Origin of the sequence: Dactylosporangium darangshiense (assembly GCF_039537565.1) — a bacterium.
Lineage (GTDB): Bacteria > Actinomycetota > Actinomycetes > Mycobacteriales > Micromonosporaceae > Dactylosporangium > Dactylosporangium darangshiense.
This window is the reverse complement of sequence record NZ_BAABAT010000007.1, coordinates 1-115,343: the sequence shown is the minus strand read 5'-3', so window position 1 is coordinate 115,343 and position 115,343 is coordinate 1. Positions and strand designations below refer to the sequence as shown.

Genomic DNA, 115,343 nt, shown 5'->3' with positions numbered 1-115,343 from the left:
CAGCCAGTACAGCGATCCGCAGTGGATCGCCGTCGACCTGGGCACGAGCCGCGCGATCAACCGGGTCCGGCTCGAGTGGGAGGCCGCGTACGGCAGGGCGTACCAGATCCAGACCTCGCCCGACAACGCCACCTGGACGACGGTGTACTCCACGACGACCGGCGACGGCGGCGTCGACGACGTGACCGTGCCGGCAACCGGCCGGTACGTGCGCATCTACGGCACGCAGCGCCGCACGCAGTACGGCTACTCCCTGTGGGAACTCGAGATCTACGGCGCGTGACAAGGCGTATGAGAGGAACCGAGATGCGCAGACTGCTCACGCTCGTCCTGGTCGCCGCAGCGGCGGCCGTGACGGTGGCGGCTCCCGCCCGGGCCGCCGAGGACGGCTACACGGCGCTGTTCGACGGCACGCAGGCGAGCCTGAGCCGGTGGCGGCAGGCCGGGCCGGGCGGCTTCACGCTCGACAACGGCACGCTGAGCTCCTTCGGCGGCATGGGGCTGCTGTGGTACCCCCTGAGCACCTTCGCCAACTACTCGCTGAAGGTCGACTGGATGATGCCGGGCGACGACAACGGCGGCGTCTTCATCGGTTTCCCCGACCCGAACGGCGACCCGTGGGCCCCGGTCAACGCCGGACACGAGATCCAGATCGACGCCTCCGACGCCGACCCGACCCGCACCACCGGCAGTGTGTACAGCTTCAAGGCGCCCGACGGCGCCCTGCGCGCTGCGAACCTCAACCCGCCGGGGTCGTGGAACACCTACGACATCCAGGTGCACGGCCAGCACGTCGAGGTGTACCTCAACGGCGTGAAGATCAACGACTACGTCAGCTCGCGCAACATCGCCAACGGGTACATCGGCGTGCAGAACGACGGCGACGCCGCGCACATCAGCTACCGCAACATCCGCATCAGGACCGACGGCGCCACCCAGCCGCAGCCGGCCGACCTGGCGCAGGGCCGGCCGGTGACGGCGTCGTCCACCGATGACCCCGGCCGGCCCGGGAGCCTGGCCGTGGACGGCAGCTCCTCGACGCGCTGGTCCAGCGCCTACAGCGATCCGCAGTGGATCGCCGTCGACCTGGGCGCCACCTACAGCCTGAGCCGGGTGCGGCTCAACTGGGAGGCCGCGTACGGCCGGGCGTACCAGATCCAGACCTCGCCGGACAACGCCACCTGGACGACCGTGTATTCCACGTCGACCGGCGACGGCGGCGTGGACGACGTGTCCCTGTCCGGCTCGGGGCGGTACGTGCGCGTGTACGGCACGCAGCGGGGCACCCAGTGGGGCTACTCCCTTTGGGACCTGAACGTTTACGCCGCCAACGATCTCGCGCTGGGGCGGCCGGTGACGGTGTCGTCGGTCGAACCGAACAGCCCGCACGCGGGCGCCAGCGCCGTGGACGGGAACCCGGCGACGCGGTGGGGGAGCGCCTACAGCGATCCACAGTGGATCGTCGTGGACCTCGGCTCGGCGCGGAGCATCAACCGGGTCAGGCTCAACTGGGAGGCCGCGTACGGCAGGGCGTACCAGATCCAGACCTCACCGGACAACGCCACCTGGACCACGGTGTACTCCACGACCACCGGCGACGGCGGCGTCGACGACCTGGCCGTGACGGGGTCCGGACGCTACGTGCGCGTCTACGGCACGCAGCGGGGCACGCAGTGGGGCTACTCGTTGTGGGATCTGGGGGTATACGGCGCGTGAGCGCCGGCCGGAGGGCCGGGTGCCGCCACACCCGGCCCTCCGCGCTTCAGCTCGCGCTGCAGCTGAGCGCGGGAACGGCGTTGGCGGAGCCGTTCCACGAGCCGAGGAAGCCGAAGTTCGTGGACGCGCCGGCGCCGAGGCCGCCGTTGTAGCTCACGTTCCTGGCGGTCACGGCGGAGCCGCTGCTGGTGATCGCCGCGTTCCAGGACTGCGTGATCGCCTGGCCGTTGGCGAACGTCCAGGTTACCGTCCAGCCGGAGATCGCCGAGGAGCCGGCGGTCACCTTCACGTCGCCCTGGAAGCCGCCCGGCCACTGCCCGACGATCGAGTACGCGGCGGTGCAGGTGCGCCCGGCCGGCGGCGGCGACGAGCTCGCGCTGCGGCTCGGGCTGACGCTGACGCTCGGTGAGACGCTGCGGCTGGGCGAGACGCTCACGCTCGCGCTCGGCGAGGTGATGACGCCGCTATACACCGAGGCCTCCTTGGCCGTGGCCTTGATGCCGTTGGCGCCGTTGAAGATGCGCTGGCCCCAGGTGGTGAGCTGGGCCGGGTTGAAGCCGGTGGCCATGTCGAGGATCGGGTCGGTGTTGCCGCTCCACGACCAGCCGATGTAGCCCAGGCCGCGGGCCTGTGCCTGCGCCAGGATCGTCTCGTGGTCGACCTCGCTTGCGGAGAACTGCCAGCCGAACTCGCCGATGACGAGCGGCCAGCCCTTCGCCTGGATCGCGTCGAGGTAGTCGATGACCTTCTGCGCGGTGTTGTAGACGGCGTACATGTGGATCGACAGCACGGTGTTGTGCTGCGTGTCGGCGTCCAGGACCGTCTGGCCGGTGTCGCGCATGACGTTCTGCCAGTCCTGGCCCCAGTTGGGCGCGTCGACCATGAGCAGGTGCTGGAATCCGTTGCTGCGCATCTTCTGGATCGCGGCGGCGGTGGCCGCGGTCCATTGGGCGGGGTTGTTGTTGCCGATCGGCTCGTTGCCGATGTTGATGGCGATGTAGCTCTCCTGGCCGACGAGGTTGCTCTTCTGGCTGATCCAGTAGTTGACCGCCTCGTCGAGGGTGGCGGCGGCGCCATCCTCGCCGTAGCCGGTCGTGTCGTGCACCTCGAGGACGCAGATCAGCTTGTTGGCCTTGCACAGCGAGATGACGTTGGGGATGTCGGTGGACGGGCCCCACCGCTTGCCGCTGCCGAGCACCACGCGCACGGTGTTGGCGCCGAGGGCCTTGACGTTGGCGAACGAGCTCGTCTGGCTCGTGTACCACACGTGCGGGTGGTTGACCCCGCGCATGATGAACGTCTGGCCGTTGGCCTCCACGATGTTGCGCCCGCTGATGTGCAGGCCGACGGCGGCGGACGCCGGCTGGGCGTACACCAGGGCCGAAGCGGCGGCCGCGGCCAGCGCGGCGCCGACGATGGCGAGTCTTCGCTTCATGTCGTACCTGAGTACGCGCCGCGGTTTCGAAACTCAATCGAAGCGCTTCGAAATCCTCCTGACCTGGCCGGGGCGGTGAAAGATACAGCGTCAGAGTGCCTTGGCGACCTGGTCGGCGAGCGCCTGGGTGCCCTGGCGCAGGGTCTCGCCGGACGGCGCGCTGAACAGCATCCGGTGGCAGCCGTCGAGCTCCAGGTACACCTCGCCGCCGCGCTCGTCCACCGGCCGGAACAGCGCGAACCGGCTCGCGTGCGCGGTGCACGGCACGACCGGCCCGGCGGGCAGCATCGCGGCCCGCAACGAGGCCCAGGTCGCCGCCGGCAGCGGGCCGCCGCGTTCGAAGTTCCCGGCGGGCTTGCCGCTGCCCTGCTCCTCGGGCGCCACGGTGTACACGCACAGGCGCATCTGGCCCTGCGGCGGGTCGAACGGGCGACCGGCCGGCGGCGTCGGCGGGCTCGCCATCACCGCGCCCACCATGTCGGACCAGCGCTGCTCGCAGCCCGCCTTGGCGGCCGCCGCCGACTTCGTCTCGCCCAGCACCGTCGTGGCCACCGTGCGCAGCTGCAGCTCGTCCACCGCTCGGCGCACCTCGAGGCGCAGCTTGCCGCACGCGTCGGCGGCGACGCCGGGCCGCAGCCAGCGCCCGGCCTTGTCGATGACCGCGAACCACGGCACGCCCGGCAGGTCCGCAGTGCAGGGCTGGTCGGTGCGCGGCACGTCGGGCAGGCGAAGCGCCGCGGTCAGCGCCTCGACCTTGTCGCCGCGCCGTTCGGCCCAGACCTGCTCCTCGGCGCCGTCGGCGCGCTGCTGGCTGCCGATCGAGCAGACCACCACCTCGGCGGGCGCGAAGTCCGCGGGCAGCCGTTCCAGCCCCAACGGCAAGTCCCCGGGGGCCCGCAACGGATCGGCGATGACCTCCTTGCAGGACGTCCAGGCGTCGTGGATCTCGACGGGTGTGAGCGGGGCGTCCGAGGCGATGCCCGGCCCGCCGACGTCGGCGGGCCGGGCACAGGCCGTGAGCAGTACGAGCGCGGCGGCCGCGATGGCGGCGGTCCTTCTCAGCACGTCATCTCAGACGCGCCGCACCCCGCGAGTGGTTCCGTCGTACTTACTGCTCGCCGGACGGCACCGTCAGCTGCGTGCCGAGTGCGGCCGGGACGCCCAGGTTCGGCGTGCCGTCGGCGTTCCAGGTGATCTTCTGCGCGCGGGTGCTGCGGTTCATGTCGCAGCCGCCGCTCGCGGACGTGTTGGCGTGGTAGACCATCCAGTCCTCGGTGCCGTCCGGCGACTTGAAGAAGCCGTTGTGGCCGGGGCCGTACACGCCGTTGGCGTTGGAGCGCTGGAACACCGGCGTCGAGGTCTTCACCCACGACGAGGAGCTCAGCGGGTCGCCGCCGTTGTAGGTGAGCATGCCGAGCTTGTAGTCCGGCGTGGAGCAGTGGCTCGCCGAGAACACGATGAACGTCCTGCCGCCGTGGGTGATCACCTCGGGCGCCTCGTTCACGGCGCCGCCGACGGTCTCCCAGCTGTACGTCGGGGTCGACAGCAGCCGCCGCGTGCCCGACGCCGTCCAGGGGTTGGACAGCGGCCGGATGAACATCGGCTGCGAGCCGTTGTAGTACGTGCCGAGCAGGTACAGCTGTCCGTTGAGCTGCAGGATCGTCGGGTCGAGCTCCCACGTGTTGTCCTGCGTCGGGTCGAGCATGTCGGCCTTCCACGAGTACGGGCCCATCGGGTCCAGCCCGGCGCTCTCCAGGACGTGGATGCGCTGTGTGCCGAGGTTGTACGGCTCGACGCCGGCGACGTAGTACAGGTACCAGCGCTGGCCGTTGGGGCCGTTCAGCAGGTGGAACTCGGGCGCCCACATCGTGCCGGCGCCGTTGGAGCGGGTCAGGTTGAAGATGACGGTCTCCTGCGCCGTGGCCAGCCCGCCCAGCGTCGTCGACCTGCGCATCGTGATGGTGCGGTTCCAGGTCGTGGCGGCCAGGTAGTAGTACCCGTTGTAGTAGGTCAGCCACGGGTCGGGGCCCTGCGGGTCGAGCGGGTTGGTGAAGGTCTTCGTGGTGCCGCCGGTGCCGGGGTTGTACCCGGCCAGCCGCCACACGCGGGTCAGCGCGCTCGTGCACGGCAGCTGCACCAGCTTGGCGTTGGCCGCCGTGCTGTCACCGGCGGTCGCGATGCACTTGCCCGACTGCACGCCGACGAGGTTGAACGTGTTCGTGGCCCCGGAGACGGTGACCGCCTGCAGCCGCCAGCGCTGGTTGTTCTGGCCGTTGCAGGTGTACTGGATGATCGCCGCGTTGTCGGCGGTCGACTGCCCGGTCACGTCGATGCAGGAACCGGCCGTGAGCGTGCCGATCGTGTACGTGTTGGTCACCCCGGACACGGGGGTGAACGTGAAGGTCTGCAGGGGCGCCGTGCGGCAGGTGTTGGCGGTCAGTTGCAGCACGTTGGTCGAGGCGCCGCCCGGCACCTCGGCGCAGTTGGACGACGCCTGGCTGGCGACGCTGCTGCTGAACGTCACCGGCGCCGCGGCGGCGTGCGCGGCGGGCGCGACCAGCGGTAGGAGGAGTGCCGCGAGCACGGCGGCGGCGGCCCGTGGCGGGCGGGCGATTCGACTCATCTCTCTCACGTCCTCGGATCGGGTCTTCCGGCCGAAAACCATTTCGGAGATGGTGCCCATCCGACGCGTTGCGGGTCAATGTTGTGACACTTTGTTCCAGGAATACGGCGCGGCGCGTTCCCGAAAACATTTCGCCGGCCGGTATCACGGTTTCATGAAGGCACGTCAATGCGTTGACGAATCGACCGAATATCTGCAACCTTGAATTCCCCGTCAGCAAGAAGTTGGCAAGATCTTGCAACTTCGCGGCAGGTGTTCCGCCGACCGCCTGCCGTGTCACCGCATCGCCGCTCGTCGTGCCACCCCACCTGCGCCCCGTCCCGGGCAGCCACCGCCGATGTGCCCTTCCGTGGGCAAGGCCGCCGGGCCGCGGGGCGCTCCGTGCTGTCGTCTGAAACGGAGCAGAGGACACCCCCATGAGATCAAAGCTGCTCGCCGGAGCCCTGACGGTCGTCCTGGCCGCCGCCGGTGCCGCCGCCTCGTCCGCACCCGCCCGCGCCGCCGGTGGGCCCAACCTCGCGCTGGGTAAGGCCGTCACCGCCAGCGGCGTCAACGGCCAGTACGTGGCCGCCAACGTCAACGACGGCAACCAGGGCACGTACTGGGAGAGCCCGAACAGCGCCTTCCCGCAGTGGGTCCAGGTCGACCTGGGCAGCGCCGTGAGCGTCGACCAGGTCGTGCTCCGGCTGCCGACCGGCTGGGGCGCCCGCACCGAGACGCTCAGCGTGCGCGGCAGCACCGACGGCACCACCTTCACCGAGGCGTCGGCCTCCGCCGGGCGCGTCTTCGACCCGGGCACGGCCAACACCGTGACCGTGAACTTCACCGCCGTGACCGCGCGCTACGTGCGGGTCAACCTCACCGCGAACACCGGGTGGCCGGCGGCGCAGCTGTCGGAGCTGGAGATCTACGGCGCCGCGGGCACCACGACCGGGCCGAACTTCGCGCTCAACAGGCCGGCCAGCGCGAGCAACAGCGTCGGCGGCTTCCCCGCGAGCAACGCCACCGACGGCAACCAGGCCACCTACTGGGAGAGCACCGGCGGCGCGTTCCCGCAGTGGCTGCAGGTCGACCTCGGCCAGCTACGGACCGTCAACAAGGTCGTGGTGAAGGTGCCGGTCGGCTGGGGCACGCGCAACCAGACCTTCAGCGTCCGCGGCAGCACGGACGGTGGCACCTTCACCGACCTCGTCGGCTCGGCGAACTACGCCTTCAACCCCGCCGCCGGCAACGCCGTCACGATCGGGGTCAACCCGGCCTCGGTGCGCTACATCCGGCTGAACTTCACCGCCAACACGGTGCAGAACGCCGCGCAGGTGTCGGAGCTCGAGGTGTACGGCAGCACGGTCGACCCGCCGCAGCCGCCGACCGCCCCGGGCAACCTCGCCCTCACCGAGCCCGCGGCCGGGCAGATCAAGCTCACCTGGACCGCGTCGACGTCCAGCCAGGGCATCGCGAGCTACGTGATCTTCGCCGACGGCAGCGTGCGCGCCACCGTGGCCGGCAACGTGCTGACGTACACCGACAACCAGCCGGCAACGGCCACCGTCACCTACTGGGTGCGGGCCCAGGACCCGGCCGGCAACCAGTCCGCCGACAGCAACCATGTGACCCGCACCGGCACCACCAACCCGCCGACGGGCACCAACCTGGCGCCCGGCAAGGCGATCGAGGCGTCCTCGTCGGTGTTCACCTTCGTCGCGGGCAACGCCAACGACGGCAACGTGGGCACGTACTGGGAGTCCAACGGGTTCACCTCGACGCTGACGCTGCACCTGGGCGCCAACGCCGACCTCACCTCGCTCGTGGTGAAGCTCAACCCGGACACCGCCTGGGGTCCGCGCACGCAGAACTTCGCCGTGCTCGGCCGCGAGCAGTCCGCGACCGGGTTCACCACGATGGTCGCGCGGGCCGACTACGCGTTCAGCCCGTCGGGCAACCAGAACACCGTCACGATCAACGTCAGCGGCCGGGTCGCCGACGTGCAGCTGCAGTTCTTCTCCAACACCGGCGCGCCCGGCGGCCAGGTCGCCGAGCTGCAGGCGTTCGGCACGATGGCGCCCAACCCCGACCTCGTGGTCACCGGGGTCTCCTGGACACCGGCCTCGGCCAACGAGGCCACCCCGATCACGCTGTCGGCCACGGTGCGCAACAGCGGTACCGCCGCCGCCCCCGCGACCACCGTGAACTTCGCCCTCGGCGCGGCGGTCGCCGGCAGCGCCGCCGTCGGCGCGCTGCAGCCCGGCGCGTCCACCACCGTCACCTTCGACGCCGGCACGCGCGCCATCGGCACCTACCCGGTCAGCGCCACCGTCGACCCGGCGAACACGGTCATCGAGCAGAACAACGACAACAACTCGCTGACCGCGGCCACCAACCTCGTCGTCACGCAGGCGCCGGGCCCGGACCTGCAGGTGCTCGCGGTGGCCGGCAACCCGGCGAGCCCGGCGGCCGGCGCCGCGGTCTCCTTCACCGTGTCGGTGAACAACCGAGGCACCACGGCGGTCACCGCCACCACGGTCACGCGGGTGAGCGTCGGCAGTACCACGCTGAACGCCAGCACCGGCACGATCAACGCCGGGCAGACGGTCACCGTCGTCGTCCCCGGCACGTGGACCGCGGTCGCCGGCGGCGCCACCATCGTCGCCACCGCCGACGCCACCGGCGTCGTCGCGGAGACCAACGAGACCAACAACTCCCTGTCGCAGTCCATCGTGGTCGGCCGGGGCGCCGCGGTGCCCTACACCGAGTACGAGGCGGAGAACGGCACCTACCAGGGCACGCTGCTGAGTGCCGACCCGCTGCGCACGTTCGGGCACACCAACTTCGGCACCGAGTCCTCGGGCCGCAAGTCGGTGCGCCTCGACACCGCCGGGCAGTTCGTCGAGTTCACCTCGACGAACCAGGCCAACTCGATCGTGGTGCGCAACTCGGTGCCGGACTCGGCCGCGGGCGGCGGGCAGGACTACACGATCAGCCTCTACGCCAACGGCGTGTTCGTGCAGAAGCTGACCCTCTCGTCGCACTTCAGCTGGCTGTACGGCAACAGCGACGACACCGAGTCGCTGTCCAACAGCCCCGGGGGCGACGCGCGCCGGCTCTTCGACGAGTCGCACGCGCTGCTGTCGCAGAGCTACCCGCCGGGCACGAAGTTCAAGCTGCAGCGCGACTCCGGCGACAACGCGTCGTTCTACGTCATCGACCTGGTCGACCTCGAGCAGGTGGCGCCGGCGCTGACCCAGCCGGCCGGGTGCACGTCGATCACGCAGTACGGCGCCGTGCCCGACGACGGCCTCGACGACACGGCGGCGATCCAGCGGGCGGTGATGGACGACCAGAACGGCGTCATCTCCTGCGTGTGGATCCCGGCCGGGCAGTGGCGGCAGGAGTAGAAGATCCTGACCCCGGCCACGGCCTCAACGGCCGCTTCGGCAAGAACACCAAGATCAGCAACGTGTGGATCGAGCACACGAACGTCGGCGCCTGGGTCGGCCGCGACTACAGCGACACGCCCGCCTACTGGAACCCCGCCGACGGCCTGCAGTTCTCGGGGATGCGCATCCGCGACACCTACGCCGACGGCATCAACTTCGCCAACGGCTCGCGCAACTCCACGGTGTTCAACTCGTCGTTGCGCACCACCGGCGACGACTCCCTGGCCGTCTGGGCGAGCACGTTCGTGAAGGACCAGTCGGTGGACATCGGCCACGACAACCACTTCACGAACAACACCGTCCAGTTGCCGTGGCGGGCCAACGGCATCGCCGTCTACGGCGGCTACGGCAACGTCATCGAGAACAACCTCGTCTCGGACACGATGAACTACCCGGGCATCATGCTGGCCACGGACCACTCGCCGATCGCGTTCTCGGGCACGACGACCATCGCCAACAACGGGCTCTACCGCTGCGGCGGCGTGTTCTGGAACGAGCAGCAGAAGTTCGGCGCGATCACCCTGTTCGCGCCGCAGAGCGACATCGTCGGCGTCACCATCCGCGACACCGACATCTCGGACTCGACGTACGACGGCATCCAGTTCAAGTCCGGCGGCGCCGCCTACCCGAACGTCGCCATCACCAACGTCCGCATCGACAAGTCCAACAACGGCGCCGGCATCCTGGCCCAGGGCAGCGCCCGCGGCAGCGCCACGCTGACCAACGTCACGATCACCAACTCCGCGGCGGGCAACCTCGTCAAGGACCCGGGCTCCCAGTTCGTCTTCAACGGGACCCCGAACTAACGCGCACCAAGAAGCGGGGGTCCCGGCGCCGACCAGGACCCCCGCTCACCCCTTGAGAAAAGCTCGTGACGTGCCGGCGGTGAACTCGTAGTTGCCGGTCGGGCCGATGAGACGTCCGTCCTCCTCGGACCAGTACGACAGGGCCGAGGAGGACACCTCGAACCGAACCTCGCGGGACTCGCCCGGAGCCAGTGCGATGCGCTCGAAGCCGCACAGGCGGCGGATCGGGGCGGGGACCGGCCAGCCGCGCGGGGTGACGTACAGCTGCACGACCTCGTCGCCCGGGCGGTCGCCGGTGTTGGTGACCGTGACCGTCGCCGCGGCACCGTCCGGCGTGGGCTGCACCGTCAGGGTGCCGTAGGAGAACGTCGTGTAGGACAGGCCGTGGCCGAAGGGGTAGAGGACCTCGCCGCGGTGGTACTGGTACGTCCAGCCGGAGCCGATGATGTCGTAGTCCGTCGGGGCGGGCAGCGCCGTGCCGGCGCCGTACCAGGTCTGCGGGAGGCGGCCGGCGGGGTTGGCGGCGCCGAGGAGGGTGTCGGCGACCGCCGAGCCGAGCTCCTGGCCGGCGTGCGAGGTCCAGACGATCGCGGGGACGTTGGCCTGAGCCCAGTCGATCGCGTACGGGTAGCTGGACGTCAGGACGAGTACCACATCCGGGTTTGCGTCCTTCACGGCGCGCAGCAGCGCCTCCTGCTGCGCGGGGAGCGCCAGGGCGTCGCGGTCGACCGTCTCGCGGCCGTTGATGTGCGGGTCGTTGCCCAGGACCACGACCACGCGCTCGGCGGCACGGGCCGCGGCGACCGCCTCGTCGACGCCCGCGGCGACCGGGCGCCACGTCAGGCGCAGGGCGTCCGACGGCGAGTCGACGAGCGCGGCGGGGCGGCCGTCGGGCGCGATGGTGACGTAGCGGCGCAGGGCGTTGGAGAACAACAGGACCCGGCCGTCGCGGGCGGGGTGCAGCTCCCACAGCTCGCGGACCACCCAGCCGTCCGGCGTCTCGGCGGTCGCGGACAGCACGCCGTCGTCGTCGGTGGTGAGGTAGCCGCCCGTGGCGGTGTCGCGCAGGGTGTGCACGGGGCTCGGGCACTGCACGCTGTTGCCCCAGTCCTGGTGCGCGAAGACGGTGCCGGGGCCGTTGCCCAGGTCGAGGTCGACGTGGACCAGGTCGAGGCCGTCGACGGCGCTCACCCGGTCCGGGCCGAGGCGCTCGCGCAGGGCGCCGGCGACGGTGACGGCGTAGGGGAGGCTGCCGCTGTACCAGTCGCGCAGGTTCCGGTCGCCGAGGTGGCCGATCACTGCCACGGCGGCGGGGCTGGACCAGGGCAGGGCGGCGCCGGCGTTCTTGAGCAGGACGATGCCGGCTCGCGCGGCGCGGGCGGCGAGGCGGGCGTGCTCGGGGGAGGCGATGGCGTCGCGGGTCGTGGCCGCGTACGGGTCGGCGGCGGGGTCGAGCTCGCCGGTGCTCGCGCGCATCGCCAGGAGGCGGCCGGCGGCGGCGTCGACGTCGGCCTCCGCGATGAGGCCCCGCGCGAGGGCCTCGGTGAGGCGCTCGACGGTGGGGCCGGCGTCGGGGCCGTTGTCGGTGAAGCTGTCGACGCCGGCGCGCAGGGCGGCGGCGTGCGACTCGGGGTGGCTTTCGAAGTACCGCTCGGTCGTCACCAGGTTGGACGGCGCGTACGCATCGGAGCAGACGACGACGTCGGGCTTGGCCTGCCGCAGCAGCGCCAGCAGCGGGTGGACGTGGTTCGGCACGCCGTTGACGAGGTTGTACGCCGGCATGACCCCGGCCACGACGCCCGCCCGCAGCGGTTCGAGGAAGACCGGCAGCTCGTACTCGTGCAGCACCCGCGCCGGCACCAGCACGTCGGCGACGTCGCGGTCGGTCTCCACGTTGTAGGCGAGGAAGTGCTTGAGCACGGGCGTGGTGCGCCAGACCTCCGGGTGCTCGCCGCGCAGGCCGGTGCAGTAGGCGATCGCGAGCTGCGCGGTGGCGTGGGGGTCCTCGCTGTAGCCCTCCTCGTTGCGGCCCCAGCGCGGGTCGCGCAGCGGGTTGACCACGGGCGCCCACACGTTGAGCGACGCCCGGGCGCCCTCGCGCGGCGGGTCGTGGTGGAAGGCGCGCACCTCGGTGGCGGCGGCCGCGCCGACCTCGCGCAGCAGCGCCCGGTCCCAGCTCGCGCCGAGCCCGACGGCCTGCGGGAAGACGGTGGCCCGGCCGAGCCAGGCGACGCCGTGCAGCGCCTCGCAGCCGGTCTGGAACGCGGCCAGGCCGAGGCGGGGCACGGCCGGCTGCGCCTGGTGCAGCAGCGCCACCTTCTCGGCCATGGTCAGGCGCGCCAGCAGCTCGGCGACACGGTCCGTCACGATCCGTCCTCCCGTCGGTCCAGATCCGCGTTCGAAGCGCTTCGATGATCCGCACCCGGCGGGCGCCTGTCAACTCGTGCAACTTTCACGGAAATCGCGGCGTTTGCCCAGGACAGGCGGGGGCGTCCCGGGACTGCTTGTCGGGGTTTCATCGATGTCCTACGGTCTGTGCCTCGAAGCGCTTCGACAACGTTGCGCTACCTCCAGTCAAGGGTGATCACACGATGGGAACCAGTCCCGGGCTGAGCCGGCGCGGCCTGCTCGCCTCCGTCGCGGTCATCGCCGCGGCGCCGCTGCTGGACGCCTGCGGCAGCCCCAAGCCCAAGAACGAGGGCACGACCAGCGACACCGACCTCACCCGGGCACTGCCAGCCTACGCGCCCGCCAGTGCCGTCAAGGCCGACTTCCCGGTCGTGCCGGGAGCCAACGGCGCCTCGACCGACCCCGCCTTCCTGTCCTACCCGGCCAGCCCGCCGAGCACGGTCTCCGGCACCGCCGGCTCCGGCGGCTCCTACGTCACGATGACCCCGCTGTGGGGCGCGATCCCGCCGTCCAGCGGCAACGCCTACTACGACGCGGTGAACAAGTCGCTCGGCGCCACCCTGAAGCTGCAGCCCGCCGACGGCAACACCTACGCCGACCTGCTGCCGCCGCTCTTCGCCGCCGACAAGCTGCCCGACTGGATCGACATCCCCAGCTGGACGATCACGAAGCTCAACTTCGGCGAGGCGGTCGCCACGAAATTCGCCGACCTCACCCCCTACCTGGCCGGCGACAAGGTCAAGCAGTACCCGAACCTCGCGGCGCTGTCCACGAACGCCTGGGTCTCCGGCGTCTGGAACGGCAAGCTCTACGGCCTGCCGATCTACTCCTCCAACGCCGTCATCGCCGGCGCCTACTTCTACCGCAAGGACCTCTTCGACAAGGCCGGCGTCCCGGCCGAGGTGAAGACCCTCGCCGACCTGGAGGCGATCGGCAAGGCCCTCACCAACGCCGCCGCCGGGCAGTGGGCCTTCGACGACCTGTTCGGCAGCGACGCGGGCTACATCTGCCAGGTCTTCGACTTCCCGTCCACCGGCTACCCGTGGACCACCGACGCGTCCGGCAAGCTGCAGCACCGCTACGAGACCGACGGCATCGTCGAGGCGCTCAACTGGCACGCCAAGATGGTCAAGGCCGGCTACCTGCACCCCGACGCCGTCGCCAACAACAGCAAGAACGCCAAGCAGCGCTTCTGGAGCGGCAAGGTCGCCGTGTGCGCCGACGGCACCGGCGCCTGGAACGGCGACGACTTCAAGTCCGGGACGGCGGCGAACCCGCAGTACAACCGCCAGGCCTTCAAGCTCTTCAGCGCCAAGGGCGGGGACGCCTCGATCCAGATCGGCAACGGCGCGGCCATGTTCAGCTACCTCAACAAGAAGCTCTCCGAAGCCCAGATCAAGGAGCTGCTGTCGATCGCCAACTACCTGGCCGCGCCCTACGGCTCGGCGGAGTGGTTGACGGTCAACTTCGGCGTCTCCGGCACCCACTACACCATGACCGGCGGCAACCCGCTGCTGACCGAGCAGGGCAGCAAGGAGATCGCCACCACGTTCCAGTTCCTGTCCTGCCCGGCCTCGGCCACCACCGTGCAGTCCGGCGCCGCCCAGGTCGTCAAGGACTACGCCGCCTGGCAGGCCGAGATGGTCAAGCACGTGGTGAAGCCGCTGTTCTACGGCATGAACGTGACCGAGCCGCCGCAGTTCTCCTCCCTGAGCCAGCCGATGCAGGACACCATCACCGACGTCAAGCTCGGCCGCAAGCCGATCTCGGCGTGGACCGACGCCGTGGCCACCTGGCGGCGCACCGGCGGCGACGACCTGCGCAAGTTCTACGACGGCATCCGCGACAAGTACGGCACCGGCAAGTGAGCGCGGGAACCAAGTGAGCGCGGGGAACGTGGTGAGCACCGAGACACGCGCCCCGGCCGAGGCCCGGCGACAACCGCTGGCCCGGCCGCGGCGCCGGCTGCAGCGGCTGCAGCGCGACCGCTCGCTGCTGCTCATGACCCTGCCCGCGGTGCTGCTGCTCGGCGTGTTCGCCTACGCGCCCATGTTCGGGCTGGTCACCGCGTTCCAGAGCTACGACATCTACTCCGGGTTCTGGTACAGCCCGTTCGTCGGGCTGTCCAACTTCGAGCGGCTCGTGCAGGACTCGCTGTTCTGGCAGGCCCTGCAGAACACCCTCGTCATCAGCGCCGTGCAGCTGGTGCTGTACTTCCCGATCCCGATCGGCCTGGCGCTGCTGTTCAACGAGGTCGCCAGCGCCCGCGTCCGCTCGTTCGTGCAGAGCGTCGTCTACCTGCCGCACTTCTTCTCCTGGGTCCTCGTCGTCACCGTGTTCCAGGAGATGCTCGGCGGCGCCGGCGCGCTCAACACGCTCCTGCGCCGCCACGGCATGGGCACCTGGGACGTGATGACCGACCCGGACACCTTCCGCTACCTCGTCACCGCGCAAGCCGTGTGGAAGGAGGCCGGCTGGGGCGTCATCGTCTTCCTCGCCGCCCTCGCCGCCATCGACCAGAACCTGTACGAGGCGGCGGCAGCCGACGGCGCCGGGCGCTGGCGGCGGCTGTGGCACATCACGCTGCCCGGCATGCGCGGCGTCATCGTGCTCATGCTGGTGCTGCGGCTGGGCAACGCGCTCACCGTCGGCTTCGAGCAGATGCTGGTCCAGCGCGACGCCGTCGGCCGCGACGCCTCCGAGGTGCTCGACACGTTCGCCTACTACTACGGCGTCGTCAACAACAACTTCAGCTACGGCGCCGCCGCCGGGCTGTTCAAGGGCGTCCTGTCACTGCTGCTGGTGCTGGGCGCGAACAAGCTGGCGCACGCCTTCGGCGAGGACGGGTTGTACCGCAGACATGACCGCTGAGACCAGGCCCGCCTGGCAGGAGCCGACCGGCCCGGCCGGCAAGGCCGGCAAGGGCATCACGCTGTTCGCCGTCGTGGCCGTGATCGTCGTGCCGCTGTACTCGATCGTGCTGACCAGCTTCTCCACGCAGGCCGCGGTCAACCAGGCCGGCGGGCTCGTCATGGTGCCCGGCGAACTGACGCTCGAGGCGTACCGGCAGATCTTCACCAACCAGCTCATCACCCACTCGCTGCTGGTCAGCCTCGTCATCACCGCCGTCGGCACCGCGCTGTCAATGGTGGTGAGCGTGCTGTGCGCCTACGGGCTGTCGCGGCCGGGAACGTTCGGGCATCGCACGATCCTGACGTACCTCGTCGTCACCATGTTCTTCAGCGGCGGGCTGATCCCGTCGTTCCTCGTCGTCACCGCGCTCGGCGGCTACGGGCAGTACTGGACGATGGTCCTGCCGGCCGCCGTCAGCGTGTTCAACATCCTGGTGCTGCGCGGCTTCTTCGCCGGCACCGCCACCGAGCTGCTCGACGCCGCCCGCGTCGACGGGGCGGGGGAGTGGCGCATCCTGTGGTCGGTGGTCCTGCCGACCTCGCGCGCCGTGCTGGCCGTCATCACGCTGTTCTACGCCGTCGGGTACTGGAACTCGTTCTTCAACGCGCTGCTGTACCTGCCCGACAACGGGCAGTGGCCGCTGCAGATGGTCCTGTACACCTACACCCTGCAGGGCAGCGCCATGCCCGGCACCGGCACCACCGGCACCGGCCAGTACGCGGGACACCAGGTGATCGCGCACCTGTCGCTGCAGATGGCCGTCGTCACGCTGACGCTGATCCCGATCCTGGTGGCGTACCCCTTCGTGCAGCGGCACTTCACCAAGGGCATGCTGCTCGGCGCAATCAAGGGCTGAGCGTTGACCCTGCTCTTCGGCGGCGACTACAACCCCGAACAGTGGCCGCCGGACGTCTGGGCGCAGGACGTCCGGCTGATGGGCGAGGCCGGCGTCAACCTCGTCACCGTCGGCGTGTTCGCCTGGGCGGCGCTGCAGCCCGAGCCCGGGCGGTACACCTTCGGCTGGCTCGACACCGTCCTCGGCCTGCTCGGCGACGCCGGCATCGGGGTGGCCCTGGCGACGCCGACCGCGTCCCCGCCGCCGTGGCTCGGCCACCGCCACCCCGACACCCTGCCGCAGGGCCCCGACGGGGTGCGGCGCACCTACGGCTCCCGCAACCAGTACTGCCCGTGCGCGCCCGCCTACCGCCGCGCCGCGCTCGCCGTCACCGAGGCGCTCGCCGACCGCTACGCACAGCACCCGGCGCTGCGGCTGTGGCACATCGGCAACGAGTACGGCACCGCCTGTCACTGCGAGCACTGCGCCCGGCGCTTCCGCGGCTGGCTCGCCCGCCGCTACGGCGACCTCGACGGCTTCAACGCCGCCTGGGGCACCGCCGTGTGGTCGCAGCGCTACGCCGAGTGGGCCGAGGTGCTGCCGCCGCGGCGGGTGCAGTACGTCATCAACCCGCTGCAGGACCTCGACTACCAGCGGTTCGTCAGCGACGCGCTGCTCGAGTGCTTCATCGCCGAGCGTGACGCGGTCCGCGCCCGCAACCCGGCGGTGCCCGTCACCACGAACTTCATGGACTTCTACCGCCACACCGACGGCTGGCGGTGGGCCGCCGAGGAGGACGTCGTCTCCCTCGACACCTACCCCGACCCCAACGACCCCGACGCCGCCATGCGCGCCGCCATGTCCAAGGACGTCATGCGCTCCCTCGGCGGCGGCCGGCCGTGGCTGCTCATGGAGCAGTCGCCGGGCGCGGCCAGTTGGCGGCCGGTCGCCACCCCGAAGCGGCCCGGCCTCAACCGGCTGTGGTCGATGCAGGCCGTCGCCCGCGGCGCCGACGCCGTCCTGCACTTCCAGTGGCGGGCCTCCCGGCAGGGCGCCGAGCGGGCGCACGGCGCGATGCTGCCGCACGCCGGGCCCGACTCGCGGGTGTTCCGCGAGATCCGCGCGCTCGGCCGGGAGCTCGCCGGGCTGACCGGCGTGGCCGGCACGACGGTGCCGGCGGACGTGGCGATCGTGCTGGACTGGGACGCCTGGCGGGCCGTCGAGCTCGAACACCAGCCGCACGAGGGTTTCCGGTACGTCGACCGGCTCACCGACTACTACGCGCCCCTGTGGCGGGCCAACGTCACCTGCGACTTCGCCCGCGCCGCCGGCCCCCTGCAGCGCTACCGCCTGGTGCTGGCGCCCAACCTGTACCAGGTCACACCGGAGGCGGCCGCGAGTCTTACGGCGTACGTCGAGGCCGGCGGCACCCTCGTCATGGGCCCGTTCAGCGGCGTCGCCGACCCCGACGAGCGGATCTTCACCGGCGGCTGGCCCGGCCCGCTGCGCGAACTGTTCGGCGTGCGGGTCGAGGAGCACTGGCCGCTGCCCGGCGGCGAGCGCCTCGACATCGCCTGCCCCGAGCTCGGCGACTTCACCGCCACCGGGTGGGCCGAGTGGTCCGAGGCCCGCGGCGCCGACGTCGTCGCCGCCGTGCGCGGCGGCCCCCTCGACGGGCGCCCGGCGATCCTGCGCCACCGGCACGGCAACGGCACCGCCTGGTACGTGGCCACCCTGCCCGAGCCGGCCGCCCTCGCCCGGCTGCTCGCCCGGGTGTGCGCCGACGCCGGCGTCGAACCGGTGCTGCCCGGCCTGCCGCCCGGCGTCGAGGCGGTGCGCCGCGGCGAGCGGGTGTTCCTGCTGCACCACGACGACGGGCGGGTCGAGCTGCGATGACCGGGCCGGCCCACGGCCCGCCGGCACCGCAACCCGACGACGACGCCCGGATCGGCCCTCAGCCGGTGAAGCCGGCGAACATGCCGACCTCGTAGGTGCCGCCCGGCTGGCGCAGAATCACCCCGAGCCGGTTGGCGGCGTTGACCAGCGCGACGAGGCAGACCAGCGCGACGACCTGCTCCTCGTCGTAGTGCTTGCACAGCTGCGCCCACGTCTCGTCCGACACGCCGTGGTGCGCGTCGGCGAGCCGGGTGCCCTCCTCGGCCAGCGCCAGCGCGGCCCGCTCGGCGTCGCTGAACACCGCCGACTCGCGCCACGCCGCCACCTGGTGCAGCCGCACCGCCGTCTCGCCGGCCGCCGCGCCCTCCTTGGTGTGCAGGTCGACGCACCACGCGCACCCGTTGATCTGGCTGGCGCGCAGGCTCACCAGCTCCATGAGGTTCTTCGGCAGCGTCGACTGCTCGACCGCGGTGCTGGTATTGGCGAGCCGCTTGCCGACCTTGAGCCCGATCTCGCTGGCCATGATGTTGATGCGAGGTTCCATGGTTTCCGTCCTCCAATGCGCTCCGGTTACGCGCATGGAGATGCCGGCCGCCCGGTTCCTGTGACGGTGACGCCGGTCACCGTTCGATGCGCAACGGCGTGGTGCGGCCGTCGACCGTGACCTCGTAGTCGCCGTGGAAGCCGGCCAGCGGCGCGCCGCCGGGTCCGGTGACGGTGAGCGTGGCCGAGCCGGTGCGGTGTTCCAACGCCGGCGCCATTGCCGGAGTTTTGCGGGCGCTGCCCTGCTACGGTGCGGTTCGTGGAGAACTCGATCGACGCCCCGATCGTCGCCGTCACCGTCTACCCCGCACAGGCCCGGGTCACCCGGCAGGCCCGGACCACCCTCGAGGCCGGCGACCGCGTCGTCGAGATCGGCCCGCTGCCGATGGGCCTCGACGGCGACTCGATCCGGGTCAGCGGCCGCGGCCCGGCGACCGTCCTCGGCGTCGACCTCGCCCTGCGCCGGCAGGCCGCACCGTCCGACGAGGCCGTCGGCGCGGTGCGCGAGGAGCGCCGCCGCCTCGCCGAGGAGTCCTCGGAGATCGACGACACGGAGACGGTACTGCGCCAGCGCCTGACGTTCCTCACGTCGCTGGGCGAGCGGGCTACCGGCGCCTACGCGCGCGCCCTCGCCACCGGCGCGACGGGCACGGACTCGGTGTCGGCGTTCACGACCACGATGGGCGCCGAGCTCACCGAGGTCCTCGCCGCGATCCGCGGGCTGCAGCGCCGCCGCACCGAGGTCACCGAGCGCATCGCGGCCCTCGACCGGCGCCTCGGCGACCTGTCCGGCAAGCGGCAGCCCGACGCGCGGTACGCCGTCGTCTCCCTCGCCGTCTCCGCGGCCGGCGCCGTCGAGCTCGACCTCTCCTACCAGGTGCCGGGCGCCGGCTGGCGCTCCACCTACGACGTGCGGCTCGTCGGCGAGGCGCTCCAGGTGACGTGGTTCGGCCTCGTCGAGCAGCGCACCGGCGAGGACTGGCCCGAGTGTGAGCTGGCCCTGTCGACCGCGCGCACGTCCGGCGTCGCGGCCATTCCGGAGCTGCAGCCGTGGTACCTCGACCCGCTGCTGCCACCGCCGCCGCCGCGGACCTTCGCCGCGTACGGCGGCCCGCCCGGCGCCATGCCGCCCCCGTCGCCGGGTATGGCCGCCCCGATGGCCGCCGCCGCGATGATGGACGACGCGTTCGAGGGCGCCGCGCCCGTCCAGCTCGCCCAGGCGCGGGTCGAGGAGGGTGCGGTCGCCGCCACCTACCGCCCGGCCCGCCCGGTCGCCGTGCCCGCCGACGGCACCACGGCGCGGGCCACGATCGCCGTGTTCGACCTGGCCGCCCGCCTCGACCACGTCACCGCGCCGGCCCGCTCCACCGACGTGCACCTGCGGGCCGTCGTGGCCAACAGCTCGACGCACACGCTGCCGGCCGGCCAGGCGTCGGTGTTCCACGAGGCCGACTTCGTCAGCCGCACCGACCTCACGACGTGGGCGCCGGGGGAGGAGCTCGAGCTCGCCCTCGGCCTCGACGACCGGGTTCGGGTCGAGCGGGAGCTCACCCGGCGCACCGCCACCAAGGCGACGCTCGGGTCGGCGCGGCGGCGCGAGGTGGAGTACCGCACCACGATCGGCAACTACACCGGCCGGCCGGTGCGCATCACGGTGCTGGACCAGATGCCGGTGAGCCGCCACGACGGCATTCAGGTGCGCGAGACCGTGCTGGAGCCGGCCCCCGCCGAGCGCACCGACCTCGGCGTGCTCACGTGGCGCTTCACGCTGCCGGAGGGGCAGCAGCACGTGCTCAGGCTCGGGTATCGCGTCGAGACCGCCAAGGGCATCGAGCTCTCGGGCTGGCGCGAATAGCTACTGTCGCAGCGTCGCCGACGGGGCCACCCCGAACGCGGCCCGGTAATGCGCGGTGAAGCGGCTGTGGTTGGCAAAGCCCCACCGGGCCGCCACCGCGCCGACGGTCGTGGTGGCCGGGTCGGCGGCCAGCAGCTCACGGTGTGCGTGCTCCAGGCGCACCCGGCGCAGGTACGCCGTCGGCGTCGTGGCCAGGTGCCGGTGGAACGCCAGCTGCAACGTCCGGATGGTGACGTGCGCGGCGGCGGCGATGTCGGCGGCGCAGATGTCGCGGCCGGCGTTGTCGTCGATGTACCCGATCGCGCGGCGCAGCGCCGCCGGGTGCGCGTCGTGGCGGTCCTCGATCGTCGGCTCGTGCAGCGCGTTGTTCGGAAACGTCGCCAGCGCCGCCGCCACGAGCATCCGCGCCGCGTTGCCGGCCAGCAGCGGCTCCGTCGCGGCGGGCGTGCCGGCCACGGTGTCGCGCACGAACGCGTACGTGTCGACCCAGAACCGTGCCGCCCGCGCCGAGATCGGCTCGTAGCCGGTGAACCGCAGCGCCCCCGGCGACCGCCCCGGCGCCGTCCCGGCGATGCGGGTCAGCAGCTCCGGGCCGATGACGCAACCTTCGCCGTCGCCGTCCTCGATGGCGCTGCGGTACGGCTCCCCGGGCGGCGCCACGATGAACACGTCACCGGCCCGGTACTCGGCCCGGTGCCGGCGCGAGCGGAACACGAACCGCCCCCGCAGCACCCGCCCGATCGCCACCGCCCGCATCGGCGTGTTCGCCACCTCGAGGCGCATCGTGAACGTGTTGTGGTGCAGCGCGATCGGCCCGACGGAGGCCTCGGAGATTCGGAAGCGGTGCCCGGTGCCGGTCGCCGTGAGCCGCAAGTCGCCGTACAGGGCGGCCAGGGCATGGCGCGCCACCTCGAGGTCGGTGGTCTCGTACAGCGTGGTCACGGACGTCTCTAGCGCAGCGTACGGCTCGGCGTCCGGCCGTCGGCGGCACGGTAGTGCCCCGCGACCTTGAGCTCCGCGAAGCCGGCACAGGCCTCGCGCGTGGCGATGTGGTTGAGCGCCTCGACGATCGCATCACGGCCGCTCGTGCGCAGATCCACGGTCCCGGACATTTGCCGCGCCCCCTCCCGGCGGCGGGACGGTACCTCGATCGACCATATACCCGCCAGACGAAGCGGTCACGGGTTTCGTCCAGCGGGCAAAACCGGCACCGATCCGTCGCTTTCCGACGTAGTCAGCCCCCCGGCCCCGGCCAGTCTGGTTGCGCCGGCAGCTCCACACCGCTCCAGCGTCATTTTTATGTAAATCGATATCGTTCGTACGATGGGTGGGCGTTTTGCGGCGGTTGCCCGGCGCTCGTGGTGATTGACGTTCGCTGCTTGCGCCCGGTGTGGTTCACGTTGCGACCGACGGAGCGGGGCCGCAGATGATGCCATTCGAGGTACGCAGCGGATGGATCACGGTCCGGCCGGGCAGCGCACCGGACCAGGTCCTGCACCTGGTCGCCGGCGGCCGCCTCGACCGTCTGGACCGCACCCGTTTCCTCGACGCCTTGACCGCGGCCGTGACCACCGGCCGCTCCGCGGTGGAGCTGGACGTGGAGCGGGTCACGCTGGTGGACGTGGCGGTCGTGCGCATCCTGCTGGAGGCCCGCCGGATCGCCGCGGCGCACGGCTGCGTGTTCCGCCTGATCCGCCCGGTGGGCCGTTTCGCCCTGATCCTGGACCTGACGGGCACGCGCGCGAAGTTGTGCGAGCCCGGCCCTGTGTCGCGCAGGCCGCGGGTGAGTGGCGCTTTGGAGGCAGGCCCTCGACCCGAGGCACCCCAGCCGCCGCCCATCACTTCGGCGCCCCCTTGAGCCCGTCTTTCGCCCGCTCCAGGCCGCCGGCCCGGCTTTTGTTTCCGCGATCATGCTGTTTCCGGCCCGCTCAGGCCTGGTTTTTCATCAACGCGGAAACAAAACGCTGCCGACCAGCTGGAACGCCCCCGGCGGTGCGCCGCCGAGCCCCGCAGGTGCGCACCAGCCCTGGACTCGCCACCGCGCGCGGGGACGAGGCCTACACCATTTCGGCGAACCCGATTCTCGGCCGCCCTCGAGCCCGGTTCGGCGGCGAACCCGGCGGAGCTTCGCACGTGCGCCCGACTCGGTCGGGCGGCGGCGATGAGCGCGGCGTCGGATCGGCCGGCGGTGATTCGGCGCGGCGTTGGGATGACCGGCGGCAGTGGGCCACCGCGTGGGGATGGCCAGCGGGGGTGGATCGCGGCGTTCGGGCGCGAGCCCGGCCGACGACGTGACCGGGCGGCCTGGTCCTGCCGCACGCAGGCGCGGACCGACGGCGGCTGCGGACTGCTGGCGGCTTGCGGCGGCAGCCGGTTGGGGCTTACGGCGGCAAGCGGTTTGGCTCGTGGCCCGCCTCAGTGCTGATCCGGCACCCAGGGCCCGACGCCGCCGATGCGCTCGACCGCGTACCGCGCGATGAACCCCGGCTGGCGCGGCGCCGGGAACTCGGTCCCCGGCCCGATGTACACCCTCGCGAGCCGGTCGAGCAGGTCCCACGCTTCGTCGCTGGGTTCGACGGTGGCCCGGGTTCGCAGCGCGGCGTACTCGTTCATGAATATCCCGGGCACCCGAGGGGCGTCGAAGGACAGGACCACCCGTGGGTCGCGCTCGATGTTGCGGAGCTTTCTGTGGTGGGCGAGGTGGCCGCTCACGATGTCGTCGCCGTCCAAGCCGATCCAGACGACCGTCACGTGTGGGCTGCCGTCGGGGTCCACTGTGCTCACGTGGGCCATCGGGCCGGACGCGATCAGGTCACGCAGCGACTGGGGGAGAGCGGTCACGCGATGCCCGCCACGAGATCGGCGGGCGACCGTGAGACGACGAGTTCGGCGGGCAACGGCGAGACCGCGAGATCGGCGGGTGACCGTGAGATCACGAGCTCGGCGGGCGACCGTGAGATGACGAGTTCGGCGGGCAAGGGCGAGACGATGAGATCGGCGGGTGACGGTGAGGCCGCGATGTCGGCGGGCGACCGCGAGAGTGCGGTCGTGCAGCGTCCGTCCCGGGCGGTGCCGTGGCAGGCGGCCCGGGCGGTGCCGCGGGAGGCCAGCTGCTGCGGAAGAGATGTCACGCGCGCAGCGTAGCGGGCGATCGAGTGAGCCATGGGTCCGTCCGTCAAAGCTCGCCGGGCTCTCGCTTGCCGGCGGTCGCAGTCGTCCGTGGGGCGGCCCGCGTGGGCGCTTCCGGTCTTGCACTTCCTACGGTAAACCATCCGAAAAAATCCGCACGTGCAGCAAAGCGGAGAGTTACCGACCGAGAGACCCTACGTGTCCGTGCGGCGGCGGAGGGTGCGGACTGACGTTGGGGTCAGAGCGGTCACTGTTGCCGCCGTCATGACCGTTGCGGCTACCAGGAGCCAGGTGCGGTCGCCTACGCGGGCGGCTATCGGGCCGGTCAGAGCCAGGCCGAGAGGGCGCATGACGAAAGAGCCGACCTGGTCGAAAGCGAAGACGCGGGCGAGCTTGTCGGGGGCGATGTTCTGCTGGATGGCCAGGTCCCAGTTGACGCTGAAGATCTCCAGGCCCAGGCCGTGCAGGAAGGCGCCGGCGAGGATGACCCACAGTGGGACGGGGAGGGCCATTGCCAGCGGGAAGCAGGCGGTGAGCGAGAGCCAGGCGGTGCCGGACAGGAGCATCCGCGATGGGCGGTAGCGCAGAGTGATCAGGCCGCCGGCCATGAAACCGGTCATCAGGGCCGCCAGGGACCAGCCCCAGGCCGCGCCGCCGAAGAGAGACGTGATGTGTACCGGGCCCAGTACGCCCTGGATGCCGCCGTAGATCAGGTGGTAGATCAAGGCCTGTGCGATGAGGAGCCAGAGCCAGGTGTGGCGGAAGACCTCGCGGGCGCCGGCGGTCAGGTCGTGCAGCATCGACGTTGCGGGCGGCGCCGGCTCCGAGGTTGCGGGGAGTCGCATCGCGGTGAAGCACAGGGCCGATGCCAGGAACGTGAACGCGTCGACGGCGATTGCCCAGCCGGGGCCGAACAGGGCGACCAGGACGCCGGCCAGGCTGAAGCCGAGGACCATTGCCGTGTTCTGGGACAGGCGCAGCAATGAGATCGCGGACGGGAGGGCGGGAGCGGGGACCGTCTGGGGGACCACGGCGCGGGAAGCCGGTGACGAGATTGCGGCCAGGGCGCCGTTGACGGCGCTCATCGCGGCCAGCATCGGGACCGTTGCCGAGTCCGTTGCCAGAGTCAGGGCCACGACCGTCTGGGATACGCAGGCCAGCATGGCTGCGCCGCGCATCAGCAGAGTGCGCGGGAAGCGGTCGCCCAGGACGCCGGCGAAGAGGGTGGTTACCACGTCCACCAGGGCGTATGCGGCCACCACCAGGCCCAGTTCCGTGGCCGAGCCGCCCAGGTGCAGTACCGCCAGGGCCATCGCCACGGGGGTGATCGCCGAGCCGAGGCCGATCAGGGTGCGGCCGGCCAACAGGTACCGGAACGGCGCCGAACGCCAGGGCGAGGTCGTCGCCGGTGGCGCGGGCAGGAGCACTGCGGTCATGGTCGCAAACTATTTCGCTGACGAACTTTTTGTCAACGAACTTTTCGCCAGCGAACGGAGTGCTACGATCGCCGCATGGGCGAGGACTTTGCCGATCGGCATGTGGCGCGGTGGCGGGATCACTGGGTCGAGGCCTCGTTCGACGACAAGGTTGAGGCGGCCACCGTTCGGCTTGTTCGGATCGCGCGGTACTTCAAGGACACCTCCGTCACCGCGGTCACCGAGGTGGGGTTGCAGCAGTTCGAGTACGAGACGCTGCACATGCTCATGATCCGGGACACGCCGGGGCATGCGTCGCCGCGGGCGCTCGCCGAGGATCTCGGGGTGTCGCCGGCCGGGATGACCGGGCGGCTCGATGCGCTGGAGAAGGCGGGCTATGTCAAGCGCACGCCCAGTGCCACCGATCGGCGCAGCGTGAACATCGAGGCGACCAGCGCCGGTGTTGCCGTGTGGCGGCGGGCTCTGGTGCTGCGGGGGCGGGCCGAGGAGGCGCTGCTGGGCAACCTGTCCGAGCGGGAGCTCGCGACCTTCAACCGGCTGCTGAAGAAGCTCACGCTCGTGATCGAGGGCGACGCCGAGTAGCTGCAGCCGGGGTGGCCTCAGGCGGTACGCCGGGTTCGGGTGGGGCGGAGCTCCCCCGGGCGAGCGGAGCGAGCTGTTGCAACAGCAGTGCGGACGAAGGCGGCCAGCGCCGTCGAGCGGCTGCGTTCCGGCCAGGCCAGCACGAGCGAGATCGGGCCGGCGTCCTCGACGGGGACGGCGACCAGGTCGCGGCGCAGGTACGCCTCGGACGCGGCGGGCAGCAGGGCGATGGTCTCGCCGAGCGCGATCAGCTGCATCAGCTGGGAGCCGTCGCGCACGACGGGGCCGGTGCCGGGCACGTCGCGCCAGCGGGGCAGCGTTTCGCCGCTCAGGTCGTCGAGGCGGATCGAGCGGCGCCCGGCCAGCCGGTGGCCCTGCGGCAGCACGGCGATCTGGCCGTCGACGTGCAGCAGCTCGGTGTCGAAGCCGCTCGCGTCGTCGTGCGGCAGGTGCAGCAGCGCCATGTCGGCCTCGCCCGTGCGCAGCAACGTGGCCTGCTCGGCGACGCCGCACACGTGGACGTCGACGGTGGCCGGGGCGGGTTGTTCGCGGTACCGCCGCAGGATCTCCGGGACCAGGCCCGCGTCGGCGCCGGCCTTCATCGCGAGCACCAGCCGAGGTCGGGCTTCGGCCGCGCGGCGCGTGCGGTGGCCGGCGGCGGCCGCGGCGTCCAGGACCTTGCGCGCCTCGTGCATGAGGACCTTGCCGGCGGCGGTGAGCCGGACGCCGCGGCCGGCCCGCTCGAGCAGGGGCACGCCGACGCGGCGCTCGAGCTTGCTGATAGCCCGGGACAGCGGCGGCTGGGCCATGCCGAGCCGTTCGGCGGCGCGGCCGACGTGCTGCTCCTCGGCGACGACCACGAAGTAGGCGAGCTCGCGGGTCTCCAGCCGTTCCATACCCAAAGGGTATCGGTTGGCGACCCGGGTCGTCATGGATCGCCCGGCCGGGCGCGTGATGGGCTGGGCCCATGACCGACAACAACGACATGGCCGGACGGATCGTGCTGGTCACCGGCGGGAACAAGGGCATCGGGCGGGAGATCGTCGCGCAGCTGGCGCGGCTCGGGGCGACCGTGCTGCTGGGCGCGCGGGACAAGGCGCGGCGCGAGGACGCGGTGGCCGCGCTGCGGGCCGACGGGCTCGACGTGCACCCCGTGGCGCTGGACGTGACCGACGCGGCGTCGGCGGCCGACGCGGCGGATCGGCTCGGCCGGGAGTTCGGCCGGCTCGACGTGCTGGTGAACAACGCCGCCATCACCGGCGGGCGGCCGGGCGAGCCGTCGGCGATGGACCTCGACCGGCTGCGGCTGGTGTTCGAGACCAACGTCTTCGGCGTGCTCGCCGTCACCAATGCGATGCTGCCGCTGCTGCGCCGCTCGGCGGCGCCCGTGATCGTCAACGTGTCGAGCTCGGTCGGGTCGCTCCAACGGGCCGCCGGCGGCGAGTGGGACGCGATGCCGGCGTCGGCGACGTACGTGCCGTCGAAGACGGCGCTGAACTCGCTGACGCTGCAGTATGCCAAGGAGCTGACCGGTATCCGGGTGAACGCGGTCAACCCGGGGTGGTGCGCCACCGATCTCAACGGGTTTCAGGGGGAGCTCAGTGCTGCGGAGGGTGCGGCGGTTGTGGTGCGGTACGCGACGATCGGGGCGGACGGGCCGACCGGCGGCTTCTTCGGCGCGGACGGCGTCGAGCCCTGGTGACCTGGAGGTTGATACAGCGGTTCGGGTGCAGCGGAGCTATGGATACAGCGGGATCTCGCCGGAGCCGCGGATGATCAGGCGGGTCGGGACGACCACGCGTTCTATCGGCCGGTCGGGGTGCTCGAGGCGGGAACGGAACAGCTCGAAGGCGGTGCGGCCGATCTCCTCGTCGCCCTGTGCGACCACCGTCAGGCCGGGGCGCAGCAGGTCGGCGAGGGGGAAGTCGTCGAAGCCGACCAGGGCCACCGCGCCGAAGTCCTCGCCCAGGGCGCGGATCGCCGCGACCGTCGTGGAGGCGTTGCCGGTGATGACGGCGGTGACCGGGTCGGGGTCGTGGCGGACCGACGCCAGTGCGGCGGCGATGCGGGACTGGTCGACCGGGCCGGGGTGCACCAGGCCGTCGTGCGGTGCGCCCGCGGCCGCGGCGCAGGTGCGGAACGCCATCGCGCGCACGTGGCCGGTGTAGATGCGCTCGTCGTCGCCGATGTAGGCGATGCGGCGGTGGCCCCGGCGGTACAGGTGCTCGAAGGCCTGCGCGATGCCGCCGGGGTTGTCCGTCAGCACGGTGTCGACGTCCACGCCCGTCGCGGGGCGGTCGAAGGCGACGACCGGCAGGCCGGAGTCGATCTCGGCCTGGAGGTACCCGTGGTTCTCCGCGATCGGCTCGATGATGATGCCGTCCATGCGCCGGCCGGACATCGAGCGGACCGCGTCGCGCTCGAGGCGCTCGTCGTCCTCGGTCGACATCGCCACCACCATCAGGCCCGCGGCGCGCGCGGTGGCCTCGATGGCGCTCAGGACCGGGTGCGCCTCGGAGATGTTGCGCACGGCGGCGCCGATCGTGCCGGTCCGGCCGCTGCGCAGCTGGCGGGCGCGCTCGTCGACCTTGAAGTCCAGGGAGTCGATGGCGGCGCGGATGCGCTCGGCGAAGTCCGGGCCGACGGTGTCGTCGCCGTTGACGTAGCGCGACACGGTGCGTAGCGCGACGCCGGCCTCGCGTGCCACGTCGGCCATCGTGGGGCGGCGCTGCCGTGCTCTCACGTGGTTCACGCTGGGTCCCCTTCGATGTTCGGCGCGCGCCTCTTGACACCGCGTGGCGACACTCTACTGTAACCGGCGAGACAACGTTATCTCGCAGCTAACGAAAACGAAGTAGTCACTCGAAGCAGTCAAACGAACGCACCCCAAAACGAAGCAGCCGAGCCGCCGACACCCCAACCCCGGCGGCCGTGAAGGCACATCCCCCAGCCAGGAAGGATGCCATGCTCCGCAAACGCCACGCCGCATTCCGAAAATGCCTCGCCGCGATCGCCGCGGCAAGTGTCCTGCTGACCGCCGCGTGCACCGAGAAGGCCAAGGACGGCCAGGTCACGCTCACCTACATGACGTTCAACACCCCGTCGCTGACCGCCGAGTTCTGGGCGAAGTCCATCGCCAACGCCCAGCAGAAGGTGCCGGGCCTGACCGTCAAGCAGCTCGTCGCGCCCAACACCGACCGCGACGCCTACGCCAAGCAGCTGCAGGCGTCCGGGCAGTTCCCGGACCTGCTGCAGTCCATCACCCCGGCCCAGTACACCGGCGCCGGGCTCCTGCAGCCCTACGACCAGGCCTGGGTCGACGCGAACTTCCTGCTCCCGCAGGGCAACGCGATCAAGTCCAAGGTGTACATCCCGCCGACCAACTCCCAGATCATCCCGCTGGTCTTCTACAACAAGAAGCTGTTCGCGCAGGCCGGCGTGGCGGTGCCCAAGACGTGGTCGGACTTCCTGCAGGCCTGCGCCACGCTGAAGGGCAAGGGCATCACCCCGATCGAGCTCGGCGGCAACGACCCGTTCGCGGCCGGCATGCCCCTGGTCGGGGCGTTCAGCGCCGACGTGCTGGGCAAGAACCCCGACTGGATCCAGAAGCGCTACGCCGGCGCGGTCAAGTTCACCGACGCCGACGTGGTCGCCGCCGCCACCAAGGTCCGCACGCTGGTGACGAACGGGTACTTCGAGGACGGCGCCCTCAACGTCAGCTACGCCGACTCCATCACGAACTTCAACGCCGGCAAGGCCGCCATGTACCCCATGGGCAGCTGGTACCTCGGCTCGGTACCGAAGGACAAATGGGAGGACATCGGGGTCTTCCCGTGGCCGACCGACGACGGCTCGCTCGTCGTGCCGTTCTCCGTCGGCGGCTCGATGGCCATCAACGCGCACACCAAGCACATGGCCGAGGCCACGGCGTTCGCGCAGGCGTGGTCGCTCGACCCCGGCAACCTCAAGGCGCTCATCGAGGGCGACGGCGCGTTCCCGATGCTCAAGGGCAAGACGCTCGCCGACTACTCGGTGAGCGTGAGCCCGGTGTTCAAGGACTCCTACGCCTTCGTCACCGAGCAGAACAAGAAGGTGTACGCGATCGCCTGGGCGACCAACGACGACTCGCTGCCGGGTTCCCTGAACAACGATTTCTTCGCCGCAGCGCAGGGGCTGTTCAACTCCGGCGACGTGGCCGCACAGATGGCCAAGCTGGACACGTCCTGGGCCAGCGCCACCAAGTAACGGCATTACCGGGCGGCGGGGTCCTGGGCAGGCCCCGCCGCCGTCCACATCGGAGGGACCACGCGTGTCACAGCGCAAGACCCAGGACTTCGGCCTGCGCACGGTCGCCGGCGTCGGCCTCGTCCTGTATGTCACGTTCATCGTCGTACCCGTCTTCATGAGCCTGCGCAGCAGCTTCACCGACCAGAACCCGCTCAGGTCCGCCAGCTCCTTCGTCGGCCTGGCCAACTACCGCGAGATGTGGCAGGACGAGGAGCTGCGCGCCAGCGTCCTGTACACCCTGGCGCTGGCCTTCGGGGTCACGCTCGCCGCCAACGCGCTCGGCCTGGCCCTCGCGCTGCTGCTCAACGGCACCGGGCGCAGCTACCGGGCGCTGCGCACGATCGCGTTCCTGCCGCAGGTCGTCTCCGGCATCATCGTCGGCTTCGTGTGGAAGACGATCCTGACCCACGACGGGCTGCTCAACGACGTGCTCGTCTCGGCCGGCGTCGTCTCCGCGCCGGTCGACTGGCTCGGCACGCCCGGCATGGCGCGGATGAGCGTCGGCGTCGTCGTGGCCTGGGTGCTGTCGGGGTTCACCACGGTGGTGTACCTCGCGGCGCTGCAGCACATCCCGCGCGAGCTCTACGACTCCGGGGCGATCGACGGCGCCGGGCCCGTGCAGCGCTTCCGGCTCATCACGTGGCCGATGGTGGCGCCGGCGACCACGATCTCCGTCACCATCTCGCTCATCACGGTGCTCAAGCTGTACGACATCATCGCCGTGCTGACCGCGGGCGGCCCGTCGTACGCCACCCAGTCCACCGCCCAGTACATCGTGAAGATGGCCTTCACCAGCGACCGCTTCGGCTACGCCTCGGCCGTCGCCATGTTCCTCCTGCTCGCATCGGCGGTCATCGCCCTGTCCGTGACGAGCGCTCTACGCCGCCGGGAGATCGACCTGTGAGCAACGAACGGGCCACCAGATACGGCAATCGCCTGCGGCTGCTCGCCGCGGCCGTGGTCATCCTCGTGTTCGTCAGCCCCATCTACGTCACCATCGTCAACGCGTTCAAGTCCGAGGACGACATCCGCGCCAACCCGGCCGCGCCGCCGCTGCACCCCACCCTGGCCAACCTGACGACCGCGATCAACCGACCCGACGAGCTGCTGCAGGCGGGCCTGCGCAACTCCCTCATCGTCGTGGCCTGCTCGATCGTGCTGCTCATCCCGCTCACGTCGATCTTCAGCCTGTACGTCTCCCGCCGCCGGACCCGGGCGCGGGCGGCCCTGCTCGCGCTGCTGGCCGCCGGGCTGATGATCCCGCCGCAGGTGGTACTGCTGCCGACGATCCAGATCCTGACCGCCGTCGGGCTCGACCACTCCTACCCGGGGCTGATCCTGTCCAACGTCGCCGGCGGGTACTTCTCCTTCGGCGTGTTCGTCTACACCGGCTTCATGCGCTCGGTGCCCGACGAGATCATCGAGGCGGCCCGCCTCGACGGCGCGTCCGGGCTGCGCATCTGGTGGAGCATCGTCATGCCGCTGGTCCGCCCGGCCACCGCCACGGTGGCGATCTTCCTGTCCCTGTGGATCTGGAACGACTTCCTCAACCCGCTGTTCATCCTCGGCCCGCTGACCGGGCAGACCATCACCACCGGGCTGTACCTGTCCGTCGGGCAGTACCAGACGAGCTTCGGGCAGCTGTTCGGCATCATGTTCCTCGCCGGCGTCATCCCGGTCGCCGGGTACCTGTTCATGCAGAAGCACTTCGTCGCCGGCCTGACCCAGGGATCGTCGAAGTGAGCGCCGTGCCGCCGCTCGGCGACGTCGCCGGGCAGTGGATGGACGCCGCCCAGCTCGCCCACCTGCCGTCGCTGCGCAACCAGACCGGCCAGGCGCACGTCAACCACGACCTGGCGTCGCTGTCGTGGCTCGCCGCGCCGCCGTACACGTTCGGCTACCACACCGGCGTCCTGCGCCTCGACGGCGCGACGCTGCCGGCGCAGCGGCTGCGCTGGCGGCCCTGGGGCGTGACCCGCGAGCACACCGGCACCGACGTCACCGTGCGCACCGACACCCGCATGGCCCTCGCGGGCGACGAGGTGCTGTGGCGGGTGGAGCTGACCAACGACACCGGGGAACCGGTCACCTGCCGGCTCGAGCAGGAGCTGTTCGCCGCCGTCGCGCACACCGAGACCGGCTGGGGCTGGCTGCACGACGTGCCGTGGACCGCCGGCAACCACCACGACTTCATGACCCTGGAACGCATCCGGGCCACCACCCTCGCCGGCGGCAGCGGCCACTATCTGCTCGGCCCCGGCCGGCGGGTGCTGCGCCTCGGCCGGCCCCGCCCGCCCGGCATCCAGCGCGACGCCGTCACCGACGTCATGGACCTCTCGCACGAGCTGCCGCGCCACGTCAGCCCCGACACCGTCTACCCGCACACCCGCTCGGCGACGGCGACGCTGCGCATCGACGGCGCCGAGCACACGCTGCGCGAGGGGACCGAGATCGCGCTGGACGCCTCCGAGCTGCGCGCCGGTGACGTGCTGGCGTTTGCGGTACGCCCGGACGCCCCCGACGACACCGGCATCCTGCTGACACACGGCAACCACCCCGACTCGCTGCAGGCCGGCCTCGACCGCGGCCGGCTGTGGTTCGGCATCGCCGGCGAGCAGGAGTACGCCACCGCCCCGCTGACCCCGGGGACCTGGCACCGGGTCGAGATGGCCGTGCACGCCGACCACGCCCAGCTGTTCGTCGACGGCCGCCCCGCGGCCCGGACCCGGCACTGGACGCGCTCGACGCGGTGGAAGCCGGTGTGGGACGGCGCGCACGTCACCATCGCCGACACCCGCTCGCCGGCGCGCGCCGCGTACGCGTTCGCGTCCGCGCCCGACGCCGTGCAGGAGAGCGGCTGCGGCGCCCGCGCGGCGTGGACGCTCACCCTGCCGCCGGGCGGGTCGCGGACGGTCGGCATCGTGTGCGCGTACGGCGCCGACGACGCCGTCACCATCCGGGCCGCGCGGGTCGCCGAGGCGTTCGGCGCCGCGTTCGACGCCGTCGAGGACGGCTGGCACGCGCTGTGGGCGAAGATGTTCACGCCGGGCAACGACGCGTTCAGCGGCCACCTGCCGACCCTGCAGGCCGAGGACGCCGGCGTCGGGCGCGCGTACTACATGGGCGCGCTGCTGGCCCTCTACATGCGCAACGTGCGGGCCAGCGCCACCGAGCCGGTGTTCCTGACCGGGGGACCACGGCTGGGCGCGACGACGACCTACTTCTGGGACCACACGGAGTGGAGCCGGCTGTACGCCATGCTGGAGCCGGCCGGCCTGCGCTCCTGGCTGCTGCGCGCCCTGTCGATCCCCTACGGCGACTGCTTCGGCTTCGACACCCGCAGCGGCGGCCCGCTCGGCAACGCCTACGTCGCCACCGACTACTCGCTGTTCCGGCTGGTCGAGCACTACGTCGCCGTCACCGGCGACACCGCGTTCCTGGACGAGCGGCCCGGCGGCCGCAGCGTCCTGGAGCACGTGCGCGGGCTCGCCTACGGCTGGGCGGGGCGCACCACGGCGGCGACCGGCGGGGTCCTGGCCGACCTCGGCCCCGACCCGTGGAAGCTGCTCGAGTGCGTGCCCGGCTACGTGCACGCGGTCGCGTCGTTCAACGCCGCCTACGTGGGCATGCTGCGCGCCTACGCGCGGCTGCTGCGCTCCCGCGGCGACGCGGGCGGCGCGCAGGAGGCCGACACGGACGCGGGACGGCTCGCCGAGGCCGTGCTCGGGCTCGCCACCCCCGACGGGCGCTGGCGCATCCGGCGACCGGACGGCGACGAGGCCATCGGGCACTGCCTGGACTTCGGGCTCACGGCGGCGTACCTGCACGACGACCTCGACGCCGGGCAGCGCGCGGCGATGGTGGCGTTCGTCGAGTCGAAGCTCCTGGCCGGCCCGTGGATGCGGGCCCTGGCCCTCGACGATCCCGCGGCGCCGAGCGCGAACCGGCCCGACCACGGCGCCGCCGGCGCGTTCGGGGCCTGGCCCGGCGTCACGGCGTACGGCCTGGCCCGCCTCGGCCGGCCCGACCTCGCCGCCCGGCTGCTCGCCGGCACGCCGGCGGCGGCGTCGGGCGGGCTGTGGGGGCAGGCGCAGGAGATCGTCGAGGAGGGCGGGACGATCCGGGCGCGGGTCGCCGAGGCGGGCGTGTCCAACCGGGACGCGATCGCCGGGGTCGGCATCGCAGAGGCGGTCGTCGCCGGCCTGTTCGGCGTCGAACCGGGGTTCGGCGAAGCGCCGCCGGCCCGGCAGGCCTGGCATGTTCCGGGTGTCGGCACGCTCACCAACGTGAACCTGCCGGCCAGGCCCGCCGGGCGCGGCGATCAGGAGATGTTCAGGTCGTCGACGTAGCCGCGGTAGCCGCCCGTGGCGTTCGGGGCGTCGAACCCGACCAGGATCCGGTTGATCTGCTTGTTCGCGTTGCGGGTGCCGAGGTTCACCGTCACCTGGTTCCAGGCGTCGAGGGTGAGGTGCCCGCACTGCGCGGACGGGTGGGCGCCGTCGCCCGTCTGGTCGGTCGAGCCCGAGTCGCGCAGGGCGGTGCCGTCGGTGAAGATCAGGTCGATCGCGACGCACGTGCTGGTCGTCGCCCCGGCCGGCACGTACGGCGTGGTCGCGCTGCTCTGCGGGTAGATCCAGTAGCTCAGCGTCTTGCCCGAGCCGATCGCGAGGGGCGCGCCGCCCAGGTCGTACACCTTCAGGTAGGCGTGCACGGCCGAGCCGCCCTGCGCGGCGCCGGAGTACATGAGCGAACCCGTGCCGGCGTGGAACGTCTCGCCGGTGCGGGCGCCGGCCTCCGGGCCGCTCAGCCCGCAGCACAGCCCGCCGACCCCGGCCAGGCCGCCGCCGGAGGAGTCGACCGTGTCCGACCACGACAGCGCCGGGCCCGACGCCTCGAAACCGCTGGCGAACGACGACGACGTGCTCCCGCCGCCGGTCTGCATCGGCTGGGCGAGCTGCGCGTTGATGGTCGCCAGCGCGGTGCCGGCCGGCGCGAGCGCGATCGTCTCGCCGGCCGAGGTGGCCAGGGTGAGCCGGGCGCCGCTCACCGTGCCGGCGGAGGCGCCGTTGCGGTACACCTGCACGGAGCCGCCCCACGGGTTCGTGACGGTGGCCGTGCCGCCCTTCTGGCTCACGATCCGGATGTACTGCACCGTGCCGCCGGCCCGGCTCGCCGACACCAGGAAGCCGCCGCGGGCCAGCAGGTCGCCGAACTTGGCGCTGGTGCCCGACGGCCAGGCCGGGAAGACCTTGATGTCGCCCTGGAAGGACTGCAGCAGCATCTCGCCGAGGCCGCCCGCGACGACGTTGACCCCCTCGATGCCGCCGCCGCTGTGGTGGATGGCCATGTTCGGGTAGGCGTACTGGGTCGCCTCCGCGCGCAGCCCGGCGAGGATGGTGCCCGGGTCGTAGCCGACGGCGGCGGCCGCGGCGTAGAACGTCGGCGGTGCGTTGCCGCCGTGCCAGGCGTTGCTCAGCTGCCCGATCGTGTTGCGCGCCGTCTGCTGCAGGGTCGCGGAGCTGTTCAGGCCGACCTGCAGGCCCGGGTACACGTGCTGGATGACGATGTCGTTGCCGTCGTTGACGAACCCGGCGCCGGTCGAGGTCTCCCGGAACACCGTCTGGCCGTTGACCGTCGTGGTCGCGAACGGCGCCAGGTGCGCGTCGATGTTCGTCCAGGTGGCGCGGGTGCCGGAGTCCTGTCCCAGGGCCGCGCTCATGTCGGCCAGGCCGCCCATGAGCAGGTGCAGCAGGCCGAGGGTGAGGCTGCTGTCGGTCTGCGGGTAGGGGTTGTCCTCCTGCGGCGCGTCGTTGGTCACGTGGTAGGTGCCGGAGCCGTCGACGGTCAGGTAGTTCTGCCAGAACAGCGCGACCTGCTTGAGCCACGGGTAGACGCGCTGGGCGTAGGCGGTGTCGCGGGTGTACAGCCAGCGCATGATCATGACCGAGGCCAGGTTGGCGGCGTTGGACTTCTGGTTGTGCAGGTTCATGTCGGCGCTGGTGCCCTTCGGGGAGAGCCCGACCGGGTACAGCACGCCGGTGAAGCCCTGCTGCGCGGCGAGGGCCTGGCCCGGCGTCTGCCAGTCGAGCACCGGCTGGTCGTAGGGCTCCAGCAGCGGGATGTGGTTGCTCGACAGGGCGGCGTAGAACGGCGCCTGGTAGTTGTAGTTCGTGTGGTAGTCGCCGTTCCAGTTCATGGACCCGGTGATCCAGCTGCCCCACAGCCCCGGTGCGTACTTCCCGGCACGCGACGTCGAGCCCAGGATGTACAGCGAGCCGTACCACTGCTTCTCGACGGCCTTGTCGGGGATCTCGACGTACGACTGCTGCCAGAAGCCCTGCCACCACGAGCGGTGCGCCGCGGCGAGGTCGTCCGCGCCGGCCTGGGTCAGCGCCGAGACGAGCCCGGTCGCGGCGCCCTGGTAGCCGGAGTTGTCGATCGACGAGACGATGCCGGCGACGAACGTGTAGGTGGTGCCGGGGTTGAGCGTGACGCTGATCCGGTTTCCGGACACGGACTGGCTGCCGCCGATGACCCGTGAGGCGACGCGCGCCTGCGGTCCGGAGCCGTCGGCGGACACGTCGGCATTGAGCACCGAGCCGCTGGTGGACACGGTGGGCGTGCCGCCGGAGCCGTTCTGCACGGTGAAGGTCGCCGCCTGGCTGGAGCCGGTGACGCTGAGCGAGGTGACGAAGACGCCGCTGGTGGCCGACACCCAGCTCGTCGCCGTGAGCGTGGTGCCGCCGAGCGTGTAGGTGCCCTGCGCCTGGCCGCGGGCGATGTCCTGGACCATCCGGTAGCTCGCGCCGGACAGGCCCGGCACGGCCAGCACGATGCGGCCGAGCGGCTTGATCGCGTGCGAGCCCAGCGAGAAGAAGTCGTTCTTGCCCAGGTAGAACGTCTGGTTGGTGATCGGGCCGCCGGCGGTGACGCCGATGTCGCCGTTGCCCAGCAGCGGGCCGTCGGGCGTGTCGCCGGTGCCGAAGTGTGACGGCGGTGCGGTCCAGACGCCCTGGTACTGCTGGACGACCCGCCACGCCTGCGAGGCGGTGACGGTGTCGGCGCTCGCCGGCGGCGCGCAGGCGTTGGTCAGGGCCGCGGCGGCCAGGGCGCTCGCCGCGGCGGCGGCGATGAGACGGCTGCGTCTCATGAGGAGGTCCTCTCGGTCGGCGGTGGCGCGCCCCGCCGGCGGAGGCGGGGCGCGCTGCGGGGTATTCGCGGGCGCCGATCCCGTGACATGCGAAATAACGTTATCTCGCGGCTCCCCGCGGGTAAAGCCCCGCGCGCTCGAGCATCGCCCGGACCTCTTCGGCGCCCTCGTTGGCGCCGAAGAGCTCGGTGCCGGGGCCGAAGCGGGCGCCCTGTGCGAGTGGCCCGGCGTCGACCGGGTCGAAGCCGAACCGGTCGACGAGGTCCGCCACCGCCGCCCGGTCGGCCGGGTCGTCGCCGGCGATCGCCAGGGCCCGGCGGCCCGGCGCGCCCGCCGGCCGTGCCTGTTCGTCGAGGTCGTGGTATCCCATGTGGTTGAACGCCTTGACCACCCGGGCGCCCGCCAGGAAGTCGCGGACCAGCTCGCTCGACGTCGTGGCCGGGTCGGTCAGGTCGTCGCGGACGCCGTCGACCTCCCACCAGTAGTTCATCGCGTCGACGACGAGCTTGCCGCGCAGCGCCCCGGCCGGGATCGTGCGGTACTTGCCCAGGGGCAGCGCGAGGATGACCACGTCGGAGTGGGCCGCCGCCTCGGCCGCGGTCACCGCCGTGGCGCCCGGCGCGACGACCTCGACGATGAGCGAGATCGCCGACGCCGGGCCGGAGCCGGCCACCAGGACCCGGTAGCCGGCCGCCACGGCGAGGCGGGCGAGCACGGTGCCGACCTTGCCGGCCCCGAGGATGCCGACGGTCAGCGGGGCGCTCATTGCGCGATCAGCTCGCGGACCATCGGCAGCACCTTGGCGCCGTAGAGCTCGACGGCCCGGATGCGGGCGCTGGCCGGCTGCGACCCGGCCGTGTAGATGAGGTCGAAGCGGCCGACGCCGAGCTTCGTGATCGAGCGGGCCATCTTGCGGGCGACCGTCTCCGGCGAGCCGATGTACATCGACCCGTGCTCGACCTCGTGGTCGAACTCGGCCCGGCGCAGCGGCGGCCACCCGCGCAGCTTGCCGATGCGGTCGCGGATCACCTTGTACCGCGGGTAGAACAGCTCCTTGGCCTCCGCGTCGGTGTCGGCGACGAAGCCCGGCGAGTGCATGCCGACCGGGTGCGCGGTGGTGCCGAACTCGGCCGCGGCCCGGTTGTACAGCGTCAGGTAGGGCGCGAACCGCTCCGGCGCGCCGCCGATGATGGCGAGCATGAGCGGCAGCCCGTAGCGGGCGGCGCGGACCACCGACTGCGGCGAGCCGCCGACGCCGACCCACGTGTCCAGGTGCCCGGACTCGGTCTTGGGGAACACGTCGGCGTCGACCAGCGGCGCGCGGGTGGTCCCGCTCCAGGTGACCGGTTCCTCGCGCAGCAGCTGGGCGAACAGCTCGATCTTCTCCTCGAACAGCACGTCGTAGTCGCGCAGGTCGTAGCCGAACAGCGGGAACGACTCGGTGAACGAGCCCCGCCCGAGGATCACCTCGGCCCGCCCGCCGGAGAGGGCGTCGACGGTCGCGAAGCGCTGGAACACCCGCACCGGGTCGTCCGAGCTGAGCACGGTGACCCCGGACCCGAGCCGGATCCGCGACGTGCGCCCGGCGATGCCGGCCAGCACGGTCTCCGGGCTCGTGACGGCGTACTCCGGGCGGTGGTGCTCGCCGAGCGCGATGACGTCCACGCCCAGGCTGTCGGCGAGCACGGCCTCGTCGACGACCTGGCGGATCGCGCCCGCGTAGGACATGAGCGCGCCCTTGTCGTCCTCCGGCACGTCGCCGAAGGTGTCCAGGCCGAACGTGACATCCACCATGGCCTGCTCCCTTCCGAGATGATTGACGCGTCAATCGTGCCGCGAATATGATTGACGCGTCAATCGAGAGGGCGTGGTTGTGGTGGGGAACACCCGGGAGCGCGGCCGGCGGCTGCCGACGCGCGACGAGCTGCGCGTCTGGCGGGACTTCATCGAGACCGCCGAGGCGCTGCGCAACCAGCTGTCGGCCCGCCTGCAGTCCGAGACCGGGCTCTCGCCCGCCGACTACTCGGTCCTGCTGGCGCTCAGCGAGGCGGACGGCACCCGGCTGCGCTCCTCCGACCTCGCCGCGACCATCGGCTGGCAGCGCAGCCGCCTGTCGCACCACCTGGCCCGGATGGAGCCGCGCGGCCTCATCCGCCGCGAGGAGTGCGCCACCGACAGCCGCGGCGCCGACGTGGTGCTCACCGACGCGGGCGCCGAGGCGTTCCGGGCCGCCACGTTCCCGCACCTGCTCGCCGTGCGCGAGCTGTTCCTCGACGCGCTCAGCGCCGAGCAGCTCGACGCCGTCGCCGCCGTCACGGCCGCGCTGCGCGCCGGGGCGCTGGGCGACTCGCCACCCGCGAAGTAGGTGGCGTTCCGCCCACGTTCGGGGGTGCCCGCCCGGCCGGGCGGCGACGGATCGTAATGGCATGCGCATCCATCTCCTCGCCGCCGCGCTGGCGTGCGCGCTGCTCGGCGGGTGCACGGGCGGCGCCAGGGACCCCGGGCGCCCGGCCGGCACCGCCGGCGGGACCACCGCGGCGAGCGCCGACGCGGCCGCCGTCTTCCGGCAGGTGGCCGAGTGCTTCCGGGCGCACGGTCACCCCGACTTCCCCGACCCGGTGCTGGGCGCCGACGGCATGTGGGGCTTCCCGGCCGACACCGAGCGGGTCGACGTGCCCGAACCCTGCGCCGACGTCTTCCGCCAGTCCAAGGCCGTGTACCCGAACCGGCCGAAGGGGCCGGTCGTGACGGCGTCCGGCCTGGCCCTCGCGCGCCGCTTCGCCCAGTGCATGCGCGACAACGGGGTGCCCGACTGGCCCGACCCGAACCCGGACGGCACTTACACCGTCCCCGACCGGCTCGTGCGCCCCGAGGACGAGAGCCTGTGGCAGCCCGCGGCGAGCGGTCCGTGCAAGGCCTACGCGCCACCGGGCGGCCCGGAGGTGAAGGTGGGTTAGGACCGCGGCGCACCGGGCAGGGCGGGGCTCGATCGCATCCCGCCAGGACGGAGGAACCAGCTCGTGGGGCAGACCAGCCAGAGCAGCGGGCCGCGCATGGTCGCTGCGGCGTTCAGCGTGAACGGGCGGGCGGTGCGCGTCGACGCCGACCCGCGGGAGAGCCTCCTCGACGTGCTGCGCGAACGGCTGGCGCTGACCGGCACCAAGAAGGGCTGCGACCAGGGGCACTGCGGCGCCTGCACGGTCCACGTCGGCGGGCTGCGCGTCCTTGCCTGCCTCACCCCGGCGGTACAGGCCGACGGGCAGGAGGTCACCACCATCGAGGGGATCGCGGGCGAGGGCGGCACGCTGCACCCGCTGCAGCAGGCGTTCATCGAGCACGACGCGCTGCAGTGCGGGTACTGCACGCCGGGGCAGATCATGTCGGGCCTGGCCTGCATCGCCGAGGGCAACGCCGGCGACGAGGAGACCGTCCGGGAGTACATGAGCGGCAACGTCTGCCGCTGCGGCGCCTACGTGGGCATCGTCGCCGCCGTGCGGCAGTGCGCGCTGCGGGCGGGTGCCTGAACGATGCGCCCCTTCGACTACCACCGGCCCGAGAACCTGCCGCAGGCCCTCGCGACGCTGCGCGACGCCGGCGACGCGGCGCTGCCCCTGGCCGGGGGCACCACGCTGTACGACCTCATGAAGATCGGCGTCGAGACGCCCGACGCCGTCGTGGACATCCACCGCCTGCCCGAGCTCGACCACGTCGGCGTCGCCGGCGGCGAGCTCGTCATCGGCGCCGGGACCCGGATGGCGCGCGCCGCCGCGCACCCGGCCGTCATGCGCGACTTCCCGGCCGTGTCGCAGTCGCTGTGGCGGGCCGCGTCGCAGCAGCTGCGCAACATGGCCACCATCGGCGGCAACCTGCTGCAGCGCACCCGCTGCACCTACTTCCGCGGCGGGGCGCCCTTCCCGTGCAACAAGCGCGACCCGGGCAGCGGCTGCGCGGCGATCGGCGGGCGCGACGGCGGGCACGCCGTGCTCGGCGTCAGCGACGACTGCATCGCCACGTACCCGGGCGACCTTGCCGTCGCCCTCATCGCCTTCGACGCCGTCGTCGACGTCGCCGGGCCGGCCGGCGCGCGCACGGTGCCGATCGCCGAGCTGCACCGCTCGCCCGGCGACACCCCACACCTGGAGCACACCCTGAACCCCGGCGAGCTCATCACCCGCGTCCGGGTGCCGTTCTCCGACATCGCCCGCGAGTCCACCTTCCTCAAGGTCCGGCCGCGGGAGAGCTACGCGTTCGCGCTCGCCTCCGCCGCCGTCGGCGTGCTGCGCGGCTTCGACGGTGAGGTCCGCGAGTGCCGGATCGCGCTCGGCGGCGTCGCGACCCGCCCGTGGCGCGCAACCGAGGCCGAGCGCGTCCTGGCCGGCCGGCCGCTGACCGCCGAGTCCGCGCGCGAGGCCGGCGACGTCGCCATGCGCGGCGCCCGGCCCGGCCGCGACAACGCCTACAAGGTCGAGCTCGGCGCGCGCACCGTCGCCGAGGCGCTGCTGCGCGCCGCAGGGAGCGAGCGATGAACGGCAACCGCGCCCGCGTCGACGCCCGCGACAAGGTCATGGGCGCCCCCCTGTTCGCCGCCGACCGGGTGCCCGACGGCCTCGCGCACGCGGCCCTCGCCACCGCCACCATCGACCGGGGGCGCATCGCCGCGCTCGACACCGCCCGAGCGGAGGCGGTGCCCGGCGTGCGGCTCGTGCTGACCCGCCTCGGCGAGGACGAGCTGCGCACGGCCGGGTTCCTCATGGCCGGCGGGTACGCCTTCCAGAGCTTCCAGCCGCTGACGTCGGACCGCATCGCCTACCGCGGCCAGCCCGTCGCCCTCGTCGTCGCCGACGACCCCGTCGCCGCCACCCACGCCGCCGAGCTCGTCGAGGCCCGCTACGAGGCCGAGCCGCACGCGGTGCGCATCGACGACCCGGGCGCCACGGTCGTGCTGCAGCAGGAGGCGATCCCGCTGCCGTTCCTGGCCGACGTCGTGGTCGGCGACGCCGACGCCGAGCTCGCCAAGGCCGAGGTGCGCGTCGAGGCCGTCTACGAGCACCCGTCGCAGAACTCGGCGCCGATGGAGCTCATCGGCGCCGTCGTGCAGTGGCGCGGCGACACCCTCGTCGTGCACGAGGGCACCCAGAACGCGGCGTCGATCCGCCACGGGCTGGCGCACCAGCTCGGCATCGACGCCGAGCGGGTGGAGGTCGTCTCGCCGTACACCGGCGGCGGCTTCGGCCAGAAGAACTCCCTGCAGCCGCACATCGGCCCGCTCGCCATCGCCGCGCGGCGCCTGGGCCGGCCGGTGAAGCTGGTGCTGACCCGGCCGCAGGTGTTCCACCAGGCGAGCTTCCGCCCGGTGAGCCGCCACCGCATCAGCCTCGGCGCCGACGCCTCCGGGCGGCTGCTCGCGGCCGTGCACGAGGCCGACCAGCAGACGTCGCGGCACGACCTGTTCCCGGCGACGTTCACCGAGGTCACCTCGCGGCTGTACGGCGTGCCGGCGTTCCGCGGCCGGCAGCGGCTGGTGCAGACCGACGTGCAGACGCCGGGGTACATGCGGGCGCCGTTCGAGCACCCGGGCGCCTGGGCGATGGAGTGCGCCGTGGACGAGCTCGCGCACGCCGCCGGCGCCGACCCCGTCGAGCTGCGGCTGGCCAACGACACCACGCACGACCCGGTGACCGGCAAGCCGTTCTCGTCCCGGCACGTCGCGGAGTGCCTGCAGCGCGGCGCCGAGCTCTTCGGCTGGGCCAAGCGGCGCCCCGAGCCGGCGCAGTGGATCGCCTCCGACGGGTCACAGGTCGGCTGGGGCGTGGCCATCGGCGCCTACCCGGCGGCGAGCACGCCGGCGGTGGCCCGCGCGGTGGCGTACCCGGACGGCCGCGTCGGCGTCGAGGTCGACGGCCACGAGATGGGCCAGGGCATCCGCTCGGCGATCACGCTGCTCGTCGCCGACCTGATGGGCGTGCCGGCGAACCGGGTCACCGTCGGGCTCGGCGACACCCGGGTCGCCACGCAGCACCTGACCGCCGGGTCGTGGGGGACGTCGTCGGCCCTGCCCGCGGTACACGCGGCGATCCTGAAGCTGCGGGAGACCCTCGGCGGGCGCAGGCCCACCGGCGCACCGGTGGCGGTCAGCGCCTCCAACGGCCTGCCCGAGCCGCTGCAGGAGCGGGCGCGGGCCGGCCAGGTCGCGCTCGCCGGGCCGGTGTGGGACGACTTCGTCGCGTACAGCTTCATCGCGCACTTCGTCGAGGTCCGCGTCGCGGCCGGCACCCGGCGCATCCGCGTGCCGCGGGTGGTGAGCGTCGCCGACTGCGGCCGGGTCGCGAGCCCGGTGACGGCGGCGAGCCAGGTCCGCGGCGGCGTCGTGTGGGGCCTGGGCGCGGCGCTGCGGGAGGGCCTGGAGGTCGACGAGCGCTACGGCGGGTTCGTCAACGCGACCCTGGAGGAGTACCCGGTGACGGTCAACGCCGACGTCGCCCGCATCGACGTGGAGTTCATCGACCGGCCCGACCCGCTGCTCAACCCGGTCGGCGTGAAGGGCCTCGGCGAGGTGTCGATGGTCGGCGTGGCCGCGGCGGCGTCCAACGCCATCTTCCACGCCACCGGCCGGCGCGTGCGCCGCCTGCCGATCACCATCGCCGACCTGCTGTGAGTCAGTGGCCCTGGAACGCCTCCTCGAGCCACCACGAGGCGCGGGCGGCGGCGACCTTCGCGTCGATGAGCAGCGGGCGGTCGCGCGGGCCGGCGAGCCAGTCGGACACCGCGGCCAGGTCGGCCGGCTCGCGCACGGTCGCGGCCGCGCAGCCGTAGCCGCGGGCGATCGCGGCGAGGTCGGCGTCGGGGAAGACGACGGTGTCGAGGGGGTGGCCGTGCGGGCCGAAGTGGTGGACCTCGGCGCCGTAGGCGGCGTCGTCGTACACGACGATCACCATCGGCAGCCCGAGCCGCACCACGGTCTCCAGCTCCGAGATGCCCATGAGGAACCCGCCGTCACCGAGCGCCGCGACCGGCAGGCGGTCCGGGCGGGCGATCGCGGCGCCGACCGCGGTGGCCAGGCCCAGGCCGATCGACTGGAACGCCTGGGTGAAGCAGAACCCGGCGGAGTCGGGCACGGCGAGGTACATCGACGGGTAGCCCATGAAGTTGCCGGAGTCGACGGCGACGGTCCGCTGCGCCGGGAGCAGGTCGTCGAGGCCGATCGACAGCGTGCGCGGGTCGATGCGCCCGTCGCCGCCCTCGTCCTCGTAGGCCACGTCCCGCCAGCGCATCGACGGCAGCGGTTCGGCGCGGTAGCCCTCGGCGGCGTGCCCGCGGGCCGCGAGGAGGTCGGCAACGGCCGTGGCGGTGGCGCCCGCGTCGCCGAGGACGCCCAGCGTGACCCGCGGGTTGGCGTGCAGCGCGTCGGCGTCGACGTCGACCTGCGCGACGGCGGCGCCCGGCCCGAGCAGCCGGCCGTGCCGGGTCGTCCACATGTTGAGCGTGCACCCGAAGGCGACGACGGCGTCGGCGGCGGCGATGCGCTCGGCGGCGCCGGGCGAGGCGAAGCCGCCGGAGACGTCGACGTACCACGGATCGCCGTTGAACAGGCCCTTGGCGACGGCCGACGTGGCCAGCAGCGCGCCGCACCGCCGCGCCAGCTCGGCGATCGCGGCGGCGGCACGCGGTTCGCGGGCGCCGCGGCCGGCCACGAGCACGGGCCGCCGGGCGCCCTGCAGCAGGTCGGCGAGGCTCGCCACCGCGCCCGGGTCGGGCGCGAGCACCGGCGGCGCGGGCAGCGGGCGGGCGACCGGCCCGTCGGCGATGTCGATCTGGCCCGCCTGCACGTCCAGCGGCAGGCTGACCAGCACGGTGCGCCGCTCCACGACGGCGCGGCGGACCGCGCGCAGCACGTCCTCGAGCGCCGACTCCGCCGTCGCGGCCCGCTCGTGCGTGGCGCCGACCGCGGCGGCGAGGGCCGCCTGGTCGAGCCGGAAGTTGGACCGGGCGCCGGCCGCACCGGTGTCCGCGGCGAGCACCACCATCGGGGTGCGGCTCTTGGCGGCCTCGGCGATGCCGGTCAGCGCGTTGGTCACCCCCGGTCCCTGGTGCACCGTGAGCACACCGAGCCGGCCGGAGGTGCGCGCGTAGGCGTCGGCCATGACCGCCGCGCCGCCCTCGTGCCGGGCGGCCACGAACCGCACGCCGGCCGCCACGAGGGCGTTGGTCAGGTGGAAGTTGCCGCTGCCGACTACGCCGAACGCGCACTCGACGCCGCACGCGGCGAGCGCGCGGCCGACGGCCTCGGCGACCAGCACGGCCCGGCCCTCAGCGCTCGACCAGGGCGAGGACCCGCGACGGGCTGCCGGAGCCGCGCAGGATCGGCAGCGGTGCCGCGATCACCACGGCGCCCCGGGCCGGGAGGCGGTCCAGGTTGCGCAGCTGGGTCAGGCCGTACTTGCCGGCGCCGAGCAGGAACGAGTGGCACGGGAACGGCGGGTCGAAGGAGTGCGCGGCGCCCGCGTCGGTGCCGACGGTCTCCACGCCCAGGCCGATGATCGGCGACTCCTGCGCGAGCCACTGCGCGCACTCCACCGAGATGCCCGGGGTGTTGCCGGCGTTGAGGAACGCCTCGCCGTCGTCGCCGCGGGCGTCCCAGCCGGTGCGGTACAGCAGCCAGCCGCCGTCCGGCAGCGGGCCGTGCTCGGCCTCCCAGGCCCGCACGTCGTCGATCTGCAGCAGGTAGCCGGGGTCGGCGGCGGCCCGCTCGGCGCGGTCGATGACGACGGCGGGCGCCACGAGCCTGCGGGGCGGCACCTGGGCGACGTCCTCGCCGTCGCGGCCGGTGACCCAGTGGATCGGCGCGTCGAAGTGGGTGCCGGTGTGCTCGCCGGAGCGGAAGTTGTTCCAGTACCAGGCGGGGCCACGCTCGTCGTAGCGGCTGATCTCCTCGAACGCGAAGCGCCACGTGTTGCCGAACGGCTCGGGCAGCTGCAGGATCGGCGTGTCGCCGCTGAGCGGGGCGGTCAGATCGACTACCTCGATCGAGCCGGCCGTGACGGCGTCCACCAGATCGGACAAGAGCGACATGCGGCGACGTTAACACTCCCACCCGTCCGCGTGAGTGGTTCTGTCCGGACGGCCCGCGTCCTCATCCGGTCGGCGGTATCGGCGGCACCCACGGACGATCGTTACCGCGTCGTGTTTGCCTAGCATGGGCCTCGCCGCGCGTCGAAAGGGTTGCTATGCCGAATTGGGGCCTCGGAGTCGATCTTGGTACGAGCTTCTCGGCGGCGGCGATCGTCGCCGGCGACCGCGTGGAGATCCTCGAGGTCGGACGCGAGCGGCGTATCCCGTCGACGGTGCTGCTCGACGACGCGGGCCGGCTGCTGGCCGGCAGCCTCGCCCAGCGCCTCGTCGGCCGCTCGCCGGAGCGCGCCGAACGCAACCCCAAGCGGTACGTCGGGCGCGGCCCGATGCTGCTCGGCGGCAACCCCGTCGACGCCGGCGCCGCCCTGGCCGCGCTGCTGGAGCTCTTCGTCGCCGAGGGCCGCTCCCGCTTCGACGGCGCCCGCCCCGCCGCGGTGGTGCTGACCCACCCGGTCGCCTGGGGCGAGGACCGCCGCGAGGTGCTGCGCGCCGCCGGCGCCGCCGTCGTGCCGGACGCGACCCTGCACCTCGTCGAGGAGCCCGTCGCCGCCGCCGTGCACTACACCGAGTCGCACAACCTCTCCGAGGGCGGCCGCGTCGCCGTCTACGACCTCGGCGGCGGCACGTTCGACAGCGCCGTGCTGGCCCGCCGCGGCGGCGCCTTCGTGGTCGTCGGCAAGCCCGGCGGCGACGACCAGATCGGCGGGGAGACGTTCGACGAGCGGGTGTACGAGTACTTCGGCGCCCAGCTCGCCCAGCGCGCGCCGCAGTGGTGGGAGCAGGTCTCCACCGGCGTCGAGCGGCGCTGGCTGGCCGCGGCCGCGGACCTGCTCGGCGAGGCGCGCGCGGCGAAGGAGGCGCTGTCGGAGTACGACACCGCCAGCCAGTACATCTCCGGCGCCGACGTCGACGTCGAGATCAGCCGCACCGAGCTCGAGAACCTCATCGGCACCGACATCCAGCGCACCGCCGACATCCTCGACGAGACGATCCGCCAGGCACAGGACGACGGCGGCGCGCAGGACCGGCTCGCCGGCATCTTCCTCACCGGCGGTGCGAGCCGCATGCCGCTGGTCGAGCAGACGCTGCGGGCGCGCTACGCCGCCCAGGTCCGCACCTGGGACGACCCCAAGACGGTGGTCGCGCTCGGCGCCGCCCGGGTCGCACGCACCCACCTCGCGGCTTCCCCTGCCCAGCCTCCTGTACAGCCGGCCCCCCAGCCCGTTGCCGTTGCTCAGCCGGTCCGCCCGGCCGAGCCCGTCGTTGTCGAGGGGGACCGGTTCGACGTTCGCCTGGGCGGCGTCGTCGAGGCGGTCGCCACCGGCCGCGACATCTACGCCTGGTGCCGCGACCCCGCGGCGAGCGTCGACGTGCTGCACCGCCTCGACGCCGCCACCGGCCAGCCCGACCGGCAGCTCGCCCTGGGCCGGGTCACCGCCTGGGCGGCCTCGAGCGAGGGCCTGCTCGTCGCCGACCGGTTCGGCATCAACGCCCGGCTGCACACCCTGAGCCCCGAGCTGGTCATCCGCTCGACCCGCCCGGTGATGACGGTCGAGGACCCGGTGATCCTCGCCGACGGCGCGGTCGGCTGGGCCTTCCTGCGCCCGTACGCCTCTGCGTTCGTGGACAACTCGATCGGCCTGCCGTGGGGCTCGACCGGCGGCCTGTCGGTCATCGAGACGAACCTCACCGCCGTGTTCGTCCAGGACAGCCTGCCGCTGGACATCGGCGACACCGCGCGGTGGTACGTCAACGAGAACAACGCCCTGCGCCGGCTCTTCGACCAGAACAGCCCCTCGGAGTCGCTGCCGATGCTGGCGCACGGCAGCGAGGGCTGCGTGGTCATCCTCGGCCGCTACGCCAGCAAGGCACCCATGGGCGCCAGCTACCGGCGCCCGGGTGGCTTCGCGCACGGCCGGCACCAGGCCGTGCAGCCCTACCAGATCGTGTGCCGCGTGACCTCGGGCGGCAAGGTCACGCACGGGGCGCGGCGGAGCAAGAACTGGCTGTACCAGGCGGTGCACCACCGCGACCAGTGGCACCTCGCGACCGAGGCCGGCCTGGAGACCGGCCCGCTGGAGGGCGAGAGCACCACCCTGCTGGCCAGCCGCCCCCGCCCGGGCGCCCTGCGCTGGTTCCCGGCGGGCGAGCACATGTACGCGATCGGCATCGAGCAGGTCCTGCCCTCCCGCGGCCTGTGGGTGGCGATCCTCGAGCCCGGCGGCGGCCTGCGAACGTTGTTCCAGGACTCGGCGGTCTCGCTGCTGGGCCACCTGACCAGCCGCGAGCGGGCCGAGCTGCCGCGCGTGCTGCCGGACGGCGACGGCCTGTGGATCGCCGCGGGCGGCGGCGACGGCCGCACCCAGCTGCTGCACGCCACCCCGGACGGCGTCACGACGGCGAAGTCGGCGACGGGCTGGCTCGAGCCGGTGGCGCGCCTGAGCTCGGGCCTGCTGTGCCTGCACGACCCGTGGAGCCAGCCGGGCGTGGCCCGCGCCAACCTCGGCCACCTCGTCAGCGTCCCGCTGTAGGGGTTGCATCCGGTACTGCGGTACGGGTCGTCGAGGTGCCAGCCGCCTGCGCCGAGGTGCTCGCCTCCCTCGCCGGGCGCGCGAGCGCGGTTGCTGAACGCGGCTAGCGGGAGCCGGTCAAGGGGGCCAGGCGCTCGGACAGGTCGGTGTGGAGGCGCTGGGCCTGTGCCGTGAGGCGCTGGACCGTCGCGAGGCGGTCCTCGGCGGCCTTCGCCGCCTCGCGGCGGGCGTTGGCGTCGCGGGCCGACAGGGCGGTCAGCTCGGCGCGGCGGGTCTCGGCCTCGCGGCGCTGCGACGCCATGCTCTCCTCGACGGCGTCCTCGGCCTCGCCCCGCCAGCGGGCCAGGGCCCGGTCCAGGGCGGTGATCATCTCGTTGGCCGACGCGTTGAAGGTCTCGGCGATGAGCTGGCGGATGCCGGCCTGGCTGCGGCCGGACTGCTCGTACTGGTGGCGGCGCCACGTCACGCCCAGCGCGACCGCCGGGCCGGCGATCAGGGCGATCGGCAGGAGCACGCCGGTCGAGGCGAGCATGGCGCTCAGGCTCGCGGCCATCGTGATGCCGGGGACGCCCTCGCGGAGCAGGTCGAAGCGGTGGCCGGTGGGTGCGGGGCGGTTGGCGAGGCGGTTGCTGGTCGTGGTCGGCAGCTGCAGCGTGACGAGGTCGATGTCGATGGCGTCCAGGCCCATCGCGGCCAGGTACTCCGTCAGCGCCCGCGTCGCCATGTCCTGCACCTGGTCGGTCAGCTCCGCCCACGCGGCGCGCAGCGACAGTTCGACGCTCTCGGGCATCGCGGTGAGGAACTCGTCGATGCGGGCGCGGTTGGTCAGGCCGGCGACGGCGTTGTCGTACGGGCGGCGCAGCTCGTCGAGCTTGGCGCGCACCAGCGTGGCGATCTCGCGGCCGAGGAACTGCTGCTCGACGGCGAAGCGGCGGCGCTCGCGGATCCGGGCGGCCAGGTCGCGGCTGGCGGCCTCGACCTCCTCGAGGCGCTCGCGCAGCGCGTCCTGGCTCTCGGTGGCGGCGACCAGGCGGTCCTGCTCGCCGACGGCGATCGCGCGCAGGACCGAGTCGGTGCCGGCGAGGACCTTGCCGCAGCGGGCGATCTCGCGGTCGCCGGCGCAGGAGCGGATGTAGTCCGCGAGGCGGCCCATGCCGCTGCGCTCCCACAGGGCATCGGCGCGCTCGACCTGGCCGAGGGCGCGGCGCGCCGCCGAGGCCTCGGCGAGCTTGGCGCTGACCGGGATCCACGGCGCGCCGAGCAGGCGGCGGATCCGCACGTCGCTGTCGGGGTCGTCGGCGGAGGCGTTGACGAAGGCGGCGAGGCGGCGGCGGTTCTCCTCCAGCAGCTCGTGCCAGGACGAGGAGTCCTCGACCATCGTGAGCACGAACGCGACCACCTCGACCCGCTGCGCGGCCTCGGCCAGGAACTCCAGCTCGTGGCGCAGGATCGGCTGGTCCTGGGCGCTGACGGCGAACAGCAGCGCGTCGGCCTCCTGCAGCATCGCCATCGTCGTGTGGCGGTGGCCGACCGTGAGGCTGTCCACGCCGGGGGTGTCGACGAGGCGCACGCCGTCGAGCAGCGGGTGCTCCATCGCGATCTCGACGCCGACGACGTCGCGGCGCTTGTCCGGGTCGCCCAGCGCCGAGGCGTAGTCGACGATGTCGTCGGGGGTGATCGACAGGTTGGCGATCCGCTCGCCGGAGCGGCGGCGTACCGTCACCGACAGCTCGGGGCCGCGGCGCACGGCCAGGTAGGTGTGCGTGGCGATGTCGACGTCCACCGGGAGCAGCTCCGGGCGGTCGACGAGCGCGTTGAGCATCCGGCTCTTGCCGCGCTTCTGGGCGCCGGCGACCACGATGTTGGCGGTGACGTCCTTCCACCGGGCCGCCTCGGCGGCGAGCACGCCCGCGAGATCCGTTCGTCCGGCCCGTTTCGCCAGGTTGTGTACCTCGTTGGCGTGCACCAGCACCGCCTGCACCACCGACGGGCGGTCACGCTCCGCGGCCATCTACGCCCCCTCCCGGCGACCGGAGGCGGTCGTCCAGATCGTCTCGTACGCGCCGCAGACCTCGCCGACGCCCCGCTTCTCCGGCGCCGGCAGCGGCCGGTGCAGCATGACCCGGAACTGCGCGGCGAGCTGCGCGGCCCGCTCGGCCACGACGTGCGCCGCCGCGCCCGGCTCGAGGCCGACCTGTGCGGCCGGCGTGGTCCCCGTCAGCAGCGTGGTCAGCGCCGTGCGCAGCGCGGGCGCCAGCCGAGGGGACTCGAGCAGTGCGGCGGCCTCGGAGCCCACGGCGACCGGGCCGGCGGCCGAGTACCCAGCCGCAGGGGACCCGGCGGGCGCGACGGGCCAGGGGCCGGCGGACCGGGAGGAGGCCGAGGCCGTGACGGCGGCCATCTCCTCCAGGACGGACAGCACGTCGCGGGCGCGGTGGCCGGCCGCGAGGGTGCCGGCGCTCATCGTCAGGCGGCGCCAGCGCACCGAGCGTTCCCGCGCCTCCCGGGCGACCTCCTCGGGGCCCGCGTCCGGCGGCAGGCCCAGCTGTGCGGCCGGGGTGTCCTCGCGGGCGAGCCGCACCAGCTCGGCGAGCATCTCGTCGTCGAGGCTGAGCTGGCCGCGGCCGACGGCGTCGAGGGCGGCGAAGACCCGCAGGCCGCGCAGGCTCGCGGTGAGCGGCCGGCCCTCGTCGACGGCGTCGGCGAGGGAGGCGAGGGTGGCCCGGTCGGCGGCGCCGGACGGTGCGCGCACGAGGCGGCGCAGGGCGCCGATCGCCGACAGGGCCTTGAGCTGGGCCGCCCGTTCGGTGAAGTGGGCGACGCCGGCCGCCACCGAGCCGGGCGCGCGCACGGCGGCGGAGGAACCTGCGGTACCGAATCCGGATGCCTCGAGCAGGGCGGCGTGCACGGCGTCGAGGTCCAGGCCGGGGCGCTCACGCAGGGCGGCCGCGGCGACGCGGATGCCATAGCGGTGCAGGTGCCCCATGAGCCGGGCGTGCTCGTGCGAGGCGGCGGCGAACTCGTCGACGTCGAGCAGCCGGTCGTCGAGGTCGAGCTCGTCGAGGGCCGCGAGGGCGCGCAGGGCGGCGAGGTCGGCCGGGGTGAGCAGCCGGGCCCGGGCCGTCTCGGCGAGCAGGCCCACGACCGGCACGACGTCGAACACCGACGTGCGCAGCTGCTCGTACGCCCGGCCGGCGAGGCGCCGCGCGCCGGGCCACGGGTCGTCGGCGTCGCCGCGCCGGTCGACCTGGCTGAGCACCGCGAGGGTGTTGACGCCGCTCATCCCGCACGCCGCCGACAGCGCCCGGAAGTCGGCGAGCGCGCCGGCGTCGAAGCGCTGGACGTAGCGCAGCACGTAGATGAGCGCCTGTGCCGGGTCGGCGCCGTCCGTGCCGTCGGTGCCGAACACCATGCGGCGGGCGGCCTGCTCGTTGGCGGCGGCGACGGTGTTGATGCCGGGCGTGTCGATGACGGTGAGCCCCCGCAGGGCCGGCAGGTCGAGCCGGACCCGCAGCCGGCGCACCCGCTCGGCCGGGACGGGCAGGCGGTCGGGCGGCCGGCCGTCGGGGCCCAGCGCGGCGGAGCGCGACGTGCCGTCGAGCAGGTCGACGTCGACGCGCCCCTCGTCCGGCCCGTACTCGTACCACGTGACGACCCGCGTGCACTCGCCCGCGTCGGCCGGGGCGACCGACCGGCCCAGCAGCCCGTTGACGAGGGTCGACTTGCCGCCGCTGACCGCGCCGGCGACGGCCACCTGCAGCGGGCGGCGCAGCCGGTCGCCCACGGAGCGCACCCGCGCGGCCAGCCCGGCGTCGCGCAGGCGCAGCGCGGTCGCGTCGCACAGCTGCGCGACCGCGATGTCCGGTGCGGTGCTCATGGCAGGTCTCCGAAGTCCCCGAAGTGGTCGTGGTGCAGATAGTGATCATGGTGGTCGGCCGGCGGATGGTCCACTCCCGTGTGCCCGCCGTCGTCCCACCAGGACGGCTCCTGATGGACCCACGAGTGCTCGTCGTGATGCACCTGCGGCTCGGGAATCGTCCATTCGGTGGGCGGATCGGCGCTCGCCGGGTCGAAGGTGTGGGCGAACATGGCCTCGCGCTCGTGCGGGTACAGCGGGGGTACCTCGTCGAAGAGGAGCCGGGCCAGCAGCGAACGGTCCGGTGCGTCATCGCCCGGATGGTCAACGGGATCGGTCCCACGGTCCATTACCGCGTCCCCGCAGCCGTGATTGCATGCTCAATCATGGCCGACCCGCTCGCGGAGGCGCGGCTGGTCGCGGCCGCTGCAGCCGGCGATCACGACGCGTTCCGGGACCTGTGGCGCCCGGTGGAGCGCACCGCGTTCGGCGTCTGCCTGCACCTGACCGGCGACCGCACCGACGCCCTCGACGCGCTGCAGGAGACCCAGATCGCGGCGTGGCGGCACCTGTCCCGCTTCACCGGCCGCGGCTCCTTCGCCGCCTGGGTGCTCGCGATCGCCCGCAACGCCGCCCGCGACGTGGTGCGCCGCCGCGCCGGCGCCCGCGAGCTGGGCCTGGAGGCCGCCGGCGACGGGCCGGCCGACAGCGCGCCGCTGTTCGCCGAGGTCGTCAGCGACGTCCTCGGCGTGCGGGCCGCGCTCGCCGCGCTGCCGGTCAACCATCGCGAAGCACTCCTTCTCTGGGCCGGCGGCCTGACGTACGACGAGGTCGCCGCCGCCGTGCAGGCCCCGGTGAACACGGTCAAGGTCTGGATCTTCCGCGGCCGCCAGCGGCTGCGCCGGGAGTTCGCGGACTGACGGCCCCTTACGCCCGGTACACCAGCACCTTCGGCAGCCGCAGCACCCGGTCGCCGTCGACGTAACCGCACTGCGTCGTCTCGGCCACCATGTCGTGCAGCTGCGGCGACGGCGCCGGCACCGAGCCGACCACCTCGTGCAGCTGCCCGTTGACCCGCACGTCTTGCACGACGGTCTCGGTGACCCCGACGTCGCGCAGCGCCTCGAGCAGCATCCGGGCCAGGCGCTGGTCGCGGCCCTCGAGCTGGTCGCGGTGGCGGATCGCGGCCTGCACGAGCTCGGCCCGGGTCACGCCGGGCTTGCCCAGCAGCCGCTCGACCTGCTGGGTCAGCGCCGGGCTGATGCCGCTGGCCCCGACGTCGCGCAGCGTGTGCGCCAGCCGCGCCTCGTCCTGGCCGGGCGGGCGGGTGCGCGGGGGAGCGGCGCGCGGGGGCGCCGCGCCGCCGAACGGGGTCATGCCGGCGCCGGCCTGCGACGGCGGGCCGGCGAGGCCGGTGTACCCGGCCGGGCCGTACGCGGCGGCCATGCGCTGCCGGCGCTGCCAGAACACGAACCCGACGACCGCGGCGCCGAGCACGAGCACGGTGAGCACACCGAGCGTGACGGCGGTGCCGTTGACGCCGTTGCCGGCAACCGCGTGGCCCGACGCCGATGCCGCGGGGGTGACGCACTTGCCGGGTGCGCCGCTCGGCGGCGGTGGCGCGCTGGCGGATCCGCTGGCGTCCACCTTCTCCAGACCGTCGGCCTTGGCCGACGGCGGGGGGGCGGCCTTGCTGGCGGACGGGGCGGCGCTCGGGCACGAGGACTGTGCGGCGGCGGGCGTCCCGGGGGCCGGGTCGCCGCCGCACGCGGCGAGCGCGACGGCGGCGAAGGCGGCCGCCACCGCCAGGCGGGCGGTCCGGGTCACGCGCCACGCTCCTGCTGGCTGTTCCAGACGGCCCAGTCGGCCTGGTCGGCGGCGCGGTCGGCGTCGATGTAGGTGTCCGTGGCCTGCTGGTGGGCCTGCTCGCTGTACTGCCGGTCGAGGTCGCCCCGGTGGATGTCGTTGCCGACCTGCTGCCGGTAGGTGTACCCCTGCAGCTGCTGCGCGTTCTGCGCCGCGTTGTCGGACCGCTGCATCGCCGCGTCGACCTCGTGCGGGTCGGCGGAGCCCGGGTTCATCGCGTCGTGGTAGATCAGGCTCGCGTCCGACATCTGGGAGTTGACGCTGTTGAGCACGGCGGCGGTGTCGCCGGTGAGGCCGGTGTCGGCCGGGAAGGGGCCGGCGTCGGCGTACCCGGTGTCCACCTGCGGCGCATATCCGCCGGTGTCGAACGGGCCGACCGTGTAGGCCACGTCGGCCACTCCGTCGGCGTTGTAGTCCTCCATGACCACCCCGCCGCCGTGCTGGTCGGAGAAGACCTGCACGTCCGCGATGCCGTCGCCGGTGGTGTCGACGAGCATGACGTCGGCCACCGAGTCGTGGTTGGTGTCGGTGTACTGCACGTCGAAGTGGCCGTCGCCGTTAACGTCGACGGCCTGCGTGTCCACGACGTGGTCGCCGTCGAGGTCACCGAACGCGGAGTAGCTGTCCATCCCTGCGGCCTCCAAGGGGCGCCCAGTGCGCCTTCGGGAATCTTGACGGCCGCCGCAGGCGGATTGTTACACCCGATCCGCCGAACTTTTTCCTTGCGCGGGCGGGATACCGTCTGCGGTCGATGGACGACTCGCTGTTCACCTATCCGGGCGCGCCGCCGGCCGCGGGCGGCGCGGCCCTGCTGCGCGACGCGGGCGAGCGGGCCTGGGCGCTCGTGCGCGAGCACGCGCCCGCCCGCCGGTACCGCCCGGGCGAGACGGTCCTCGCCGCCGGCGCCGCCGAGCGCTGCCTGTGGATCGTCGCCGAGGGCCGCGTCGAGGTCGCCGGCGGGCGCGCCGCGCTCGGCGAGGTCGGCCCGGGCGGCGTCTTCGGCGAGCTCGGCTTCCTCGACGGCGCGCCGTCGCCGGCGACCGTGCGGGCCCTGGACGACGCCACCGTGCTGCGCCTGAGCCTGGACCGCTTCGAGGTCCTCGCCGGCAAGGACCCGGCTCTGGCCCGGCGCCTGCTGTTCGATCTGGCGCGCGTCCTCGCGCTGCGCCTCGCCGACCTGCGCCGGCTGGCCTGACATGGCCGCGCACGGCTCGCTGACGGCGACCCTCGAGCTGCGCGGCCGGCGCTTCACCGTGGCGGTCGCCGAGCCCGGGCGCGACGAGCGGCGCGTCGAGATCGCCGACGTCACCGAGATCGGCCGCGGCAAGGGCCCGGGGCTGATCGGCCTCGCGCACCCCGGCGTCTCGCGCCGCCACGCCCGCCTGCAGGTGCTCGGCGATCGCCTCCTCGTCACCGACCTCGGCAGCCGCAACGGCACCTTCGTCGACGGACGTCGCATCAGCGCGCCGACCGTCCTCGCCCCCGGCGCCGAGGTGCGCGTGGCCGGCGTCCGCCTCACCGTCAGCGGCGCCGGCGCGGCGCCGGCGGTGCAATCGAAGGAACCGGGCCGCCCGGCCGAGGCGTTCCCGAACTACCTGCGGCTCAAGCGGCGCATTCCCGCCAGTTGGTGGTACGCCGCCCAGGCCGTCGCCGTCGCCGCCGCGCTCGCCCTGATCGCCGCGCTGCTGCTGCGCCCCGCGCTCGGGCTGACCCTGCTGTGGCGCGTCGCCGTGCCCGTCCTGCCGCTGCTGTGGCTGCTCGCGCCGGGCATCTGGCGCAACAGCTGCCCGCTGGCCGCGACCAACCAGCTGCCGCGCCTGCTCGGCATCACCCGCGGGCTGGAGCCGCCCCGGTGGCTGCGCGAGCACGGCTTCGTCGTCGCCGTCGCGCTGTTCCTCCTCGCCGTCGGCCTGCGCCGGCCCCTGTTCGACCACAGCGGCCCGGCCAGCGCCGCGCTGCTGGGCGCCGCCCTGCTCGGCGCGCTCGCCGGCGGCCTGACGTTCAAGGGCAAGAGCGGCTGGTGCTCCTCGATCTGCCCGCTGCTGCCGATCCAGCGCCTGTACGGCCAGACGCCGTTCGCGGTCGTGCCCAACAGCCACTGCCGGCCCTGCGTCGGCTGCGCCAAGCACTGCTACGACTTCAACCCGACGGTGGCCTACCAGGCCGACCTGCACGACCGGGACCCGCGCTGGACGGCGCCGCGGCGCTTCTTCGCCGGCTGCATGCCCGGCGTCGTCCTCGGGTACTTCGCCGTGCCGCCGCTGTACTTCCCCCTCGCGGTGCTCGCCGGCGCCGGCACCTTCTTCGCGCTCGAGGCCCTCGCCCGGCTGCGGGCCGGCGCCCTTGCCGCCGTCTACGGCGCGGTCGCGATCGGGCTCTACTACTGGTACTGCGCACCGGTCCTCGCCGCCACCGCGCACCTGCCGGCCCTCGCCTGGGTCCTGCGCCTGGGCGTGCCGGTCGCGGCGGCCGTGTGGCTGTGGCGCACGCGCGGGGTCCGGCTGCGCTACTTCCGCCACGCCGCGGCGGCCCCGACGATCGCCACCGCGCTGCCCCTGGCCGCCGCACCGGCCGGCGGCATCGAGGTGACGTTCCGGCCGCACGAGCGGCGGGTCGTCGCCGAGCCCGGCGCCAGCCTGCTCGAGCTCGCCGAGCGCGACGGCCTGCCGATCGAGGCCGGCTGCCGGATGGGCGTCTGCGGCGCCGACCCGGTCCGCGTCGTGTCGGGGGAGCTGTCGCCGCCGACCGAGGAGGAGGCAGCCACGCTGCGCCGGCTCGACCTCGGGCCGTCGGCGCGGCTGGCCTGCTGCGCCCGGGTGCGCGGGCCGGCCGTGATCGACCTCGACGCCGCCGCCGAGCCCGCCACCGCGCCGGCGCCCGCGCCCGCTCGGACCGCCGCCGCCCACGGGCGGGCGCCGCGCCGGCTGGTCATCGTCGGCAACGGCATCGCCGGGGTCACCGTCGCCCAGGAGGTGCGCCGCGCCGACCCCGACTGCGACATCCAGCTCGTCGGGCGGGAGCCGCACCCGCTGTACAACCGGATGGGCATCGCCCGCATGGTCTACGGGCGCTCGGCGATGACCGGGTTGTTCCTGCAGGCCGAGGACTGGTACGACCGGCGGGGCATCACCTGCTGGCTCAACACCCGGGCGGTGGAGCTGTCGGTGGCGCAGCGCTCGGTCACGCTCGGCACCGGGGTCGTGCTGGAGTACGACTGCCTGGTCCTCGCGACCGGTGCGCGCGCCAGCGTCCCGTCCGTGCCGGGCGCCGACCTGCCCGGCTGCTTCGTGCTGCGCGACGCCGACGACGCCATCCGCATCCGCGCCTACGCCCAGGAGCACCACACGGCCCGCGCGGTCGTCGTCGGCGGCGGGCCCCTGGCCGTCGAGGGCGCGTACGCGCTGCACCGCCTCGGCCTGGCGGTGTCCATCGCGGTGCGCGGCCCGCACCTGCTCAGCCGCCACGTCGACCGCCGCGCCGCGGGCCTGCTGGCCGGCTATCTCGCCGCGCGGGGGATCGCCGTGGTACCGCGGGCCGCCGTCGCCGCGCTCGAAGGCGCCGGGCGGGTGCGCACCGTGGCCCTCGCCGACGGCCGGCGGATGAGCGCCGACCTGGTGCTGCTGTGCGCGGGCGCGACGCCCGACGCGGCGCTCGCCCGGGCGGCCGGGCTGCCGGTGCGCCACGGCATCGTCGTCGACGAGCGGCTGCGCGCCGCGCCGGGCGTGTTCGCCGCCGGCGACGCCGCCGAGGTCCGCGGCGCCGTTTCCGGGCTGTGGCCCTCGGCGGTGCGCCACGGCCGGGTCGTCGCCGCCAACATCCTCGGCGGCGACGAGCCGATCGGCGACGAGCACACCCCGATCCTGGTCAAGGACATCGGCCTGGACCTGCTGGCGGCCGGGCGCCTCGAGCCCGCCGCCGGTGAGCGGATCGTGACCGGGGGTGAGGGCCCGCAGTACCGCCGGATGGTCTACTCGGGCGACCGGCTCGTCGGCGCCGTCCTCGTCGGCCTGCCCCGCGAGGCCCCCGCGGTGCTCGCCGCGCTCAGTACACGAACGGCCACCCCGCCGAGTCGTAGCCGATGAGGTTGATGCCCAGGTAGGACGCGCCGTTGCCGGCGTAGTAGTGGTAGAACAGCACCTCGCCGCCGGTGTCGGCGAGGACCGCCTGGTGCCCCGGCCCGTGGATGCTGCCGTGCCCGGCGAGCACCTGCGTGCCGCCGCCCGAGGTCATCGCCGTGCCGTTGCGGTCGGCGTAGGGCCCGGTGACGCTCGTCGAGCGCCCGACCATGATCCGGTACGTGCTGGACGCGCCGCGGCAGCACAGGTCGAAGGAGACCCACAGGTAGTAGTACGAGCCGTGGCGGAAGACGTAGGGCGCCTCGATCGCCGTGGAGCCGCCGCGCTGCGCGATCGAGCGCACGGCGGTGTCGGCCCGCAGGCCGGTGGCGGGGTCGATCCTGACGAGCTTGATGCCGGTCCAGAACGAGCCGAACGACAGCCACCAGCCGCCGGCGGCGTCGACGACGAGGTTGGGGTCGATCGCGTTGTAGCTGCTCGACGTGGTCGTCTCGATCACCAGGCCCCGGTTGGTCCACGAGCCCGACGCGCCGGTCGAGCTGGTGGCCAGGAAGATGCCGGAGTGGTTGGAGCCGAACGTCGACGCCGCGTAGTACATGTAGTACGCGCCGTTGTGGTAGGAGACGTCGGGCGCCCACAGGTTGTTGCTGCCGCCGGTGTACGACAGCGTCCACGGCGCCCCGCCCGGGAACGCGGCGCCGGCGTTGCGCCACGCCGTGCGGTCGTTGGAGGTCTTCAGCTGGATGTTGGCGCCGGTGTACGCCACGAGGTAGCCCCCGGCCGGCGTCTTGACCGCCGACGGGTCGTGCGCGCCGGTGTTGCCGGTCACCGTGCCCGGGTTCGGATACGACGGCGGCGCGACGGTGGGCGCGGCGAGGGCCGGGGCGCTGCGCCCCGCGGCCGGCCCGGCGGCCGCCCGCGCGGAGACGGCCGCCGTGACGCCGGCGACCAGGACGGCCGAGCTGATGGCGGCGGACCACAGCCGCCGGGACATGAGGAGGGACATACCCGACGTGTTAGCGCTCACATCGATGGCTGTCAAGGAAATGTCCCCGGGGTCGCGGGGACCCCGGGGACGGCGCCTGAAACTTTCGGCCGTTCAGTCGACCGGCTGCGGCTCGTCGGCCCGCTCGTCGTCGTCGCGGTCGTAGTTGTCCTCGTCCTCGTCGTGCTGGTCGTGCCCGGCGTGTGCACCGTGCGCGGCGGCGTGCTCGCCCCGCTGCGCCGGCAGCAGCTCGCCGGCCACCGGGGCGGAGTCCTGGAACTCGTTGGCCACCTGCGGCTGCCCGACCCACAGCGCCCGCATCTGCTGCTGCATGAACGCGGTCAGCCGGGACCGGTACTCGTGGTCGAAGCCCTCCAGGGCCTCGATCTGCCCCTGCAGCGCCTGCCGCTTGGCCGTCAGCCCGCCGACGACGTCCTCGTAGATACGCTCCGCGCGCTGCCGGATCTCGTGCGCGTTGGCCTGCGCCTCCCGCACGATGTCCTGCGCGCGCCCCTGGGCCTCGGCCATGACCTCGCCGGCGTGACGCTCCGTGTCCGCGGCGAACTCCTCCGCGTCGCGGGCCACCTTGTCCGCGGCCATGCGCGCCCGGTTCATCAGCTTCTCGACCTCGTCGCGCAGCTGGCCGGCGTGCGCCTGTGCCTCGCCGACGATCTGGCGCGCCTCGGCGTGCGCCTCGCCCCGGATCTGCTCGGCCTCGCGCCGGGCCGTCTCGATGTGCTCCTCGGCCGTGCGCTGCGCCATCGTGAGCACCTGCAGCGCCTTGGCCTGCTCGCTCACGTCCGCCCGCGGCGCCTGCGGCTCACCGGGCCCGGCCACCAGTCGCCCGTCGTACGGTTGCATCACGTTTTGCGTCATGTCCCTGCCTCCTCGCTGCCCCGACACTTCCGCAGACATGCCGCCCCGGAACGCCCCGCGGACGGTACCCGACCGGGCGCCGATCGCGATCTCCGCTCAAGATCTGTTAATCGTCACCAAAGCCGGACCTAAGACTTGCGTCTCGCCGCGACCCGCGCACGATAGCGAACCCCCGTCAGCGCGCAAGCATCGGCTTGGTGTGCAGGACGTCCGGGGTCGGCAGATAGCCCAGCGACTGCCAGAAGCGCAGCCCGCTCTCGTTGTCCGGCAGCACCATCAGGTTGATGCGCGGGCAGCCCAGGGCCCGCAGGCGGCGCTCCAGCTCGTCCACCAGGCCCGACGCGATGCCCCGGCGGCGTTGCGCGGGGTCGACCGCCAGGCGCAGGATCCAGCCGCGCCGGCCGTCGTAGGTGCCGAGCACGACCCCGGCGACGCCCGCGGAGGACTCGGCGACCAGGAACAGCTCGGGGTCGCGGGTCAGCTTGGCCACGAGCTCGTCGCGGGGCACGACGTCGCTGCCGGCGGCCGTCCACAGCGCGACGACGGCGTCGTAGTCGGGCCACTCGAACTCGCGGATGCGCATCACGGCACGTAACTGTAGCCGGACAGTGGGGCTGTCTCATTACCGACCGTGATCCATCCGTGGATGCGCGACGGTTGGCGGGCACCACCACATCCGAGAATATTTACGGAGCTGACCGTGTCCTATAACCAACGCCACGCTGTTGTACTGGGGGGCAGTGTCGCCGGGCTCGCCGCCGCCCGCGCGCTGCTCGATACGTTCGACCGGGTCACCGTCTTCGACCGGGACACCCTGCCCGATGCCGCCGCCGACCGTCGCGGCGTGCCGCAGGGTGAGCACGGGCATGGGCTGCTCGCCCGGGGGCGGGCCGTGCTGGAGGAGATGTTCCCCGGGTTCGTCGCCGAGCTCGCCGCGCAGGGAGCCATACCGCTGGACATCCAGCGCGACGTCGTCTGGGTGTTCGGGGACCGGCCCGCGCCGCGCGCCGCCTCGGGGCTCGGCGGGCTGACCGTCAGCCGGGCGGCGCTGGAGGCGTGCCTGCGCCGGCGGGTCGCGGCCCTGCCGGGGATCACCGTGCTCGACGGGCACGAGGCGACGGGCCTGTGCCACGAAGGCGGCCGCGTCACCGGCGCGAAGGTCCGGCCGGTCGGCGGCGAGGAGCACGAGGTCCGCGCCGACCTCGTCGTCGACGCCACCGGGCGCGGCAACCGCGGTACGACGTGGCTCGCCGCGATGGGGTTCGAGCGGCCCGTCGAGGAGCGCATCGACGCCGGCACCGTGTACGTGTCCCGCGACTACCGGCGCGTGCCGGGGCGGGAGGACTTCGCCGCGATCCTCAACGCGCCGGGCGGGCCCGCCCGGCCCTACGGCGGCATCGCGCTCGGCGTCGAAGGGGACCGGTGGATGGTCACCCTGCTGGGCGTCGGCGCGGGGCAGGCGCCGCCGACCGACCACGACGGGTACCAGGCGTTCGCCGAGAAGTTCCCCGACCCGCGGCTGCACCGGCTCCTGCGCGAATCCGAGCCGCTGAACGACCCGATGCGGCTGCGGCTGCCGGGCAGCGTGCGGCGGCGCTACGAGCGGCTCGGGCGGCTGCCGGAGCGGTTCGTGTCGATCGGGGACGCGCTGTGCAGCTTCAACCCGGCGTACGGGCAGGGCATGACCGTCGCCGTCGCCGAGGCGCGCGAGCTCGGGCTGGCCGTGCGGCGCGGGCTGGACGGGCTGCCGAAGCGCTTCTACGCGCGGGCCGCCCGCGTCATCGACGTGCCGTGGGACATGTCTGCGGGCGGCGACCTGGCGTACCCGGCGGTCGAGGGGCCCCGCACGCGCCGCACCGAGATGCTGAACCGCTACGTCGCCCGGGTGCAGGAGGCCACCGGGCACGACGCAGCGGTGGCGCGCCGGTTCCTCGAGGTCACCAACCTGATGCGCCCGCCGCAGTCTCTGCTGAGCCCGGCGATGCTCGCCCGGGTGCTGCGCAACAGCCGGCCGGCCACCCCGGTGCCCGCCGCGCAGGAGCCGGCGACGGTACCGGTGGGCTGAGCCGCGCCCGCGCGTTCACCGGGGGTGGGTGGCGACCCGCCCCCGGTGCCACGCGCCGTCGCGCTCGACCCGCACCTCGACGCGGAACTCGCCGGGGCCGACGGTGATCGCGGTCCACGAGCGCGGGGTGCCGCGCAGCCGGGTGCTGGTGGCGCTGCCGGCGACGACCTGCAGCAGCCGGCGGCCCGAGGGCAGCACGACCACCGCGTCGGCCGGCAGGTGCGTGTGCCCGGCGAGGACCAGGTCGACCCGGGCCGCTTCGAGCGTGCTCGCCAGGGACCGCAGGCCGAGCAGGCGCCCCGGCGGCCCGCCGTACGGCGGATGGTGCAGCGCCAGCACCCGCCCGGCGCCCGTACCGGCCGCGCCGAGGTACGCGGCGACGCCGTCGCGCTGCGCCCGCGACACCCGCCCGTTCTTCCAGCGCCAGCGCGGCGTCGAGGCCAGGCCGAGCGCCCGCAGGCCGGGCACCTCCAGGCGGGGCTCCAGGTCGGCGCCGAGGTGCGCGCGGTAGCGGCGGTGCGGGTCGAGCAGCCGGCCCGGCGTGGCGGCGAGGTCGTGGTTGCCGGGTATCACCAGCCGCGGCCCGGGCAGCCGGTCCAGGAACGCGCGGGCCTGCGCGAACTGCCGCTCCCGCGCGCGCATCGTCAGGTCCCCGGTGACGATCACCAGGTCCGGCCGGGCCGCGATCACGTCGCCGGCCAGGCTCTGCACGGCCGCCGGGTCGTGCGCGCCGAAGTGCAGGTCCGACAGGTGCGCAATGATCGGGGCGGTCACGGCCGCGCCAGCGCGAGGAGGCGCCGCCACCCGCCGTCCGCGGTGGGCCTGGGCCGGTTCCGCGGTACCCGCACCCGCAGCGCGCCCGGCCGCACGCTGCACCGCACCGGGGTCGGCAGCCGGATCGCCTCGCCGTCCAGCCCGACCGGCACGCTGGGCCGGTCCGCGTCGACGACGGCCTCGGTGACCGCGAGCCGGGTGAGCTCGCCGGAGCGCGGGCCGCGCAGGAGGCGTACCGCACCCGAAGCGCCGGTGACGGCGACCGCCAGCACGCCGAGCACGCCCGCGTCGAGGCGCGCCCGGGTCCCGGGCGGGGCGGGCATCGTCGCGTACGGGTTGTTGCTCACCAGCACCGCCTGCGGATCGGCGACGCCACGGTCCCCGGCCGACAGCTGCAGCACCGCGCGCTCGTCGCCGGCGAGCAGGTCCGGCAGGCTCGCCAGCGCGGTGGCCGTCTTGGCGTCGCGGTACCCCGGCCGCTGCACCACCCCGGCGTAGGACCCGAACGCCGCCGTGTTCACGAACACGCGATCGCCGGCGAGCCCGACATCGACGTCGATCTCGGTGCCGTCGGTGAGGGCGTCGAGGCCCTGGGCCGGGTCGTCGCGGTCAAGCCCCAGGTCCATGGCGAAATGGTTGCGCGTTCCGGCGGCGAGCACCAGCAGCGGCACGTCGCGCTCGATCGCCACCTGGGCCACGGCGCCGACGGTGCCGTCGCCGGCCGCCACCCCCAGCAGGTCCGCGCCGCCGTCGACCGCCTGACCCGCCAGCGCCACCGCGTCGCCACCGTCGCGGTCGAGCAGGACCACGTCGGCGCCGAGCTCCCGCGCCCGCTCGGCCAGGCCGAACCGCCCGACCTTGCCGCCGCCGGAGCGCGGGTTCATGATCATGACCGCGTGCCGGGGCGCCTCGGCCGGGCGCTCCCTGCCGCGGCCCGCCGCCATCCGCAGCGCCGCCCGGCCGGCGAGCACCGCCGCGAACGCCAGGGCGCAGCACGCGATCGCCGGCCCGAGCAGCTCCGCCCGCGCGAACAGCACGAGCACGAGCAGCGGCGCCGCGACGGCGAGCGCGACCGCGGCCGCCCGCCGGGCGCCGCGCTGCGTGAGCGCCCACCACGACCCGGCGAGGAACGCGGCGGCCCCGCCGGCCCCGGCGGCGATCAGCAGGATGCCGCGCAGCCGCGCCACGTACACGAACAGCGCGACCGCGGCGACCGCGCCGCAGAGCGCCGCCCGGGCCAGCCACCTCGCCGCCTTGCCACCCGCCGGCCGGCTGTGTCGCATGGCTTCGCACCGCCCTCCGCCCGAGGGCTCCAGCGTCGTCCCGGCCGTGCGGACGACCCTCGCCCGGCCGGGGTGAGCGGGGCAAACGCGGAGCCGTCCGTCAGTACCGACTGAGCGACGACGACCGGAGGAGCCGCATCGTGATCGAGAAGGACATCCACGCGCGCATCGACGAGGCGCTCGCCGGGCGCATGAGCCAGCGGTCCTTCGTCGACCGGCTGGCCGGCGGCTGGGAGGCGCTCGTCGGCGGGCTCGACCGGCTGGTGGAGATGCTGGAGGCGGCCGAGCGCTCCGTGGAGCAGAACCCGGCCGTGCCCCGGCCGGCGCAGTTCCGCACGGCGTTCGACGCGCTGCTGCGCGGCGTGGACGGCGACGGCGGGCCCCGGCTGGCCGCGCTGCGCACGAACATCGGCGCCGCCGGGCGGCAGATCGAGGCGGCGGCGGCCAGGGTGCGCCGCGACACCGTCAACATCGGCGTCATCGGCGGCACCAAGGTCGGCAAGAGCACGCTGCTGCGCACGATCACCAACCTGCCGGACACCGTCGTGCCGTCGACCCGGTTCAACCCGACGACCGCGTCGGCGAGCAGCATCTACCACACCGACGGCACGCCCCGCGCCACGCTGCTGCTGCACACCTGGGAGTCGTTCCGCGACGAGTACCTGGCGCCGCTGCACGAGCTCGCCGGCGCCGGGCCGGTGCCGCGGGACGTGGCGGCGTTTCGGAGCATGCGCTACGCGCGGGCCGGCAGCGCCGAGGCCGGCGAGGCCAAGGCCGACGACTACCTGCGCAAGCTCGACGCCGCGCACCGCTCGCTGGCCAGCTACGAGCAGCTGCTGACCGGCGCCGAGCGCACCGCGACCGTGGACTTCGCGTCGCTGCGGCCCTACGTCGCCTACCCGCGGCGGGACGCCGGCGACCCGGAGAACGTCCAGCCGTACCACGCCGTGCGCAGCGTCCGGATCGAGCAGGCGTTCCTCGAGGGCGCCGCGACCCGCCTCGGGCTGATCGACCTGCCGGGCGCGGGCGAGGCCGGGCTGGACATCGACCGGCAGTTCCTGCGCCAGGTCAAGCAGGAGATCGACCTGCTCGTCATGGTCAAGCGCGGCGACCGCAAGGGCGCCTCCTACCTCGCCGAGGACTCCTACACCCGCAACCTCGCCGACTCGGCGCGCGGCGGCGTCCCGCTGGACGACTACTACGTGGTCGTCGTCAACCGAGACCGGGCCAACGACCCGGAGGGGGAGTACTTCGCCAACACCGTCACGAGCGTCCGCGAGGTCTCGCAGGAGCGCAACATCCGGGTGCTCAACGCCGACGTGGCCGAGCGCGAGGAGGTGCTCGGCGAGGTGCTGCACCCGCTGCTGCGCCACCTCGCGACCCGGCTGGCCGAGATGGACCGCGCGGTCGTGCGCGAGGCGCTCACCCTGGCCGCCGGGGTCGCCGCCGACGTCGCCGACTTCGCGGAGCTGGCCCAGGCGCACGCCCGCGACCTCGGCCACCTGCTGCCCGACCAGGACGACGAGTTCAGCGTGCTGGCCGAGAAGCTGCGCAACGCCCTCGCCGTCGACCTGCACGCCCTCGTGCGCCGCTACGACGCCGAGCAGGACAGCGGCGCCTCCGACACGGCGCTGACCGCGGCGATCGCCGAGGCGGTGGCCGAGGCGCGCGCCTGGGTCCGGGGCGGCCTCGGCCACGGCGACCGGGCCGCCTGGCTCGCCGACATCGAGGGCCAGTACGTGCACGGCGACCTCGAGGCGAAGCAGGACGAGTACTACCGCGCCAAGACCGAGATCACGCACATCTTCGGGCGGATCGACCCGTCCCTCGACCACGCGGTGCAGCGGCTGTGGGACGAGGTCGCCGACCTGCTGCGCCAGCGGCTCACCGAGGAGCTCGTCCCGGCCGGGCCGCGCTCCCTGGACGGGCTGCGCTCGACCGCCGAGGCGCGCCGGGCGCACATCATCGCCGGCGCGCTGGGCCGGCTGTGCGAGCTCAAGGAGGACTACGGCAGCGTCGTGCTGCGGGTGACCCAGCCGATCATCCGCCTCATCCACTGGGAGTCGGCGCCGGTGGCGTTCGCGGCCGCCCCGCCGCCCCAGCAGCCCCGGCCGCCCCAGGCCGCCCCGGGCGCCGCGACGCCGCCGCCGGCGCCGCGCGTGCCGCAGGCGGGGGGCACCCGCTGGGTCACCGACGAGCAGGGCAACCGCCGGCGCGTGTCGTTCTCGCTCGTCGCCGCGCCCGAGCCCGGCGACCCGCGGATCCGCCGCGGCGCCGAGGGGCTCTACGACGAGCTCAGCGCCGTCGTCGACGCCTGCATCGGCGAGCTGGAGCTGGCGCTGCGGGCCGAGGCCCGCGTCATGACCCGGACGCTGGCCGCCGCCGCGGACCGGTTCTTCGACAGCATGATCCGCACCAACCGCAGCGAGAAGGACTACGAGCACCTGTGCCGGCCCAACCTGCGCTCGATCTGGCCGGACCAGTTCGACGGCGGCAACGCCCGCCTGGCCGCCGACCTGTCGCTGCTGCACGAGCAGGCCCGCACCACGGGCGAGCTCGCCGAGGCGATCGGCGGGCTGCACAGCGGGCTGCGCCTGTCGCCGGGCGGGGGCGCCTGACCGTGACCGCACAACCGCTCGCCCGCGCCGACCTGGGCGCCCTCGGCCCGCAGCTGGGCAAGGGCGGTCAGGCCGTCGTGTACGAAGCGCCGGGCCTGCGGCTGCCGGACGCCACCGGGCAGCTGGTGTTCAAGGAGTACCACCCGGGCAAGGCGCCCCGCCCGGGCGACGTGCTCGGCCTGATCGCGCTGCGTGACCAGCTCGCACCGGCTGACCGGGCCCGGCTCGACACGATCGCAGCCTGGCCGCTGCGCGCCGTCCTCGACGGCGGCGCGCTGCTCGGCCTGGTGGTGCAGCGGATCCCGGACTCGTTCTTCCACTCGGCCCGGCTGCCCATGAGCGGCCGGTCGGTGACCCTCGCCCGCGAGGTGCAGCACCTGTTCGTCGACCGGCGCCACTCCCGGCTGGGCATGCCGGAGCCGACGTGGGAGCAGCGGCTGACGATCTGCCGCGACTTCGCCGCCGCGCTGGACTTCCTGCACGGCCCCGCTGTCGACGTCGTCTTCGGCGACATCAACGCCAGGAACGAGCTGTTCCGGCTCGACGACGAGCCGGCGGTGCTGTTCGTCGACTGCGACTCGGCCCGCCGGCGAGGCTCGGTGACCGGGGAGCCGCAGCTGGACGCCCCGGACTGGAAGCCGCCCGGGCACACCCCGCTCAACCGCTCCACCGACCGGTACAAGCTGGCGCTGTTCGTCCTGCGCTGCCTGATCCCGCCGGGCGAGCAGACGTCGACGTGCACCGACCCGGCGGCGGCCGACGGCGTGCTCGACGCCGACGGCCGGGCGCTGCTCGACGCCGCACTGCTCGGCCCGGCGAACGAGCGGCCGGCGGCGGAGGACTGGCTGCGCTACCTCAGCCGGCAGCTCGGCGCGCCGATCGACGCGCCCCGCCTGGCCGATGTCGCCCTCGACCGCACGCTCGTGCCGGCCGGGGAGGCGGTCGTCCTGGCGTGGGCCGCCGTGGACGCGTTCACCGTCGAGGTCACCGCGCCCGGCGCCGCACCGGTCAGCGTCGACGGGCGCCCCGGCGCCGGGCGGGTCCGGCTCGTCCCGGCCCGCAGCGGCCCCATCGCCGTCGTGGCGCGCAACGACCAGGGCACCGACGAGCGGCGCAGCGAGCCGGTGGCGGTCTACGAGGTGCCGGACTTCTCGGCGCTGCCGGTGCCGCTCCCGCGCGTGCCCGTCGACCGCCTGCACCTGCCGGAGTTGCCGGACCTCGGCTCGGTCCTGGCGCTCTACCCGCCGGTGCCGGACCCGCCTCCTGCGGCGCTCACCGGCGTCACCGCCCCGGCCGAGGCGCCCGCGACCGACGACCCGCTGCCCTATCCGCCGGTCCGGCTGCCGGGCCTGGACCTGTACGACACCGGCCCGATCGACGTCGTCGGGCTGATGCTGTCCGGGCCGGGCGACCCGGGGGTGGCCCCGTGAGACTGCCGCTGGTGCTGGCCTGGATCGGCGGCGCCGAGACGCGGGTGCTGCGCGAGTCGCGCCGCGACGCGATCCGCTACAGCGCGATGGGCGCCGTCATCCTCGGCACGGCGGGGATGGCCGGGCTGTCGGCGACGTTCGCGCTGACGACCGCGGTGCGCCTGCCGCTGCCCGCCGCCGTCGTCGCCGGCGTCCTGTGGGGCCTGCTCATCCTGAGCCTCGACCGGATGCTCGTCATCGGCATGAACGGCGTCCAGGGCCGGCGGGCCGGGCTCGCCGCCGCGCTGCCCCGCCTCGCCCTCGCCCTGCTCATCGGCACCGTCATCTCCGTGCCGCTCGTGCTGCGCATCTTCGAGCCCGAGATCAACGCCCAGCTCAAGGTCATGCACGCCGAGAAGGGCCTCGACAACCAGGCGAAGCTCGACGCCCAGTTCGCCGACATCGCGGACCGGCAGCGGCGGGTCGACGAGCTCAACCGGATCGCCGGCGGCGCCGCCCCGATCGACGTCAGCGGCGACCCCGACGTGCAGGCGGCGGCGAAGGACGCGAAGGACGCCCAGGACGCCTACAACCTCGCCGAGCACAACGCGCAGTGCGAGCTGGACGGCACCTGCGGCACCGGGTCGCAGGGCCCGGGGCCCGCGTACGAGTCAGCGAAGGCGGCGCGCGACGCGGCCAAGGATCGCCTCGACCGCGCCAACACGAAGCTGCAGCAGGTCACCGACGCCGCGACGGCCCGCCTCGGCGGCGCGGCGCAGGCGGCGAAGCAGGCCGCGACGGACGAGCTCGCGACCGCGGCGCCGGAGCTGGAGCGGCGCAAGGCCGAGCGGGCCGCGGCCCAGCTGGCCCTGGACAACGCCGAGAACGACAGCGAGGGGCTCCTGGCGCGGCTCGAGGCCCTCGAGGCGCTCTCCGACGGCCACCCGATGATGTGGACCGCGCACCTGGCGCTCATGGCCTTGTTCGCCTGCATCGAGCTGCTGCCGGTCCTGGCCAAGCTCATGTCGCGCAGCACCGGCTCGCTGTACGACAAGCTGCTCGAGTCCCGCGAGCGCCACGCCGTCGACGTCGAGCAGGAGCGGCAGCGGCTCGTCGAGTCCCGCGAGCGGCACGCCGTCGACGTCGAGCAGGAGCGGCAGCGGCGCCAGGACGAGATCGAGGGGCTGCGGGCCGACGCGAGGCGCGACCTCGAGGCCGACCGGCTCGCCCGGCAGGTCGAGCGAGGGCGCGCGGCCAATGCGGCGCTGGCCGAGCAGCAGGAGGCCCTGGCCAGGCGGGCGATCCAGGTCTGGGCCGAGCTCGCCGTCCAGCGCACCGATCAGGAGCTGCGCCGCTGGTACGAGCAGCACAGCCGCGGCCACGGCCCGTCGCCGGCGCTGCCGTCGGCGCCCGCGCCGGCGCCCGGCGACGCCACCGCAACCCACCCGACCGCTCCCGTGCCGGCGCAGCCCACCGGGCCTGCGCCGGTCAACGGGCAGCCGCACCCGCACGCCCCGGCGGCACCCGCCGCGGGGCCCTGACCCAGGAAGGCATCAGTCATGGATCACTCCGGAGCGAAGCTCCTGCCGTTCTACGTCGTGGTCGACGTGTCGATCTCGATGCAGGGCAGCAAGCTCGCCGCGGCCAACAACATCCTGCCGGAGATCGTCGACGCCCTCGCGCAGCAGCCGATCCTGTCGGACAAGGTGCGCTTCGGCCTCATCGACTTCTCCGACGACGCCGGCGTGCGGCTGCCGCTGTGCGACCTGCTCGACCCGGGCCTGGCCCTGCCCGGCCTGTCGGTGCGCGGCGGCACCAGCTACTCGGCCGCGTTCACCACGCTGCGCCACGAGATGGAGGCCAACATCGCCCAGCTCAAGGGCGACGGGTACGTCGTGCACCGCCCCGCGGTCTGGTTCATCAGCGACGGCGCTCCGACCGACCCGGAGCCGGCCTGGCGGCAGGCGTTCGCCGACCTGACCACCGCCAAGGCGTACCCCAACTTCATCCCGTGCGGCGTCGACCAGGCCGACCTGCGAGTGATGGGCTCGCTGATCCACCCGTCGGACGGCAACAAGAAGATGGCGCTGTACATGATGGAGAAGAACACCGACCCGGCGAAGGCGATCACCGCCATGGCCGAGATCCTCATCTCCAGCATGATCCAGTCGGGCCACAGCCTCGCCGGCGGCGGCACCGGCACGATCCTGCCGTCGAAGTCGAGCCTGCCGGCCGGCATCAAGCAGTATGACCCGGACGACTTCGTCTGATGGGCGGCAAGACCCTGCCGGTCTACGTGCTGGTCGACCTCGGCGACCCCGACAGGCCCGACGTGACGACGTCGATCAACGCGTTCTGCCAGACCTTCGTGCAGGACCTGCGCACGGACCCGGACCTCGCCGACCAGGTCCGGCTCAGCATCGCGCACTTCGGCGAGACGCTGAGCTCCTGCCTGTCGAACGTCCTCGTGAAGGACGCCGCCGACCGCACGCTCCCCGCCGGGGGGCCCCGCTCCTACGCGATCGCCTTCCACATGATCGCGAGCTGGATCACGGCGGACCGCGACCGGCTGCGCTCCAGCGAACCGGACGTGCCGGTGGCCCATCCACTGGTGCTCGTGCTCACCCCGCGCCCGCCGGTGCCCACCGACGAGTGGCGCAGCGACTTTGCCCGGCTCACGAAGATGCATCCGCAGATCGTGGTCGAGCCGATCGCTCTCTACGAGGGGCATCCGTGGTCGGACGCGCTGCGGTATCCCCTCGAGGGTCGCCATGCGCTGACCCCGCGCGAGTCCCAGGACCCTGCGCCCGCGGCCTTGGCCGCGGTGCGGGAGTACGCGGCGTTGCCACCGCCCAGTCCCCACCCGCGGCGGACCGTCGCGCCGCCACCGCCGGCGCCGGACTGGGAGGGGTCCTTCACGCGGTACCGCATCGGGGAGCCCGGTGCGGCCGCGGCGGTGAAGCCGCGGCCCGACCCGTCGGAGTGGGACCGGCGCGACACGGTGCTCGACGGCGTGTACATCCGCGACGACCTCGACCAGGACCGGGTGCAGCTGCGGGCGGCCAGCGTCCGCGGCTTGGCGCACCGCTTCGCCGGCACCGTGCGCCAGGACGAGTACGCCTTCCGCCGCACCGACGACGGCCGGCACCTCGTCCTCGCCGTGGCCGACGGCGTGTCCAGCGGCCGGCTCTCGCACCAGGCGGCGGCCCTGGTCTGCCGGCTCGGCACCAAGCTGGTGGCGGCGAGCCTCGCCGTGAAGCCGCCCGAGGAGCTGGACTGGACCGCGGTCATGCTGCAGCTGAGCCAGGAGATCCGGCGCATCGCCGCGGGGCTGCTGCAGATCGCGGAGCCGACGCACGACGAGGTGGTCGAGCAGATGGCGGCGACCGCGCTGTTCGGCGTGCTGGAGCTGCGCCCGCCCGACGGCGGCAACGACCTCGTCGCGCACGTCGCCGCGGTCGGCGACTCGTCGGCCTGGGTGCTGCGCGCCGACGGCTGGGAGCCGCTGCAGGCGGTCAAGAACAGCGACGGCGTCGTGGCGACCTCCGTGACCCGGGCGCTGCCGCTGCGCTCGGTCAAGGCCGAGGTGACGGCCCGGCCCGTCATCGTGGGCCGGGGCGAGGCGCTCGTGCTCATGAGCGACGGGGTCGGCGACCCGATGATGGACGGCACCGGCCCGGTCGGGAGGGTCCTCGCCGAGGCGTGGCGGCGCCCGCCGGCGCCGCTGGACTTCGCGGCGCAGGTCGACTTCCTGCGCAAGACCCACGACGACGACCGCACCGTGGTCGCGGCGTGGGTGGAGTAGCCGGCATGGACGTCGTGGAGTACCGGCGGCTGGGCCGGATCGGCGCGCTCATCGGCAAGGGCGGCCAGGCGAAGGTGTACCACGCGCCGGAGGCACGGCTGCCCGGCGTGGCCGAGGGCCTGGTCTACAAGGAGTACGAGCCGGGTCAGGGCCCTGGGCAGGGACTGCGCCCGCTCGTGCGCTTCCGCAACAGCCTCGAGCGGTCCGCGCAGGCGCGCCTGGACGGATGCACCGCCTGGCCGCTGTGCGTGGTCGAGGACGGCGAGCGGGTGCGCGGCATCCTGATGCGCCACATCCCGCCGTCGTTCATGCAGACGCTGAAACTGCCGGGCACGGGCCGGACGGTCACGCGGCCCCGGGAGGTACAACATCTGCTGGCGCCGGCGGCACACGTGCGGCGCATGGGGATGGCGGTGCCCGACCGTGCACAGCGGATGGCCGTGTGCCTGGGGCTCGCCGAGGCGCTGTACCTGCTGCACGGCCACGGCTTCGTCTACGGCGACCTGAACGCCCGCAACGAGGTCTACTGCCTGGGCGGGCAGCCGTCGGTGCTGCTGGTGGACTGCGACGCGGTCCGCAAGCGCGGCTCGGCGCAGGTCGTCGCCCAGCTGGACGCGCCGGACTGGGACGCACCCGAGCCGCTGCTGACGCCGGCCTCCGACCGGTACAAGTTCGGGCTGTTCGTGCTGCGCTGCCTCGGCACCGAGGGCCCCCAGCTGTCCACGACGCGCGAGCTGGCCCGGGCCGGCGCGGCGCTGGACGCCGAGGGCCAAGGGCTGCTGCGCCGGGCCCTCGGCGCCGACCCGGCCGGCCGGCCGGACATCGCGGACTGGGGCCGGTACCTCCACTTCCGCCTGACCGGCCGGCGCGACCCGGCGCTCTTCGCCGCGCAGGTGCCGCAGCCGCGCCGCGACGACACCACCTCCACGCCGGGCTGGCGCCGCGACGGGACGACCGGCAAATGGGTCCCGCAGTAGCGCCACGGTGCGGGGTCTGCGGCGGGTGGCCGCAGGGCGGGTACCGCATGTCGATGCGGGGCGACGTGGCCTGCGTGACGCACGCGGTGTCGGCGCAGTGCATGTTCTGCGCCAATACCCACCCCGAGCCGGCGCCGCGCGGCTGGGCGCCGTTCGCCGCCGGCATGATGCGCTGCCCGCGCTGCCTCGACGGGGCCGTGGAGACCCAGCTCGACGCGCGGCGGCGGCTGCCGGTGGTGCGCCGGCAGCTCGCCGGGATCGGTCTCGAACTGCCCGAGCGCGTCCTGGTCCGGGTGGTGAGCCCGCAGGAGGCCGAGGCCACCGCCGGGCGCCCGGAGTCGGGCATCCTGCTCGGCGTCACCGAGCAGGTGATCGGCGGCCCGGCGGGCGCCCGGACGATCGAGATCAGCGTGGTGTCGGGGATGCCGCCGACGTACTTCGGCCGCGCCGTCGCGCACGAGGTCGGCCACGCCTGGCTCGCGCTGCGCGGCCGGGCGCCGGTCGGCGACGTGCTGGAGGAGGGGGTGTGCGAGCTGTTCGCCTACGCGTGGCTCAAGCAGCACGGCAGCCCCCTCGCCCGGGCGTTGCGGGAGCAGTTCGCGTCCAACCCCGACCCGGTGTACGGCGCGGGCTTCCGCGCCGTCTACGCCGCGGTCCGGGCGCACGGCATCGACACCGTCCTCGACGGCGTGCTGCTCACCGGCCGTCTGCCCTAGCCTCGGGCGAGCTGGACGCTCACCCCGCCGGAGAAGGCCGAGTCGTGCAGTGTCAACAGACAAATCAACCGGCCCGTATGTATACTGCGCCCCCGCCGGACGACTTCGCCGGCGAGACGACCCGTTAGGGGAACTCGCTGCGGCCGCGGCCGTGATGAAGTCTTGTCCACTCATGTGCGGAAAGAAGGTTTCGCAATGCGTGCCCGGCCCGAGGCGCCCGACGGACTGCGGCAGCACCGCGACTGGCTCGCCCTCATCGACGTCGAGGGCCCGTTCCTGAGTCTGCCGGTGCTCCGGGCGACGTGGCCGACGCTGGACCCCCTGGACAAGGGTGCCCGGGAGCGGCTGCGTGCCGCGCACGCCACGTGGCAGGACGATATCGCCGCCGGGCAGGCGGGCTGGGTCGGTCACGTGCTGCGGGAACTGCTCGGCTGGGGCGACGCCCTGCACCTCGACGGCCTCGACGACCTCACGGTCCGCGTCCCGGAGCACGACACCGACCTCGCCCCGTCGTTCGCGCTCAGTGAGGCCGGCAGCGTCCGGGTGCTGGGTGTCGTCTGCCCGCCCGGGCAACGGCCCACCGCGCGCGTGCCCGGCAGCACCTGGGGCGCCACACCCGCGGACCGGCTCGCTCACCTGTGCCGCCACCACGGCGTCGAGCTGGGCCTGGTCACCGACGGCCGCTGGTGGGCGCTGGTCTGGGCGCCGCGCGGCGGGGTGACCGCCACCGCGGTCTTCGACGCCGTCGCGTGGCCCGAGGCCGCCCAACGCGACGTGGTGCGCGCGTTCGTATCGCTGCTGTGCCGGCGGCGGTTCTTCGGCGTGCCCGACGCCGAGCGCCTGGTGCCGCTGCTGCGTCGCAGCCTCGACAATCAGGAGGAGCTGACCGAGGCGCTCGGCGTGCAGGTCCGCCGCGCCGTGGAGCTGCTCGTCGCGGCGTTCGGGCGGGCCGACGCGCGCGAGCGGGAGCTCGGCGGGCGCGGGCTGGAGCTGGTGACGGCGCACGAGGTGTACCGCGGCGCCGTGTCCGTCATGATGCGCCTCGTCTTCCTCCTCTTCGCCGAGGAGCGGCGGCTGCTGCCGTCGGACAACGAGCTCTACGCCACCGAGTACGGCGCCGGGCGGCTGCGCGCCGGGCTCGAGGACCGGGTCGCCGAGGGCAGCGAGGAGGACCTGGAGCACACCTCGGCGGCGTGGCACCGGATGCTGGCGCTGTTCGACGCGGTGTACCACGGCATCGCCCATCCCCGCCTCACCATGCACGCACACGCCGGCTCGCTCTTCGACCCCGGCGCATTCCCGTGGCTGCCGCAGTCCGTCGACGACCGCACGGTGCTGCACATGCTGCGCGCCGTCCAGCGGGTCGAGATCGGGCGGGGCCGCGCCCGCGAGGTGCGCACCGTGAGCTTCCGCGCCCTCGATGTCGAGCAGATCGGGTACGTCTACGAGGGCCTGCTGTCCTTCGAGGGCCTGCGCGCCGACGGCGTGGTCGTCGGGCTCGACGGCCGCGAGGGGCGCGCGGAGGAGGTGCCGCTCAGCGTCCTCGAGGCCCTGCCGTCCGCGCCGCCGGAGCTGGCCGCCGCGCTCGCCGAGCGCTACAAGGACTCCGGCATCGGCTCCCCGGCCGCGCTCGCCAAGCGCCTCACACCGCTCGGCGCGGTCGAGCGCGCGGAGGCCCGCAGGAAGCTCCTCGCCGTCACCGGCGGCGACCACCCCCTCGCGGAGCGGCTGCTGCCGTACTTCGGCGTGATCCGCGACGACCTGCGGGGCCTGCCCACCGTCATCCTGCCCGGCGCGTTGTACGTGACCGAGTCGGCGCTGCGCAGGAACACCGGAACGCATTACACGCCGCGGTTCCTGGCCGAGGAGGTCGTCGAGGGCGCCCTCGAGCCGCTCGTCTACGAGCCGGGTCCGCTGCAGACGGCCGACACGGCCCAGTGGCGGCGCAGATCCTCCAAGGAGATCCTGGCGCTGAAGGTGGTCGACATCGCGATGGGTTCGGCGGCGTTCCTGGTCGCCGCCGCCCGTTATCTGGCCGGGCACCTCATGGAGGCGTGGTCGGCGGAGGGCGTCGAGCAGCCGCTCGTCCTCGACGCGCACCGGCAGGTCATCGAGCACTGCCTGTACGGCGTCGACATCAACCCGATGGCCGTGGAGATGGCGAAGCTGTCGCTGTGGCTCGTCTCGATGTACCCCGAGCGGCCGTTCACGTTCCTCGACGACCGCCTGGTGGCCGGCGACTCGTTGCTGGGGATCACGGATCTGGGGCCGGTGGAGTCCCTGGAAGCCGACCTGTTCGGTTGGGCAGCGGGGGTGGCGCCGCTGGTGCACGAGGTCGCCGAGACCCGGCGGGCGATCGCCGGGGTGGGGGAGGGTGACCTGGTCCGTAAGCGGCAGCTGCTGGACGAGGCGGCGGGGCGGGCCGAGCGGTTGCGGGTGTTCGCGGACGTGCTGGTGGGTGCGGCGCTGGCGACCGGCGGCCGGGCCGCCGCTTATGTGGAGGGGGCGCTGGACCAGCGGCAGGAGTGGTTGGCGACCGACCATGTGCCCGGGTCGTTTCCCCGGGAGCCGTTGCATTGGCCGCTGGTGTTTCCGGAGGTGTTCGAGGGCGGCGGGTTCGACGCGGTGATCGGCAACCCGCCGTTTCTCGGCGGCAAGAAGATCAGCGGTGCGCTGGGCACCGCCTACCGCGAGCTGCTCGTGGAGACGCTCGGCCGGGGGGTCCGGGGCAACGCCGATCTGGCCGCCTACTTCGTGCTGCGGGCACACGACGTGCTTGCCGAGCACGGGCAGACGGGCCTGGTCGCCACCAACACCCTCGCGCAGGGCGACACCCGGGAGGTCGGCCTCGACCAGCTGACGGCCGGCGGCGTCACCATCCGGCGGGCCGTGAAGAGCAGGCCTTGGCCGTCGCGGTCGGCCGTGCTCGAGTACTGCGCCGTCTGGACGAGCCGGGCCACCACGGTCGAGCCCGGCGTCACATCGTCGCTGGACCCGGCGTCGCGGACCGCGGGCAACGCGCACCGGCTCGCCGCCAACGCCGGGCTGTCCCACATCGGCTCGCTGGTGCTCGGCATGGGCTTCACCCTGACGCCCGAGGCCGCCGAGGCGCTGCTGCGCAAGGACGAGCGCAACCGCGACGTGCTCGCGCCCTACCTCAACGGCCAGGACCTCAACTCCCGGCCGGACTGCAGCGCCAGCCGCTGGGTCATCGACTTCCACGACTGGAGCGAGGAGCGGGCGCGGGAGTACGGCGACTGCTACGAGCAGGTGTACCGCACCGTGAAGCCCGAACGCGACAAGAACCAGCGCAACGTGTACCGCACCAGGTGGTGGCAGTTCGCCGAGAAGCAGCCCTCGATGCTGCGCGCGATCGCACCCCTCGACCGGGTCGTCGTCATCGCGCTGGTCAGCAAGACGGTGATGCCCGTGATGGTGCAGACGGGCAACGGCACAGTCTTCGCGCACAAGCTGGCCGTCTTCGCCACCGACGACCCGGCGATGCTCGCGCTGCTCAGCAGCGCCCCGCACTACTGGTGGGCGGTCGGGCGCAGCTCCACGATGAAGGCCGACCTCAACTACTCGCCGACCGACGTCTTCGGGACCCTGCCGCGCCCCGAGCCGACCGGAGAGCTGCGCGAGCTCGGCGCGCGGCTGGACCGGCGCCGCCGCGAGATCATGCTGGACCGCGCCGCAGGCCTGACCGCCACCTACGGCCTGGTCAACGACCCCGGCTGCCACGACACCGACATCGCCGAGCTGCGCGCGCTGCACCGCGACATCGACGCCGCCGTGTGCGCCGCCTACGGCTGGGACGACCTGACCCGCCACGGCCTCGACCACGGCTTCCACGCCACCGGGCCCTACACCCGCTACACCGCCGGCCCGGCCGCACGGCGCGAGATGACCGACCGGCTGCTGGAGCTCAACCACCGCCGCTACGAGCAAGAGGCGGCGGCGGGCCTGCACGACAAGCGCCGCGGCACCGCGCGCCGCGGCGGCGCCGGGCGGCAGGAGGCAATGTTCTGAGGCGTGGTTCGGCCACGACACCTGGCTGGACCGGCCCGTGGCGCTCAGGTTCGTGCGGCCGTCCGACGAGCATCTCGACGCTCCCGGCCTGGCAGAACGGCCGATCGGTCACCGTCGGACCGGCCACTATCCTGTGCCGGTGCACACCGACGCCGAGCACGAACGCCTCCTCACGCTGTATCGCCGCCGTGTCGCGGGTTACGCCGGCGTCGACGACGAGTTCCGCCGCCGGTGGGCCGACTGGTGCCGCCGCCTGCTCGGCCTCGGCGGCGAGCTGGTCGTCCCGCCGCCGCGGCCGGACACCGACCTCGACGCGCTGCTCGACGGGGCGAGCCCGTACGGCCCGGCCGCCCGTTGCGTGCCCGGCGACGACAACGCCTGCCACGAGAACGTCGCCGTGCTGTGGACCGACGGCGCCGTCGCCGCCGTCGGCACCGGCTACGCGCTGTCCGACGACGGCCTCTGGCGCAGCCACTCGTGGGGCGTCGACGCCGACGGCACGGCCGTGGAGACGACGGTCGAGCGGGTGGCGTACCACGGCATCGCCCTCACCGGCGTCCCGGCCCTGCACTTCGCGGTCGGCAACGCCGGCAACCACGTCAAGAAGGTCATGCGCGCCCCCGGCCCCCGCGCGCGGGAGCTGATGGCCCTGCTGGTCGAGGCGCGCCGCCTCGCCACCGGCGCATGACCGACGACGAGCTGATCGCCGCCGCCCGCGCGGCAGCCGCCGCACACGGCCGGGAGGGCCTGACGGAGGCGGCGGTCGTGCGGCGGGCGCCCGAGGCCGCGGTGCTGCTGTCCGACCCGGCCTACGCCCGCGGCGGCGGCCTGCTCGTCGTGATCGCCCCGGCGACCGGCACCGTCATCCGCGTGGTCCCGCAGCTGTAGCCCGCCCGAGCGACTCGATCAGGTCGCACAGGTCCCGCAGGTCGGCGCGGAACTCCTCGCCCCACGGCACCGCGGTGTCGAGGTGGGCGGCCAGGGCATTGTGGCCGGGCAGCTCCTCCGGCGGCAGCTGCGCGCGGCGGGCCGCCGGGTCCATGGTGCCGTCGCCGAAACGCCCGCTCACCTCGGACAGGGTGTGTCCGATCACGAACGTGCTCAGCATCCGCTCCACCCGTGGGACCTGCACCGGGGGCACGCCGGCGACCAGCAGGGCGGCGTAGGCGGCGTCGACGATGCGCATCGCGGCGGGGCTGATCGCGGGCCGGGTCAGCAGCAGCGGCAGCACCGCCGGGTGACGGGCGGCGACCTCCCGCAGCCCGTACGCCAGGTGCTCCACCGTCTCCCGCCAACCCAGCCCCGGCGGCGGGGCCGGGATCTCCGACAGCAGGCGGCCCACGACGGCGTCGAGGAGCTCGTCCTTGCTGCGGAAGTACCCGTAGAGCGCCATCGGGGTCAGCCCCAGCCGTTGCGCGACCGTGCGCATCGACAGGGCGTCCAGCCCGCGCTCGGCCGCGACCGCCAGGGCCGCGTCCAGGATCTCCGGCCGCCGCGAGTCCTTGAGCTTCCGCACGCCGTCAGTCTATGGTGTATATCAGTCGGTATACGGTGTAGACCGGGGGTGTCGCGGTGCTCCATGCGGACGGTGTGACGAAACGGTTCGGGACGGCGGTCGCGCTCGACGGGCTGAGCCTCGACGTGGCGGCGGGGGAGATCGCCGGGCTGGTCGGCCACAACGGCGCCGGGAAGTCGACCTTCGTCGACGTGGTGTGCGGGCTGCTGCGCCCCGACGCCGGCACCGTGCGCGTCGGCGGGCGGGCGCCGAGTGCGGCGCGCGCGGACATCGGGGTGGCGCCGCAGCACATTGCGCTGTACCCGAGCGCCACGGCGGCCGAGCACCTCGCGTTGTTCGGGCGCCTCGCCGGCCTGCGCCGCCGCGCCCTCGCCGCCGCCGTTGCCGAGGTCGTCGACGCGCTGCTGCTCGCCGACTTCCTGGACCGCCGGGTCGGCCTGCTCTCCGGCGGCCAGCAGCGGCGCGTGCAGGCGGCGACCGCGTTGCTGCACCGCCCGGCCCTGCTGCTCCTGGACGAGCCGACCGCCGGCGCCGACCCGCAGACCCGCGAGTCACTCCTCGCCGCCCTGCGCCGGCGCGCCGCCGACGGCGCCGCGATCCTCTACGCCACGCACTATCTGCACGAGCTGGCCGACCTCGGCGCCACGATCGCGGTCGTGCGGCGCGGCCGGATCATCGCCCGCGGCACCAGCGCGCAGTTGCTCGCGGGCCTGCCCAGCGAGGTGCGGCTGCGCGCCGAGGGCGCCGACGAGGTGCGGGTGCGCACCACCGACCCGGCCGGCGCCCTCACCGCGCTGCTGGATCGCGCACCCGGCACCCTGCGCGAGGTCGACATCCGCAAGCCGTCGCTCGACGACCTGTACCGTTCGCTGGCGGGCTGAGCGATGACGGACTCCCTGCTGCGGATCGCCGCCCTCGCCCGGCACAACGCGGTGCTGCGCCGACGCGACCCCGGCCAGTTCCTGAGCTACCTCGTCATGCCGATGCTGCTCATGTCGGTGCTCGCCCCGGTGTTCCGCCGCGCCGCGGCCGGCGGCAGCGCCCAGGTCGTGACCGGCATGCTCGTCATCTACTCCACTCTCGCCCTGTCCATCGTGGGCACCGCGACTCTGGCCGAGCGCGTCTGGCACACGTGGGATCGCCTGCGCGTCACGCGGGCCGGCGGCGCCGAGCTGCTGCTGGGCAAGACACTGCCCGCGTACGCCGTGCTCCTGCTCCAGCAGGCCGCCCTGCTCACCTACGGCGCCGTTGTCGTCGGCGCCCGGCCGCACGGGCCGGCCGCCTACGGTTTGCTGGCCGTTGCCGTCGCCGTGTGGAGCGCGACCTTGCTCGCTGTCGGCAACGCGCTCGCGGCGGTGGTGCGCAGCTTCGGCGAGCTGGGCGCCGCCTGCGACATCGGCGCTCTCGCGTTCGCCACCCTCGGCGGCGCGCTGGTCCCCACGAGCATGTTCCCGGCGTGGCTGCGCCCCGCGGCGCCCGCCTCGCCCGGCTACTGGGCGCTGTCGATGCTGCAGGCGGCGATGCGCGGCGACGTGCACCGCACGCTCGTCCCGGCCGCCGTGCTCCTGATCGCCGGCCTTGCCGCCGGCGCCTTCGCCGTGCGTCGCCTCACCCGCGCACAGGGCCGCACGACACTGCTCTGAGCAACGGTGCCGTCACGAACACGCCCCACGCACCGAAGCGGCGACGCCCCGAACATGTTCGTCACGAACGCGCCCGCAGGGCGGGCGCGGCGGTGTCCCCGAACATGTTCGTCACGAACGCGCCCGCAGGGCGGGCGCGGCGGTGTCCCCGAACGTGTTCGTTACGAACCTGGCCGCGCGATGAGCGCGGCGGTTTGGCCGAACATGTTCGTTGCGAACGCGGCCCGGCGGTGGGTGCGGCGGTGTTTCCGAACGTGTTCGTTACGAACGTGGCTGCACGAGGAGTGCGGCGGTTTGGCCGAACATGTTCGTCGCGAACGCGGCCGGGCGGTGGGTGCGGCGGTGTTTCCGAACGTGTTCGTTACGAACGTGGCTGCACGAGGAGTGCGGCGGTGTGACCGAACATGTTCGTTGCGAACGTGGCCGGGTGCTGAGGCCTGGGGGAACGGTGGCGGCTCACCCGCGTGACCGCGCGCTGAGGCCTTGAGAAAGCGCTTTCCTGCAACTAGTTGCATGAAAATTTCAGGCGCGAATGCCGCAAATCGGGGCAGGTGGTTGCCCACCGATCGACGCCGTCCTATCCTCGCGGGCAGGAAAGCGCTTTCCTCCGCCAGGGCGGCGCGGCTGCGAACCGAGTGGAGTCGGCTCGTGGCGAGATATCCGAGACGAGCGGTCCCGAGGAAAGCGCATTCCCAGATCCCCATCTGCAACGACGAAGGTGAGGCAAGGGATGAGGCGAGCAGTCGCATGGCGACTCCTGCCGACACTGGCCGCGGTCGCGGTCGGCGTCGGTGTCGTGGTGGTGCAGGCGATGCCCGAGGCGTCGGCCGCGACCGGCGGCGTGACCGGGTACGCGACGCAGAACGGCGGCACCACCGGCGGCGCGGGCGGGCAGACGGTGCGGGCCACCACCGGCACCGCGATCCACCAGGCCCTGTGCAGCCGGGCCAGCAGCAGCACCCCGATCATCATCCAGGTCGAGGGCACGATCAACCACGGCAACACGACGAAGGTGTCCGGCAGCAGTTGTAACACCGCCGAGGACAAGATCGAGCTCAAGGAGATCAGCAACGTCACGATCATCGGCGTGGGTAGCGGGGCGGTCTTCGACCAGCTCGGCATCCACATCCGCGACTCGAGCAACATCATCATCCAGAACGTGACCGTCCGGAACGTCAAGAAGTCGGGCTCGCCCACGTCCAACGGCGGCGACGCCATCGGCATGGAGAGCACCGTGCGCAACGTCTGGGTCGACCATGCCACGCTCGAGGCGTCCGGCGGCGAGGACCAAGGCTTCGACGGGCTCTTCGACATGAAGGATGACACGCAGTACGTCACGCTGTCCTACAGCATCCTGCGCAACTCCGGTCGCGGCGGGCTCATCGGCTCCAGCGAGAGCGACCTCGGCAACAGCTTCATCACGTTCCACCACAACTCGTACCAGAACATCGACTCCCGCACGCCGCTGCTGCGCGGCGGTACCGCGCACATCTACAACAACTACTACGTCGGGCTCACCAAGTCCGGCATCAACTCCCGGGCCGGCGGCAAGGCGCGCGTCGACAACAACTACTTCAAGAACTCCGCCGACGTGCTCGGCACGTTCTACACCGACGCGGCCGGCTACTGGCAGGTCAACGGGAACATCTTCGACAACGTCACGTGGTCGGCCAAGGCGAGCGACAACAACCCCGCCGGCCCGAACCCGACCTCGAACACGAGCGTCAGCATCCCGTACTCGTTCGCGCTCGACCCGGCCAGCTGCGTCCCCGACGTCGTCACCCGCACGGCCGGCGCGAACACGGGCCTGCAGGTCTCCAACGGCAGCTGCACGCCGACCAGCCCCACCGGCGGCCCGACCGGCGGCCCGTCCTCGTCGCCGTCCTCGCCGCGCCCGTCCTCGCCGGCCCCGTCCTCGCCCACCGCGACGCCGGGCGGCACCAACCTGTCCATCGGCGCCGGCTCCGACGGCTCCAGCAAGGCCAGCGGCACCAGCTACGGCGACGTACGCGACGGCGACATGAGCACCTACTGGTCGCCGAGCGGCACGACCGGCTCCATCTCCATCAAGTGGGGCTCGGCCACCGCGATCTCGCGGATCAACATCCGTGAGGCGTCCGGCGCCACCGGCAACATCCGCAACTGGCGGGTCCTCAACGGCGACACCGGCGCCGTGCTCGCCACCGGCACCGGTGCGGGCGTCATCTCCTTCGCCCGCACCTCGATGAACAAGGTGACGTTCGAGATCACCAGCGCGACCGCCGCGCCGCGCGTCGCCGAGTTCGAGACCTACGCGTAAGCGTCTCGGGTCAGTCCGGCACGGGGTCGCCGCGCAGCGCGCCGATCCCGTGCCGGGCCGCGGCGCCGATAGCCCGGTTGATGTCCTCCTGCCGGCGGAACGGTTCGAGGGCGCGGGTGAACACCGCGACCGCGTAGGACGACCCGTCCGGGTACTCCACGGCCGCCACCTCGTTGCGTACCACGCCGATGAGGCTGCCGCTCTTGGCGCTCACCCGTGCCTCGTCCCCGAACGCCGACAGTGTGCGGTCCCGGTTGACCTGCGCGCCCATGAGCCGGCGGGTCTCGGCGCACGCGGCCGGTGGCGCCGCCTCGTCGCGCCAGATCATCCGGATGAGGGAGCCGAGCTCACGGGCCGTGGTGCGCGATGCGTGCTCCGGGTCGACCTCCCGGCTCGCCGCCATCCGCGCCCGGTCCAGCGAGCGCAGGCGCTCGGCCGGGCCGAGCCGCCCGGCCTGCGCCTCGCTCAGCGCCTCCCAGGTCGGGAAGCCCAGGTCCCGCGCGGTGCGGTCGATCATGGCGCGGATGCCGCCGAGCACGACGGTCCCGCGCAGCCCCAGTGCGCGCAGGCGGGCGTTGACGGCGTCGAGCCCGACCGCGTCGAGCACGGCGTCGGTGGCCGCGTTGTCGCTGACCGACATCATCATGAGGGCGAGGTCCCGCAGCGACATCGTGACGTCGTCGCGCAGCACCGACAGGCCGCTCGGCCCCGGCGTGCGGCCCGCCGCCGGCACGGTGACGGCCCGTGCCGCGTCGATCCGGCCCCCGGCGGCCTGCGCGGCGAGCTCGAGAGCGATCGGCAGCTTCAGCACCGAGGCGAGCACGACCGTCTCGTCGGCGTCCACGTGCAGCTCGCCCTCGGCGTCGATGCGCTGCACCGACACCGACCCGGCACACCCGGCTGCGCGGAACAGCTCCGCGATCCGTGCCTGCGGCCTCACGTCACCCCCTCGGACGGCCCGTCACGTCGAAGAGACACGCGGACCCGGGTCGCCCCCCGGACGGTCCGCCACATCCTAGGCGGCCGCCCTGATAGGGTCTGAGGGCATTCCAGCGTGATTCAGCCAGCGCAGACGTTTGGAGTGCCGCGTGGTTCAGATCCTCCCCGAGGTGTCCCGGACCCTCAACGAGTACCTGCTCGTGCCGAACCTCACCACCGAGGACTGCGTCCCCGACAACGTCGACCTGTCGGCCCCGATCGTGCGTCACCCGGTGGGTGAGATCTCGCCGCTGCGCATCGCCGTGCCGCTGGTCAGTGCGATCATGATGGCGGTCTCCTCGCCGCGGCTGGCCATCGCGCTGGCGCAGACCGGCGGGCTCGGGTTCATCCACCAGAACCAGGACGTGGCCGCGCAGGCCAAGCAGGTCGGCGCGGTCAAGCGGCACAAGGCCGGGTTCCGCCACTCCGACATCAACATCAAGCCGTCGGCGACGCTGGGCGAGGTGAGCCGGCTGCTGCGCGCCGCCGAGCGCGACATCGCCGTGGTCACCGAGGACGGCACCGGCACCGGACGGTTCGTCGGGCTCATCGCCACCACCGACTTCCACCCGCAGCGCCACGACCTCAACGGCACCGTCGAGTCGCGGATGCGCCCGGCGCACCAGCTCGTCACGGCGCCGACGACGATCTCGCTCTCCGACGCCAACACCATGCTGTGGGACCACCGCCTCGACCTGCTGCCGGTCGTCACCGCCGAGGGCCACCTCGCCTCGATCGTGCTGCGCCGCGACTACGAGCTGCACAAGCAGTTCCGCAACGAGTCGATCGACGACGACAAGCGCTTCCGGGTCGGCGCCGGCATCAACACCCGCGACTACCGCGACCGCATCCCGGCGCTGGTCGAGGCCGGCGCGGACGTGCTGTGCATCGACTCCTCCGACGGCTACTCGGTCTGGCAGCAGCGCACCCTCGCCTACGCCGCGCAGGAGCTCGGCGGCGTGGTCCCGGTCGGCGCCGGCAACGTCGTGGACGGCCGCGCGTTTCGCTACCTCGCCGACGCCGGCGCCGCGTTCGTGAAGGTCGGCATCGGCGGCGGCTCCATCTGCATCACCCGCGACCAGAAGGGTATCGGGCGCGGGCAGGCCTCCGCGCTCATCGACGTCGTCGCCGAGCGCGACCGCTACGCGCAGGAGACCGGCGTGTACGTGCCGATCTGCTGCGACGGCGGCCTCCTCGCCGACTACCACATGGCCGTCGCCCTGGCCCTCGGCGCCGATTTCATCATGCTCGGCCGGTACTTCGCCCGCTTCGACGAAAGCCCGTCCAACCTGGTGAACCTCGACGGCCAGATGTTCAAGGAGTACTGGGGCGAGGGCTCGCAGCGGGCCCGCAACGTCACCCGCTACGACCAGGCGGAGACGGAGCTCGCGTTCGAGGAGGGCGTCGACGGCTACGTCCCCTACGCCGGCAGCCTCTACCCGAACATCGCCCGCACCACCGCGAAGCTGCGCGCCACGATGGTCAGCTGCGGCGCTACCACCCTGCCCGCCTTCCACCGCGACGCCGTGCTGGTCCAGGTGTCCCAGCAGAGCTACCAGCAGAACGGCGCCGAGGTCCGGCTGCGCACCGGTGAGCGTGACAGCGGTCGATAGGCGTTCCTTATTTCGGGTCTTGACATAAGGGCCCCCGCCATAGATGGTCGTGCAGTTCACGGCTGGCGGGGAGGTGGGCATGCTCCGGCTCGTGCTCGGTGCGTTGCGCGGGCGGCCCGCCCAGGCGTTCGCGGTGTTCGCGCTCGGGGTGCTGCTGTGTGCCGTCGCCGCAGCCGGGCCGCAGTTCGCGGCCGCCGCGGTGGCCCGGGCCGCGGCCGCCGACATCGACGCGGCGCCGGGGGAGCAGCGGCTGCTGACGGTGCACCGCAAGGTGCCCGGCGGCGGGGATCCGGGCGCTGCGTTGGCGGGCTTTCGCCGTACCACCGAGGAAACACTGGGACAGCAGGACGATCGGGCCGTCCTCGGGCTGACCAGGATGCTCACCAGCATCGCGGGCTCCGCCCGGGCCGTTGCCCTCGCCTACCGCGAAGGGGCGTGCGCGCACCTGCGCATCACCGGCGCCTGCCCGGGCGCGGCGGGCGAGGCCGTGGTGAGCGCGCACACGGCCAACACGCTCGGGCTGCGGGCGGGGGACCCGGTCACGCTGCGCACCGACGCCGGGCTCGAGGTGCAGCTGCGCGTCACCGGCACCTACGAGCGCGCCGACGAGTCGGGCGGCTACTGGGATGAGCCGATGTTCGGGCCGGGGCGGATCGCGGCCGGCGTGGAGACGCTCGACCCGATGTTCGTCGGCTTCGCCACGTTCGCCGATCCGCACCTGGACGAGGCGACCGCCGTGTACACCGCACCGCTGCCGGTCTGGCTCGTCGGCGGGCCGAGCGCGGGCGCGGCCGCCGAGCGGCTCGCCGCGACGCAGCGCGCGCTGCGGGCGGCCGGGCTCGAGCTCGTGCCGCCCGGGCCGGACCTGCTGCGGGCGGTCGACGCGGACCGGGCGGCCGCGCGGCGCGGGCTGGTCGCCGGGTGGGTGCAGACGCTCGCGCTGTGCTGGCTTGCGCTCGCCGTCGTCGGGCGGTACACCGCCGGCGACCGGCGGCTGGACGTCGCGCTGCTCAAGCTGCGCGGCGCCGGACGGTGGCGCATCGCGCGGCTGGTCATCGGCCAGCACCTGGTGCCGCTGCTCGCCGCGGCGCCCGCCGGCGTGCCGCTGGGTGTCCTCGGTGCCCGCGCGATCGCCGGGGCGGGCGTGCTGCCGGCCGACGCCCGGGCGGTTGCCGGGCTCACCGCGGCGGCCGTCGCCGGCGTCCTCGCGGTCGCCCTCGTGCTGCTGGCGCTGGGCGAGGCGCCCGCGTTGCGCGCGCCGGTCGCCGCGCTGCTGCGGCGGGTGCCCGCGCGAGGGACGACCCGGCGGCGCGCGACGCTGGACGTGATCGTGCTGGCGGTGGCGGCCGCGGCGCTGTACCAGGCGCGCGCGTCGGGGCTGTACGACATCGGTGCGGCGGCGCCGGCCCTCGTCGTGCTCGCCGTCGCCGTGCTGCTCGCCCGGCTCCTCGCGGCCGGCGCGGGCCGGCTGGGCCGCGGCGCGCTGCGGCACGGGCGGGCGCGCCTCGCCCTCGGTGCGCTGCGCTTCTCCCGCGGGCCCGGGCTCGACCGCATCTTCGTGCTCATGGCGGTCGCGGTGGCGCTGCTCGGGCTGGCCGCCGAGGGGGTCGCGGCCGGCCGCGAGCGCCGGGCCGAGCGGGTCGCCGCCGAGCTCGGCGCCGGGCAGGTGCTCGGGGTCCGTGCGGCCAACGCGACCGCGCTGCTGGCGGCGGTCCGCTCGGCCGACCCGGGCGGGCGCACCGCGATGGCGGTGACGGTGGACCGCGTTGTGACGCCGCCCGTCCTCGCCGTCGACGCCGAGCGGCTTGAGGCGGTCGCCGACTGGCGGGCGCAGTACGGGCCGGCCGGCGCGGTGCGGCCGCCCGGGCCGGCCGTGGAACCGCTGCCGCTGGTGCGCGGCGCGGCGCTCGCGGTCACCGCCGCCAACGGCTCCGCGCATCCGCTGCGGCTCGTGCTGAGCCTGCGACAGACCGGCGCGGGCGGGGACGTGAGCGTCACGTTCGGGCCCCTCGCGCCCGGCGAGCACCGGGTGTCCGCACCGGTTCACGGCTGCGAGCCGCCGCCCGGCTGCCGGGTCGTCGGGCTCACGCTCGCCGGCGCCGCCGACCCCGGTCCGGACGGGCGGCCCGTCCCGCCGCCCGCGGACAGCTCGCTGACCGTGCGGGAGCTGCGGCAGGAGGCGCCCGACGCGGTCATCCTCGACGGCGCGAGCCTCGGCGACCAGCGCCGGTGGCGCGGCGCGGCGGCCGGCCCGGCCATGGGCGTCGGGGCCCGCCGCGGCGCGTTGACGCTGCGGATCCCCGTCGCGGCGGACGACGGGGTGATCTTCGACAACCATGCGTACGTCGTCGACGCCGGCTCCGCCGTCCCGGTGGTCCTGGCCGGGCCGGCGCCCCAGGCGTGGCTGTCCGGCGAGCCGGCGCTGAGCCTGCTGAGCGCCGCGGGCGTGCGGGTGCGGGTGGCCGCCACACCCGCGCTGGTGCCCGTCCTCGGGCCGGCGGGCGCGCTCGTCGACCTCGACGCCGTGCTGCGGGCCGCGCCCGACGCCGGGCTGCTCGGGGTGGCGCAGGTGTGGATCGCCCGCGGTACCCCGGCGGCGGGCGTGGACCGGATCGTCGAGCGGCTCGCGGCCGCCGGGGTGAGCGTGACCGGCTCCGAGACCGCCGCCGGGCGCCTCGACCGGCTCGCCGGGGGCGGTGTCGCACTCGCCGCCGGCTTCCAGCTGCTCGTGGCCGGCGCCGGGCTGGCGCTCGCCGCCGTTGCCGCCGCGGCGGCGGTCGGCGCGCAGCAGCGGGCGCGGCTGCAGCAGTGGCGCGCGCTGCGGACCCAGGGGCTGCCCGCGGGCGCACCGGCGGCCGCGGAGGCCGGCGGGCAGGCGGCGCTGGCCGGGCTGGCCGCGATGGGCGGCGTGCTCGTCGCGGCGATCGCCGGGCCACTCACGGGCGCGCCGGACGTCGCCGACGACTGGTCGTGGCTGCCGCCGCCGTCGGCGCTGCGCCCATCCGTGCTCGGCGGCGCCGGCCTGGTCGCCGTCGCCGTGCTGGCCGCCGCATCGGCGATCGCACTCACCGCGTTCGCCAAGCGCCTGCGCGAGCAGCAGGAGGGCGGGCGATGATCTCGCTGGTGCTCGCGATGCTGCGCACCCGCCGCGGCCAGGCGGCGACGCTGGCGTTGCTCACGCTCGTCGTGGTGGGCGCGACCGTGGCCGTGCCCGCGTACCTGCGCGCGGTCGACCGGGCCGTGGTGCACAGCGAGGTCGCGCAGGCCGCGGCGGGGGAGCGAACCGTCGCGCTCGAGGCCGTCGTGGGGGATCGCGACTCGGGCTCCGTCGACATCTCCGGCGTCGCCGGCGCGCTGCTGATGCCGGGGTTCACTCAGGTGTACTCCGCCGAGTTCCCGGCCGTCGGCATCGAGCCCGAGCCGCGCGACGCCAGCCGGGTCACCTACCGCCAGGACGTCTGCGCGCACCTCACCCTGCTGGCCGGGCGGTGCCTGCTCGGCTCCGGCGAGGTGGTCCTCGGCGAGCGCACCGCCGCCCGGCTCGGCCTCGGCGCCGGCGACCCGATCGGCCTCGCGTTCGCGGTGGCGGGCAACTCCCCGGCCGGGCAGATCTACCTGGCCCTCGGGCCGGCCACGCCGCTCACCGTCGCCGGCGTCTACCGGCCGGCCGCGCCCGAGGAGGAGTACTGGGGCCGGCACGACTACTTCGCCGTCGACGCAAACGGCCGCGCCGGCGAGCCGGTCTTCGCCGACGCGGCCACCGTCGGGCTCATCCCGCGCACCACCACCATCCTCGCCGTCGACGCGACCGCCGCGCCGGCCACGCTGGACGCCGCGCGGCTGGGCCGGCTGCGCGGGGAGCTGGCCGAGCTCAAGACCCGCGCCGCGGGGCTCAGCCAGGCGTTTACCGTCCGCACCGACATCCCCGACCTCCTCGACCGGGTCGATCGCAGCCGGGCGCTGGGCCGCCAGAGCGTGCCGGTCGGCGCGGTACCGCTGCTGCTCCTGGCCTACCTCGTGCTCTATCTGGCCGTCGACTACGGCGTCGAGGGCCGCCGCCCCGAGCTCGCCGTCTTCGCCCTGCGCGGCGGCGCCTGGTGGAACCGGTGGCTCCTCGCCCTGGGCGAGAGCTTCGCCGCCATCGCCGCCGGCGCGCTCGGCGGCTGCGTCGCCGGCCAGCTCGCCGTCGGGGCCATCGCCGCCTGGCGGTTCCCGGGCCTGGGCGTGCCCCTGTTCGACGCGGACGCGCTGCGCCTCGCGCCCGCCACCGCCCTCGGCGCGCTCGCCGTCGCGCTGCTCGCACAGCGCCGGCACCTGTTCAGCCCCGTCGCCGAGCTGCTGCGCCGGGTCCGGTCGCGGGTGCCCGGCCGCCGCGCGCCGGTCGGCGAGATCCTCATCGGCGTCCTCGCCGCCGCCGCGCTCGCCCAGCTGTTCCTCGGCGGTGGGCGGCTCACCGGCGTCGCGATGGCCGCGCCGGCGCTGAGCATCATCGCGCTCGCCGTCGCCGTCGCCCGGCTCGTCGCGCCGTCCGCCGGCGCGCTCGGGCGGGCGGCGCTGCGCCGGGGCCGGCTCGGCGTCGCGCTCGCCGCGCTGCAGCTGGCCCGCCGCAGCGGCCCGCGGCGCCTCGTGCTGCTGCTCGTCGCCTCCGTCGCCGTGCTCGGTTACGCCGTGGCCGGCGCCGACGTCGCCACGAGGGACCGGGACCTCGCCGCCCGGATCGGCACCGGGGCGCACCGCGTCGTCACGGTCGTGCCGGTCACCCGCGAGCACCTGCTGCGCGCGGTGCGCGCGGTCGACCCGGACGGGCGCTTCGCGATGGCCGTCGAACACGTCCCGGCCGGCGCGTCGGGCGAGCCCGCCAAGCTCGCCGTCGACGCCGGCGCCGGGCGGCTCGGTCGCGTCGTGGACTGGCTGCCGCAGTACGGCCGCCTCGACGCCGGACGGGTCGCCGCACTGCTGCACCCGCCCGCGCCCGACCCGGTCGTCGTGCCCGGCGAGGACGTGCGGCTCGACTTCGACGTCGCCGACGTGCGCTCGAACGTGCCGTTCCGCCTCGCCGTGGTGCTCACCTCGCGCACCGGCCGCGGCACCGTGACGCCGACGCTCAGGTTCGCCACCGCCGGCTCGTACACCCTCCGGGAGCGCATCTCGGTCTGCGCCGACGGCTGCCGCCTCGTCGGGCTGCACCTGACCGCGCAGAGCGCCTTCCCGACCGGCTTCGCGCTCGCGCTCACCGTGCACGGCCCGGGCACCGCCGACCCGGCGCACTGGCGGGCGACCGGCGCCACCGTCGCCGCGGCGCCCGCCGGGCTGCTGCTGCGCGTCGACGTGACCGCCGAGTCGCCCGACGGCGCCTGGCTGCAACCGGTCGACGCGCCCTACCCGCTGCCGGCCCTCGCCGCCGGTCCCGCCGCGGCCGGCGGGCCGGTCACCGGGCTCGACGCCCGGCCGGTCGAGGTGCGCGCGTTCGGGCGGGCCGAGGCACTGCCGCGGCTGGGGACGAGCGGGACGATCGTCGACCTGGAGTACGCCGACCGGGTCGCCACCGACGCGGGCAGCGCCACCCACCCGGAGGTGTGGCTCAACGCCGCTGCGCCGCCGGACGTGCTGACCCGGCTGGCCCGCGAGGGGCTCATCGTGACCGGGGACCTCGACGTCGCCGGCGCCCGCCGCCGCCTCGACGCGCAGGGCCCGGCCCTCGCCATGTGGTTCCACCTGCTGGCGGGGGCCCTCGCCGTGCTGCTGGCCGCCGGCGGGCTGAGCATGGTCGCCGGGGTCGACCGCGGCGGGCGCGGCGCCGACGAGGCCGCCCTGCGCGCGCAGGGACTGACCCGGGCGACCGTGCGGCGGGCGAAGCTGTGGACGTACCCGGCGCTGGTCCTCGCCGCCGGGCTGCTCGGCCTCGGCGTCGCCCTCGCCGTGTGGCGGCTCACCGGCTGGGCGCTGCCCGTCTTCGGCGAGGACGTGCCCGGGCTGCCGCTGCCGCGCTGGCCCGGCTCCCTCGCCGTGCCCGCGGCCTGGCTCGTCAGCGTCGCGCTGCTGCTGGCCGTCGCCTGGCGCGCAGGCGGCCGCCGCGAGACGTGAAGGCGGTCAGATGTCGAGGTCCTCGACGTCGGGCTCGTCGCGGATCGTCTGCAGGGCCACCGCGTAGAGCTCCGCCGGCAGCAGCGGCTCGAGCTCCTCGATCGTGTCGACCACCTCGAAGGTGGCGTGTGCCGGGGTGCGCATCCAGGCCTGGTCCGGCGACCAGTCGCCGAGCCAGCCCCGCCACCCGGTCGACCACCGCTTGCTGCGTTCCGCGTTGGGTCCCACCGGGACGTAGAGCTCCGACTGGGAGTGGTGCACGGCGAAGCGGCCCTTGCTGGTGCGGAACAGCGAGTACGTCTCCGTGCCGGACTCCGTCGAGGAGTTCCACTCGCCCAGGGCCGTGCCGAGGAACCGCTTGGCCCCCGCGCGGCCGGGGCCGACCTTCACGGTGATCTCCTCGAAGCCGGCCCGCTTCGCCTCCTCCATGTCCACCAGGCGGCGCAGCGCGGTGACGATCGCGGCCGAGAGGGTGCCGCCGGTGAGCTCCTGCGCGCGCTGCAGCAGCGGCAGGTCGTCGTCGGCGACGTAGATGGTCTTGTTCGGCATGGTCCCCCCACTTTAAGGCCTCGACAATGGTGGGCGCATACGTATACTACTACGTACTACGTACATGTATACGGATACTCGGGAGGGAGCCCGGAATGACCCAGCCGGATTGCGCGGTGGAGGTCGACGACCTCGCCGTGTCGTACGGTGCGGTGCACGCCCTGGCGGGGCTGAGCCTGACCGTCGCCACCGGCACCGTGTTCGGCCTGCTCGGCCCCAACGGCGCGGGCAAGACCACGCTCGTGCGGGTGCTCTCCACGCTGCTGCGCCCGGCACGCGGCCGCGCCCGCGTGCTCGGCCACGACGTGGTGCGCGAGCCGCTGTCGGTGCGCTCGTCGATCGGCCTGGCCGGGCAGTATGCCGCGGTCGACGAGGAGCTGACCGGCCGGGAGAACCTGGAGATGGTCGGGCGGCTGTACCGGCTGCCGAAGGCCGAGGCGCGCCGCCGGGCCCGCGACGTGCTGGAGCGCTTCGACCTCACCGACGCCGCGAACCGCCGCGTCGGCACCTACTCCGGCGGCATGCGGCGCCGGCTCGACCTGGCCGCCAGCCTGACCGGGCGCCCGCCGGTGCTGCTGCTCGACGAGCCGACCACCGGCCTGGACCCGCGCTCGCGGCAGGAGCTGTGGACGATCCTCGACGAGCTGCGCGGCGCCGGGACCACCGTGCTGCTCACCACGCAGTACCTCGAGGAGGCCGACCGCCTCGCCCAGCGCATCGCCGTCATCGACGCCGGCCGCGTGATCGCCGAGGGCACGCCCGGCGAGCTCAAGTCCGGCGCCGGCACCGACGTGCTGCGCATCCGGCTGCACGCACCGGCCGACCCCGCCGCGGCCGCGCCGCTGCTCGAGGACCTCGCCGCCACCGGCGGGGTCGAGGTCGACGGGCCGACCGGCGAGCTGCGGCTGCGCGTCGCCCGGCCCGACGCCACCGCCGAGGCGGTCCGCCGGCTCGACCTCGCCGGCCTGAGCGTGTCGGTGATCCAGCTGGCCCAGCCGACCCTCGACGACGTGTTCCTCTCCCTGACCGGCCACACCGCCGAAGCGACCCCCGTGAAGGAGCCGGTATGAGCTCGCAGACGCTGTCCCTCGCCGCGACGCTGCAGGACAGCCAGGTGATGGCGGTGCGGCAGCTGCGCAAGACGCTGCGCCGCCCGACCTACATCGTCTTCTCGTTCGTGCAGCCCGTCATTTTCGTGCTGCTGTTCCGGTACATCTTCGGCGGCGCGATCGACACCGGCTCCGTCTCCTACGTGAACTTCCTCATGCCGGGCATCATCGTGCAGACCGCCGTCTTCGGCGCCCTCGTCACCGGCCTCGGGCTGACCGAGGACCTCAAGGCCGGCGTGGTCGACCGGCTGCGCTCGCTGCCGATGGCCCGCGCCGCCGTGCTGCTCGGGCGCACCACCGCCGACCTGGTCATGAACGTGCTCACCCTCGCCGTCATGGTCGCCGTCGGTCTGCTGGTCGGCTTCCGCCCGTCGCAGCCCGCGTGGCAGCTCGGCATCGCGTTCGTGCTCGTGCTCGCCTTCTCCTACGTGTTCTCGTGGATCAGCGCCTGGGTCGGGCTGTCGGTGCGCAACCCGGAGACGGCGCAGTCGGCCGGGTTCATCTGGGTGTTCCCGCTGACGTTCGCCTCCTCGGCGTTCGTGCCCACCGACTCGATGCCCGGGCCGGTGCGCGCCTTCGCAAATGTCAACCCGGTCAGCCTCTGCGTCGACGCCGTGCGGGGGCTCACCATCGGCGGGCCGTCGCCGGCGGCGCCGGCGTGGCAGACCCTGGCCTGGCTCGTAGGCCTGCTGGCGGTCTTCGTGCCGCTCGCGGTGCGCGCCTTCCGCCGCGCGTAGCGAGCCCGCGTCAGGGCAGCTCGACGAGGTCGGCCAGGACGGCGCCGTCCTCGGCCAGCCGCCGCGGTGCCGGGCTGTCGTACACCACGAGCAGCCGGCGCCGCTGCGGCGGCCCGACGATCGCGATGCCCTCGGCGTGGTCGTCGCCGTCGCCGAAGGGCAGGTCGAGCTCGCGGCGCAGGTCGTCGCCCCGCACCACCTGCGGCGCGGCGGCGTGGGCCGCGTGGTGCCAGCGGTACACGCGCACCGGCCCGTCGAGGTCCATCGACGGGCCGGCCAGCACCAGCAGGTCCTCGCCGCTGGGGCACATGTCGCGGATGCCCAGGCCGTCGAGGGCCAGCACGTGCTTGCGGTAGCGGGCGCCGTCGTCGAACTCGCGCAGGCGCAGGCGGGCGGGGTCGGCGGGGTCGGTGTACGGCCGCAGCTCCAGCACGAACGCCCAGCCGCGCAGGACCGGGCCGCGCAGTCCGAGGTACACCCGGTCGCCGTGCACCGCGATGCCCTCGATGTCCAGGCCGTTGTCCTTGCCGGGGATCGCCAGGAACGGCGCCAGGTGCGGGTCGTCGCGCAGCAGGTTGCGCAGGTTGTCCTCGCCGCTGAGGATCGCCGCGTGCAGCTTCTGCCCGCCGTCGGCGACGCACGGCACCGGCGTGGGCAGCCCGTCGACCTCGCCGATCGGCAGGCGCACGAGCACCTGCCGGTTGTCCTGGCCCTCGACCCGGGCGAGGCGCTTGAGCGGCTTGACGCCGGCGTGGTGCGGCTTGATCTGCTTGCGGCGCAGGCTGTGCGACCCGACGGCCCACAGGAAGGGCCCGGAGCGGGCGAGGCCCTCGATGTCGGCCTCCTCGTCCTCGTCGGCGCCGGGCAGCGGCACCAGGTCGGCGAGGCGGAAGCTGGTCTCGTCGGTGTACCGCCGGGGTTCGTGCTCGTCGTCGGCGACGAGGCGCTCCACGGTGGCGGTCTCGTCGCCGGCGACCCACAGCACGGGCCCGTCGGCCCGCACGGCCGAGAGGTTGGTGTGGGTGGTGGCCGCGCGCGAGCGCTCGCCGAGGTACAACCGCACGGTTCGTTCGACTGTCACCGCCTCATGGTGACATCAGCGTCACATAGGGATGATCACTTAGGTGACACCCCGGTTGCGGCGCGCGAGCGCGGAAAGTACGAAGCAGGCGGCGGCGAGCAGGCTGATCGCGCCGCCGGCGGCGACGTCGAACGCCCGGGACAGGTACAGCCCGCCGGTCGCGCTGCCGACCGCGATCGCGGTGGCGAGGGCGGTCATGGTGCCGAGCCGGCCGGTCCACAGCCGGGCGGCGCCGGCCGGGGCCACGACGAGCGCCAGGGTGAGGATGGTGCCGGCCGCGGGCACGGCCGTGGCGACGACGGCCTCGATGAGCAGCAGGACGAGCAGGTCGAGCGCGCCGGTGCGGTAGCCGGCGGCCCGGGCGCCGTCGCGGTCGAAGGCGGTGTACACCAGCTCCTTGTGCAGCGCGGCGAGCACCAGCGCGACGGCGGCGGTGACCCCGGCCGCGACCCACACGTCCGAGGGCGCGACGGTGAGGATGCTGCCGGTGAGGTACGCCGTGAGGTCCTTGGTGAACCCGTTCTGCGCCGACATCAGGGCGACGCCGAGGGCGAACCCGGCGGCGAGCGCGACCGCGGTGGCCGTGCTGTGGTCGTGCCCGCGGCGGCGCGCCAGGGCGGTGACGGCGAGGGCGGCGAGCACCCCGGCCGCGGCGCCGCCGAGGTAGAGGTTGAGGCCGGTGACGGCGGCGATGACGACGCCGGGAAAGGTGGCGTGCGTCATCGCCATCGTGAAGAACGCCTGCCGCCGCAGCACGACCTGGACGCCGATCAGGCCGCACACGGTACCGACGAGGATCGCCTCAAGCCACGGCACGGCCGCTCCCGCGGGTCCGCAGCGCCCGGGCGACGGCCGCGGCGAGCATGGTCAGCAGGTAGACCGCGACGAGGGTGAGCACGACCGTGGCGCCACCGGTCAGCCGCAGCCCGTAACCGACCGAGGCGTGGTAGCTGACCAGCAGGCCGGCGTAGCCGCAGACCGCGGCCGCGGCGACGCCCACGGCGGCGATCGGCGCGATCCGGTCGGCGACCAGGCGGCCGGTCGCGGCCGGCACGACGAGCAGGGCGACGACGAGCAGGGTGCCGACCGACCGGGCGGCGGCGACCACGACCAGGGCGACGGCGAGGTTGAGGACCAGATCGAGCAGCCAGGTCCGCAAGCCCGCAGCCGCGGCCGCCTGCGGGTCGAACGCCCGCAGCAGCAGCTCCTTGTGCACGCACGCGAGGGCGGCCAGCACGACGGCGGCGACGACCGCGGTCTGCGCGATCTGGGCGGCGGTGACCGTGAGCAGCCGGCCGAACAGGAACGCGGTGAGGTCGGCGGTGTAGGAGGAGCGCCGCGACACCAGCACGACGCCGACCGCGAACATCGCGGCGAGCAGGACGGCGAGGGCCGTGTCGTCGCTGACGCGGCCGATGCGGGTGAACGCGGTGAGCAGCACGGCGGTGAGCGCGGCGGCCAGCAGCGCGCCGGGGAACACGCCGTCGACGCCGACGGCGAGGAAGCCGAGCACGACGCCCGGGAAGACGGTGTGGGTCATGGTGTCGGCGACGAAGCCGAGCCGCCGGATGAGCACGTGGGTGCTGACCACGCCGGCCAGGACGGCGAGCAGCAGCAGCTCGGTCAGGGCGCGCGCCATGAACGGGGCCGCGAACGGTTCCACGAAGACGGCGCGCATCAGTGGTGTGCCAGGACGATCTGGCCGCCGTAGGTCGCGCGCAGCAGGTCCGCGGTGAGGGTCTGCGCGGTCGGGCCGAAGCCGAACATGCGGCGGTTGAGCAGGCACGCGTGGTCGCTGACGTGCTGCGCCAGGGCCAGGTCGTGCGTGGACAGCAGCACCGCGGTGCCCTGCCGCCGCAGGTCCGCGAGGACCCGCAGCAGGGCGTCCTGGCTGACGAGGTCGACGCCGTTGAACGGCTCGTCGAGCAGCAGCAGCCGCGGCCGCTGGGCGATGGCCCGGGCGAGCAGCACGCGCTGGCGCTGCCCGCCCGAGAGGGTGCCGAACGTGGACCGGGCGCGGTCGGCCAGCCCGACCTGCTCGAGGGCCTCCGCCGCGATGCGCCGGTCCTCGCGGCCCGGGCGGCGCAGCCAGCCGACCTGCCGGTAGCGGCCCATGAGCACGACCTGCGCGGCGGAGACGGGGAACTGCGCGTCGAGGGTGTCGGCCTGCGGCACGTAGCCGACGTCGCGGCGCGCCGCCGCGGGCGTGCGCCCGAGCACCGTGATGGCGCCGCCGACCACCGGGACGAGGCCGAGAACGGCCTTGATGAGCGTGGACTTGCCGGCGCCGTTGGGGCCGATGAGCGTGACGACCTCGCCGGCGCCGACGCGGCCGGTGACCCCGGCGAGCACCGGCCCCGCGTCGTAGGCGAGCGTGGCGTCGTCGATGCGCAGCGCGTCCGCGATCGCGTCAGCCACCGAGGGCCTGCACGATGACGTCGGTGTTGTGCTCCTCCATCTTGAGGTACGTGTCGCCGGCGGAGCCCTGCGGGCCGAGCGTGTCGCCGTAGAGCGCGTCCTCGCCGGCGACGACCTTGACGCCGGCCCGCCGGCCGATGGCCTCGGCGGTCTTGGGCGGCAGCGAGCTCTCGGAGAAGACCGCCTTCGCGCCCGTCTGCTTGATCTTCGCCACGATGTTGTCGACGTCCTGCGCGGACAGCTCGGCCGAGGTGTCGAAGCTCGGGATGATCGAACCGACGAACTGCAGCCGGTAGCGGTCGATGTAGTAGCCGAAGGCGTCGTGGTTGGTGACCAGCTTGCGATCGCCCGGCGGCAGCTTGCCGATCTTCGCCTGGATGTCGGCGTCGAGCGCGTCGAGCTTCGCCGAGTAGTCCGCGAGGTTGCGCTCGTAGGCGGCCGCGTCGGCGGGGTCGGCGGCGGCGAACGCCTTCTCGATGTTCTGCGCCATGGTCTTGGCGTTGCGCGGGTCGTGCCAGATGTGCGGGTCGCCGGCGGCCTCCTCCTCGTCGCCGTTGCCCTGGCGGATCGTCACGCCGGCGCTGGCATCGACGGTGGCGCCCTTGAACCCGGCGGAGGCGATCGTCTCGTCGAGCCACCGCTCGAGCCCGACGCCGCTCTTGACCACGACCTTGGCCGCGCCGATCGCGGCGATGTCGGCCGGGGTCGGCTCGTAGTCGTGCGGGTCGACGTTGGGCTTGAGGACCTGGGTGACGCTGACCTTGTCGCCGCCGATGTTGCGGGCGAAGTCGGCGACCTGGGTCGTCGTCGCCACGACGGCGAGCCGCCCGCCGCCGGCCGCGGCGGGCTGCGGTGTCGCGGCGCCGCACGCGGCGAGCGGCGCCGCGAGGGCGGCGAGCGCGAGGACAAGGGTCGTACGCCGGAAGGGGCGCATGAGGGTGCTCCTGAGGGCTGAGGGCCTGACGGCCGGCCATGCGAACGGGCTAGACGGTACTCGTTTTCATTTTCAATAACGAGCCGTCGCATGGCGATGTGCGCATGGCCGGCCGGGCCTTCAGCAGTTGCGCAGTTCGGGCGACTGGTTGAGCGGCCGGCCGCGTAGCGAGACGAAGGCGCGGTGTGCCTCGCCGCCCAGGGCGGACGGCGCGCGGATCAGCCCAGCAGCTCCGCGACGCGGGCCAGGCCCTGGCGCAGGCGGCGGAGGTACGTCGCCCGGCTCAGGTGCAGCGCGTGCGCGACGAGGTCGTGCCCGCCGGCGCCGCGCACGTAGTACCCGCCGAGCACCGCCGCCGCCTCCCGGTCCACCGGCGAGGGCGACGCGGCCAGGGCCATGACCGCGGCGAGGACCCGGTCGCCCAGCGGCGGTCCCGCCGGGCGCCCCGCGCGCAGCTGCTCCAGGGCGGCCCGCACGGCGGCGACGTGCGGCGCGTCCGGCTCGTCCTCCGGCGGCGCCTGCAGCCGGCCCAGCCAGCCGGGCAGCCCGCCGGGCCGGAAGCCGCGGGCGTAGACGGCGTTGGCCCGGCCGCAGCGGTACAGGTCGTCGCGGGTCTGCCCGACCCGGCGCAGGCCGAAGCGGGCGCACATCTGCTGGTACGGCAGCCACGGCGTGGACACCACCAGCCGCCCGTGCGCGATCCCCTGCGCGAGGATCTGGCGCACCAGCAGCGGCTGGAAGCGGGCGTAGCGCTCCTCGACCACCATCATCCCGACCACGGCACCGCCGGCGCCCCGCCCGGCGAGGGCCTCGGCGTGCTGCTGCAGCAGCGGCTCCAGGACCGGGGCGGCGCCGGTGCCCAGCGGCCTCAGGTTGACCATGCCGACGGGCCGGTCCTCGCCGTCGACGAGCATGTGGAAGCCGTGCTCGGCGCCGTCGAGGCCGTGCGCCTGCGCGCGCACGACGCTGAGCCGGGCGAGCCCGTCGAAGCCGCCGCGCGCCGGCGGCAGGAGCGCGGCCAGCAGCTCCTCGTCGGCGCCGTCGACGGTGGCCAGCACCGACAGCGCGGCCGGGTCCAGGCCGGGCGCCTCGACCCGCAGCCGCCGCAGCACGACGTCGGCGGCCGCGTCGGCGAGCGCGCCCGGCGAACGGGGGTCGGTGCCGGACAGCAGCGCGCCGGCGACCGCCCGAGCCAGCAGCGAGATGCTCCCGCCGAGCGCTCGGTCCCAGCCATCAACCGAGGAGGGCCAATGGAGATCGTTCGGCGGATTCGTAACGCGACCGTGGCCGCGGCGCTGGCCGGCGCCGGGCTCGTCGCGCTGAGCGCACAGCCGGCCGCGGCGGCCGTCATCGGCTCCGCCCGGCGGCTCTCCCGTGCCGCCGGGCGCGTCACATGTTGTACGGGGCCATGGGGAACCAGCCGTAGCCGAAGTGGGCGGGCACGCGCAGGTCCCAGTAGACGACGTCGAAGACGCCCAGGGCGATGAGCAGGGCGCCGGCGATCGCCATCGCGCGGCGGGGGTCGCCGGTCAGCCAGCGCAGGAACCGGCCGCGGGTGCCGGCCACGAGGATCGCGAACAGCGCGGTGACGATGATGACGTTGCCCAGCGACTGCAGGACGAGCGCGCCGGCGCCGTAGAACGGGTTGCCGGTGTCGGCGGGCCAGTGGAAGAGCTTGTTGAACATCGGGTAGGGGCGGCCGACGAGGAAGCCGCCGATGAGTGCGCCGAGCGCGACGACCCGCCACGCCGGGCGGTTGGCGAACACGTCGGGCAGGACGCCGAGCATGGCCAAGCCGAGGTACGCCAGGGCCAGCCCGATGACGCCGAAGACGACCGCCGACTGGATGATCCGCACCGGCATGCCGCCGGCCGTCGCGGTGGACAGCTGCGGCAGGCGGTCGCCGAGCAGCACGCCGACGAAGCCGTAGGTGGCCGAGACGGCGACCATGCCCAGCGTCAGGTAGCCGACCGGGCGCAGGAAGGCGCGGGCCGACGGGCGTCCGGCGTCCCTGCCGGCGACGCTGAGCGGGCCGATGGAGGCGGCCATGGCGATGTTGCACGCGGTGAACGTGCCGGCCAGGCCGGAGACGAACGCGAAGAGCAGGCCGCCGGCGGTGCCGGCGATCGCGGTGGCGCCGGCGTCGTGGCCCAGCAGCGCGTCGGCGACGTGCTGGCCGATGACCTTGTCGACGAGCTCGGCCGACCACAGCACGGCCAGCAGCACGCCGGCGACGGCGCCGATCGCCGCGGTCCGTCCCTTGTGGACGGCGGTGACCCGCGGTGCGGCGGTCTCAGGGACGGTCAGGGTCATGGTTGCCTCCGGTGAGGTAGTGGCCTTCGAAAGACATCAGCGCGTCGCCGTGCGGCGCGCGGCGTACCGACAGCACGCGGCCCACGTGGATGAGGTGGTCGCCGCCGTCGTAGGTGCGCCAGCGCCGGCACTCCAGCCACGCGAGGGCGCCGCCGATGAGGGGCGCGCCGGTGCGGCTCCCGGCGATGCAGGCGACGCCGTCGAACTGGGCGGCGCCGGGCGGGCGCGAGCGGTCGGCGAAGCGGCGCGCCACGTCGCGCTGGGCCGCGTCCAGCACCGACACGGCGAAGCAGTCGGCCTCCTCCACGAGCGGCCCCTGTCGTGGGGCCGGGGCGGCGATCGACCGGTCCCTCGCCGGCCGCGGCTGGTGGGTCGATCGCCGCTCGGCCGGCCACGCGACGCTCAGCGGCGCCCTGGCCGCCGTGCAGCAGTTCGCGGGGGAGGCCGACGTGGCGATCCTGGCGCCCTACCTGGACGCGGTCGAGGCGCTCGGCCACCAGGAGGCGGCGGCCCTCGCGAAGCAGGACGCCGAGGCCGACCGCGCCACCGTCGTGGTCCGAATCGTCATGTTCGACGTCATCCTCGACGCGCTGCGGTTCGTCGCGCAGGAGCACTACCTGCGCGAGCTCACGGTCCTGCGGGATCCGCGGCCCTCGGCGCGACCGGGGCGCTCAGGCCCAGCGTGAACAGGCGCCGGTCGACCTCGTTGAGCGCCAGGCGCAGCGCGCCGAGCGCGACGCTGTCGGCGCCGAGGGTCGAGGCGACCACGTCGGGCACGCGCAGGACCAGCTTCTGCAGCTCCCGTTGCAGCGGCTCGAGGACCAGGTCAGCGGAGCGGGAGAAGCCGCCGCCGAAGACCACGACCTGCGGGTCGAGGGCCAGTACGAGCGCGGCGGTGCCGACGGCGAGGTCCTTGACGTAGCGGCCGACGGCGGCGCGGGCGTCGCGGTTGCCGTCCCGGGCCGCGTTGAACACCCACGCGGCGGCGTCGTCCGGGCTGACCGTGTCCGGCACGCCCGGGCAGCGCTGCAGGTGCGCCGGCGCCGCGAGCCAGCGCACGGCCTTCAGCGCGCCGATCTCGCCGGCCGCGCCGCCGTAGCCGCGGCGCAGGACGCCGTCGATGATGAGCCCGGCGCCCATGCGCATGCCGGCGAGCAGGAACACGATGTCGTTCGCGTCCCGGGCCGCGCCGCGCCACCGCTCCGCGAGGGCGGCGAGCTTGCAGTCGTTCTCGACGATGATCGGGCAGGTGAACCGGTCGCTCAGGTGCGCGGCGAGGTCGACGGTCTGCCAGCCGGGCAGCGGCGTGAACAGGGTCGTGCGGCCGGTGGCGTCGACCGGGCCGGTGACGCCGATGGTGACCGCCCAGATGTCCGGCGCCGTCTTGCCCGCCTCGGCCAGGCACGTGGCGAGGATCTGGTCGAGGGCGGCGAGGCGCTCGCCGGGGTCGGCGTCCGCGGCGACGGCGACTCGGGCCGTGTGCACCACGTTGCCGTCGAGGTCGGCCACCAGGGCCAGTATCTTGTGCGCGCCGACGTCGACGCCGATGACGTACCCGGCGGTGGCCCGGAAGCGGTAGCGGCGGGCCGGGCGGCCCACGACGCTGCTGCCCCCGGGCTCCACGATCGTCGCCCAGCCGCCGGTGACGAGCCCCTGCGCGATCACGTCGACCGCGGGGCGCGACAGGCCGGTCAGCTTGGCGAGCTCGGTGACGGTGGCCGGGGGCTGGTCCCGCAGCGCCCGGACCACCGTCAGCGAGTTGAGCTCACGCAGCCGCGACAGGTCGGTCCCGGCGATGACCTGATCTGTCACAGTCTGCCCCCTAGCCCGCTAATATTGCTATGGAGTTTACAAACTACGCCCCGGAGCGCAAGCGGCTACTGGAACACGATGCTGTCGATGGTGACGGTGCTGCTGCCGCCGTACCAGAAGCCGAGCGCCAGCTGGGACGGGCTGGCCCGGTTGATGCCGTTGGCGGCCATCGGGATCCTGACGTCCTGGTAGGCGGCGGTGATGGCCGGGTGGCCGCCGCCGTCCAGGGTGAAGTCGCCGAACACCTTCGTGGAGCCGCCGAGGGACAGGCTGAAGTGGGCCTGCTCCCCGCCGGCGGCGCCCTTGATGCGCACGACGAGATAGGTGTACGCGGACAGGTCGGTGGCCACGTCGCTGCCGAACCAGCCGCAGTTGTTGTACTGCAGTGCGAGCGCGCCGCCGGCGACCACGCCGTTGCCGCCGCCGTTGCCGAAGCAGTTGCCGCCGGTCCACCGGCCGAGGTCGTTCTTCGCCGCCGACGGGTAGGCCGGCATGCCGTCGAAGTCGTCGAGCACGAGGCCGGCGGGCGGCGGCGGGGTCACCACGGCGACCGTCGCCGTGACCGCGTTGCTGGCCGGCGACTCGTAGCCGACGGCGTCGCGGGCGGTCACGGTGTAGGTGTGCGATCCGGCCGGTACGCCGGTGTCGGTGTACGAGGTGCCGGTGGTCGTCGTCACCGCCGTACCGTCGCGATAGATGCGATATCCGGTGACGCCCACGTTGTCGGTGGCGCCGGACCAGGACAGCGACACCGACGTGCCGCTCACGACGGGCGCCGCCAGGGTCGGCGCCGTGGGCGGCGTGCAGTCGCCGGTGCAGGCGCCGATGGTGACGGTGTTGGACAGGACGTTGTAGCCCTTGGCGGCGTCCCAGGTGCCGGTGTCGGCGAGCCGGACGGAGTACGCCGGGTTGCCGCGCAGCCCCGTGGCCTGGTCGGGCAGCCACAGGGCGAGCCGGTAGGTGCCGTTCGCCATGGCGGGCAGCGTCACGCTCTGGGTGGGCACGGCGACGTTGCCGGGCTTCCAGGTGCGCGGGTCGAGTCCGGTCAGCGGCACGTCGTAGCGGTGGGTGCCGTCGTCGAACACGAGGTACACCGGGCGCGGCTTGATGATGCCCGCGTACCCGTCGTTGGCCAGGTGCGCCGAGAAGGTGAACGCGCCGCCGGCCGCGGCCTGCGTGGTGAAGGTCGCGTCGACCAGGCGCAGCCGGTAGCCGAGCTTGCGCTTGATCCGGGTGAAGAGGGTCTCGGCCGGGTCGCTGCCCGACGCCGCCATGTTCGCGGCCTTCCACAGGTCGGTGTTGACCGCCGCGTAGTCCTCGTTGATCTCGGTCCAGTGCTGGTGCGCCAGCTCGTACTGCGCGTTGACCCCGGCGGCGTCGTTGCCGCCGCTGGCGTTGCAGGTCTCCCCGCCGACGATCTTGTTGCCGCCGGTCGAGGTCGCCATGTCGTACACCCACTGCTTCTTCGTCGCCACGTCGAACCAGCCCAGCCACGAGTTCTGGTCGTACGTGCCCATGTCGGCCGAGTCGGCGAGGAAGCAGTCGTCGTGGAAGCCGAGCCGGTCGAAGTCGCGGGTGGTCAGCAGGCAGCCGTCCGGCAGGGTGCAGCCGGGCGGTGCGGTGGTGCGCTGCGCGAACTCGTAGTTGAAGATCGGGTAGCGGATCGCGACCGGCATCGACGCCGGGGTGCTCGCGAGGAGCTTCTTCACGAGGCGGTACCGCACGGGCGCCTGGCTCTCCTCGGACGCGGCCGTGTAAGGGCTCTCGTGCCACTCGCCCCACGCGCCGAAGAACCCGGCCTCGAGGTGCATGACGACGTCGGCGTTGGCGGCCAGCACCGGTGCGAGCTGGTCGATGTGCCGCTCCATCTGCGCCTCGGTGACCGCGGAGTAGCCGTCCCACACGTAGGCGACGCGCAGGACGATCTTCATGCCCTGCGCCCGGACCGCGCCGAGCCCGGTGCCGAGGTTGGTCAGCAGCGCCTGCGGCAGGTCGCTGGTCTGGTACTTGTCGAGGTGGACGTAGCTGTGGACGAGCGTGTCGCCGTCGGCACGGGCCCGGGCGAACGTGCGGTCGAGCATGTCGGGGTTGAAGCCGGGGATCGTGTTGCTCGCGTAGTCGTTGACGGACGGGTCGTCGACGATCTCGTACCGGTTGTGGAAGCCGCGCTCCGGGTTGGTGAACGCGGTGGCGAAGTCGCCGGTGTATGCGACGGTGGCGGTCGGTGCGGCCTGGGCGGGAACCGCCGGGCCGAGCAGCGGGAGGGCCAGGACGGCCGCCGCCACGGCGGCCGCCCTGCCTCGGAAGGTCCCGTTCATCAGTTGCTGAAGGAGAAGCTGTCGATGGTGATCGTGCTGTTGCCGCCGTACCAGAAGCCCATCGCGAGCTGCGCGGGGCTGGTGCGGCTGATGCCGTTGGCGGCCATCGGGATCCGGATGTCCTGGTAGGCGGTGGTGATGGCCGGGTGGCCGCCGCCGTCGAGGACGTAGTCGCCGAAGACCTTCGTGGTGCCGCCGAGGCCCATGTTGAACTGCGTCTGCTCGCCGCCGCTTGCGCCCTTGACGCGCACGACGAGGTACGTGTACGCCGACACGTCCTGGTTGACGTCGCTGCCGAACCAGCCGCAGTTGTTGTACTGCAGCGCCAGGGCCCCGCCGGCGACGACGCCGTTGCCGCCGCCGTTTCCGAAGCAGTTGCCGCCGGTCCACTTGTGCAGGTCGTTCTGGGCCGCCGACGGGTAGGCGGGGTTACCGTCGAAGTCGTCGAGGACCAGGCCGGCCGGCGGTGGCGGCGTGCTGGACGTGCTCGCGGTGAGCGGCGCCGAGGCCGGCGAGAGGTTGCCCGCGGCGTCGCGGGCCTTGACGGTGTAGGTGTAGGAACCGGCCGTCAGGCCGGTGTCGGTGAAGGTGGTGCCGCTCGGCGCGCCGACCTGGGTGCCGTTGCGGAAGACCTGGTATCCGGTGACGCCGACGTCGTCGGTGGACGCGTTCCACGACAGTGAGATCGACGTGGTCGTGGCGCCGGGCGATGCCAGGCCGGTGGGTGCCGACGGCGGGGTGGTGTCGGTGCCGCCGCCGGTGCCGACGCCGATCGAGCCGAGGCCGAGCCAGCCGTCGGCGTTCTGGGTGGCGTTGCCGAAGCGCAGCTTCTTCGCCGCAGGGCTCAGCGCCTCCAGGGGGTTCTTCACGCGCAGCACGAGCTGGTAGGAGCCCGACGAGACGCCGGCGAGGCTGACGCCGGCCTGGAAGTACTGCGGGTAGCCGAAGTCCCGGTAGGCCGGGTCGGCGCCGACGTTCCAGTCCGGGAACGCCCGGATCTTCAGCGGCATCACGGTGCGCAGGTCCCAGGGGGTGTCCCACGTCTTCACGACCGTGCCGGCGGCGTTCTTCAGCCCGAGCGTGACCGTCCACGGGTAGTAGAACGGTGCCACGCCGTTGTTGGCGATGGTGACGCCGACGGTCGCGGTGCTGCCGGTGACGCTGTTCTGGTAGTACGCGTGGGTGGCGGTGAGGTCGTAGCCCATGAGCCGCACGGCCGCGGCCACGTTCGGGTCGGTGGCCGGGTAGCTCTGGCTGGTCTGGTTGATCTTCCACGTGGTGTGCTCGAGCTCGATGCAGGCCTTCATGTTGTCGACCTGGCCGGAGCCGCCGGGCCAGGAGGTGAACGCCGAGCTCTGGATCTCCGGGCGCACCTCGCCGCCCATCGAGTCGGTGACCCACTTGTTCTCCACGCCCTGGTTCAGCGCGCGCTGCAGCTGGGCGTAGCTCGCGCCGCCCAGCGACTGCGGCAGGGTGACGCCGGCCAGCGGCGAGCCCTCCTTGTAGCAGAACGAGTCGTCGTGGTAGCCGATGTCGCGGGCGTTGGCGGCGCCGCCGGCCGAGTCGGGGTAGCGGATCTCGAGCTTGGTGGTGTTGAACGCGGTGTCGAAGGCCTGCACGATCTGCGCCGCGTGGGCGTCGGTCGGCATCAGGTTGGGGTACCCGTCGGCGGTGTCCGTGTCGAACGGCCACGTGTGCCACTCGCCCCACAGCCCGACGATGCCGAGGTTGATGAACCCGATGCGCGGGTCGCCGTCGTAGCGGGCGCCGAACGCGGCGATGAAGTTCGTGACCGCGCTGAGCAGGTAGGCGCTGTCGTAGTCGGGCGAGACGGTGCCCCAGAAGGTGTTGTTGCGGTAGGTGACGTGCCCGTCGAAGCAGTGCGGGATGGCGTTGCCCGGGTGGCTGCCGGTTCCGCCGGGGTACTCCAGGTAGAAGCGGATGGCGGCCTGGTTGCCGTACGAGGCGATCTCGTTCAGCGCGTTGTCCACAATGGACCAGTTGTAGCTCGAGCAGTCGGTCGCGCTGGTCATCACCTCCGACAGGCCGAAGTAGCTCCAGGCGAGGGAGCGCGGGTAGCCCAGGCTCTGGTCGTCGCCGGGGAAGTAGAAGCGGGCGAAGCCCTTGAGCGGGTTGTCCAGCGGGCTCGGTGCGGCCGCGAGCGGGTGGTCGGTCAGCGACGGGCTCGGTGTGCCCGGCGCGGCCGGTCGGGCCGGCGGCCCGGCGGGCACCGGCGTGAACGCGGCGGCGTTGCCGCTCGGCGCGAGGACGAGCACGGCCGTGGCGGCGACCGTACAGGCGGCGGCGGCCCGCGCGAAGCGGCGCCACCGCATGGCGATGCGCATGGATGAACCTCCACGAGGTGGGGTGCGGGTGCTCCTCGAACGCGATTCGATACGAGGAGGTGTTGACAAAGTTTCCATGAGCTTCATCATTATTAGCGATCGCCCACCCCCCGCCGCAAGACGCAAATCTCGAAGATCTTCGATTGGTTGAACCCGCTTCACTCAAGGAAACGAGGTCGGATCGTGACGATGCGTAATGCCGTTGCGGTGCCAGCCGTGCCGGCGCCCGATCCTCCCGGCGAGCCGGAGGCCCCCGCCCGGCGCCGCCGGGCCCGCGACGACCGGGGGATCGCCTGGCTGTTCCTGGTGCCGGTGCTGACCGGCTTCGCGGTCTTCTACCTGTACCCGACGATCCGCGGCGTCTGGTACTCGGTGACCGACTACAGCCTGCTCAACACCCCGTCGTTCGTCGGCGCCGACAACTACGCCGAACTCGTCTCCGACGCGAAGTTCTGGGGCTCGCTGCGGGTCACGGCGTACTACGTCGTGCTCAACATCGGCTCGCAGACGCTGCTCGCGCTCGGCCTGGCCGCCCTCATGCACCGGCTGACCCGCTCGGTCGTGGTGCGGGCCACGCTGCTGCTGCCGTGGCTGGTGCCGAACGTGACCGTGGCCCTGCTGTGGATGTGGCTGCTGGACGCCAACCTCGGCTTCGTCAACCACCTGCTGTCCGCGGTGGGGCTGCCGACCACCGGCTTCCTGCGCTCGCCCGACTTCGCGATGCCGTCCATCGCGCTCATCAACACGTGGGCGTACACCGGCTACACCGCCCTGCTGCTCTACGCCGGCATGCTGCAGATACCGCAGCACCTCTACGAGAGCGCGTCCCTGGACGGCGCGGGGGAGCTGCGCATGTTCCGCCGGATCACGCTGCCGCTGCTGCGCCCGATCCTCGCGCTGGTGCTCGTGGTGTCGCTGATCGGCTCGTTCCAGATCTTCGACACCGTCGCCGTCACCACCAAGGGCGACCCGGTCGGCGCCACGCGGGTCATCTACTACTACATCTACCAGCAGGCCTTCACGTACTTCCACATGGGCTACGCCGCCGCGGCCGCGATGGTGCTCGTGGTCATCCTCGGCGTGCTCACCGCCGTGCAGATGCGGCTGCTGCGCGCCTCCCGATCCGACCTCACCTGAGAGGGCCCGCGATGACCCGCCGCTTCGCACCGGGCCGGCTGCTGGCCTGGCTCGTGCTGATCGTGTTCCTCGCGCTCACCGTCGCGCCGTTCTATTGGATGGTCCGCACCGCGCTCACCCCGGCCGCGGACATCTACTCCGACAGCACGGCCGTGTTCCCCGCACACCCCACGATGATCAACTTCTGGCGCGTGCTCGGCCTGGTCGACAACCAGACCGCGCGCAACGCCGGCGGTTCCGGGGCGCAGATCGACTTCCTGCGGTACACCCTGAACTCCGTCATCTACTGCGCGCTCATCGCGACCGCGCAGACGTTCTGCTGCGCCCTGGCGGGCTACGCCTTCGCCCGCCTGCGCTTCCCGGGCCGGGACCTCGTCTTCGGCGTCATGGTCGCGGCGCTGATGGTCCCGCCGATCTTCACGCTGCTGCCCAACTTCACGCTCGTCAAGAGCCTCGGCGCCATCGACACGTTCGCCGGCATGGTCGCGCCGTCGCTGCTCATGACGCCCTTCGCCGTGTTCTTCCTCCGCCAGTTCTTCCTGTCCGTGCCGCGGGAGGTCGAGGAGGCGGCGGTCATCGACGGCGCCGGGCGCTGGGGCGTGTTCTGGCGGGTCGTGATGCCCATGAGCCGCGGCCCGCTCATCACCATCGCGCTCACCACCTCGGTGTGGGCGTGGAAGGACTTCCTGTGGCCGCTGCTCGTCGGCCGCGGGGAGCAGACCCGGGTGCTCACCGTGGCCCTCGGGGTGTTTCTCCAGCAGTCCCCGAACACCCAGCCGGACTGGACCGGACTCATGGCCGCCTCCACGCTGTCGGTCCTGCCCGTCCTCGCGCTGCTCATCTTCCTGGGCAAGCGCCTCGTCCAATCCCTCAACTTCACCGGCATCAAGTGACCTCGAAAGGGAACCCCCTCGTGTTCAGACGATCCCGCACGGCGGCGGTGCTGGCCGCCTCGGCTTTGCTTATGCCACTGGCCGCCTGCTCCGGCGGCGACGACGCCGCCGACGGCGGCAAGGTCACCATCAACTACTGGCTGTGGGACGACAAGCAGCAGCCCGCCTACCAGGCCTGCGCCGACGAGTTCACCAAGGCCAACCCGAATATCACCATCAAGTTCACGCAGACGCAGTGGGCGCAGTACTGGCAGAACCTCACCACCCAGCTGGCCAGCGGCGGCGCGCCCGACGTCTGGACCGACCACGCCTCGTACTACCCGCAGTTCGTGTCCAGCAACCAGATCCTCGACATCCAGCCGTTCGTCGACAAGGACAAGGTCGACCTCTCGCAGTACCAGGCGGGGCTCGCGGACCTGTTCGTCAAGGACGGCAAGCGCTACGGGCTGCCGAAGGACTGGGACACGATGGCGGTGGTGTACAACACCAAGCTCGTCACCGACACCGCGGGCCTGGACAAGCTCACCTGGAACCCGAACGACGGCGGCACGTTCGAGCAGGCGATCGCCAAGGCCACCGTCGACGCCAACGGCAAGAACGGCCTCGACCCGGCCTTCGACAAGGCGCACGTCAAGGTGTACGGCTTCCTGCCGGAGTGGGCCGACGGCGCGCAGGGCCAGAACGGCTGGGGCGACCTCGCCGTCTCCAACGGCTTCACCTACCTCGACAAGAACCCGTGGGGCACCCACTACAACTACGACGACCCGAAGCTCGCGCAGACGATCGCCTGGTTCAAGCACCTCATCGACGCGGGCTATGCGCCGAAGTTCGACAAGCAGTCCAACCTCGGCCGCGACGCCGTGATGGACGCGGGCCAGGCGGCGTACACCATCGTCGGCTCCTGGACGATCAGCACCTACCTCGGCGCGGACGCCAAGCAGAAGTACGCTTTCGCGCCGCTGCCCACCGGCCCGGCCGGGCGCAAGACCGCCATCAACGGCCTGTCCGACGCCATCTACGCCGGCACCAAGCACCCCGACCAGGCGTGGGCCTGGGTCAAGTTCCTGGGCTCCTCGGCCTGCCAGGACATCGTCGGCGACAAGGCGGTCGTGTTCCCCGCCATCAAGTCCGCCGCCGACAAGGCCCTCGCGGCGCACAAGACCGCGGGCCGCGACGTGCACGTCTTCACCGACGAGGCAGCTGCGCCCGGCGGGACGTTCTTCCTGCCGATCAGCGACCACGGCAACGAGGTCAGCCAGATCGTGCAGGACTCCCTGCAGGCCGTCGTCCTGGGCCAGGCCGCGCCGGCCGACGCCCTGAAGAAGGCCAACGACCAGGTCAACGCCCTCTTCAAGTAACGCAACCCGGAAAGGATCTAAGGAGAACCATGGCACAGGTCGTCGAGCTCGGCAGACGCCACTTCGCCCTCCAGCACTCCGGCGACGGGACCCCCCGGTCCGCACCGGGCGGCATCCTGCTGCCCCCGGGCCGGGTCGCGATCCTGCACGGGCTCGGCGACGCCTCCTTCTACCGCCACGGGCACAACTCGTGGAGCCCCTGCGGGTGGCGCCGCCTGAGCGAGCCCCCGCTGCGCATCCCCAACCCGACCCGGCTCGTCACCGCGGACGACCCCGCCTTCGACGAGCCGGGCCGCCACCACGGCTCGGCGGTCGCCGCGCTGCAGGGCCCCGACGGCGGCACCCTGCTGCTGGGCGCCCTCGGCCTGGACACGCCCCGCCTCACCGCCGACCACGACACCCTCACGGGCTGGTACGCCTCCGGCGGCGCCGAGTGGTTCCTGGCCTACGGCGCCGAGCAGGACGTGTTCACCGCCTACACCGACCAGCTCGCCGAGCGCTTCGGCGCCGCCCGCCGCCGCGCCGGCAACGTCTGGTGCAGCTGGTACGCCTACTACGAGAACGTCACCGAGGCCCAGCTGACCAAGGACATCGCCGACCTCGCGGGACTGCCGTTCGACGTCGTGCAGATCGACGACGGCTGGGAGGAGCTCGTCGGCGACTGGGAGCCCAACGCCAAGTTCCCCAGCGGCATGGCGGACCTCGCCGAGCGCATCGCCGACGCCGGGTTCACGCCGGGGCTGTGGCTGGCGCCGTTCATCGCGCTGCCGCACTCGCGCCTGGCCACCGAGCACCCGGAGCTGCTGCTGCGCGACGAGGCCGGCCGCCCGGTCGTGGCCGGGTACAACTGGGGCGGGCCGTACTACGCGCTCGACCTCGAACGCGCGGACGCCCTCGAGCACGTCGCCGCGCTCACCCGGCGGGTCGTGCACGAGTGGGGGTACCGCTACCTGAAGCTCGACTTCGTCAACGCGGCCGCGGCGTACCTGCCCGGCCGCCACCGCGAGCGCATCTACCGCGACGCGCTGCGGGTCGTGCGCGAGGCGGCGGGCGACGACGTGTACCTGCTGGGCTCCGGCGCCATGCTGCTGCCCTCGCTCGGCCTGCTCGACGGCCTGCGCAGCGGCCCGGACGTGGCGCCCATGTGGGACAACTACGCCTCCGTCGACCCGTCCGACGCGACCGCCCGCAACGCCGTCGTCAACAGCGTCCACCGCCTGTGGCAGGCGCCGCTCCTCGAGGTCGACCCGGACGTCGTCTACTTCCGCAGCAAGCTCAACCTGCTGACGCCGCAGCAGCTGCAGTGGCTGCGCGATCTCGCCGACGTGTGCGGCTTCCGGGCCGTCTCCGACCCGCCGAGCTGGCTCACGCCGGCGGAGCTGGAGCAGCTGCGCGAGTACCTCGACCGCACGCCGGCGGTGCGGCGCCTGGGCCGCTACCGGTTCAGCGTCGACGGCCGCGAGGTCGACTTCGCGCCGGCCGTGGCGACCGACACCGGCGGCCAGCTGTACCCCATCTCGTGAGGCCGCCATGCTGCCTGCCCTCCGGCACCAGCGGATCATCGAGCTGCTGGCCCAGCGTGAGTACGTGACGATCACCGAGGTGCAGGCCGCCACCGGCGCGTCGCCGGCCACCGCCCGCCGCGACCTGGAGCGCCTGGCCACGAGGGGCGCGCTGACTCGGATCCGGGGCGGCGCGACCCGCCCGCCTGGCCCGCGCGGCGAGGCCCGCGTCCTGGCGGCCTGCGTCGCGCGGGTCCGGGTCGCCCTGGACCGCCACGACCTGAACGCGGTGGAGAACGCCCTGTACCAGGCTCTGGACGCCTGCTCCAGGCTGCGCCGCATTCCTAACGGTGTTAGGCCATGATCGCCGTGCCCGCGATCGCTCTGGAGCTGCTGCAGGCCGCGGCCGCGTGCGCCGGCGCCGCCGTGGACTGGCCCCCGGTGGCGGCGGCGGTGGTCGCCGTGCTGGCGGTGGCGGCGTGCGTGCTGCAGCTGCGGCGCTGGCGCTGGATGCTGGCGCAGTAGCGTTGCCGGCATGGAACGCGTTGCGCTGGTGACCGGCGCGAACCGCGGCATCGGCCTCGAGGTGACCCGGGAGCTGGCGGCCCGCGGCTGGACCGTGCTGCTCGGCACCCGCTCGCGCGACAAGGGCGAGCGCGCCGCGTCGGGTGTTGCCGGCCGGGTCGAGGTGCTCGAGCTCGACGTGTCGGACGACGCCTCGGTGGCGGCCGCCGCCCGGGCGGTGCCCCGCCTGGACGTCCTGGTGAACAACGCCGCGATCCTGTACGACACGTGGCAGACCGGCGCCGCCGCGGACCTGGGGGTGGTCCACGAGGCGATGGAGACGAACCTGTTCGGCGCCTGGCGGGTCACGCAGGCGCTGCTGCCGGCCCTGCGCCGCGGCCACCACCCGCGGGTCGTGAACGTGTCGAGCGAGGGTGGCTCGCTGGCGTCGATGGGCGGCGGCACGCCCGCCTACAGCGTCAGCAAGGCCGCCCTGAACGCTCTGACGCGGATCCTGGCCGCGGAGCTGCGCCCCGACGGCATCCTCGTCAACGCGGTCTGCCCCGGCTGGGTGGCGACCGACATGGGCGGCCCCGGCGGCCGGCCGCTCGCCGAGGGCGCTGCGAGCGTCCTGTGGGCGGTCGACCTCCCGCCGAACGGCCCGACCGGCACCTTCACCCGCGACGGCCGCCCACTGGCCTGGTGACCACGCCGGGGCACGCACGGCGAGCGCGGGATGTGATGCTGGGCGGCGTGATCGTCGACTTCGAAGCGCCGCTGTGGGAGTGGGACGCCCGCCGCGGCGACACCTGGATCTTCGTCAGCCTGCCCGAGGACGCCTCGGAGGAGATTCGCGAGCTGTCCGCACCCACCCGGCGCGGGTTCGGGTCGCTGCGGGTGCGTGCGAGCATCGGGGGCACGACGTGGCGGACCTCGATCTTCCCGGGCAGCGGCGGGCCGTACGTGCTGCCGGTCAAGCGGGCGGTGCGCACGGCCGAGCGCCTCGACGCCGGCGACGTCGCCGCCGTCTCGTTGGAGCTGCTCGACCTGTGAACGCACGGCCGGCCTCCTACGCGCCGGCCAGCACCAGGCGTCGCTCGGCCTCGCGTGGGTCCAGCCACGGCACGCCGTCGAGGCTCGCCTTCTTCGTGTTGAACGCGTACACCCAGAGCCCGGCCGCCCAGCTCGCCTCGACCTCGCCGGCCGTCCACGCCCTCCCGGCGGCGCGCTGGTACTCCTCGACGAACGCCGCCGACTCCTGCTCCGTGGCGGCCCGCGGCACCATCCCGCACGGCCACACGGCGGCGGCGAGCCCGACGAGGACCGCCTCGGGAGCGGCCGTGACGCTGTCCCAGTCGTGTACCACCAGGGGCTCGTCGCCGGCCCAGCGCAGGTTCTGCGCCTCCCAGTCGCCGTGCCCGACGACCCGTCGTTGCCCGGCCTCGGTGCGCGCGAACGCGGCCAGCCGGCGGCGGACGCGAGCGCCCGTGTCGTCGATCCACGGCGTCGCGTGCCCGGCGGCGTTGAGGTCGTCGGCGCGGTCGTCGGCGGCGGGCCAGACCCCGTCCACGCCGTGGTCCCAGGCCGTCCACGGCGGCGGCGGGTCGAGGGTGCCGATCGCCGTCGCCGGGGGCGCGAGCGCGACGAACCGCGCGAGCAGTCCGGCGAACCGGCGGGCGTGCTCGGTGGCGGGCGCCGGATCGCCGCCGGGGACGTACCGCTCGGCGCTCACCGCCAGTCCGTTGTCGACCGCCGGGCCGGCGAGAGGCTCCGGCGCGGGGAAGCCGGCCGTCCACAGTGCACGCTGGACGGTGGTGCACGCGGCGAGCCGCGGCGAGTCGGGCCGCGCCTTGACGGTCACCTCCCGGCCGTCGGCCAGGCGCACCCCGTGGACGCGCGAGAGGTGGCCGCCCGCGAACAGCACCTCCTCGACGGGGCTGCCGAGCCGCTCGGCGCACCATCGGGCGACGTCGAAGGTCATGCCGCAAGACTAAGAGTTGAGTCGTAAACTCATGGTCTGGCCCCGGGTGGGCCTATCCGGGCTGGTGGCGCGGTCCGCGCGTGGTCCCGGCAGCAGGCTGCCAAGCCTCATCGGGGGTTGCGTCACCAGTGGTGTGACCGTTTCGCCGGCAGAGGCCACCCCGTGAGTGGCTGCC

96 protein-coding genes (1 of these 96 running past the window's edge) are annotated in these 115,343 nt (G+C 73.6%); 53 read left to right on the top strand and 43 right to left on the bottom strand.

Translation table 11 applies throughout. The features are described 5' to 3' along the window. Positions 1-283 carry the end of a galactose-binding domain-containing protein gene (locus tag ABD901_RS16130; RefSeq protein WP_345127510.1) on the top strand. The gene continues 2,891 nt to the left of window position 1, outside the view, so 283 of the gene's 3,174 nt are visible here — the last part of the coding sequence; its start codon lies beyond the left edge, outside the window; the stop codon is at positions 281-283. A gap of 23 nt (positions 284-306) precedes the next feature. Further along, entirely contained in the window at positions 307-1,716 is a 1,410-nt protein-coding gene (locus ABD901_RS16125) for a galactose-binding domain-containing protein (protein WP_345127507.1), read from the top strand. A gap of 46 nt (positions 1,717-1,762) precedes the next feature. On the opposite strand, the gene ABD901_RS16120 is transcribed toward ABD901_RS16125, so the two are convergent. The 3 genes from ABD901_RS16120 to ABD901_RS16110 form a co-directional block, all read right to left on the bottom strand. After that, a complete protein-coding gene (locus ABD901_RS16120; RefSeq protein ID WP_345127504.1) occupies positions 1,763-3,151 on the bottom strand; it encodes a cellulase family glycosylhydrolase in 1,389 nt (462 codons plus the stop codon). A gap of 90 nt (positions 3,152-3,241) precedes the next feature. Continuing rightward, entirely contained in the window at positions 3,242-4,216 is a 975-nt protein-coding gene (locus tag ABD901_RS16115; protein ID WP_345127502.1) for a hypothetical protein, read from the bottom strand. Between the two features lie 43 nt (positions 4,217-4,259). After that, positions 4,260-5,774, bottom strand: a complete 1,515-nt coding sequence (locus ABD901_RS16110; RefSeq protein ID WP_345127500.1) for a family 43 glycosylhydrolase — start codon at positions 5,772-5,774, stop codon at positions 4,260-4,262. Positions 5,775-6,190: 416 nt separating this feature from the next. On the opposite strand from ABD901_RS16110, the gene ABD901_RS16105 reads away from it, so the two are divergent. Both ABD901_RS16105 and ABD901_RS16100 read left to right on the top strand, forming a co-directional pair. After that, a complete protein-coding gene (locus ABD901_RS16105) occupies positions 6,191-9,166 on the top strand; it encodes a discoidin domain-containing protein (protein ID WP_345127497.1) in 2,976 nt (991 codons plus the stop codon). Then, positions 9,151-10,014, top strand: coding sequence for a right-handed parallel beta-helix repeat-containing protein (locus ABD901_RS16100; RefSeq protein ID WP_345127495.1), 864 nt, complete (start codon positions 9,151-9,153; stop codon positions 10,012-10,014). Before ABD901_RS16105 ends, ABD901_RS16100 begins: the two co-directional genes overlap by 16 nt. Positions 10,015-10,059: 45 nt before the next feature. On the opposite strand, the gene ABD901_RS16095 is transcribed toward ABD901_RS16100, so the two are convergent. After that, complete coding sequence (locus ABD901_RS16095; protein WP_345127493.1) at positions 10,060-12,381, bottom strand: glycoside hydrolase family 3 C-terminal domain-containing protein; 2,322 nt, start codon at positions 12,379-12,381, stop codon at positions 10,060-10,062. Positions 12,382-12,605: 224 nt separating this feature from the next. Between ABD901_RS16095 and ABD901_RS16090 the strand changes: the two genes are divergently transcribed. Genes ABD901_RS16090 through ABD901_RS16075 form a run of 4 tightly spaced genes read left to right on the top strand, consistent with a single transcriptional unit; the run spans position 12,606 to position 18,067 of the window. Then, a complete protein-coding gene (locus ABD901_RS16090) occupies positions 12,606-14,291 on the top strand; it encodes a type 2 periplasmic-binding domain-containing protein (RefSeq protein ID WP_345127491.1) in 1,686 nt (561 codons plus the stop codon). A 31-nt stretch (positions 14,292-14,322) separates the two neighbouring features. Next, positions 14,323-15,294 (top strand): ABC transporter permease, encoded by a 972-nt coding sequence (locus tag ABD901_RS16085; RefSeq protein ID WP_345127489.1) that lies wholly within the window; start codon positions 14,323-14,325, stop codon positions 15,292-15,294. Then, positions 15,284-16,192, top strand: a complete 909-nt coding sequence (locus tag ABD901_RS16080; RefSeq protein WP_345127487.1) for a carbohydrate ABC transporter permease — start codon at positions 15,284-15,286, stop codon at positions 16,190-16,192. Before ABD901_RS16085 ends, ABD901_RS16080 begins: the two co-directional genes overlap by 11 nt. A gap of 3 nt (positions 16,193-16,195) precedes the next feature. Beyond that, the gene (locus ABD901_RS16075) at positions 16,196-18,067 is read left to right on the top strand and encodes a beta-galactosidase (RefSeq protein ID WP_345127484.1); all 1,872 of its coding nucleotides are present in this window, start codon (positions 16,196-16,198) and stop codon (positions 18,065-18,067) included. Between the two features lie 58 nt (positions 18,068-18,125). Here the strand turns inward: ABD901_RS16075 and ABD901_RS16070 are convergent, their stop codons facing one another. Then, entirely contained in the window at positions 18,126-18,611 is a 486-nt protein-coding gene (locus tag ABD901_RS16070) for a carboxymuconolactone decarboxylase family protein (RefSeq protein WP_345127481.1), read from the bottom strand. A gap of 76 nt (positions 18,612-18,687) precedes the next feature. Then, positions 18,688-18,828, bottom strand: a complete 141-nt coding sequence (locus tag ABD901_RS16065) for a hypothetical protein (RefSeq protein ID WP_345127479.1) — start codon at positions 18,826-18,828, stop codon at positions 18,688-18,690. 41 nt (positions 18,829-18,869) lie between these two features. Between ABD901_RS16065 and ABD901_RS16060 the strand changes: the two genes are divergently transcribed. Further along, positions 18,870-20,465: a DUF4139 domain-containing protein gene (locus ABD901_RS16060; RefSeq protein ID WP_345127476.1), complete on the top strand. Its 1,596-nt coding sequence runs from the start codon at positions 18,870-18,872 to the stop codon at positions 20,463-20,465. On the opposite strand, the gene ABD901_RS16055 is transcribed toward ABD901_RS16060, so the two are convergent. Beyond that, on the bottom strand, positions 20,466-21,407 hold the full coding sequence (locus ABD901_RS16055; RefSeq protein WP_345127473.1) for a helix-turn-helix domain-containing protein: 942 nt from the start codon (positions 21,405-21,407) through the stop codon (positions 20,466-20,468). It abuts the gene before it with no gap. Positions 21,408-21,415: 8 nt separating this feature from the next. After that, on the bottom strand, positions 21,416-21,565 hold the full coding sequence (locus ABD901_RS16050; protein ID WP_345127469.1) for a hypothetical protein: 150 nt from the start codon (positions 21,563-21,565) through the stop codon (positions 21,416-21,418). A gap of 326 nt (positions 21,566-21,891) precedes the next feature. On the opposite strand from ABD901_RS16050, the gene ABD901_RS16045 reads away from it, so the two are divergent. After that, the gene (locus tag ABD901_RS16045; RefSeq protein ID WP_345127466.1) at positions 21,892-22,323 is read left to right on the top strand and encodes an STAS domain-containing protein; all 432 of its coding nucleotides are present in this window, start codon (positions 21,892-21,894) and stop codon (positions 22,321-22,323) included. Positions 22,324-22,880: 557 nt separating this feature from the next. On the opposite strand, the gene ABD901_RS16040 is transcribed toward ABD901_RS16045, so the two are convergent. The 3 genes from ABD901_RS16040 to ABD901_RS16030 all read right to left on the bottom strand — a co-directional run bounded on the left by ABD901_RS16040 (position 22,881) and on the right by ABD901_RS16030 (position 25,030). Next, positions 22,881-23,306, bottom strand: coding sequence for a PPOX class F420-dependent oxidoreductase (locus ABD901_RS16040; RefSeq protein ID WP_345127463.1), 426 nt, complete (start codon positions 23,304-23,306; stop codon positions 22,881-22,883). After that, positions 23,303-23,596 (bottom strand): hypothetical protein, encoded by a 294-nt coding sequence (locus ABD901_RS16035; protein WP_345127459.1) that lies wholly within the window; start codon positions 23,594-23,596, stop codon positions 23,303-23,305. Before ABD901_RS16035 ends, ABD901_RS16040 begins: the two co-directional genes overlap by 4 nt. A 192-nt stretch (positions 23,597-23,788) precedes the next feature. After that, positions 23,789-25,030 carry an MFS transporter gene (locus ABD901_RS16030; RefSeq protein WP_345127457.1) on the bottom strand — a complete coding sequence of 414 codons (1,242 nt, stop codon included), beginning with the start codon at positions 25,028-25,030 and terminating at the stop codon, positions 23,789-23,791. 75 nt (positions 25,031-25,105) lie between these two features. Between ABD901_RS16030 and ABD901_RS16025 the strand changes: the two genes are divergently transcribed. Next, positions 25,106-25,612 (top strand): MarR family winged helix-turn-helix transcriptional regulator, encoded by a 507-nt coding sequence (locus ABD901_RS16025; protein WP_345127454.1) that lies wholly within the window; start codon positions 25,106-25,108, stop codon positions 25,610-25,612. Between the two features lie 17 nt (positions 25,613-25,629). On the opposite strand, the gene ABD901_RS16020 is transcribed toward ABD901_RS16025, so the two are convergent. After that, a complete protein-coding gene (locus ABD901_RS16020; protein ID WP_345127450.1) occupies positions 25,630-26,508 on the bottom strand; it encodes a LysR family transcriptional regulator in 879 nt (292 codons plus the stop codon). 71 nt (positions 26,509-26,579) lie between these two features. Between ABD901_RS16020 and ABD901_RS16015 the strand changes: the two genes are divergently transcribed. Next, complete coding sequence (locus ABD901_RS16015) at positions 26,580-27,314, top strand: SDR family NAD(P)-dependent oxidoreductase (protein WP_345127447.1); 735 nt, start codon at positions 26,580-26,582, stop codon at positions 27,312-27,314. A 36-nt stretch (positions 27,315-27,350) separates the two neighbouring features. Here ABD901_RS16015 and ABD901_RS16010 read toward each other — a convergent pair whose 3' ends face one another. Next, the gene (locus tag ABD901_RS16010) at positions 27,351-28,355 is read right to left on the bottom strand and encodes a LacI family DNA-binding transcriptional regulator (RefSeq protein WP_345127444.1); all 1,005 of its coding nucleotides are present in this window, start codon (positions 28,353-28,355) and stop codon (positions 27,351-27,353) included. A 221-nt stretch (positions 28,356-28,576) separates the two neighbouring features. Between ABD901_RS16010 and ABD901_RS16005 the strand changes: the two genes are divergently transcribed. The 4 genes from ABD901_RS16005 (at position 28,577) to ABD901_RS15990 (ending at position 34,248) form a co-directional block, all read left to right on the top strand. Beyond that, positions 28,577-29,857 carry an ABC transporter substrate-binding protein gene (locus tag ABD901_RS16005; protein WP_345127439.1) on the top strand — a complete coding sequence of 427 codons (1,281 nt, stop codon included), beginning with the start codon at positions 28,577-28,579 and terminating at the stop codon, positions 29,855-29,857. A gap of 64 nt (positions 29,858-29,921) precedes the next feature. Next, positions 29,922-30,803: a carbohydrate ABC transporter permease gene (locus ABD901_RS16000; protein WP_345127432.1), complete on the top strand. Its 882-nt coding sequence runs from the start codon at positions 29,922-29,924 to the stop codon at positions 30,801-30,803. Further along, positions 30,800-31,642: a carbohydrate ABC transporter permease gene (locus ABD901_RS15995; protein ID WP_345127428.1), complete on the top strand. Its 843-nt coding sequence runs from the start codon at positions 30,800-30,802 to the stop codon at positions 31,640-31,642. The genes ABD901_RS16000 and ABD901_RS15995 overlap by 4 nt, the downstream gene beginning before the upstream one ends. Beyond that, positions 31,639-34,248, top strand: coding sequence for a LamG domain-containing protein (locus ABD901_RS15990; protein ID WP_345127426.1), 2,610 nt, complete (start codon positions 31,639-31,641; stop codon positions 34,246-34,248). Before ABD901_RS15995 ends, ABD901_RS15990 begins: the two co-directional genes overlap by 4 nt. Here ABD901_RS15990 and ABD901_RS15985 read toward each other — a convergent pair. The 3 genes from ABD901_RS15985 to ABD901_RS15975 all read right to left on the bottom strand — a co-directional run bounded on the left by ABD901_RS15985 (position 34,221) and on the right by ABD901_RS15975 (position 38,843). Next, positions 34,221-37,049, bottom strand: coding sequence for a glycosyl hydrolase family 95 catalytic domain-containing protein (locus ABD901_RS15985; protein WP_345127421.1), 2,829 nt, complete (start codon positions 37,047-37,049; stop codon positions 34,221-34,223). The genes ABD901_RS15990 and ABD901_RS15985 overlap by 28 nt on opposite strands. Positions 37,050-37,149: 100 nt before the next feature. Beyond that, complete coding sequence (locus ABD901_RS15980) at positions 37,150-37,815, bottom strand: NADPH-dependent F420 reductase (RefSeq protein ID WP_345127418.1); 666 nt, start codon at positions 37,813-37,815, stop codon at positions 37,150-37,152. After that, positions 37,812-38,843, bottom strand: a complete 1,032-nt coding sequence (locus ABD901_RS15975) for an LLM class flavin-dependent oxidoreductase (RefSeq protein ID WP_345127413.1) — start codon at positions 38,841-38,843, stop codon at positions 37,812-37,814. The genes ABD901_RS15980 and ABD901_RS15975 overlap by 4 nt, the downstream gene beginning before the upstream one ends. Before the next feature lie 73 nt (positions 38,844-38,916). On the opposite strand from ABD901_RS15975, the gene ABD901_RS15970 reads away from it, so the two are divergent. From ABD901_RS15970 to ABD901_RS15950, 5 genes are all read left to right on the top strand, one after another. Continuing rightward, positions 38,917-39,414: a MarR family winged helix-turn-helix transcriptional regulator gene (locus tag ABD901_RS15970; RefSeq protein ID WP_345127410.1), complete on the top strand. Its 498-nt coding sequence runs from the start codon at positions 38,917-38,919 to the stop codon at positions 39,412-39,414. A 61-nt stretch (positions 39,415-39,475) separates the two neighbouring features. Beyond that, positions 39,476-40,006, top strand: coding sequence for a hypothetical protein (locus tag ABD901_RS15965; RefSeq protein ID WP_345127405.1), 531 nt, complete (start codon positions 39,476-39,478; stop codon positions 40,004-40,006). Between the two features lie 96 nt (positions 40,007-40,102). After that, the gene (locus ABD901_RS15960; RefSeq protein WP_345127833.1) at positions 40,103-40,573 is read left to right on the top strand and encodes a (2Fe-2S)-binding protein; all 471 of its coding nucleotides are present in this window, start codon (positions 40,103-40,105) and stop codon (positions 40,571-40,573) included. Between the two features lie 3 nt (positions 40,574-40,576). Continuing rightward, positions 40,577-41,575: an FAD binding domain-containing protein gene (locus ABD901_RS15955; protein ID WP_345127404.1), complete on the top strand. Its 999-nt coding sequence runs from the start codon at positions 40,577-40,579 to the stop codon at positions 41,573-41,575. Further along, positions 41,572-43,704 carry a xanthine dehydrogenase family protein molybdopterin-binding subunit gene (locus ABD901_RS15950; RefSeq protein ID WP_345127402.1) on the top strand — a complete coding sequence of 711 codons (2,133 nt, stop codon included), beginning with the start codon at positions 41,572-41,574 and terminating at the stop codon, positions 43,702-43,704. The genes ABD901_RS15955 and ABD901_RS15950 overlap by 4 nt, the downstream gene beginning before the upstream one ends. Before the next feature lies 1 nt (position 43,705). On the opposite strand, the gene ABD901_RS15945 is transcribed toward ABD901_RS15950, so the two are convergent. After that, positions 43,706-45,346, bottom strand: a complete 1,641-nt coding sequence (locus ABD901_RS15945; protein ID WP_345127399.1) for a thiamine pyrophosphate-binding protein — start codon at positions 45,344-45,346, stop codon at positions 43,706-43,708. Positions 45,347-45,356: 10 nt separating this feature from the next. Then, positions 45,357-46,118, bottom strand: coding sequence for a cyclase family protein (locus ABD901_RS15940; RefSeq protein WP_345127397.1), 762 nt, complete (start codon positions 46,116-46,118; stop codon positions 45,357-45,359). Positions 46,119-46,273: 155 nt separating this feature from the next. Here ABD901_RS15940 and ABD901_RS15935 point away from each other — a divergent pair, with 155 nt between their 5' ends. Then, positions 46,274-48,709 (top strand): Hsp70 family protein, encoded by a 2,436-nt coding sequence (locus ABD901_RS15935; protein WP_345127395.1) that lies wholly within the window; start codon positions 46,274-46,276, stop codon positions 48,707-48,709. A 103-nt stretch (positions 48,710-48,812) separates the two neighbouring features. Here ABD901_RS15935 and ABD901_RS15930 read toward each other — a convergent pair whose 3' ends face one another. Genes ABD901_RS15930 through ABD901_RS15920 form a run of 3 tightly spaced genes read right to left on the bottom strand, consistent with a single transcriptional unit; the run spans position 48,813 to position 52,915 of the window. Continuing rightward, on the bottom strand, positions 48,813-50,720 hold the full coding sequence (locus ABD901_RS15930; RefSeq protein ID WP_345127393.1) for a dynamin family protein: 1,908 nt from the start codon (positions 50,718-50,720) through the stop codon (positions 48,813-48,815). Then, entirely contained in the window at positions 50,721-52,586 is a 1,866-nt protein-coding gene (locus ABD901_RS15925; protein WP_345127390.1) for a dynamin family protein, read from the bottom strand. Continuing rightward, complete coding sequence (locus tag ABD901_RS15920; RefSeq protein ID WP_345127386.1) at positions 52,583-52,915, bottom strand: hypothetical protein; 333 nt, start codon at positions 52,913-52,915, stop codon at positions 52,583-52,585. Before ABD901_RS15920 ends, ABD901_RS15925 begins: the two co-directional genes overlap by 4 nt. A 36-nt stretch (positions 52,916-52,951) precedes the next feature. On the opposite strand from ABD901_RS15920, the gene ABD901_RS15915 reads away from it, so the two are divergent. After that, a complete protein-coding gene (locus ABD901_RS15915; protein ID WP_345127384.1) occupies positions 52,952-53,485 on the top strand; it encodes an RNA polymerase sigma factor in 534 nt (177 codons plus the stop codon). A gap of 7 nt (positions 53,486-53,492) precedes the next feature. Here ABD901_RS15915 and grpE read toward each other — a convergent pair whose 3' ends face one another. Beyond that, on the bottom strand, positions 53,493-54,392 hold the full coding sequence (gene grpE, locus ABD901_RS15910) for a nucleotide exchange factor GrpE (RefSeq protein WP_345127381.1): 900 nt from the start codon (positions 54,390-54,392) through the stop codon (positions 53,493-53,495). Beyond that, complete coding sequence (locus ABD901_RS15905) at positions 54,389-55,060, bottom strand: hypothetical protein (RefSeq protein WP_345127378.1); 672 nt, start codon at positions 55,058-55,060, stop codon at positions 54,389-54,391. The genes grpE and ABD901_RS15905 overlap by 4 nt, the downstream gene beginning before the upstream one ends. Positions 55,061-55,182: 122 nt before the next feature. Here ABD901_RS15905 and ABD901_RS15900 point away from each other — a divergent pair, with 122 nt between their 5' ends. Both ABD901_RS15900 and ABD901_RS15895 read left to right on the top strand, forming a co-directional pair. Further along, entirely contained in the window at positions 55,183-55,626 is a 444-nt protein-coding gene (locus ABD901_RS15900; RefSeq protein WP_345127375.1) for a cyclic nucleotide-binding domain-containing protein, read from the top strand. A 1-nt stretch (position 55,627) separates the two neighbouring features. Next, positions 55,628-58,513, top strand: a complete 2,886-nt coding sequence (locus ABD901_RS15895; RefSeq protein WP_345127370.1) for an FAD-dependent oxidoreductase — start codon at positions 55,628-55,630, stop codon at positions 58,511-58,513. On the opposite strand, the gene ABD901_RS15890 is transcribed toward ABD901_RS15895, so the two are convergent. The 3 genes from ABD901_RS15890 to ABD901_RS15880 all read right to left on the bottom strand — a co-directional run bounded on the left by ABD901_RS15890 (position 58,473) and on the right by ABD901_RS15880 (position 60,951). Continuing rightward, on the bottom strand, positions 58,473-59,513 hold the full coding sequence (locus tag ABD901_RS15890) for an arabinan endo-1,5-alpha-L-arabinosidase (RefSeq protein ID WP_345127365.1): 1,041 nt from the start codon (positions 59,511-59,513) through the stop codon (positions 58,473-58,475). The two genes, ABD901_RS15895 and ABD901_RS15890, sit on opposite strands and share 41 nt — an antisense overlap. Before the next feature lie 93 nt (positions 59,514-59,606). Continuing rightward, positions 59,607-60,368 carry a DivIVA domain-containing protein gene (locus tag ABD901_RS15885; RefSeq protein WP_345127362.1) on the bottom strand — a complete coding sequence of 254 codons (762 nt, stop codon included), beginning with the start codon at positions 60,366-60,368 and terminating at the stop codon, positions 59,607-59,609. A 175-nt stretch (positions 60,369-60,543) separates the two neighbouring features. Beyond that, the gene (locus tag ABD901_RS15880; RefSeq protein WP_345127832.1) at positions 60,544-60,951 is read right to left on the bottom strand and encodes a GNAT family N-acetyltransferase; all 408 of its coding nucleotides are present in this window, start codon (positions 60,949-60,951) and stop codon (positions 60,544-60,546) included. Positions 60,952-61,068: 117 nt separating this feature from the next. Here ABD901_RS15880 and ABD901_RS15875 point away from each other — a divergent pair, with 117 nt between their 5' ends. Beyond that, a complete protein-coding gene (locus ABD901_RS15875; protein WP_345127359.1) occupies positions 61,069-62,433 on the top strand; it encodes an NAD(P)/FAD-dependent oxidoreductase in 1,365 nt (454 codons plus the stop codon). 15 nt (positions 62,434-62,448) lie between these two features. On the opposite strand, the gene ABD901_RS15870 is transcribed toward ABD901_RS15875, so the two are convergent. Both ABD901_RS15870 and ABD901_RS15865 read right to left on the bottom strand, forming a co-directional pair. Continuing rightward, positions 62,449-63,207: a metallophosphoesterase family protein gene (locus tag ABD901_RS15870; RefSeq protein WP_345127355.1), complete on the bottom strand. Its 759-nt coding sequence runs from the start codon at positions 63,205-63,207 to the stop codon at positions 62,449-62,451. Continuing rightward, entirely contained in the window at positions 63,204-64,490 is a 1,287-nt protein-coding gene (locus ABD901_RS15865; RefSeq protein WP_345127351.1) for a diacylglycerol/lipid kinase family protein, read from the bottom strand. Before ABD901_RS15865 ends, ABD901_RS15870 begins: the two co-directional genes overlap by 4 nt. A 140-nt stretch (positions 64,491-64,630) precedes the next feature. On the opposite strand from ABD901_RS15865, the gene ABD901_RS15860 reads away from it, so the two are divergent. From ABD901_RS15860 to ABD901_RS15815, 10 genes are all read left to right on the top strand, one after another. Then, a complete protein-coding gene (locus ABD901_RS15860) occupies positions 64,631-67,108 on the top strand; it encodes a GTPase family protein (RefSeq protein ID WP_345127346.1) in 2,478 nt (825 codons plus the stop codon). 2 nt (positions 67,109-67,110) lie between these two features. Next, on the top strand, positions 67,111-68,538 hold the full coding sequence (locus tag ABD901_RS15855; RefSeq protein WP_345127344.1) for a hypothetical protein: 1,428 nt from the start codon (positions 67,111-67,113) through the stop codon (positions 68,536-68,538). Continuing rightward, positions 68,535-70,058, top strand: a complete 1,524-nt coding sequence (locus ABD901_RS15850; protein WP_345127341.1) for a DUF4407 domain-containing protein — start codon at positions 68,535-68,537, stop codon at positions 70,056-70,058. The genes ABD901_RS15855 and ABD901_RS15850 overlap by 4 nt, the downstream gene beginning before the upstream one ends. Positions 70,059-70,076: 18 nt before the next feature. Continuing rightward, complete coding sequence (locus tag ABD901_RS15845; RefSeq protein ID WP_345127338.1) at positions 70,077-70,787, top strand: vWA domain-containing protein; 711 nt, start codon at positions 70,077-70,079, stop codon at positions 70,785-70,787. Beyond that, positions 70,787-72,322 (top strand): protein phosphatase 2C domain-containing protein, encoded by a 1,536-nt coding sequence (locus tag ABD901_RS15840; RefSeq protein ID WP_345127336.1) that lies wholly within the window; start codon positions 70,787-70,789, stop codon positions 72,320-72,322. Before ABD901_RS15845 ends, ABD901_RS15840 begins: the two co-directional genes overlap by 1 nt. A 5-nt stretch (positions 72,323-72,327) precedes the next feature. After that, entirely contained in the window at positions 72,328-73,299 is a 972-nt protein-coding gene (locus ABD901_RS15835) for a hypothetical protein (RefSeq protein WP_345127334.1), read from the top strand. A gap of 53 nt (positions 73,300-73,352) precedes the next feature. After that, the gene (locus ABD901_RS15830) at positions 73,353-74,015 is read left to right on the top strand and encodes a protein DA1 (protein ID WP_345127331.1); all 663 of its coding nucleotides are present in this window, start codon (positions 73,353-73,355) and stop codon (positions 74,013-74,015) included. A 195-nt stretch (positions 74,016-74,210) separates the two neighbouring features. Next, positions 74,211-78,044 carry an Eco57I restriction-modification methylase domain-containing protein gene (locus ABD901_RS15825; protein ID WP_345127328.1) on the top strand — a complete coding sequence of 1,278 codons (3,834 nt, stop codon included), beginning with the start codon at positions 74,211-74,213 and terminating at the stop codon, positions 78,042-78,044. 139 nt (positions 78,045-78,183) lie between these two features. Beyond that, positions 78,184-78,732: a hypothetical protein gene (locus ABD901_RS15820; RefSeq protein ID WP_345127325.1), complete on the top strand. Its 549-nt coding sequence runs from the start codon at positions 78,184-78,186 to the stop codon at positions 78,730-78,732. Then, positions 78,729-78,932: a hypothetical protein gene (locus ABD901_RS15815; protein WP_345127322.1), complete on the top strand. Its 204-nt coding sequence runs from the start codon at positions 78,729-78,731 to the stop codon at positions 78,930-78,932. Before ABD901_RS15820 ends, ABD901_RS15815 begins: the two co-directional genes overlap by 4 nt. On the opposite strand, the gene ABD901_RS15810 is transcribed toward ABD901_RS15815, so the two are convergent. After that, positions 78,907-79,560: a TetR/AcrR family transcriptional regulator gene (locus tag ABD901_RS15810; RefSeq protein WP_345127319.1), complete on the bottom strand. Its 654-nt coding sequence runs from the start codon at positions 79,558-79,560 to the stop codon at positions 78,907-78,909. The genes ABD901_RS15815 and ABD901_RS15810 overlap by 26 nt on opposite strands. Before the next feature lie 74 nt (positions 79,561-79,634). Here ABD901_RS15810 and ABD901_RS15805 point away from each other — a divergent pair, with 74 nt between their 5' ends. The 3 genes from ABD901_RS15805 to ABD901_RS15795 all read left to right on the top strand — a co-directional run bounded on the left by ABD901_RS15805 (position 79,635) and on the right by ABD901_RS15795 (position 83,502). Next, on the top strand, positions 79,635-80,441 hold the full coding sequence (locus tag ABD901_RS15805) for an ATP-binding cassette domain-containing protein (RefSeq protein ID WP_345127315.1): 807 nt from the start codon (positions 79,635-79,637) through the stop codon (positions 80,439-80,441). Positions 80,442-80,444: 3 nt separating this feature from the next. Beyond that, positions 80,445-81,203, top strand: a complete 759-nt coding sequence (locus ABD901_RS15800) for an ABC transporter permease (protein ID WP_345127311.1) — start codon at positions 80,445-80,447, stop codon at positions 81,201-81,203. A 730-nt stretch (positions 81,204-81,933) separates the two neighbouring features. Next, positions 81,934-83,502, top strand: a complete 1,569-nt coding sequence (locus ABD901_RS15795; RefSeq protein ID WP_345127307.1) for a pectate lyase family protein — start codon at positions 81,934-81,936, stop codon at positions 83,500-83,502. Positions 83,503-83,512: 10 nt separating this feature from the next. Here ABD901_RS15795 and ABD901_RS15790 read toward each other — a convergent pair whose 3' ends face one another. Continuing rightward, entirely contained in the window at positions 83,513-84,442 is a 930-nt protein-coding gene (locus ABD901_RS15790) for a serine hydrolase (protein WP_345127305.1), read from the bottom strand. A gap of 148 nt (positions 84,443-84,590) precedes the next feature. Here ABD901_RS15790 and ABD901_RS15785 point away from each other — a divergent pair, with 148 nt between their 5' ends. The 3 genes from ABD901_RS15785 to ABD901_RS15775 all read left to right on the top strand — a co-directional run bounded on the left by ABD901_RS15785 (position 84,591) and on the right by ABD901_RS15775 (position 92,177). Next, on the top strand, positions 84,591-86,093 hold the full coding sequence (locus ABD901_RS15785) for an IMP dehydrogenase (RefSeq protein WP_345127303.1): 1,503 nt from the start codon (positions 84,591-84,593) through the stop codon (positions 86,091-86,093). A gap of 79 nt (positions 86,094-86,172) precedes the next feature. Continuing rightward, entirely contained in the window at positions 86,173-89,208 is a 3,036-nt protein-coding gene (locus ABD901_RS15780) for an FtsX-like permease family protein (RefSeq protein WP_345127302.1), read from the top strand. Further along, positions 89,205-92,177: a hypothetical protein gene (locus ABD901_RS15775; protein ID WP_345127299.1), complete on the top strand. Its 2,973-nt coding sequence runs from the start codon at positions 89,205-89,207 to the stop codon at positions 92,175-92,177. The genes ABD901_RS15780 and ABD901_RS15775 overlap by 4 nt, the downstream gene beginning before the upstream one ends. Before the next feature lie 6 nt (positions 92,178-92,183). Here ABD901_RS15775 and ABD901_RS15770 read toward each other — a convergent pair whose 3' ends face one another. Further along, on the bottom strand, positions 92,184-92,726 hold the full coding sequence (locus tag ABD901_RS15770; RefSeq protein ID WP_345127292.1) for an EXLDI protein: 543 nt from the start codon (positions 92,724-92,726) through the stop codon (positions 92,184-92,186). A gap of 95 nt (positions 92,727-92,821) precedes the next feature. On the opposite strand from ABD901_RS15770, the gene ABD901_RS15765 reads away from it, so the two are divergent. Beyond that, positions 92,822-93,796: an ATP-binding cassette domain-containing protein gene (locus tag ABD901_RS15765; RefSeq protein ID WP_345127288.1), complete on the top strand. Its 975-nt coding sequence runs from the start codon at positions 92,822-92,824 to the stop codon at positions 93,794-93,796. Next, complete coding sequence (locus ABD901_RS15760) at positions 93,793-94,572, top strand: ABC transporter permease (RefSeq protein WP_345127283.1); 780 nt, start codon at positions 93,793-93,795, stop codon at positions 94,570-94,572. Before ABD901_RS15765 ends, ABD901_RS15760 begins: the two co-directional genes overlap by 4 nt. 10 nt (positions 94,573-94,582) lie before the next feature. Here the strand turns inward: ABD901_RS15760 and ABD901_RS15755 are convergent, their stop codons facing one another. The 8 genes from ABD901_RS15755 to ABD901_RS15720 form a co-directional block, all read right to left on the bottom strand. Then, positions 94,583-95,653, bottom strand: a complete 1,071-nt coding sequence (locus tag ABD901_RS15755; RefSeq protein WP_345127279.1) for a DUF3616 domain-containing protein — start codon at positions 95,651-95,653, stop codon at positions 94,583-94,585. A 39-nt stretch (positions 95,654-95,692) separates the two neighbouring features. Next, positions 95,693-96,469 (bottom strand): metal ABC transporter permease, encoded by a 777-nt coding sequence (locus ABD901_RS15750; RefSeq protein WP_345127278.1) that lies wholly within the window; start codon positions 96,467-96,469, stop codon positions 95,693-95,695. Next, entirely contained in the window at positions 96,456-97,331 is an 876-nt protein-coding gene (locus tag ABD901_RS15745; RefSeq protein ID WP_345127274.1) for a metal ABC transporter permease, read from the bottom strand. Before ABD901_RS15745 ends, ABD901_RS15750 begins: the two co-directional genes overlap by 14 nt. Beyond that, complete coding sequence (locus ABD901_RS15740) at positions 97,331-98,071, bottom strand: metal ABC transporter ATP-binding protein (protein ID WP_345127272.1); 741 nt, start codon at positions 98,069-98,071, stop codon at positions 97,331-97,333. The genes ABD901_RS15745 and ABD901_RS15740 overlap by 1 nt, the downstream gene beginning before the upstream one ends. After that, complete coding sequence (locus ABD901_RS15735) at positions 98,064-99,005, bottom strand: metal ABC transporter substrate-binding protein (protein WP_345127269.1); 942 nt, start codon at positions 99,003-99,005, stop codon at positions 98,064-98,066. Before ABD901_RS15735 ends, ABD901_RS15740 begins: the two co-directional genes overlap by 8 nt. A 218-nt stretch (positions 99,006-99,223) precedes the next feature. After that, positions 99,224-100,117, bottom strand: coding sequence for a hypothetical protein (locus ABD901_RS15730; protein ID WP_345127265.1), 894 nt, complete (start codon positions 100,115-100,117; stop codon positions 99,224-99,226). A 277-nt stretch (positions 100,118-100,394) separates the two neighbouring features. Further along, the gene (locus ABD901_RS15725) at positions 100,395-101,318 is read right to left on the bottom strand and encodes a hypothetical protein (protein WP_345127262.1); all 924 of its coding nucleotides are present in this window, start codon (positions 101,316-101,318) and stop codon (positions 100,395-100,397) included. Beyond that, positions 101,299-101,625 (bottom strand): flavin reductase family protein, encoded by a 327-nt coding sequence (locus ABD901_RS15720; RefSeq protein WP_345127258.1) that lies wholly within the window; start codon positions 101,623-101,625, stop codon positions 101,299-101,301. Before ABD901_RS15720 ends, ABD901_RS15725 begins: the two co-directional genes overlap by 20 nt. 115 nt (positions 101,626-101,740) lie before the next feature. On the opposite strand from ABD901_RS15720, the gene ABD901_RS15715 reads away from it, so the two are divergent. After that, entirely contained in the window at positions 101,741-102,004 is a 264-nt protein-coding gene (locus ABD901_RS15715) for a hypothetical protein (protein ID WP_345127254.1), read from the top strand. Here the strand turns inward: ABD901_RS15715 and ABD901_RS15710 are convergent. The 3 genes from ABD901_RS15710 to ABD901_RS15700 form a co-directional block, all read right to left on the bottom strand. Then, positions 101,946-103,130, bottom strand: a complete 1,185-nt coding sequence (locus tag ABD901_RS15710) for an ROK family transcriptional regulator (RefSeq protein ID WP_345127251.1) — start codon at positions 103,128-103,130, stop codon at positions 101,946-101,948. The two genes, ABD901_RS15715 and ABD901_RS15710, sit on opposite strands and share 59 nt — an antisense overlap. A gap of 65 nt (positions 103,131-103,195) precedes the next feature. Then, positions 103,196-105,448: a DUF4832 domain-containing protein gene (locus tag ABD901_RS15705; protein WP_345127248.1), complete on the bottom strand. Its 2,253-nt coding sequence runs from the start codon at positions 105,446-105,448 to the stop codon at positions 103,196-103,198. Then, a complete protein-coding gene (locus ABD901_RS15700) occupies positions 105,448-107,793 on the bottom strand; it encodes a fibronectin type III domain-containing protein (protein WP_345127246.1) in 2,346 nt (781 codons plus the stop codon). The genes ABD901_RS15705 and ABD901_RS15700 overlap by 1 nt, the downstream gene beginning before the upstream one ends. 189 nt (positions 107,794-107,982) lie before the next feature. Here ABD901_RS15700 and ABD901_RS15695 point away from each other — a divergent pair, with 189 nt between their 5' ends. Genes ABD901_RS15695 through ABD901_RS15660 form a run of 8 tightly spaced genes read left to right on the top strand, consistent with a single transcriptional unit; the run spans position 107,983 to position 114,240 of the window. Then, entirely contained in the window at positions 107,983-108,930 is a 948-nt protein-coding gene (locus ABD901_RS15695) for a carbohydrate ABC transporter permease (RefSeq protein ID WP_345127831.1), read from the top strand. Positions 108,931-108,941: 11 nt separating this feature from the next. Further along, positions 108,942-109,823, top strand: a complete 882-nt coding sequence (locus ABD901_RS15690; RefSeq protein WP_345127244.1) for a carbohydrate ABC transporter permease — start codon at positions 108,942-108,944, stop codon at positions 109,821-109,823. Positions 109,824-109,843: 20 nt separating this feature from the next. After that, a complete protein-coding gene (locus ABD901_RS15685) occupies positions 109,844-111,181 on the top strand; it encodes an ABC transporter substrate-binding protein (RefSeq protein ID WP_345127241.1) in 1,338 nt (445 codons plus the stop codon). Positions 111,182-111,210: 29 nt separating this feature from the next. Further along, positions 111,211-112,704, top strand: a complete 1,494-nt coding sequence (locus ABD901_RS15680; RefSeq protein ID WP_345127237.1) for a glycoside hydrolase family 36 protein — start codon at positions 111,211-111,213, stop codon at positions 112,702-112,704. 7 nt (positions 112,705-112,711) lie between these two features. Next, positions 112,712-113,047 carry a DeoR family transcriptional regulator gene (locus ABD901_RS15675; protein ID WP_345127234.1) on the top strand — a complete coding sequence of 112 codons (336 nt, stop codon included), beginning with the start codon at positions 112,712-112,714 and terminating at the stop codon, positions 113,045-113,047. After that, positions 113,044-113,208 (top strand): hypothetical protein, encoded by a 165-nt coding sequence (locus ABD901_RS15670; protein ID WP_345127230.1) that lies wholly within the window; start codon positions 113,044-113,046, stop codon positions 113,206-113,208. The genes ABD901_RS15675 and ABD901_RS15670 overlap by 4 nt, the downstream gene beginning before the upstream one ends. A gap of 10 nt (positions 113,209-113,218) precedes the next feature. Then, positions 113,219-113,893: an SDR family NAD(P)-dependent oxidoreductase gene (locus tag ABD901_RS15665; protein WP_345127228.1), complete on the top strand. Its 675-nt coding sequence runs from the start codon at positions 113,219-113,221 to the stop codon at positions 113,891-113,893. Between the two features lie 47 nt (positions 113,894-113,940). Further along, the gene (locus ABD901_RS15660; protein WP_345127225.1) at positions 113,941-114,240 is read left to right on the top strand and encodes a DUF1905 domain-containing protein; all 300 of its coding nucleotides are present in this window, start codon (positions 113,941-113,943) and stop codon (positions 114,238-114,240) included. Positions 114,241-114,256: 16 nt separating this feature from the next. On the opposite strand, the gene ABD901_RS15655 is transcribed toward ABD901_RS15660, so the two are convergent. Further along, a complete protein-coding gene (locus ABD901_RS15655) occupies positions 114,257-115,168 on the bottom strand; it encodes a phosphotransferase family protein (protein WP_345127223.1) in 912 nt (303 codons plus the stop codon). Positions 115,169-115,343 lie beyond the last annotated feature (175 nt).

Bases quoted from the DNA above. Each gene is read 5' to 3' on its own strand.
- ABD901_RS16125 (WP_345127507.1), top strand. From the start codon at position 307: ATGCGCAGACTGCTCACGCTCGTCCTGGTCGCCGCAGCGGCGGCCGTG.
- ABD901_RS16120 (WP_345127504.1), bottom strand. From the start codon at position 3,151: ATGAAGCGAAGACTCGCCATCGTCGGCGCCGCGCTGGCCGCGGCCGCC.
- ABD901_RS16110 (WP_345127500.1), bottom strand. From the start codon at position 5,774: ATGAGTCGAATCGCCCGCCCGCCACGGGCCGCCGCCGCCGTGCTCGCG.
- ABD901_RS16105 (WP_345127497.1), top strand. From the start codon at position 6,191: ATGAGATCAAAGCTGCTCGCCGGAGCCCTGACGGTCGTCCTGGCCGCC.
- ABD901_RS16090 (WP_345127491.1), top strand. From the start codon at position 12,606: ATGGGAACCAGTCCCGGGCTGAGCCGGCGCGGCCTGCTCGCCTCCGTC.
- ABD901_RS16080 (WP_345127487.1), top strand. From the start codon at position 15,284: ATGACCGCTGAGACCAGGCCCGCCTGGCAGGAGCCGACCGGCCCGGCC.
- ABD901_RS16070 (WP_345127481.1), bottom strand. From the start codon at position 18,611: ATGGAACCTCGCATCAACATCATGGCCAGCGAGATCGGGCTCAAGGTC.
- ABD901_RS16065 (WP_345127479.1), bottom strand. From the start codon at position 18,828: ATGGCGCCGGCGTTGGAACACCGCACCGGCTCGGCCACGCTCACCGTC.
- ABD901_RS16045 (WP_345127466.1), top strand. From the start codon at position 21,892: ATGATGCCATTCGAGGTACGCAGCGGATGGATCACGGTCCGGCCGGGC.
- ABD901_RS16030 (WP_345127457.1), bottom strand. From the start codon at position 25,030: ATGACCGCAGTGCTCCTGCCCGCGCCACCGGCGACGACCTCGCCCTGG.
- ABD901_RS16025 (WP_345127454.1), top strand. From the start codon at position 25,106: ATGGGCGAGGACTTTGCCGATCGGCATGTGGCGCGGTGGCGGGATCAC.
- ABD901_RS16020 (WP_345127450.1), bottom strand. From the start codon at position 26,508: ATGGAACGGCTGGAGACCCGCGAGCTCGCCTACTTCGTGGTCGTCGCC.
- ABD901_RS16015 (WP_345127447.1), top strand. From the start codon at position 26,580: ATGACCGACAACAACGACATGGCCGGACGGATCGTGCTGGTCACCGGC.
- ABD901_RS16005 (WP_345127439.1), top strand. From the start codon at position 28,577: ATGCTCCGCAAACGCCACGCCGCATTCCGAAAATGCCTCGCCGCGATC.
- ABD901_RS15985 (WP_345127421.1), bottom strand. From the start codon at position 37,049: ATGAGACGCAGCCGTCTCATCGCCGCCGCCGCGGCGAGCGCCCTGGCC.
- ABD901_RS15980 (WP_345127418.1), bottom strand. From the start codon at position 37,815: ATGAGCGCCCCGCTGACCGTCGGCATCCTCGGGGCCGGCAAGGTCGGC.
- ABD901_RS15975 (WP_345127413.1), bottom strand. From the start codon at position 38,843: ATGGTGGATGTCACGTTCGGCCTGGACACCTTCGGCGACGTGCCGGAG.
- ABD901_RS15965 (WP_345127405.1), top strand. From the start codon at position 39,476: ATGCGCATCCATCTCCTCGCCGCCGCGCTGGCGTGCGCGCTGCTCGGC.
- ABD901_RS15960 (WP_345127833.1), top strand. From the start codon at position 40,103: ATGGTCGCTGCGGCGTTCAGCGTGAACGGGCGGGCGGTGCGCGTCGAC.
- ABD901_RS15955 (WP_345127404.1), top strand. From the start codon at position 40,577: ATGCGCCCCTTCGACTACCACCGGCCCGAGAACCTGCCGCAGGCCCTC.
- ABD901_RS15950 (WP_345127402.1), top strand. From the start codon at position 41,572: ATGAACGGCAACCGCGCCCGCGTCGACGCCCGCGACAAGGTCATGGGC.
- ABD901_RS15940 (WP_345127397.1), bottom strand. From the start codon at position 46,118: ATGTCGCTCTTGTCCGATCTGGTGGACGCCGTCACGGCCGGCTCGATC.
- ABD901_RS15935 (WP_345127395.1), top strand. From the start codon at position 46,274: ATGCCGAATTGGGGCCTCGGAGTCGATCTTGGTACGAGCTTCTCGGCG.
- ABD901_RS15930 (WP_345127393.1), bottom strand. From the start codon at position 50,720: ATGGCCGCGGAGCGTGACCGCCCGTCGGTGGTGCAGGCGGTGCTGGTG.
- ABD901_RS15925 (WP_345127390.1), bottom strand. From the start codon at position 52,586: ATGAGCACCGCACCGGACATCGCGGTCGCGCAGCTGTGCGACGCGACC.
- ABD901_RS15920 (WP_345127386.1), bottom strand. From the start codon at position 52,915: ATGGACCGTGGGACCGATCCCGTTGACCATCCGGGCGATGACGCACCG.
- ABD901_RS15915 (WP_345127384.1), top strand. From the start codon at position 52,952: ATGGCCGACCCGCTCGCGGAGGCGCGGCTGGTCGCGGCCGCTGCAGCC.
- ABD901_RS15905 (WP_345127378.1), bottom strand. From the start codon at position 55,060: ATGGACAGCTACTCCGCGTTCGGTGACCTCGACGGCGACCACGTCGTG.
- ABD901_RS15900 (WP_345127375.1), top strand. From the start codon at position 55,183: ATGGACGACTCGCTGTTCACCTATCCGGGCGCGCCGCCGGCCGCGGGC.
- ABD901_RS15895 (WP_345127370.1), top strand. From the start codon at position 55,628: ATGGCCGCGCACGGCTCGCTGACGGCGACCCTCGAGCTGCGCGGCCGG.
- ABD901_RS15890 (WP_345127365.1), bottom strand. From the start codon at position 59,513: ATGTCCCTCCTCATGTCCCGGCGGCTGTGGTCCGCCGCCATCAGCTCG.
- ABD901_RS15885 (WP_345127362.1), bottom strand. From the start codon at position 60,368: ATGACGCAAAACGTGATGCAACCGTACGACGGGCGACTGGTGGCCGGG.
- ABD901_RS15880 (WP_345127832.1), bottom strand. From the start codon at position 60,951: ATGCGCATCCGCGAGTTCGAGTGGCCCGACTACGACGCCGTCGTCGCG.
- ABD901_RS15865 (WP_345127351.1), bottom strand. From the start codon at position 64,490: ATGCGACACAGCCGGCCGGCGGGTGGCAAGGCGGCGAGGTGGCTGGCC.
- ABD901_RS15845 (WP_345127338.1), top strand. From the start codon at position 70,077: ATGGATCACTCCGGAGCGAAGCTCCTGCCGTTCTACGTCGTGGTCGAC.
- ABD901_RS15840 (WP_345127336.1), top strand. From the start codon at position 70,787: ATGGGCGGCAAGACCCTGCCGGTCTACGTGCTGGTCGACCTCGGCGAC.
- ABD901_RS15835 (WP_345127334.1), top strand. From the start codon at position 72,328: ATGGACGTCGTGGAGTACCGGCGGCTGGGCCGGATCGGCGCGCTCATC.
- ABD901_RS15830 (WP_345127331.1), top strand. From the start codon at position 73,353: ATGCGGGGCGACGTGGCCTGCGTGACGCACGCGGTGTCGGCGCAGTGC.
- ABD901_RS15825 (WP_345127328.1), top strand. From the start codon at position 74,211: ATGCGTGCCCGGCCCGAGGCGCCCGACGGACTGCGGCAGCACCGCGAC.
- ABD901_RS15815 (WP_345127322.1), top strand. From the start codon at position 78,729: ATGACCGACGACGAGCTGATCGCCGCCGCCCGCGCGGCAGCCGCCGCA.
- ABD901_RS15800 (WP_345127311.1), top strand. From the start codon at position 80,445: ATGACGGACTCCCTGCTGCGGATCGCCGCCCTCGCCCGGCACAACGCG.
- ABD901_RS15795 (WP_345127307.1), top strand. From the start codon at position 81,934: ATGAGGCGAGCAGTCGCATGGCGACTCCTGCCGACACTGGCCGCGGTC.
- ABD901_RS15780 (WP_345127302.1), top strand. From the start codon at position 86,173: ATGCTCCGGCTCGTGCTCGGTGCGTTGCGCGGGCGGCCCGCCCAGGCG.
- ABD901_RS15775 (WP_345127299.1), top strand. From the start codon at position 89,205: ATGATCTCGCTGGTGCTCGCGATGCTGCGCACCCGCCGCGGCCAGGCG.
- ABD901_RS15770 (WP_345127292.1), bottom strand. From the start codon at position 92,726: ATGCCGAACAAGACCATCTACGTCGCCGACGACGACCTGCCGCTGCTG.
- ABD901_RS15765 (WP_345127288.1), top strand. From the start codon at position 92,822: ATGACCCAGCCGGATTGCGCGGTGGAGGTCGACGACCTCGCCGTGTCG.
- ABD901_RS15760 (WP_345127283.1), top strand. From the start codon at position 93,793: ATGAGCTCGCAGACGCTGTCCCTCGCCGCGACGCTGCAGGACAGCCAG.
- ABD901_RS15745 (WP_345127274.1), bottom strand. From the start codon at position 97,331: ATGCGCGCCGTCTTCGTGGAACCGTTCGCGGCCCCGTTCATGGCGCGC.
- ABD901_RS15735 (WP_345127269.1), bottom strand. From the start codon at position 99,005: ATGCGCCCCTTCCGGCGTACGACCCTTGTCCTCGCGCTCGCCGCCCTC.
- ABD901_RS15725 (WP_345127262.1), bottom strand. From the start codon at position 101,318: ATGACCCTGACCGTCCCTGAGACCGCCGCACCGCGGGTCACCGCCGTC.
- ABD901_RS15705 (WP_345127248.1), bottom strand. From the start codon at position 105,448: ATGAACGGGACCTTCCGAGGCAGGGCGGCCGCCGTGGCGGCGGCCGTC.
- ABD901_RS15700 (WP_345127246.1), bottom strand. From the start codon at position 107,793: ATGCGCATCGCCATGCGGTGGCGCCGCTTCGCGCGGGCCGCCGCCGCC.
- ABD901_RS15695 (WP_345127831.1), top strand. From the start codon at position 107,983: ATGCGTAATGCCGTTGCGGTGCCAGCCGTGCCGGCGCCCGATCCTCCC.
- ABD901_RS15690 (WP_345127244.1), top strand. From the start codon at position 108,942: ATGACCCGCCGCTTCGCACCGGGCCGGCTGCTGGCCTGGCTCGTGCTG.
- ABD901_RS15680 (WP_345127237.1), top strand. From the start codon at position 111,211: ATGGCACAGGTCGTCGAGCTCGGCAGACGCCACTTCGCCCTCCAGCAC.
- ABD901_RS15675 (WP_345127234.1), top strand. From the start codon at position 112,712: ATGCTGCCTGCCCTCCGGCACCAGCGGATCATCGAGCTGCTGGCCCAG.
- ABD901_RS15670 (WP_345127230.1), top strand. From the start codon at position 113,044: ATGATCGCCGTGCCCGCGATCGCTCTGGAGCTGCTGCAGGCCGCGGCC.
- ABD901_RS15665 (WP_345127228.1), top strand. From the start codon at position 113,219: ATGGAACGCGTTGCGCTGGTGACCGGCGCGAACCGCGGCATCGGCCTC.
- ABD901_RS15655 (WP_345127223.1), bottom strand. From the start codon at position 115,168: ATGACCTTCGACGTCGCCCGATGGTGCGCCGAGCGGCTCGGCAGCCCC.